The organism is Microbispora sp. ZYX-F-249 (assembly GCF_039649665.1).
GTDB classification, from domain to species: Bacteria; Actinomycetota; Actinomycetes; order Streptosporangiales; family Streptosporangiaceae; genus Microbispora; species Microbispora maris.
The window spans coordinates 57,672-171,322 of sequence record NZ_JBDJAW010000011.1 but is presented as its reverse complement, the minus strand read 5'-3'; the positions used below and the strand labels follow the sequence as shown (position 1 = coordinate 171,322).

The window sequence follows — 113,651 nt, the reverse complement described above, 5'->3', positions numbered from 1 at the left end:
CTGGTTCTTCGACGGCGCGGCGCCGTCGGAGGACGAGTGGGCCGAGTTCAACGAGGTCCTCGCCGAGCGTGGCTGGCCGATGTGGGTCTACAGCGACGAGAGCTACCGCGTCACCCACCCGGCGACCGGTGAGCAGCTTCCCGGTGTGTTCGGCTGGATCGCGATCCCGCCCACCGTGCGGCCGGCCGAGCTGGACGCCGTCCTCGACGACGTCACCGAGCAGTGGTCCCACCCGCTGGCGTGGCTCGACCTCGCCCGCGAGGTCGGCATCGAGGCCGAGCGGCACGAGCGTATCTCCAAGGAGTACGGCCTCTAACAGTGGTGATCTTGTAGTTTGTCGCACGTATGCCCTCTGAGCTGCGCACCTCGTCGTGGTGATCGTGCACTTCGGCTGGGTGTAACCGTCCTGAGCTGCGCTTATAGCGTTCATGATCTTGCAATTGCAAGATCATGAACGGTGAAAGCCCTGGTGGTCGGTCGCTCCGCCGATTAAGTGCAAGATCACGGAGCATGAACGGGCTGCTGGGCGAGGGTTCGTGCGACAAACTGCAAGATCACGGGAGTTGAGGGGGCGGGTGTGATCCTGGACCGGTTCCGTCTTGACGGGAAAGTGGCCATCGTGACGGGGGCGTCGTCCGGGCTCGGCGTCGCCTTCGCCCGGGGACTCGCCGAGGCGGGCGCCGACGTGGTGATCGGGGCCCGCCGCCCCGAGGGCCTGGAGCGGACCCGGCGGCTGGTCGAGGAGACCGGCCGCCGCTGCCCGGCGGTCCCGACCGACGTGTCGGTCCCCGAAGAGTGCCAGGCCCTCGTCGACGCGGCGATGAGCGAGTTCGGCCGCGTCGACGTGCTGGTCAACAACGCGGGCGTCGGCACGGCCGTGCCCGCCCTGCGGGAGACGCCCGGCGAGTTCCGCCGGGTGCTCGACGTCAACCTGAACGGCACCTACTGGATGGCCCAGGCCTGCGCCCGCGTCATGCGGCCGGGGTCGTCGATCGTCAACATCGGCAGTGTGCTCGGCGAGACCACGGCCGGGCTGCCGCAGGCGGCCTACAGCGCGTCGAAGGCCGCCGTCGCCGGCCTCACCCGCGACCTCGCCCAGCAGTGGACCTCGCGCCTGGGCATCCGGGTCAACTGCCTGGAGCCGGGCTTCTTCGAGTCCGAGATGACGGCGCAGTATCCCGACGGCTATCTCGACCGCATGCGGGAACAGCGGGTCCTGATGAAGCGCTCGGGCGACCCGGAGGAGCTCGTCGCCGCCGTCGTATTCCTCGCTTCCGACGCCGGTTCGTACGTCACCGGAGCGGTCATTCCGGTCGACGGGGGAATTCTCGCCACCTGATCGCCGGCCCGCCGAGCGGGTCGTCCCTCACCCATCGCCGCCGGGCCCTCACGGCCTGGTACGCCCGTGTGGGAGAAAGATCACCGGACGATCACGATATGGATGTTAGGTGGCATTTTTCACCATAAGAAGGGCAGCAGGGCCCTAGCCTCAGACCTGTTGTAAAAAACAGGATCCGTGTTGCGCCAAGCGCAACGCCTGTGCGTGTGCCCTGAGGAGTCGTTGGCCCCCCGCTCTTCATTCACGGCGTGCGAGCGGCATCCCTCGCGCCGTGCTTTGGCGTTCCCGGGCGTCCACGCCGCCTCGCGGGCGAGCGCCAAGTGAGGGGAATCAGAGTGGGCACAGCCGCGATCGAGGTTCGCGGGCTCTGGAAGATCTTCGGTCCCAAGGCCGACCGGATCATCGGCAGCCCCGACGCCGAGCTCGAACCCGCTGAGCTGCGGGCGAAGACGGGGTGCACCGCCGCCGTCAGGGACGTCAGCTTCGAGGTCAGGCCGGGCGAGGTCTTCGTCGTCATGGGCCTGTCCGGCAGCGGTAAATCGACGCTGGTGCGCTGCCTCACCCGGCTCATCGAGCCGACGGCGGGCGAACTGCGCATCGACGGTCAGGACGTGCGCGCGATGTCGGCCAAGCAGCTGCGGGAGCTGCGCCGCCACCGGGTGAGCATGGTCTTCCAGCACTTCGGGCTGTTGCCGCACCGCAAGGTCGTGGACAACGTCGGCTACGGCCTGGAGATCCAGGGCGTCGGGAAGTCCGAGCGCCACGAGAAGGCCAGGCGCATCCTGTCGCTGGTCGGGCTGGAGGGCCATGAGGACTCCTATCCCGAGCAGCTGTCCGGCGGTATGCAGCAGCGGGTCGGTCTGGCCCGCGCGCTCGCCGTCGACCCCGAGGTGCTGCTGTTCGACGAGCCGTTCAGCGCGCTCGACCCGCTGATCCGCCGCGACATGCAGGCCGAGGTCATCCGGCTGCACCGCGAGGTCGGCAAGACCATGGTCTTCATCACCCACGACCTGTCCGAGGCGCTCAAGCTCGGGGAGCGCATCGCGATCATGCGGGCCGGGGCGATCGTGCAGGTGGGAACCCCCGAGGAATTGGTCGGGGCGCCCGCCGACGACTACGTGGCCGACTTCGTGCGGGACGTCCCCAGAGCGCAGGTGCTGTCGCTGCGCTGGATCTGCCGCGCCCCCGAGCCGGGCGAGCCGCTCGACGGTCCCGAACTCCCCGCCGACACCGTCATCCACGACGCGGTCCCGGCCGCGATGGCCTCCGACCTTCCCATCCGGGTCGTCGCCGACGGCGAACTGGTCGGCGTGGTGAGCCGGGTCGACATCCTCGGCGCGGTACGGCCCGAGAGCGGGCCCGTCGTGGTCGCCGCCCCCGCCAAGGCCGCTGACGAGGAGCCCGAGCCCACCCCCGAGGAGCCGCCGGCGGAAGCCGGGGAGACGGAGGAGGCGCAGGAGACGGGGGAAGCGCAGGAGGCGGGGGAGGCCGAGGAGGCGGACGCCGCCACGGAGGAGACCGCCTCCGACGAGCGCGCCGGTACGGACACGCCCGCAAGCGACGAGCCCGCCGCCACGGAGGAGACCGCCTCCGACGAGCGCGCCGGCGCGGACACGCCCGCAAGCGACGAGCCCGTCACATCCGGTCCCGCCGAGCGGGAGGAGCCGCCGTCCGGGAGCGACGGGGACCGGGCTCCGGAGGAGAGCGGCACGGAGGTCTCCGGCGACGGGGAGCCGTCCGGCGCGACCCGGGAGAAGGAGCCCTCGGACGAGGAGCCCGTCTCCACCGCCACGCCGGCGGAGGAAGCGCCTGCGCCGGAGCCTTCGCGGAAGTCCGCACCGGAGAACGAGTCCGGGACTTCCGCCGCCGGGCAGGAGCAGCCGGCGGCGGAGGGTGAGGGCGACGCGCCCGCCCCCGCGAAGAAGCGTGCCCGCAGGCGTAGGGCGAAGACGCCGCAGCAGCCCGCGGCGCGGGACGAGGGCGACACGTCCGCGACCGCCGAGGCGAGGACGCGCGGGGGCGCGGCGGTCGCCCCCTCCGGCGCGTCCGGGGAGGCGTAGATGGTGAGCGCACCTGTGCAGGTGGCGCCGCCCGTACAGGCCCCGGCGCGGGTCCGGCGCCTGCCGCGATGGGTCGCGCCTGTCGCCGGAGTGGTCGCGGTGGTGGCCCTCTACGTGGCCTTCCGCGGCAAGGCCGTGCTGCCCCACGACGACGACGCCGCCGTGTTCCACTGGCTCAACGACGCCCGTGACTGGGTCGACGCCAACCGCAACAGCAGCCCGATCTTCCTCTACGTCGTCAACTACCTGCGCCTGGGCGTGTCCGAGATCTACACGCTGATCCAGGGCGCCCTGGTCGCGCTCGGCTGGCCGGGGCTCATCGGCCTGGCCGCCGGTCTCGGCTGGCTCGCGGGCGGCTGGCGGATCGCGCTCGTGTCGCTCGCGGGCTTCGCCGGCGTCGGGGTGCTCGGCTTCTGGGAGGCGAGCGTCGACACGCTCGCGCTGACGCTGTCCGCGGTGGTGCTGTCGCTGCTGTTCGGCATCCCCCTGGGGATCTGGACCGGCCGTTCGCCCCGCGTACGGCGGATCGTGACGCCGGTGCTCGACGTCATGCAGATCATGCCGACGTTCTCGTACCTGTCGCCGATCGTGCTGCTGTTCCTCATCGGGCCGGCGTCCGCGACGTTCGCCACCATGATCTACGCGATGCCGCCGGCGATCCGGATCACGTCGCTGGCCATCCAGCGGGTCGCCGGCGTCGCGGTGGAGGCGTCGGAGTCGCTGGGCGCGACCGGATGGCAGACGCTGCGCAAGGTCCGCCTGCCGCTGGCGCTCAACACGATCATGCTGGGCGTCAACCAGACGATCGCCGCCGCGCTGTCGATGGTGCCGCTGGTCGCGCTGATCGCGGCCCCCGGACTCGGCGTGGACCTGCTCCGCGCCCTCGCCCGGGTCAACGTGGGCGCCGCACTCATCCCCGGCGTCGCGATCGTGCTGCTCGCCATCGTGCTCGACCGGATGACGCGGGCGGCCGCCCAGCGGCGCGACGGCGGCGGGCGGGCGCGGGTGGTCCGCTGGGGCGGCTTCGCCGTCCTGACGGCGGCCGGGCTGGTCCTGACCCCCGTGCTGGCGCAGGAGTTCCCCGAGCAGTGGCACGTGCAGCTCGTCCGGCCGATCAACGACGTGGTCGAGTGGATCGAGACGCACTGGTACACCTTCACCGGCTTCGTCAACGACGTCGTCGCGTACGGCCTGCTGAATCCCTTGCAGGACGTGCTGACCAGCGCGCCCTGGTGGCTGATCACCGCGGCGGTGCTGGTGTTCGCCTGGCGGGTGAGCGGACCGGTGGCCGGTGTGATCGCCGCGGGTTGCCTCGTGGGCGTCGCCGCGCTGCAACTGTGGCAGCACGGCATGGAGACGCTGACCATCGTGCTGGTCGCCTCCGTCATCACGATCGCGGCGGGGCTCGCGCTCGGCGTGCTGGCCGCGCGGTCGCGGTGGTTCGCCGCCGGGCTGCGGCCGATCCTGGACGCGGCGCAGACGATGCCGTCGTTCTCCTACCTGCTGCCCGCCGTGGCCCTGTTCGGCAACGGCCGTTTCACCGCGATCATGGCCTCGTTCATCTACGCGGTGCCGGTGGTCGCGCGCCTGGTCGAGGACGGCCTGCGGGCGGTCCCCCCGACCGTCATGGAGGCGGCCAAGTCCGCCGGCTCCACCGATCGGCAGCTGCTGTGGAAGGTCCAGCTGCCGATGGCCCGCGGCTCGCTGCTGCTCGCGGCGAACCAGGGCATCGTCATGACGCTGGCGATGGTGGTGATCGGCGCGCTGGTCGGCGCTGGAGCTCTCGGATACGACGTCGTGGCCGGAATCGCGCAGCAGGAGGACTACGGCAAGGGCCTCGCGGCCGGCGTCGCCCTCGTCCTCCTGGGAGTCATGCTCGACCGGATCACGCAAGGCGCCAACGGGCGCCGCTCTCCCCACAAGAAGAGGAACGCATGAAGAAGTTACGCCTAATCGCAGGGGTTCTCGTTCTCGGCCTCAGTATGGCCGCCTGCGGAGGCGCCAAGGTCGAGGACGACTCCGCGGCGGCGCCGAGCGCGAGCGCCGCGGGCTCCGCGGGCGCGTCCGCGGCGGGCACGGTCAAGATCGCCATCAACGGCTGGGTCGGCTACGAGGCCAGCGCCGCCGTCGTGTCCTACCTGCTGGAGAAGGAGCTCGGCTACAAGGTCGAGAAGGTGACCCTCGCCGAGGAGCCGTCCTGGCAGGGCATGGAGTCCGGTGACGTCGACGTCATCATCGAGAACTGGGGCCACCCGGACCTCAAGAAGAAGTACATCGAGGAGAAGCAGGTCGCCGTCGAGGCGGGCAGCACGGGCAACAAGGGCGTCATCGGCTGGTACGTGCCCGAGTGGATGGTGCAGAAGTACCCCGACATCACCGACTACAAGAACCTCAACAAGTACGCCGACCTGTTCAAGACGTCCGAGTCGGACGGCAAGGGCCAGATGCTCGACGGTGACCCGTCCTTCGTCACCAACGACGAGGCCCTGGTCAAGAACCTGAAGCTCGACTACAAGGTCGTGTACGCCGGCAGCGAGGCCGCGCTGATCAAGGCCGCCAAGCAGGCGACCGAGCAGAAGAAGCCGCTGCTCATGTACTTCTACGAGCCGCAGTGGCTGTTCAACCAGGTCAAGCTGGTCAAGGTCAACCTTCCCGCGTACACCGAGGGCTGCGACAGCGACCCCAAGAAGGTCGCCTGTGACTACCCGCCGTACGACCTCGACAAGATCGTGAGCAAGAAGTTCGCCGACACCGGCGGCAAGGCCTACGAGCTGATCAAGGCCTTCCAGTGGACGAACGACGACCAGAACGCGGTCGCCGACGACATCACCAACAACGGCATGTCCGCCGAGGACGCGGCCAAGAAGTGGGTGGAGGCCAACACCGCCAAGTGGCAGGCCTGGATGCCCAAGTGATCTAGGTCGTGTCCGCCTGCCGCGGTCGCCGCGGCAGGAGATCACGGGACAGTCCCGGGATCACGACCCCCGCGCCCGGCCGGGCGCGAGCACTCGTCGGCCGCGATCCCCGCGATCGCGGCCGATCGCGCTTGTTGTGGAATACTCTCCCGGTGTCGCCGCGGCCCCGCCGCTCGCGTTCGCCGCCCGTACGACATCAGATGAGGTCAGATATGAGGATCCGTCTCCTTGCCGGCGTGCTGACGCTCGCGCTGGCCATGACCGCCTGCAGTGGCGGGAGTTCGGATGACGCCGCCGGAGCAGGCGCCGCCGGCGGCACGAAGACCGTGCGACTGGCGATCAACCCCTGGATCGGTTACGAGGCCAGCGCCGCCGTCGTCGCCTATCTCCTGGAGAAGGAGCTCGGCTACAAGGTCGAGGAGATCGAGAGCGGCGAGGCGGACTCCTGGAAGGGCTTCGAGAAGGGCACGGTCGACGTCGTCCTGGAGAACTGGAGCCACCCGGAGCTGAAGAAGGAGTTCATCGAGGACAAGAAGGTCGCGATCACCGCGGGGGAGAACGGCAACAAGGGCGTCATCGGGTGGTACGTCCCCGAGTGGATGGTCAAGAAGTATCCGGACATCACGGACTGGCACAACCTGGTTAAGTACAAGGACCTGTTCAAGACCGACAAGAGCGACGGCCTGGGCCAGTTCCTCGCGGGTGACAAGTCCTTCGTCACCAACGACGAGGCGCTCATCAAGAACTTGAACCTGCCCTACAAGGTGGTCTACTCCGGCAGTGAGGACGCGCTGATCGCGGCGGCCCGCAAGGCCACCGAGAACGAGACGCCGCTGCTGATGTACTTCTACGAGCCCCAGTGGCTGTTCAACCAGCTCAAGCTCGTCAAGATCAACCTCCCGCCGTACGCCATCGGGTGCGACAACAACGTCAAGACGGTCAAGTGCGACTACCCGCCGTACCTGCTCGACAAGATCGTCAGTGTGAAGTTCGCCAAGAGCGGCGGCCAGGCGTATGAGCTGATCAAGAACTTCGTCTGGACCAACGACGACCAGAACGCCGTGGCCTACGACATGGCGGTGAACAAGATGAGCGCGGAGAACGCCGCCCGCAAGTGGGTCGAGGCCAACAAGATCGTCTGGCAGGACTGGATCCCGGCCTGACCCGGGGAGGCCGATCCACCGGGCCTGATCCCACCGATCCTGAGCGAGGGGCGTGGCGCGCACGGCGCGCCGCGCCCCTCGTCGTGTCCCCGCCCGGCCGAACTCTCGCGCCCATCGCCCGGGAAGCCGCCGCCGAGCCGCACCTGTCCCTCGTTCCGGGCCGGCGTTCCGGACGTACGGGCTTCGGAACGCTGCGATCGGACCGAGCGGAAGCACATGGGCGAACACGCCGACAGGCCGGTCGGGCGGCAGGGCCGCCGGCAGCGCTGCGAGCCGGGTGCGGGCGGCGTCGAACCGCTCGGCCGAGGCGGCAGGTCCGCCGGGAGCCGGTGCGCTCGGCGAAGCATCACCTGAGCGGCCTCTGTCACGGTCACGAAATCCGCACTATGTGCGTGCCTCCTTTGCCACCTTTTTGCACTTTGCTATATCTGAGAGGGATATTTCATTACCTAGGGGTGACAGTGGGCGGGCGTGGTATCCGGGTGATCGCCGGGATCTCCGTGGCGGTGGCCGTACTGGCCGGTTGTGGGCCGATGCCGGAACTCGACGACGCCCTCACGGGCCAGAGCGGCGGCGGGAAGAGCGACTCGAAGACGGAGCTGGGCGTCAATCCGCTCGACAACCCCGACGGCACCGGGCCCGGGTTGAAGGCCATCACGTCGGACAAGGACCGGGCGGAGGCCCGCAAGCTGATCGACAAGGTGGCGACGAAGGGCCGGGGGGCGAAGACCGGCTACGACCGCGACAAGTTCGGCTACGCCTGGGCCGACAGCGTGGACGACATCCCGTGGGGCCGCAACGGCTGCGACACCCGCAACGACCTGCTGAAGCGGGACGGCCGGGACGTCAAGTATCGCAGCGGGTCCAACTGCGTCATCACCTCCATGACCCTCTACGACCCCTACACCGGCAAGACGATCGACTGGACCAAGTCGAAAGCGGCGGAGGTCCAGATCGACCACGTCATGCCTCTGTCGTACGACTGGCAGATGGGCGCGTCGCGGTGGAGCGAGAGCAAGCGCAAGCAGATCGCCAACGACCCGCTCAACCTGATCCCCGTCGACGGTTCCACGAACGGCTCCAAGGGCGACTCGGGGCCGGCCACCTGGCTGCCGCCCCGCAGGGAGATCCGCTGCTCCTACGCCGTGCGCTTCGCCCAGGTCGCACTCAAGTACGACCTGCCGGTGACCTCCGCCGACAAGGCGGCCATGCTGGAGCAGTGCAAGTAGAAGGCCCGGCTCACCGGTAGACGACCTTCTCGACCGACCGGCCGGGGAACACGACGACCAGGTGCTCCTCGGCCCCTTCCGGCCCGCGGGCGTAGGCCCGCAGCCGGTAGCGCCCGGGTCCCTTCACCGCCAGGTTCGGCAGCCTGGCCCCGGCGCCCTCGCCGCCGCCGTCGTACGAGGGCACCTCGAGGCGGCCGCTGCGGCTGACGACGCCGACCTCGGCCACCTGATCCCAGCCCTTCAACCGCAGCGGGGGAGCGGAGCCGAACGCCTTGACGGTCAGGCACATCGGCTCGTTCTCGCCGTACGTCATCACGGCTACCGAACTGCCCGCGGCGGCGACGAACCCGTCGTCCACCGCCGCGTCGAAGGCGCCCGCGCCCTCCTCGGTGGTGTCGTCCGGGTCGTACACGCCGTATCCCCCGCCCTCGAACAGGAAGTACGCGGCCGTGCCCTGCCGCCGGGCCCGCAGCCGAGGCCAGGGATCCCGGCAGCGGGCGTTCTCCTCTGCGACGTAGCGGTCGGCGTCCGCGCGCACGTCGGATTCGGGGCGCAGCAAGTCGGGCTCGCCGGAGGCCGCCGCCTCCGGGCAGAGGAACACCAGCGCGTTCCTGCCGGCGCCCCGCGAAGCGCGCTCGCTGCCGGCCTCCTCCAGGACAGCGTGCCGCGTCCACCCGTAGCACTCCTCGCCCCGGCCGGTGAAGGTGAACCTCGGGGCGGTCTCGGGCCGCACCAGCACGAGGAGCGGCAGGATCACGGCCGCCGCCGGGATCGGCCTGGGCAGGCGAAGCGGGCGCGCGGGGCGTGGCGCCGCCCATGGCGCGGCGAGTTCGTGAGCGGAGCGGGCGAGCCACACCGCGAGCATCACGTCGCCGCACTCGTTCACCAGCAGGGGCAGGGGCCAGGCGGAGGACGGGACCGCCCATTCGAGGACCGCGCCCGCCAACGGGACGGCCGGCGAGAACGCCAGGCTCAGCCAGCCGGCCGCGAGCGTCGCCCTGCTCCACCTGCCGTCGCGGTGCTGGCCGATGAGGACCAGCGTCTGCCAGGCCGGCGCGGCCAGGCTGAGCAGCATGATGCCGATCTTGAGTGACAGCGTGCCCGGGAACAGCGCCGGCTCACCCGGGAACGGCGACGGCGCGCGCGGCGACATGGCGGCGATGGCGAGCGGCAGGAGCCAGTGCTCCACCAGGGCCGCCGAGGCCGCCGGCGCGGCGGCGACGGCGCAGAGCCGGACCCACCAACCGGAGAGGACCAGCGCGAACAGCACCTGCGTCGGGCCCCACAGGGCCAGTTCGACGGAGTCCTCCAGAAACCCGGGGAGCAGGCCGGCCGGCAACCGGAGGACCACGGCGTGGGCGACGGTCAGGTAGAGCAGACGCCGCAGCCAGACCACCCTCCGGCCGCCGTGCGGGCCCGCCTGCCGGGGGAAGGTGAGGACCTGCCGCAGCATCCAGGCCTTGAGCGCGAGGATCGCGAGGAGGACCGGCACCGCGACCGCGACGGTGTGCCCGTCGATCAGGACGTCCGCGCGGAACTCGTCGAGCGGACACCACAGGACGGCCAGCCACAACGGCCCGACGTCCCAGGTGACGAGGGCGGCCACGGCGGCGACGCCGGCGACCCCGACGTAGAGCCTCGGCACCCACAGCTCCGGTCGAAGCCGCACCACGTCACGTCCTTCCATGCGACAGGAGGACGATCTTAGGGGAGCGCACCGACAGGCCCGACGGGCCGGTGACCCGGCGTGGCCGGCCGTGGGCGCCGGGCCGGTGACTCAGCCGCAGCCGGCGTGGGGGTCGTCCACCTCGGGCGCCGTGTCGTCGACCGTGACCTCCAGCTGGGCGGTCGAGGCGACCAGGCTCCCGACGGGCGCCTTCGCCTGCTTCTCGTCCACCACGATGCCGCGCTCCCCGAGGAGCTCGTACGTGGACGGGTCGAAGATGATCTCCTCGCGCACCCCGCCGGAGACCCGGCCGACGCCGATGCCGGACCGTCCGGCGGCGTCCTCGACGTTCTCGGTCACGGTGACCCCGGGGATCGTGGCGGCCGCCTTGAACAGCGCCGCGCGCTGCGGCGCCGGCACGTAGGTCTCCCGCAACAGGTCGCCGACGGCAGTCCACGCCCCCGTGTCCGGTGGATTGTCGTCGTGCGGCCGGTCGTACAGGTAGGCGCGCATCTTCTCCGGGTCGGCGGGCAGCTTCTTCAGCCTGGTGTAGGCGGTGTCCCGCACGCTGTCACAGGCGGGGAGCCGCATCCACTCGGTGCCCTTCTCCCTGTACGCCTCCGGCGGGATCGGCCAGCCGGGGTAGGCGCGGGGCTCCAGATGGTCGATCTTCAGCGCGCCGTCCCTCGTGCCGCCGGCCGACAGCCAGATCGTCCGCTTGGTCCGGTAGAGGTATCGGGACTCCTTGTCGCCCTCGCCGACCACACTGGCCTCGTACATCGTCTGGGAGCTCACCTTGACGAATTGGTCGTCGCGCGGCGACAGGTCGGTCACCGCGCGGGCCGCCTTGCCCAGGACCTCCTCGGCCGACATGGCCGACACCTCCGGCAGTCGCACGACCCCCGCGCTCACCGTCGCCGGCCGGGTCTGCGGTCCCGTCAGGGTCTGCGGTCCCGTCAGGACGGTGGTGACGGCCGCGGCCCCCACCGCGGTGAGCAGCGCCGTCCCGCCCGCGAGCAGCAGGTACGGACGCGGGCGTGGGCGGGCGGGACGCCCCGTGGGGTCGGCCAGCCGCCGCCGTACGGCCGCCTTGGCGGCCAGGGAGTAGGGCGCGACGTCGGGCCGTTCCCGCGCCACCAGGTCGATCTCGTCGGTCATGAGCCGTTCTCCTCGGGAAGGTCGAGATGGCGGCGCAGCTTCGCGCGCACCCGGTGCAGGCGCGAGCGGACCGTGCCGATGGGAATCCTCAGCGCCTCGGCCGCCTCCTCGTAGGAGAGGTCGGCCCAGGCGACCAGCAGGAGCAGGTCGCGCTCGGCGGCCGACAGCCTGGCCAGCGCGGCGGCGAGGGCGGGCCGCAGGGCGGCGGCGCTCGCGCGCTCCGCACCGCGATCCTCATCATGGAAGCCGCGTTCGTCGGCGTCGCGCGGCGCGCGGGCAAGGGCCCGCAGGCGCCGGACCTCGGAGCGGCGGTGCCCGGAGATGAGGTTGCCGGCGATGCCGTACAGCCAGGGACGGGCGTCCGGCCGGGACGTGTCGTACCGGTGCCGCTTGCGGAACGCCACAAGAAACGTCTCCGCCGTCACGTCGTCGGCGTGCTCGGGGCCGAGACGGCGGCCGGCGTAGGCGTGGATCTCGTCCGCGTGCCGGTCGAAGACGCCGGCGAACCGCTCGGGCGTGGTCAGCGACGCCTCGATCAGCCCGGCGTCGCTCGGCTCGGCACCCTCCGGTCCGGTGCCGGACGGCCCATACTCGTATGGCCCGGCGCCATCGGGGCCGGTGTCGTACGGCGGGAAGCCGACGGCGCCGCGTGCCCCGCCGCGGGTCCCGGATCCCGGGTCCGTGCCGTCGCGGGAGCCGCCGGGCTCATGACCCGGGGCGGCCGCGGGGAAGCGCGTGTCGCCGGAGACCGTCCTCACCACCCGATTTGTCCATTCATAGGGGTTGTCCTTCCGCGGGCGCCGTCGCGCCCTTCACCCCTACTCCGCCGGACGGACCGGGCCGGTTCCGTGGTTCGCCGGAGCGACGTCAGCCGGAGGGCGTGCCGCCGGACCGTCCGGTCCGTCCGTCCGGCTGCCGCGCGACGAGCGTCCCCTCGGCAGGGGATGCCACGGGGGACGACACGGGGGACGCCGCGGGGGACGCCGCGGGGACCGGCTGGTCGAAGATGTCGATGTCGACCTCCTCGCCGCCGACCGTCAGCGTCTCCCAGGCGCCGCTCACCAGCAGGGTACGCAGCGTCTCGCTCCGCAGTTCGCGCAGGTGCCGGATGAGGGTCACGTCGTCGGGCATGCCGGGAACCCGTGGGGACAGGCGGTCGCGGATCTGCCGCAGGCGCTCCATCAGGGCCTCGATGTCCGCTTCTCTGTCCGGGGCGGCGCGGCCCTCCTCGATGCCCTGGACGATCGTGTCCTTGATCGCCCGGGTGACCCCCTGCTCGTCGGTGGTCACCATCGCGTTCCACGCGCGGCTCTTGTGCCGATACTGGAGCATCGACATCGCCGCCTCGTGCCGGACGAAGTCGGCGTCCCGCAACGGCCTGCCGCGCCAGTTGCGGTTGAGCGACCGGGCCAGCGAGATGGCCGACGCCAGCCCGCTGTTGAGGCCCCTTCCCGGCCAGAAGTGGATCGCGTTGGCCGCGTCCCCCAGGAGGAACCCGTACGTCCCCGGGGTGGTTGAGGTGGGGGAGTACAACCGGGCGGTGAACCGCGGCCGCTGCACCATGTCCAGCCGGAAGGCGGTGACGGCGCTCACGTCGCCGTCGGCGACGCCGAAGAGCGCCAGCCCTTCCTTCGCCCGCCTCCACAGTGCCGAACCCCTGATCAGGGCGGGCAGGAACAGCGTGTGGTGGGTCGAACAGTGGAAGTCCCCGTCCTCGGTGCGCTCCATGAGGCATGGACTGGAGGCGACGCACTCCTCGAACACGTGCCGGACGGGATCGATGCCGACGACCTCCGCGGCCTCGTCGTCGGTGAGCCGCATGTTCAGGAAGCCCTCGCCGCGCAGGGAGTTCAGGAGGAACCGGTTCTGCGCCACGGTCAGCAGCACGATCGCCGGGTCCGGCAGGCCGGACTTCACCCGCAGCCCCAGCACCACGTCCTGCAGGTGCCGGCCGTCGAGCGAGAAGATCGAGTCGTCGGCCCGGCCGAACCTGTCGGTGAAGTGCTCGCGGGTCCGCGAGCGCCCTCCCTCGCAGATGGCGAGCACGTGCTCCTTGGCCACGGCGTCCTGGCGCTCCGCAGGGTCGAATCTCTCGGGCACCAGGCGGATGCGGGCGGACCTCTCGTTCGCCATCTCCAGCAGGGTGTCCTCGATGTAGGCGATCCGGATGTTCCGCGGGCGGTAGTCACGGATCGAGTCCGGACCGGCCGGCCACATCTCGCTGTAGGACCCCTCGGTGAACAACCGCGACTGGACGTCCTCCGGGAGGTTCAGATACTGGCGGCTCTGCACCGTCACGACCTGCTGCCGCCGGTTGTTGCCCTGCGCGGCGTTCTTCCACACGACCCGCGACCCGTCCTGGGTCCAGCGGCCGTCGTAGATCGTGATGGCGACCCGGTGCCCCATGAGGTGATCGAGGAGCAGGGCGAAGGCCAGCCCGACGGGCCCGCCGCCGGAGACGGTGACGTGCAGGACCTGATCCGGTTCGACGTCGGGGAACGACCGGCGGAACCGTTGCATCAGGGAGGTGTCCATGACCGTCTCGGCGTCGTCGAACACCTCGAAGCGGAACGTCTCCCCTCCGATGGCGATCGTGTCGCCGGGCCGGAGCACATGCGTGGTGACACGCCTGCCGTTGACCAGCGTCCCGTTGCTGCTGCCCCGGTCGAGTAGCACGTAGCCCTCGGCCTCGCGGCGCACCTCGGCGTGGAAGCGCGAGGCCCTCTCACTCGTGATCACCACACTGTTGTCGCCTCTGCGACCGAAGGTGATCGGCTTGTCGTCGATCGGGAAACGCTGACCGGCAAGGGGACCTTCATGCCCCACGATCGCGGGTGGCATCGGTCCGCCCCCTTTCCCTCGGTACCGCCGATGCGATCATTAATCGTTACACGCTTCCCGTCTGCCGCAAAGCGTCCCAGTCAGGACGGGTAATCACCCCCGTGCGGGCGAGGCCGCCGTCGCGCCCTTCGCCCTTCGCCCCTGCTCCGCCGGACCGCCGGGCCGTTTCCCCCCGATGTGCTCACTCCGTGATGAGGAACCCGTTGTGGTCCCGGGCCACCCCGCCCGCGCGGGCCGCGATCGCGAGAGCGGCCCGCCGGGCGGCGGCGGGGACCTCCGTGCCGTAGCCGCCGTCCGCGGACAGCTCGTACGTCACGTCGTCGGCGTCCCACTCGTTGACGAAGACCTCGATCGGGCTCTCGGCGCTGGTGAGCAACGTCGCGCCGGCGTCGGTCACCGTCGTGACGGCGAGGCCGGGCACATCGTCAGCGAGCAGGCCGATCACCTCGTCCACCGGGATGAGCCGCCCGCCGGTGACCTCGGCCAGGTCCTCCGGAGGCTCTTGGCACTCCGGGTGCTCCCGGCCGCCGAGCCGCTCGGCCAGCCCCCGCACGAGCAGGCTCGGCCGGGCGAAGTCGCCGCCCGCCTCGCTGTCGATGTTGCGGGCGAAGAACGCGGCACCCCAGCCCGCGGGAAGCCCCGCCCTGGCCGCCAGCTCCGGAGTCAGCTCGATCGGCCCGCGCAGCTCGACGTTCTCGCCGATCTTGAACCCGCGCCAGTAGGGCCCGGCCTGCGGATCGTGCAGCCGCACGGTCTCCAGCACGGTCGTGAGGTCGGGAACGTACGGCAGCAGCAGCGTCGGCCCCTTGCGCAGCCGCCGGGCCAGGAGGAAAGCGGAGATGACACCCATGCGGCCACTGTCCCGCCCGCCACTTGTGATCCGCTTGGACCGTGCTGCCTGCTACGTGCTGCCTATGACGTGCCGCTGGGCTGTGCCGCGTGGAACCGGCGGCGTTACCCGGTCGCCGAGCCGCGCACCTGGAGGGACGCCAGCAGGGCCGTGCTGGCCCGCGTGATCTCCTCGACCGCGCGGTCGAACGCCTCGGCGTTGTGGGCCGCCGGGGCGCGGAAACCGGAGATCTTGCGGACGTACTGCAGGGCCGCCGCCCGGATGTCCTCCTCGGTGACCTCGTCGGTGAACGGCGGGCGCAGGGTCTTGATGCTTCGGCACATGACCCCATGGTGACCCATCCGGGGTGTGGTCAGGAGTGGAAGACGGCGGTGCCGAAGTCCTCCGCCACCTTGCGCAGCATCGCGGCGAGCTCCTCGCGGTCGATCGCGTCGATGCGCTCGGCCGGTCCGGACACCGACATCGCCGCGAAGGCCCGCCCGCCGTCGTGGACGGGCACGGCCATGCAGTGCACGCCGTTCTCCTCCTCGCCCAGGTCGAGCGCGTACCCCCGGGCGCGCACCCGGTCGAGCTCCTCCAGCAGGTCCCCGAGCTCGGTGATCGTCCGGTCCGTACGGCGGGGCAGCCCGGTGCGCCGGAACACCGCCGCCGCGTCGTCCCGCCCGGCCAGCAGGGCCTTGCCGACGGCCGTGCTGTGCGGCAGCACGCGACGGCCGACCTCGGCGAACATCCGCAGCCTGCGCGGCGAGGGCACCTGGGCCACGTAGACCACGTAGTCGCCCTCCAGCACGGCGAGGTTCGCCGTCTCGCCGGACAGCTCGACCAGCCTCGCGAGGTACGGCTCGGCCCACACCGCGAGCATCCGCTCGGCGACGCCGCCGATGCGCACCAGCGCGCCGCCGAGGGCGTAGCGCCGGTCGGACTCCTGCCGGACGTACCCGCGGGCCAGCAGCGTCTGTAACAGCCGGTGGATCGTCCCGTACGGCAGGCCGGTCCTGGCGGCGATCTCCGACAGGCCGGCCTGGCCGCCGTGCTCGGACAGTGCTTCGAGCACGTCCAGCGCACGGTCGACGCTCTGCACGCTCACCGCGTCCTCCTCCTCCTCCGCATCGGGGACCGTCCCAGGATGCCGGGTCCCAGCCCTCGCAGCGAGGCGTCGAGCACCTCGGCCGTGTGCGCGACCCGGAGCTCCCCCTTGCCCGCCCTCCGCACGGCGGCCGCGATCTGCATGGTGCATCCCGGGTTGGCCGACACCAGCACGTCGGCGCCCGCGGCGAGCACCCGCTCGGCCTTGCGGTCGCCCAGCTGCCGGGCCGCCTCGGGCCGGAAGAGGTTGTAGGTGCCCGCGGACCCGCAGCAGATCGCGGACTCCTCGACCTCCCGCAACTCCAGCCCCGGGATCGCGCGCAGCAGTTCGCGCGGCTGGGCGCGCACGCCCTGGGCGTGGGCCAGGTGACAGGCGTCGTGGTAGGCGACCGTGACCGGCAGCGGGCGGCGCTCGGCGACGGGACCCAGCTCGATCAGGAACTCCGCCAGGTCGCGGGTCCGCAGCGCCTCGGCGCGGGCCGCCCAGCCGGGCTCGTCCGCCAGCACCTCGGCGTAGTCCTTCATGCTCGACCCGCAGCCCGCCGCGTTCACCACCACGGCGTCCACGGCGGCCCGCTCGAAGGCGGCGATCGTGCGGCGGGCGAACCTGCGCGCCTCGGCCTCCCGGCCCGAGTGCAGCGACAGCGCCCCGCAGCAGCCCTGCCGGGGCGGGATCACCACGTCGCAGCCCTCGAGCGCGAGCACCCGGGCCGTCGCCGCGTTGACCTGCGGGAAGAACTCGCCCTGCACGCAGCCGGTGAGCAGCCCGACCCGCGCCCTGCGCCGCCGCCTCGCCCGCACCAGTGGCGGCAGCCGTACGGGCCGGGGGACGCCGGGGGCCAGTTCGGCCATCGCGCCGAGCGAGGGGTTCACCCGCTCCAGGAACGGCTGGAGGCGCCTGCTCAGCCGCATCGGCAGCCGCATCGCCCGGAGCCTGCGCCGGTAGGGGAACAACGCGAACACCAGGGCCCGGATCGCGCGCTCGTCCGGGCGGCGCACGTGCTCGCGCTCGACGACCGCCCGGGTCTGCTCGATCAGCCGGTCGTACCGCACGCCGGAGGGGCACGCGGTGACGCAGGCCATGCAGCCGAGGCAGGCGTCGAAGTGGCCCGCCATCGCGTCGGTGACAGGGGTGCCCTCGACGTGCTGGCCCATCAGGTGGATGCGCCCGCGCGGGGAGTCCATCTCCTCGCCCCACAGCACGTACGTCGGGCAGGTGGGCAGGCAGAACCCGCAGTGCACGCAGTCCTTGATCAGCTCGGGGTCCATGTCAGATGCCTCCCACGAAGCGGCCGGGGGACAGCCGGCGACCGGGGTCGAACCGCTCCTTGACCCGGCGCATCAGCGGCAGCGCGCCCACACGCCCCCATGGGTCGAGGCGGCGCGCGGCCTCCCACGGCGCGGCGAGCACGACCACCCGGCCGCCGTACATCCCTTCGGCGTCGTCACGCGCCAGGCCCACGAACCCGGCGATCTCGTTGGGCAGGCCCCGCAGACCGATGTGCAGGGTCCCGGCGGCGAGCGAGCCGCATATCGCCGGCCGCGCCCCCGACGCGTGGGCGGCCTCCCGCAGCGCGGGGAGCATGTGGGGAAGGGAGGAGACCTCGATCCTGAGCTCCAGCAGCGTGTCGTCGTCCGGCGAGGGGAGCCGGTTCCACCAGGGTGGCGGCTCCTCGGTCACCTCCGCCGTCCCGCCCATCGGTTCGCCCAGCAGTTCGCACAGGGCCTTGGCACGCTCGGTCGCGGCGGCGCCCTCGACGAGGACCGCCAGCGTGCAGGGACCGTCCACGTCGGGCCAGTCGATCTCCACCGCGCTCGGCTCCAGCGGCGACTCCGTCACCGCCGGGACCGCCGTCAGCAGGATGTCGGCCGCCGACATGACCCGCTCCGTTCTGGTCACCGGGCGCTCGACGGTCGCCGTCACCCACGCGCGGGCGGCGGGCAGCGGATGGAGGCGGAACGTCGCGTCCGCGATGACCCCGAGCGTGCCGTACGAGCCGGTGAACAGCTTGCCGAGGTCGTATCCGGCGACGTTCTTGACGACCTTCCCGCCCGACCTGGCGATCGTGCCGTCGGCGAGTACGACCGTGACGCCGATGAGCAGGTCGCGGGCCGTGCCGTACCGGAACCGGCGCGGCCCGGCGATGCCGGTGGCGAGCAGCCCGCCGACCGTGGTGCCGGGCACGGGCACGTCGAGCGCGAGCTCCTGGCCGGCCTCGGCGAGGGTGTCCGCCAGCGCCTCCAGGGTGACGCCGGCCTGCGCCCGCACGACCAGGTCGCCCGCCGTGTGCTCCAGCACGCGGTTCATGCGGGACAGGTCCACGAGCACGTCGCAGCGTTCCGGCCGGGCGCCCCAATGCAGCTTGGTGCGGCCGCCGGTCGCGACGGCGGCCAGGTCGTGCGCGGCGCACGCCCGCATGACGGCCGCGATCTCCTCGGCCGACTCGGGCAGCGCCACCCGGCGCGGGCGCACGCCCGCGACCTCGTCCCCGTCACCCGCCGCGCGGATGTCCACGCCCGTCGCGGCCAGCGCAATCCCGGCGGCGTCCATCAGAACTGCTCCGCCAGGCCGGCCTCCACCAGCGGGTGCGCACCCCTGCGCACCCCCGGCGCCTCCCCGCACAGCCGCGGCGTGGGGAAGACCTTGCCGGGGTTGGCCAGGCCCTCCGGGTCGAACGCGCACCGCAGGAGCTGCATGGTGTCGAGGTCGTCCTCGGTGAACATCCGGGGCATGTAACGGGCCTTGTCCACGCCGACGCCGTGCTCCCCGGTGATCGACCCGCCGTGCTCGACGCACAGGTCGAGGATGCGCCCGCTGACGGCCTCGGCGCGCTCGGCCTCGCCGGGCACGGTGTCGTCGAACAGCACGAGGGGATGGAGGTTGCCGTCGCCGGCGTGGAAGACGTTGGCCACCCGGATGCCGTACTCCTCCTGCAGCCGGTCGATCCCCGCGAGCACGCGCGGCAGCGCGGTCCGCGGCACCACGCCGTCCTGCACGATGTACGCCGGGCTGATCCGGCCCACGGCGGCGAACGCCGACTTGCGGCCCTTCCAGATGGCCGCCCGTTCCTCGGCGGAGGCGGCCACCCGGATCTCGAAGGCGCCGCTGTCCCGGCAGAGCCGTTCCACGGCGGCGAACTGGTGCTCGACCTCCGCGCGCGGCCCGTCCAGCTCGACCACGAGTACGGCTCCCGCCCCGGCGGGGTAACGGCAGTGCACGGCGGCCTCGGCCGCCTCGATCGCCAGCGCGTCCATCATCTCGATCGCCGCCGGGACCACGCCCGCCGCGATGACCGACGACACCGCGCGGCCGCCGGCCTCGATGCCCGTGAAGGCGGCGAGCAGGGTCGTGACCGCCTCGGGCGCCCGCGACAGCCGTACGGTGATCCTGGTGGCGATGCCGAGCGTGCCCTCGGAGCCGATGAACGCCCCCAGCAGGTCGTAGCCCGGGTCGTCCGCGGACAGCTCCACGATCTCCCCGTCCGGTGTCACGATCTCGGCGGCCAGGACGTGATTGACGGTGAAGCCGTACTTGAGGCAGTGCGCGCCGCCCGAGTTCTCCGCGACGTTGCCGCCGATGGAACAGACCTGCTGGCTGGAGGGGTCGGGGGCGTAGTAGTACCCCTGATCGCGCACCGCCTCGGTGATCGCCAGGTTCGTCACCCCCGGTTCCACCACGGCCCGGCGGTTCGGGATGTCGATCTCGACGATCCGCCGCATGCGGGAGGTGACGATCAGCACGCCGTCCGTGCGGGGCAGGGCGCCGCCGGACAGGCCGGTGCCCGACCCCCGGGCGACGAAGGGCACGCCGTGCTCGCCGCACAGCCGCACCACCGCGGCGATCTGCTCGGCCGTCCCGGGCAGCACGACCACGCCGGGGGTCGCCCGGTGGTGGGTCAGCCCGTCGCACTCGTAGGTGCGCAGCCGTACGGGATCGGTGATGACGGCGTCCGGCGGGAGCACGGCGGCGAGGCGCTCGGTCAGCCGTTCGAGCTCGGGCATCGGCCTCCCTTCATCCGCTCACGGCATGCGCGCGTACGCGGGAAGCGTGAGGAACTCCGCGAAGTCGTCGTCAAGGGCGACCTCCTTGAACAGTGCCGTGGCCTGCGCGTAGAGCTTCTCGTCGTAGCCCGGCTCGGCGGCGATGCGGGCCAGCTCCTCCTCGATGATCCGCTCGACGAGCTCCCGTGTCACCACCGCGCCGGTGTCGGCCAGCGTGATGTCGTTGTGGATCCACTGCCAGACCTGCGAGCGGGAGATCTCGGCCGTCGCCGCGTCCTCCATCAGGTTGTGGATCGCCGCGGCGCCGTTGCCGCCCATCCAGGCCGCCAGGTAGCGCAGGCCGACGTCCACGTTGTTGCGCAGCCCGGCCTCGGTGATCTCGCCGGGGGTCTTGGACACCGCGAGCAGGTCCTCGGCCGTGACGTTGACGTCCTCGCGCAGCCGGTCGAGCTGGTTGGGCCGGTCGCCGAGCACGCCGTCGAAGACCTCGCGGCAGACCGGCACGAGGTCGGGGTGGGCCACCCAGGAGCCGTCGAAGCCGTCGCCGGACTCGCGGGTCTTGTCGGCCCGGACCTTCTCCAGCGCGACCTTGTTGACCTCGGGATCGCGGCGGGAGGGGATGAAGGCCGCCATCCCGCCGATCGCGTGCGCGCCGCGCTTGTGGCAGGTGCGCACCAGCAGCTCGGTGTAGGCCCGCATGAACGGCGCGGTCATCGTCACCGCGTTGCGCTCGGGCAGAAGGAACTCCCGCCCCCGGGTGCGGAACTTCTTGATGACGCTGAACAGGTAGTCCCAGCGGCCGGCGTTGAGGCCCGCGGAGTGCTCGCGCAGCTCGTAGAGGATCTCCTCCATCTCGAACGCCGCGGGGTAGGTCTCGATCAGCACGGTCGCCCGGATCGTCCCGCGCGGGACGCCCAGCAGCTCCTGGGCGCGGACGAACACGTCGTTCCAGAGCCGCGCCTCCAGGTGCGACTCCATCTTGGGCAGGTAGAAGTACGGCCCGCGGCCCTTGTCGATCTGCCGCCGCGCGCAGTGGAAGAAGTAGAGCCCGAAGTCGAGCAGCGACCCGGACATCTCGGACCCGTCCACCAGGATGTGCTTGTCCGGCAGGTGCCAGCCGCGCGGGCGGACCACGATCGTGGCCAGCTCCTCGTCCGGCCGCAGCGCGTACGTCTTGCCGCCGGAGGAGAAGTCGATCGTACGGTCGAGGGCGTCGCGCAGGTTGAGCTGCCCGTTGACCGTGTTCTCCCAGGTCGGGGAGTTGGCGTCCTCGAAGTCGGCCAGCCAGACCTTGGCACCGGAGTTCAGCGCGTTGATCGTCATCTTGCGGTCGACCGGACCGGTGATCTCGACCCTGCGGTCCTCCAGCCCCGGCGCGGGCGGGGCGACCCGCCACTCGGACTCGCGGACGTGGGCGGTCTCGGGGAGGAAGTCGAGCATGCCGCCCGCGGACAGCTCCTCCTGCCGCGCCTGCCGGGCGGCGAGCAGTTCCCTGCGCCTGGGGTCGAACTCGCGCTGCAAGGTGGCCACGAAGCCGAGGGCCTCGGGAGTGAGGATCTCGTCGAACCGGTCCAGCAGGGGGCCCTTGATCTCGACGCCTTCCGTCATTTTCCACCTTCCGGAAAAATAGTTCTGAATCGTGGAATCGACGCTACTTCAGGGAAGGGCCGGGGGTCAACGCGGGGTGGCTCGTCGGGGACGGCTCAGGGGATGCTGAGGGACTTCCCCGATGAGAGACGGCGTACGCGTCCCCGAAGATCGAGGACATGAGATACAAGACGATGGCAGTCGCGGGGGCCGTCCTGGGGATGAGCCTCGCCGTCGCCGCCTGCGACGTACGGCTCGGCTTCGGCGGGCAGCAGGCCGTGCAGTCCTACGACGTGACGGACAAGGTGACCGTCATCGACACCCGCACGGGATCGGGCGACGTCGTGGTCAACGAGAGCGACAGGTCCGGCGTCCACGTCACCGAGACCCTGCACTGGAGCGGGGACAAGCCCGCCGACGGCCACTCCGTCGCCGGGGACACGCTCACGCTCTCCTACAAGTGCGGCAACTGCTCCGTGGACTACAAGGTGGAGGTGCCGCGCGGTCTCACCGTGAAGATCGACACCAGCTCGGGGGACATCACGCTGCGCAACCTGAGCGGGCAGGTCAACGCCTCCACCGGGTCGGGCGACGTCGACGCGCGCGGGCTCGCCGCCACCCGGGTCGGCGCCCGCACGGGGTCGGGGGACGTCACGCTCCGGTTCACCGTCGTGCCCGACCAGGTGCAGGCGGTGACAGGGTCGGGCGACGGCCGGCTCTGGGTGCCCGACGGCGCCTACAACATCGACGCGTCCACCGGGAGCGGCGACCGCAGGATCGAGGTGGCGGACGACGACTCGGCGCCGCACGCGATCACGATCAGGACCGGATCGGGCGACGCCGAGGTGCACAAGTTGTGATTCCCCGCGCTACCGGGGCCGCCCGCGGCGCCCCGGCGCCCGGGGAGCGCCTCAGGCGAGCACGGGCTGGTTGGAACGGAGGACGCCGGCGGGGTCGCGGCGGCGCTTGATCTCGCGCAGCCGGGCCAGGGTGTCCGCGTCGAACGCGGAGGCGGCCTTCTCGCCGCCGTTCAGGTAGGTGAAGGGCTTGCGGCCGGTGGTGTGCGGCGCCATCGCCCGGGCGATCTCCGTCAGCCGCGCGGCGACCGCCCGGCCGGCCTCGGGCGACATGACCGGCCCGATCATGCCCAGCAGGTACGGCTCCGCGACGGGCGCGACCGCACCGCCGCCGGCGACGGGCCCGCTCAGCGCGCCGCCCAGGTGGCGCACCTGCACCGTGGCGAGGGGGGCGATGCCGCCCACGGCCGCGAGGAGGTCGCCGGCCACGTCCTCGCCGAGCCCGGTCAGCAGTTCGCCGCGGCCCGCGCCGGGCACCGGCTGCGTCGGCTCGGCGCAGATGCCGCCCACGGCGTCCGGCGCCATCGGGGCGCGGGTGTCGAGGATCACGCCGGGGATGTCCTCGAACCGCCGCAGCAGGCCGCGTCCCTCCTCCTCGCCGCCCAGGAACGTCGAGTCCACCGCGACCGCGGCGAGACCGCGCAGCGGCTCGGGGACCTGGGGCATCGGGGGGAACTTCACCATCGTGAACCAGGCGGTCAGCTCCACGGGAGCGGCGCCGGTGACCTCGCGGAAGGCGGCGAGCACCTCGGGCGCCCGCTCCGCGGGCCACAGCATGCGCCCGCCGTACAGCAGGGGCGCCGGATGCAGGTCCAGCTCCATGGCCGTCACCAGGGCGAAGTCGCCTCCGCCGCCGCGCAGCGCCCAGAACAGGTCCGGATCGGAGTCCGCCGTCACCCGGGCCTCCACGCCGTCGGCGTCCACCACCTCGAAGGCCCGTACGGCGCCGGCCGCCCAGCCGTGCCTGCGGGCGAACCAGCCGAGCCCACCGCCCAGCGTGTAGCCGGTGACGCTGACGACGGGAGAGCTGCCGGGCAGTCCGGTCAGCCCGTGCTTGGCGGCCGCGGCCAGCAGTTCGCCCCACTGCACGCCGGCCTCGACCCTGGCGGTCCGCTGCTCCGGCCGCACTTCGACGCCGCGAAGCCGGCCGGTGCGCAGCAGGATCGTGCCGTCGAGGCGGGTCGTGGCGCCGTGCCCGCTCGGCTGCGCGGCCACGGCGAGTCCGGCGAGCTTCGCGTAGCGGACCACGGCGGCCGCGTCCGCCGCGTCCTCGATCTCCACGACCGCCCGCACGGTCTGGTCCACCGCCCGGTTCCACGGCAGCCGGGCCGCCTCGAAGGCGTCGTCGCCGGGCACGAGCACCCGTCCGCGCACCGTCCGCCGCAGATCGGTCTCCGTCGACACAATTTCCTCCCGATTCACGCTCTCTGATCGCTCCACATCCTGGTGCGGGCGGTTTGCGGTGGATGAGTAATCGACTAGGAGTTCGCTAGTCGTCGAACGGCAAAGCCGGGCAATACGCTACTGATCGAAATCCCCATGTCCAGGGAAACCATGGATTTCCGCCTGTTCGGTCCGCTCGAGAGGGCTGTCGCTGCGTGGGTGCGGGAGCGCGAGGAGGACCGCCGGCCGCCGTCACCCGAGGACGGGGTGGTTTCCGAGGATCACGCCATGCGGGTCACGACGGCGCTTGACCTCGCGCAGGCGGGCCAGGATCTCGGCCGGGAAGGCGGACGCGGCAGGCTCCCCGTGGCCGAGGAAGGTGAAGGGCTTGCGGCCGGTCGAGACCCCCGCCACCGCGTCCGCGACGGCCGACTGCCGCCGCCGGATCGCCTCCTCCATCCCGGGCGCCGCGAGCGCGCCGAGCGTGCTCAGCAGGTAGGGCTCCGCGATGCGCCCGCAGGCTCCGCCCTTCTCGTCGACCCGGGCGAGCGCTCCGCCCAGGTGGCGGATCTGCACGTAGGCGAGCGGCGCGATGGTGCCGGGCCCGGCGGCGGCCAGCAGCGCCGCCGCGTCTGCGTCACCGAGCCCGGTGAGCAGTTCGGCACGCAGCAGCGCGGGCGTCGGGCCGGTCGGCTCCGCGCAGATGTCCGCCAGGTTCGCCACCGGCATCCGGCCGCGGGTGTCGAAGACGGGCTCGGGAATCCGGTCGAACCGGTGCAGCAGGGCCCGCGCGTCGTCCGGGTCGCCCAGATAGGTGACGTCGATCGTCACGGCCGACAGGCCGCGCAGCGGCTCGGGCACCTCGGGCAGCGGAGGGAACTGCAGCAGGTGGAACCAGACCGTCAGCTCCTCGGGCGCCACGGCCGTGGTGGCGCGGAAGGCGGCCAGCACCTCCGCGGCCCGCCCGGCCGGCCACAGGATCCGCCCGCCGTACAGCACCGGCGCCGGATGCAGGTCGATCTCCATCGCGGTCACCACCGCGAAGTCGCCCCCGCCGCCGCGCAGCGCCCAGAACAGCTCGGGGTCGCCGCCGGGCGTGACCGTGGCGTGCTCGCCCGATGCGTCCACGACCTCGAACGCGCGCACGCCGCCGGCGGCGAAGCCGTGCCTGCGCCCGAACCAGCTCAGGCCCCCGCCCAGGGTGAATCCGGTGGCGCTGACGACCCCCGTGCTGCCCGCCAGGGGTGTCAGCCCGTGCTCACCCGCCGCCGTGAGCACCGCGCCCCACGGGACGCCGGCCTCCACCCGGGCCACCCGCTGCGCCGGCCGTACGGTCAGGCCGCGCAGTGCACCCGTGCGCAGCAGGATCGCGTCCTCGAAGGCCGCCGGGGCGTGCCCGTTCGGCTGGGTGGCGACCCGCAGCCCGGCGAGGCCCGCGTAGCCGACCACGGCCGCGACGTCGTGGGCGTCCCGCGCCTCGACGACCGCCGCGACCCGCTGGTCGACGGCCATGTCCCAGGGGCGCCTGCTCTCGTCGAAGCCCTCGTCGCCGCGCACCAGCACCCGGCCGCGCACCACCCGGCGCAGGTCGGCGCCGAGCGCCTTGATCTGGTCCATCTCTTCCCTCCACATCGTGGGTTCCTCGTGCCCGACCACGGTGGAACACGGGGATCGGAGCGCGTATGAGCGCGGCTTGGAGAACGTTCAAGTCACCCTCAAGTGGACCGTTCCGGCGGCGGTCGTCCCGGCTCTACGCTTGCCGCAGCGATCAGAGGGGTTTCGGTCATGAACACGCTGTCCTTCCGGCTGCTCGGCCCCTTCGAGGTCACCGGCGGCGACGGCCGCGTCATCGACCTCGGCCCGCGCAAGCAGCGTGCGGTGCTCGCCGTCCTCGCCCTGGAGCCCGGCAGGATCGTCTCCCTCGACCGGCTGATCGACGAGCTGTGGGCGGACGAGCCGCCCTCCAGCGCCACCGCGACGCTGCAGTCGTACGTCTCCAACCTGCGCAAGGTGCTGGAGCCCGGACGCAGGCCGCGCACGCCCCCCGCCGTGCTGCTCACCCGCGAGCCCGGCTACCTGCTGTCCGTCGCGCCCGGCCAGGTCGACCTCGTACGCTTCGTCTCCTGGGTGGAGGACGGCCGCAGGGCGCTCGCCCGGCGCGAGTACGCAGCGGTGCGCGGGTTCGCCGACCGGGCGCTGGAGACGTGGCGGGGCGAGCCGCTCGCCGAGTTCGCGGCCTACGAGTTCGCCCAGCCCGTCATCGCCCGCCTGGCCGAGCTGCGGGCGGTGGCGGTCGAGGACCGGTTCGAGGCCCGGCTCGCCACGGGCGACGGGCCTTCGTGTGTGGCCGACCTGGAGCGGCTGGTCGAGGCGCACCCGTACCGCGAACGGCTGTGGAGCCTGCTCGTCCTCGCCCTCTACCGGTCGGGCAGGCAGACCGACGCGCTCGGTGCGCTGCGCCGGGTGCGCGCCCTGCTCGCCGAGGAGATGGGCCTGCGGCCCGGCCCCGAGCTGCGGCGGCTGGAGCAGGCCGTGCTGGAGCAGTCGCCGTCCCTGGACGCGCCCCTCGAAGCGCCAGTCGTCGCGCGGCGGCCCGCCGTCCCACCGGCGGAGGAGAGGTCCCTCCCGGCCCCCGAGCCGCCGCCGTCCGCGGCCCTCGTCGCGCGCGGGCGCGAACTCGCCCGCCTCGTCGACCGGCTCGGCGCCGTACGGCGGGGCCGCGGCGGCGTGCTGCTGGTGACCGGCGAGCCGGGGATCGGCAAGACCAGGCTGGCCCAGCTCGCCGCGGAGGAGGCCGAGGCGCGCGGCGTCGCGGTCGTCTGGGGCCGCTGCGTGGAGGCCGAGGCGGCGCCGCCGTTCTGGCCCTGGCTGCAGGCGCTGCGCGAGCTGGGGGAGCGGGGCCGGGCCGCCGCGCGGCTCCTCGCGGGCGAGGGCGGTGCCGCCGCCGATCCGGAGGCCGCGCTCTTCGAGCTGTACGAGGGCGTGCTGGCCGCGCTCGCCCGGCCGGGCACGCCGACGCTGGTGGTGCTGGACGACCTCCACGCGGCGGACGCCGCCTCGCTGCGGCTGCTCGCCTTCCTCGCGGCCGAGCTGCACCGCAGGCCCGTGCTGGTGCTGGCCACCGTCCGGCCGGAGCCGGGCAGGGAGCCCGAGCGGCTGCGCGACACCCTCGCCGCCCTCACCCGTGAGCCCGGCACCGAACGCCTCGCCCTCGCGCCCTTCACCGCGGAGGAGGTCGCCGCGTTCCTTCGGCGGCACGACCTGACCGACCCGGCGCTCGCCGAGGTGCTCTATCGGCGCACCGGCGGCAATCCCTTCTACCTCGGCGAGCTGCTGCGGCTGCTGGGCAGTGAGCACCGGCTCGACGCCGCGTCGCTGGGCGTGCCCGAAGGCGTCATGGAGGTCATCGAGCGGAGGGTCGCACGACTGCCGGACCCCACGAGGGACCTGCTGCGCCGGGCCGCCGTCCTGGGCCGCGACGTCAGCCTCGATGCGCTGGAGGCGCTCACGGAAACCCACGCCGAGGAGGTGATGTCGCTGCTGGAGCCCGCCGTCGCCGTCGGCGTCCTCGCCGAGGCGCCGGGAGGCTTCGACTACCGCTTCTCGCACGCGCTGGTGCGTGACGCGCTCTACGCCGGGCTCGGCCGCCTGGAGAAGGCCAGGCTCCACCTGAGCGTGGCGGAGGCCCTGGAGTCCCTGCCGTCGGCGCCGCCCGGCGCCGACGGGGCGGCGCGCCTGCCCGTCCTCGCCCATCACTTCGCCATGGCCGCGCGGGTCGGGGGAGCGGACAAGGCCGTCGGCTACGCCGCCGAAGCCGCCGGGCAGGCGACGGCGCAGCGCGCGTACGACGAGGCCGTCGAGCTGTGGGACAAGGCGCTGCTCGCCCTCGGGGCGCGCGACCCGGCCAGGCGGTGCCGCCTGCTGATCGAGCTGGGCCGGTCGCTGCGCGTCGTCGGGGACGTCGTACGGGCCCGGGCGGCACTCGAGGAGGCCATCGGGCTGGCCGAGGACGCGGGCGACCGGACGGCCCTGGTGGAGGCCGTGGCGGTGTTCGGCACCCTCAGCGTCTGGAACTGGCGGCCGTACGGCGTGGTCGACGACCACACGGTCGCCCTTCTCGAGAACCTGCTGGCGGGCCCGCTGGACGACGCCCACCGGGCGGCACTGCTCGGCACTCTCGGCATCGAGCTCAACTACGGGCCTCGCCGGGCCGAAGGCGAGGCGATGGTGGCGAAGGCCGTGGAGATCGCCCGCGGGATCGGCGACCCCGCGTTGCTCCTGCAGGTGCTCAACAACTACATGATCGCGTCCTGGGTGCCGGAGCGGGAGGCCGATCGTCTCCGCGCCACCGAAGAGATGCTCGCGGTGCCCGATCTCCCCGCCGCGGCCGAGATCGTGGCCCGGGTGCACCGGATGGCGTGCCTGTTCAGGGCGGGGGAGCTGGCCGAATGGGACCGGGACCTGGCCCGCGCCGAGCATCTGCTGCAGGAGGTCAGAAGGCCCGAGCTGACGGCCATGGTGCGCATCGCCCAGGCCGCCCGGCTGACCCTCGACGGCCGCTGGGACGAGGTCGAGCGCCTCGCCGGCGAGCTCGGCGAGGTCTTCGGCGACAGCAGCATGTGGGGCCTGGGCGTCGTGCGGCCGACCATGCTCTACGCCTGCCGGCGGGGACAGGGCAGGGTCGCCGAGATCCTCGACGAGGTCATCACGGTGGCGTCGCAGCCGCACAACGACCCGCTGCGTCCCATAGCCGTGCTCGCGGCGCTCGACGTGGGCGATCGCGAACTGGCCCGGAACCTGATCGCCCGATGGGGCACGGCGGTCCCCGACGACTGGTCGGGGGAGTTCGTCGCCGTCATCTGGTCGTACGTGTCGGCTCAGCTCGGTGTCCCCGACCCCTCGGGCCTGTACGAAAAGCTGGCGCCGTACGCGGACCGGCTGGCCCTGCACGGCAGCGGCACGGTCGGCTGGGGCTCCATCCACCAGGCGCTGGCGATGCTGTCGCTGGCGATGGGCGACCGGGAGCCGGCCCGGGACCACGCGCGGCGGGCGCACGAGGTCCACGTCCGGCTCGGCCTCGATCATTGGGCGGGGGAGAGCGCGCGACTTGTGGCCCGGCTCGGCACATAAGGGAGTGCGTCATTCCCCGGGGTCGTGTCACCATCGACGGAGGCGCCCGGGGCCGGGAAGGCATCGGGGTGTCAGACTGTTCTGTCTAGTAGAGATGACATATATGCGAAACGAGCCCGAAGACCTCGCCATGGGCGATTACGAACTGGAAGAGCGCCAGGCGCTCCGCCGCGTAGCGGGTCTGTCGACAGAGCTCGAAGACATCACCGAAGTCGAATATCGGCAGCTCCGGCTGGAGCGCGTCGTCCTGGTGGGCGTCTGGGCGGGCGGCACCGCCCTGGACGCGGAGAACTCGCTGCAGGAGCTGAAGCTCCTGGCCGAGACCGCCGGTTCCCAGGTGCTGGAGGGTCTGATCCAGCGCCGCGACCGGCCCGACCCCGCCACCTACATCGGGTCGGGCAAGGCGGTCGAGCTGCGCGACATCGTGGCCGCCAGCGGCGCCGACACCGTGATCTGCGACGGCGAGCTGACCCCCGGCCAGCTCCGCCAGCTTGAAGAGGTCGTGAAGGTCAAGGTCATCGACCGGACCGCACTGATCCTCGACATCTTCGCGCAGCACGCCAAGAGCCGCGAGGGCAAGGCGCAGGTCGAGCTGGCGCAGCTGCAATACCTGCTGCCGCGCCTGCGAGGCTGGGGTGGCAACCTGTCGCGCCAGGTCGGCGGTCGCGCCGCGGGCGGCGTCGGCATCGGCGGCCGCGGCCCCGGTGAGACCAAGATCGAGCTGGACCGGCGGCGGATCCGCGAGCGGATGGCCAAGCTGCGGCGGCAGATCAAGGAGATGTCGACCGCCCGGCAGACCATGCGCCACCGCCGGCAGGCCCGTGAGGTGCCCGCCGTGGCGATCGCCGGATACACCAACGCCGGCAAGTCGTCGCTGCTCAACCGGCTGACCGGCGCGGGTGTGCTCGTCGAGGACGCGTTGTTCGCGACCCTCGATCCCACCGTGCGCAAGGCGCGCACGCCCGAGGGCCGCCTGTTCACGCTGGCCGACACGGTCGGGTTCGTACGGCACCTGCCCCACCAGCTCGTCGAGGCGTTCCGCTCGACGCTGGAGGAGGTCGCCGACGCCGACCTGATCCTCCACGTGGTGGACGGATCGCACCCCGACCCCGAGTCGCAGATCGCGGCCGTCCGCGAGGTGCTGGCCGAGATCGAGGGCGCGCGGGACATCCCGGAGATCGTGGTCGTCAACAAGGCCGACGCCGCCGACCCGGTGGTGCTGACCCGGCTGACGATGAAGGAACGGCACAGCATCGTCGTCTCCGCCCGCACCGGGGCCGGGATCGGCGAGCTGATGTCGATGATCGAGCGCGAGCTTCCCCGCCTCGACCACGAGGTCAGGATGCTGGTGCCGTACGACAGGGGCGACCTGATCGCACGGGCGCACAGCGAGGGCGAGGTCCTGTCGCTCGATCACACCGGTGACGGCACGATCCTGCACGCCCGGGTCTTCGCCGACCTGTACGCGGAGCTGGACCGGGTGGCCAAGCCCGTCGAGACCGTCTGAATCCTGCTGCCGGCGGGTCACCTTCCGCGTGTCGGTGGCCCGCCAAGGGCTGCCCTTGGTACGATAAGGAAAGCCTAATGGGACCTTATTGTGTGGGTAACAACATGACTCCAGGCAGTGCGGTCACCCTTTCCGAGGCGTTCGCGGCCGTTGGATCGGCGTCGTCGATCCTGATCTCGCCGCAGCGTGTGAGACGACTGATGCGCGGCGATGCGCATGATACCGGCGTGCGTTTCTGTCGCTGACTCTGTACATCCAGCCCACCTGTGAAATACCGTAACTGAACTGAATCGCCCGGGTTCGAGATCCCGGCGGTAGGGTCATCGCACAACATCGGTGCGCGATGAGGCAGGAGACCCCCCAATGACGTCCGGACGCGCAGCGGACCCGGCGGGCCAGGCGCCCGCAGGCGGGGGCCGTTCGCCGTCCACGGATGTTTCGCAGGTGGTCGCATGACCGTTCGCCTTCTCACCAACATCGGCCGGCTCTGGACCGGGCACGATGTGTGCAGCAACGCCGCGATCCTGGTGCACAACGACCGGATTGCGTGGGTCGGCCGCGCCGCCGACCTCCCTCAGAGCGTTCCCGGAGTCGTGGACGACATCGTCGACGTCGACCACGTGGAGAACCTCGGCGGGGCGCTCGTCACGCCCGGCCTCATCGACGCGCACACCCATCCCGTGTACGCCGGCAACCGCTACGCCGAGATGGCGATGCGTTCCGGCGGATCCAGCGCCTCGGCCATCGCCGCGGCGGGCGGCGGCATCGGCTCGACCGTCACCGTGACGCGCGGCACCGATCCCTGGACCCTGTGCAACGGGGTCCGTGAGCGGTTGCGCGAGTGGCTGCTCGGCGGCACGACGACCGTCGAGGCCAAGACCGGCTACCACCTGACCCGCGACGGCGAGCTGGCCGACGTGCGGCTGCTCCGCGAGCTCGAGAAAGAGCCGATGATGCCGCGGGTCCACGTCACGTTCCTGGCCGCCCACGTGGTGCCGCCGGAATACTTCGGCCGCCAGCGCGACTACGTCGAGGCCGTGGCCTCCTGGTGCGCGGACGCCGCCGGCGCCGGGGCCGACAGCGTGGACGTCTACTGCGACGACGGGCACTTCACCGCGGAGGAGGCCCGCTGGGTGCTGGCCTCCGGCCGCAACGTCGGCCTGCTGCCGCGCATCCACGCGGGCGCCTACAACCGGCGCGGCGCCGTCCAGCTCGCGGCCGAGATGGGCTGCGCCTCCGCCGACCTGCTCCACCACGCCTCGGACGAGGACATCGCGATGATGGCGCGGTACGGCGTGCCCGCCGTCGTCTGCCCCGGCGCCGCGCTGCAGGTGGGCCACCTCCCGCCGGTGCGCCGGATGCTGGCCCAGGGCGTCCCGGTCGCGCTCGGCAGCGACCACAACCCGGGCCACTGCGGCATCACCTCGATGTCCCTGGTCATCAGCCTGGCGGTGGCGGCGTTCGGCATGAGCGTCGGAGACGCCCTGCGGGCCGCGACTCTCGGCGGCGCCCAGGTCCTCGGCGCTCCCGACCGCGGCATCCTCGCGCCCGGCCGTCTCGCCGACATCGTCCAGTGGGACGCCGACCACGAGGGCGCGTTCGCCTGGTCGTTCGGCCTCAAGCCGCGCCGGGTCTGGCGGGGCGGCGTCCCCGTCCAGTGACGGCCCCCGATCGACCTCCGTCCGGCCTTCCGGCCGCGTCGGGGGTGGATCCGCGCCGCGTGCTGTTCTCCGTGATGCCGCGGCGCGCGGCTCATGCGACGTTTCCGCGCGTGACAGGCGCGGTCTGAGATTTCCGGGCGTGACCGGCGAGGTCTGAGTTCACGAAGAGGTTGCCGGGCGATCAGCGCTGGGTAATCTCGCGATATGTCACCATCTGTCGCTGTCGTCACCGATTCCACGGCGTACCTCGGTGCCGAGGCGACCGGCAGGTGGAACATCACCGTCGTACCGGTTCAGGTGCTCCTGGGGGACCGCGAGATCGACGACGTGACGCCGTTCGACGCCGGTCTCCTCACCCACGCACTCAAGGACCGCTCGCCGATCGTCACCTCGCGCCCGGCCCCCGAGCGCTTCGCGGACGCCTATCGGCGGGCCGCTGCGAACGGCGCCGCCGCGATCGTGTCCGTACACCTGTCCGGCGCGCTGTCCGGCACCGCCGACTCCGCGCGTCTCGCCGCGCGTGAATCCTCCGTGCCGGTGGAGGTCGTCGACAGCGGGTCGGTGGCCATGGGGCTCGGCTTCGCCGTGCTGGCCGCCGCGCGGGCGGCCACCGCGGGAGCCCCGGCCGCCGAGGTGGCCGGCGTGGCCCGGCGGCGGGCGGCCGCCACCAGCACGTTCTTCTACGTCGAGACGCTCGACTACCTGCGGCACGGCGGCCGGATCGGCCGCGTGACCAACCTCCTGGGATCGGCGCTGTCGATCAAACCGCTGCTGCGCATGGCGGACGGCGAGATCGGCGTGCTGGAAAAGGTGCGCACCGCGAGCCGCGCCCTCGCCCGCCTGGAGGACCTGACCGTCGAGGCGGCCGGGGACCGGCCGGTCGACGTGGCCGTGCAGCACCTGATGGCGGCCGAGCGGGCCGAGGCGCTCACGAAGGAGCTGACGGCGCGGCTGCCCAGGCTCGTGCGGCTGTGGGTGGCCGAGATCGGACCGGTCCTCGGCGCCCACGTCGGTCCGGGCATGCTCGGGGTCACCGTCGCTCCCGTGGACTGAGCCCTCGATGCCTCACCGCGCGGTGAGGTGCGGCCGGGCGGGGCGGTGCCGTCTGCCGTTGCGCACCGGCCTCGCCTCGGCGGCGCGAGGGGAGTCTGACCCCGTACGGTGTCTCCGTCACGGCCGCGGGTTGTCCACAGAATGACGTTCGGGCACGGATGGGGCACCGGCGCGTGCCTACCGTCCTTCGCGTGCGAAGCAAGGAGTCTCGCGGGGCCATAAGCGGTGTCGTCGTCGGCGAGTCCCGCCTGCGCGGGCTGCTGCGACCGCTCGATCCGGTGCCCCCGTCCGTCCGCCTGCGGTCGACGCCCACCCCGCCCGGGCCACCACCGTCGTTCGGCGCGCCACACATCGTCCGTACGGGGACCCGTCCGCATGATCCTCCGCCGGGCGAGGCGGAGAAGGGTCCACATCGGGCGTCCGAGGAGTTCGCCGAGGGCTGGGGAGGCCGCGCCGACGGTCCTTGGCGGCGGGAGGCTTCGGACTCGCCGGAGGAGTTCGCCGAGAGCTGGGAAGCTCGCGTGGGCGGGCCGGGGACGTCTCCGCGGGACGCGCGAATGCCCGGACGGCTGACTCTCGGACGGGCGGCCCTCGGCCGTGCCCTGCCACGGCTCGACCCGGGGATGCCCGGGCTCCGGGTGCTGGTGGCAGCCGGACTTCTGGCCGCGATCGTCACCGGAATCCTGGTCTGGCGGTCGCGGCCGGTGGCGGAGCCCATCGCCCCGCCGATCCCGGCCGCCGTGGTTCAGGACCTCCGCCCCGCGGCCGGGTCCGCGGGCGGCCCGGGAACAGCGCCGGGTCCGGCGTCCCACGCGACGCCGGACCCCGCCGACGGCGCCGCGCCGGGCGCGAGGGCTTACGTCGCGGGTTCTGCCGGGACAGCGCCCGCCACTCCCGGCTCGCCGGCGCGGGTCGTGGTGTATGTGACGGGCAAGGTCCGCGATCCGGGGGTGTACGTCCTCGCATCGGGCTCACGGGTCGCGGACGCGATCGAGGCCGCGGGAGGTCTGCGGAAGGGTGCGAAGCCGGGCGGCGTCAACCTGGCCCGGCGCTTGACGGACGGGGAGCAAATCGTCGCCGGAAGCCCGGTGACGGCCGGGATGGGCTCCGCCCCGGGATCGGCGCCGGGGATGCCGGGAGCCGGGGTGGTGAACCTCAACACCGCCACAGCCGAGCAGCTGGACGCGCTGCCCGGGATCGGCGGCGTGATCGCGCAGCGGATCGTCGACTACCGGGACGCCCACGGGGGTTTCCAGAGCGTCGACCAGTTGAAGGAGGTCCCCGGCATCGGCGACAGGAAGTTCGCCGAGATGCGCGACAAGGTCTCCGTGTGACCGCCGTCGGCCATCACGAGAGCGGGCGGGGCGAGCCGGCTGCCGGAACCGGCCATGAGCCGGGGCACGAGGAGCCGTGGCGAGAGGAGCCGTGGCGAGAGGAGCCGGGGCGTGGCAGGACGGGGCCCGGCCCGGCGGCACTGGCGGCTCCAGCGTTGGCTGCCTGGCTCACCGCGCTCGTGGTGCTGGGCTGCTCCGCCGTCGCCGGGGCCGCCGTGGCGCTGACCGCGGCTGTCGCCGGCGCCGTCACGTGGGCGGCGACGCGGCGCCGCGCGCAGGTGGCGGATCCCAAGCGGGCTCCGGCAGGAGATCCCCCTGCCGCCGTGGGTGCGAAACGGGCGGGTCAGGCAGCCGGGCACCGCTTGCGAGAGGAGCAGCGGGCGACGGGCGGCGCCGCCGCCAGGGTCGCGATGGCGGTGCTCGCGGCCGTGGCCGTGACGGCCGCGGTCGCGGCGTTCACGGTCCTCAGGGTGACGACGGGACCCGTGCCGGATTTGGCCGGCCGGGGCGCCACGGTGACCGCCGAGGCGGAGATCAGCGACGACCCGCGCATCCGGCCACACCAGGGCGGGGTGGCCCGGCGGGAGACGGCGGTCGTCCGGGCCCGGCTGCTGCTGGTGTCGGCCGCGCGGGAGCGATACGCCGTGGACGTGCCCGTCGTGCTGCTCGGTCCCGCCGAAGGATGGCGTCCGCTGCTGCCCAGTCAGCGGGTCAGGGTGCGCGGGCGGTTGAGCCCGGCCGAGCAGGGCGAGCCGGTCGCGGCGGTGATGCTCGTCCGGGGGGTGCCCGAGCCGATCGGTGCGCCCTCAGCGTTGCAGCGGGCCGCCGGAGCGCTGCGCGCCGGTCTGCGTGAGGCGAGCGACGTGCTGCCGGACGACCAGCGCGGTCTGCTGCCCGGCCTGGTCGTCGGCGACGTGTCGCGCCTGGACGAGGAGGTGCGGCTCGACCTGGCGACGGCGGGGCTCGGCCACCTCACCGCCGTATCGGGCACCAATCTGGCGATCGTGGCGGGCGCGGTGCTGGTGCTCGGCCGTCTCGCCGGCCTGCCCCTGGCCCTGCGGGCCGCCGTCGCGGTCGTCGCGATGGTCGCGTTCTCGATCGTGGCCAGACCGTCGCCGAGCGTGCTGCGCGCTCTCGTCATGGGAACGGTCGCCGCCGTGGCCCTCGGCACGGGGCGCACCCGGGACGGCGTCGCCGCCCTGTCGGCGACCGTGCTCGGACTGGTGGTGTTCGATCCCGGGCTGGCCCGGCAGTGGGGCTTCGCGCTGTCGGTGTTCGCGACCGGCGGCATCCTGGTGCTCGCGCCCCGGTGGCGTGACCGCCTGGCGGCGCGCCGGGTGCCCCGCCTGCTCGCCGAGGCCCTGGCCGTGACCGCCGCGGCGCAGGCGGCGGTCACGCCCCTGCTGGTGCTGATGTCCGGGCGCCTCGACCTGGCCGCGATCCCGGCCAACCTGCTCGCGGAGCCCGCGGTGGCGCCCGCGACCGTGCTGGGTTTCGGGGCCGCCGTGATCGCCCCGGTGAGCATGGACCTGGCCCGGCTGCTGGTGCGTCCCGCGGGCTGGGCCGTCGGCTGGATCATCGCCGTGGCACAGCGAGCCGCGGACCTCCCCTTCGCCTCGGCGGAGTGGTTCGGGGGAGTGGCGGGCATCGCCGCGCTCGCGGCGGCGGTCGTCGCGGGCCGGCTCGTCCTGCGGGGCCGGGCGCGCAGGCGACTGGCGGCGGCACTCGCGGCGGGAGCGTTGCTCGCCGCCCTCGTGGCCGTGCCGGTGGTGTCGCCCTGGCCGCCGCCGGGATGGCTCCTGGTCGTCTGCGACGTCGGCCAAGGGGACGCCATGGCACTCGCGGCCGGTCCCGGCCGGGCGGTGGTGGTCGACGCCGGGCCGCAGCCGGGCCCCACCGACCGGTGTCTGCGCGCTCTCGGAGTGCGGCAGGTGCCGCTCGTCGTCCTCACGCACCCCCACCTCGACCACGTCGGCGGACTGCCGGGAGTGCTGCGCCGTCGCGCGGTGGGGGCGGTGGTCGTGAGCCCGGGCCGCGTACCGGAGGGCGAGGCCGGCCGCGTCTCCGCGCGGCTGAGGGCGGCCCGCGTCCCGGAATGGCAGGCCGTTCCGGGGATGCGGTGGCGGTTCGGGCCAAGTGAGATCACCGTGCTCGCCCCCGAGGCCGGTGCGCAGACCCCGGGCAGGGGCGAGGGATCGACGGCCAACAACGCCAGCGTCGTGCTGCTGGTCCGCTGGTCCGCGCGGCCCGACGCCCAGGAGGAGGGCGGAACGCGGAAAGCAGAGGGAGCAGGCGGCGCGCCCCTGGGTGCGGCCCTGCTCGCCGGAGACCTGGAGACGGAGGCACAGGAGGCACTGGTGCGGCGCGGCCTGCCACGGGTCGAGGTGCTGAAGGTCCCCCATCACGGGTCGCCCAGGCAGTCGCCGGCCTTCCTCGCCGCCACGGGCGCGCGGGCCGCCCTGATCAGCGTCGGCGCGGTCAACGACTACGGGCATCCCGCTTCGCTGACGCTGCGGCGCCTGCGCTGGCTCGGCATGCGGCCCTACCGCACCGACCTGTCCGGGGACATCGCCGTCGTCGCCGCCCACAACCGTCTCGCCGTGGTCGTACGAGGCAGATGAGCGCGGCCGGGCGACGCGATCGGTGGGACGGCCCTCGGCCTGCGCCGCCGGCTCGCGACGGCGCCGGAACCCTGTGGGTCACACTTGTGCTCGGGATTCGCCCACTACGCACATGTCAGTCGCAGCGTGCCGGGCGGGCGGATGTGCCGTGGGCGGGTGAGCGTGGCATGCTGCCTGACATGGCGAACCCAGCACCCGTGACCCTGGTCATCGGCGACGAGGAGTTCCTGGCCGATCGTGCCGTGGGCTCCATCGTGGCGGCGGTCCGCGCCGAAGATCCGGGGGCGGAAGTGCACGACCTCCAGGGGAGCAAGGTGCAGCCGGGAGAGCTGACCGGGCTCGCCTCGCCCTCCTTGTTCGGTGACCGGTCGGTCATCGTGATCCGCGGGGCGCAGGACCTCACGAAGGACGTCATCGCCGAGATCGTCAAATACGCCGCCCACCCGGCCGACGACACCGTGCTCGTGCTGGCCCACCCGGGCGGCGTCAAGGGGAAGGCCCTGGTGGACGGGGTGAAGAAGGCGGGCGCCGACGTCGTCACGGTGGCCAAGCCGACCAAGGCGGGAGAGCGGCTCGACTTCATCAAGGCCGAGGTCCGCAGAGCGGGCCGCTCGATCGCGCCGGCCGCCGCCCAGGCGCTGCTCGACGCCGTGGGCAGCGATCTGCGCGAGCTGGCGGCCGCCTGCGGCCAGCTCGCCTTCGACACCGAGGCCAAGAACATCGACGAGGCGGCGGTCGCGAAGTACTACCGGGGACGCGCCGAGGTCAGCGGCTTCACGATCGCCGACCTGGCGATCGAGGGCCGGTTGGGCGAGGCGCTGGAACAGGTGCGGTGGGCGCTCGCCACGGGCGTGGCCCCGGTGCTGATCGTCAGCGCGCTGGCGGGGGGTCTGCGCTCGCTGGCCAAGGTGGGCGGGGCACCCCGCAACCTGCGCGGCGGCCAGCTCGCGAGCCATGTGGGCATGCCGCCCTGGAAGATCGACCGGGTCAAGCGTCAGCTCGGCGGCTGGGGGCCGGAGGGCATCTCCGCCGCCCTGCAGGCCGTGGCCACCACCGACGAGCAGGTCAAGGGTGGCGGCACCGACCCGGCGTACGCGCTGGAGAAGGCGATCCACACGATCGTGGCCAGTCGCAGCAGCCGCTGAGCCCTTCGGCGCGCGACGGCGTGCGCGCTCAGGATCGGCCGGGGTGCTCCACGTGCAGCAGCATCCTCTTGAGCAGCGCCGCGAGGGCGTCCTGATCGTCCGGCGGCAGCACGCCCACCATCTCGTCCTCGACCTCGCCGCGCAGGTCCATCGCCCTGAGCCAGAGCGCGCGGCCCTCGCTCGTCAACTCCACATCCACCCTGCGGCGGTCCTCCTCGCTGCGGATACGCCGGACGAGCCCCGCCTTTTCCAGGGTGTCCAGGCGTCCCGTCATACCGGCGGGGGACACCCGCAACTCGGCGGCGAGTTCCGTCGGGGTGGCCCGGCCGGCTTCCCCCCGGGCGCCGAGCCAGTGAAGGGTCTCGTACTCGAAGTCCTGCAGGCCCACCGCGGCCAGCGCGGTGTCCTTCGCCTGGGCCAGGTGCTTCACCAGGAACTGCATCCGCGTGACGATGGCCTCCACGCGCTCGTCGAAGGGCGCCTTCCCGCGCCAGCGCGCGATGTGCCGGTCCACCGAGTCGTCCATCAGGCAATCATATGCCGGAGAAAAATACGTTGACGAAAGTTTCGTCAGCGAAATACCTTCGGCCTCATGATTGCACGTCTGATCGCGGGGCGGACGGTCGCGGCGCTCGCCACCGCCCTCATTCCCACCGGTCTCACCCTCGCCGTCATCAGGGTGACCGGCTCCGCCCTCGATCTTGGCGTAGTCCTCGCCGCCGAGATGCTGCCCATGCTCCTGTTGCTCCCCATCGGGGGAGTCATGGCGGACCGCTTCGCGCCGAGGCGGGTGATCCTCGTGGCCGACCTGGTCCGCTGCGCCGCCCAGGTGACGCTGGGAGCACTGCTCCTTCTCGGGCATCCGGGCGTCGCGGTGATGGCGGCGCTCGCGGCGCTCACCGGAGCCGCGGTGGCCTTCGGCGTTCCGGCGGTGTCACCGCTGGTCGCCGGGGTGGTTCCGGCCGAGCGCCGGCTGCGGGTCAACGCCCACGTCGGTGTGGCGGGCGGCCTCGCCCAGATCACCGGCCCCGCGCTCGCCGGAGGCCTGACGCTGTGGCTCGGGCCGGGCTGGTCCTTCCTGCTGACCGGGGTCCTGTTCGCCGGGTCCGCGGTCACGCTGGGCGGCCTGGTCACGGCGCCCCGCCCGGCGACCCGTCGCGACCGCTTCCTCGGCGAGCTGAGAGAAGGATGGCGAGAGGCGAGGCGGCACCGATGGTTCCTGGTCAGCGTGGCCGGGCACGGCGTCTGGCATCTCGGGGCGGGCGTCCTGCTGACCCTCGGCCCGGTGATCGCCGTGCGGAGCCTGGGCGGAGAGGCCGTCTGGGTGGTCGTCGCGCAGGCGGGAACCGCGGCGACCCTGCTCGGCGTCTTCGTGGCGCCCAGGTTGCCGATCCGGCGGCCCCTCGCCGTGGCGGCGGTCGGGGCGGCGGTCTACGCGTGCCCGCTCGTCGCCTTCGCTTTCCCCGCGCCGACCCCGATCGTCACCGCCGCGTACGTCGTGGCGATGGCGGGGGTGGGGATGCTGACGCCTTTGTGGGAGACGGTGGTGCAGCAGCGGGTGGAGCCGCACGCGCTCGGCAGGGTGGACTCGTTCGACGTGCTCATCTCCTACGCGGCGCGGCCGCTCGGGCTCGCCGTCGCCGCGCCGCTGGCCGCCTGGGCGGGAGCCGCGGTTCCGCTGCTCGTGTCGGCGGCTCTGGTGGCCGCGGTCAACCTGGCGGTGCTCGCCCTGCCCGAAGTCAGACGGCGTACGACGCAGGAGACCACGCCGGTGCCGGTCTGACCGGTGATGCGGCTACGACGACGGCGGGCACGCGAAAACGCCGCATCTCCCGCGAGAGGAGATGCGGCGTGCGCCAGGCGTGAGTTACTTGGCGGCCTGCAGGGCGGCGGCGCGCTTGGCGATCGCCGACTTCCGGTTGGCAGCCTGGTTCTTGTGAATGACGCCCTTGCTGACAGCCTTGTCGAGCTGCCGGGACGCGGCCTTGAGCGCGACGAGGGCGTCGTCGACGTTGCCCTGGTCGGCGGCCTCGCGGAACTTGCGAACCGCGGTCTTCAGGGACGACTTGACGGCCTTGTTACGCAGCCGGCGCTTCTCGTTCTGCCGGTTGCGCTTGATCTGGGACTTGATGTTCGCCACGAAGAAAGCCTCAGTGTTAAGTCTTGGTCGGATGGGGCGCGCGGGCAAGTGAGAGGGCGCGCCACACGCAGTTGGACAGGATACCAACAGCCCGGGCCGCCGCTCAAATTCACGACGACAGGGCCGCCCCGCTCATGCTATCGCGACTCGGCCGCCGCGGTCCGCACATCGGCCCCCGCACCGGCCGGCCCGCCCGACGACTTCACCGACCCGCCGGGGCCCCCGCGCACCCAGGCGCTCTCGTACTCCTTCCAGTCCTGCTCCGTGGCCGCGAAGTCGACGTACAGGGCCAGGCCGAACTCGGTGCGCGGACCGTGGTCGCTCAGCGCGAGCCGCGCGCCATCGGCGGCGGCCCGGACGCTCTCGGCCCAGTCGCCGTACCAGACGCCGTGATCGTGGTAGGCCGGAGCCCCGATGAGCAGCGTCTTGTTCTCGGGCACCAGGTCGAGGGCGAGCGTGGTCTGCCGTGCGACGTAGCCGCCGTAAAGGGAGTTCAGCGGCGTCCACGAGTCGTACGTCATGATCGCCACCTGGTCGGTGAGGCCCACCACCTGGCGGAAGTAGTCCGGCGTCCAGTACTTGTCGTGCCCGATCGCCAGGGCGGTGGGGGCGCGCAGGCCGGGCAGCGGCTCGATCTGCTGCGTGGCGACCGACAGCGGCCGGGCGCCGATGGCCGCCCGCGTCTCCCGCAGCACGCTGAGGAACGGCCCGTCCCCGTCGACGACCGGCTCGAAGTCGTAGTGGATCCCGTCGAACCCGACGCCGACCAGGTCCCGGGCGCCCGCCACGACCCGGGCCCGGGTCGCCGTGTCGGCCAGGCTCAGGTGGGGCTTGCCGTTGTCGTTGACCGTCTGGCCGAGCCAGGCCGACACCCGGACTCCGGGCACGTTCGCTCTCCACCATTTCAGGAAATTTCTGGCATTGGGGTAGCGATCGGGTGGCAAGGTCCCGTCGTACTCGAACGGCCCGCTGTGGACGTACACGTCCCTGATGCCGCTCGCGCGCAGCCGTACGGCGAGGGCCCGCACGTCGGCCTCGGTGCGGCGGCCGTCCACCCACGCGTGGCCCATCCACAGGGCGTCGTGGCCGGTCGTCCTGGCCCAGGCGGCGGGCGTTCCGGTGAACTGGAGGCGCAGCGCGGCGGCGGCGGCCAGTGCGAGCACGAGCGGAACGGCCACGACGACGGCGGCTGTTCGCAGAACTCGTCTGGTGGTCAAGGCAAGCATCCGGACATGCCACCATGGAGGGTGGCTGGTCCGCCAGCCTCGGGAGGGCCCGCCGTGCGAGACGAGTGCGGCCCGATCGACCAGCAGTCACCCAACTTGTCGAAACGGACCCCGGTGCGCACTCAGCCTGGCCAGACCGACCCCGCGTTGATCCGCAACTTCTGCATCATCGCGCACATCGACCATGGCAAGTCGACCCTCGCCGACCGCATGCTGCAGATCACCGGCGTGGTGGACGACAGGTCGATGCGTGCGCAGTATCTCGACCGCATGGACATCGAGCGGGAACGGGGCATCACCATCAAGTCGCAGGCCGTGCGGCTTCCGTGGAACGGCCACGTCCTCAACATGATCGACACGCCGGGTCACGTGGACTTCACCTACGAGGTGTCCCGGTCGCTCGAGGCGTGCGAGGGCGCGATCCTGCTCGTGGACGCCGCCCAGGGCATCGAGGCGCAGACGCTGGCGAACCTCTACCTGGCCATGAACGCCGACCTCCACATCATCCCGGTGCTCAACAAGATCGACCTGCCCGCCGCGCAGCCGGACAAGTACGCCGAGGAGATCGCGGGCCTGATCGGCTGCGACCCCGGCGACGTGCTGCGTGTGTCCGGCAAGACCGGCGTCGGCGTCAAGGAGCTGCTCGACCACGTCGTGGAGCACATCCCGGCGCCCGTCGGCAACGCCGACGTCCCCGCCCGGGCGCTGATCTTCGACTCCGTGTACGACACCTACCGGGGCGTCGTGACGTACGTCAGGGTGGTGGACGGGCACCTGTCCAAGCGCGAGCGCGTGCTGATGATGTCCACGGGCGCCCAGCACGAACTGCTGGAGATCGGCGTCATCTCACCGGAGCCCATGCCGTCCGATCAGGGGCTCGGCGTCGGCGAGGTGGGCTACCTGATCACCGGCGTGAAGGACGTTCGCCAGAGCCGGGTCGGTGACACGGTCACCAACGCGGCCAAGCCCGCCGCGGAGGCCCTGGGCGGATACGAGCACCCCAAGCCGATGGTCTACTCCGGGCTCTATCCCATCGACGGCGACGACTACCCCGAGCTGCGCGAGGCCCTCGACAAGCTCCGGCTGAACGACGCCGCCCTCGTGTACGAGCCGGAGACCTCGGCGGCCCTCGGCTTCGGCTTCCGCTGCGGTTTCCTCGGGCTGCTGCACATGGAGATCGTCCGTGAGCGGCTGGAGCGCGAGTTCAACCTGTCGCTGATCTCGACCTCGCCCAACGTCATCTACCGGGTGATCATGGAGGACGGCAACGAGCACGTCGTCACCAACCCGTCGGAGTTCCCGGCCGGCAAGATCGGCCAGATCTTCGAGCCGGTGGTGAAGGCCACGGTGCTCGCCCCGTCCGAGTTCATCGGCGCGATCATGGAGCTGTGCCAGGGCCGCCGCGGGCAGCTCCAGGGCATGGACTACCTGTCGGAGGACCGGGTCGAGATCCGCTACACGCTCCCGCTCGGCGAGATCATCTTCGACTTCTTCGACCAGCTCAAGTCGAAGACCCGTGGGTACGCCTCGCTCGACTACGAGCCGTCCGGGGAGCAGGAGGCCGACCTGGTCAAGGTGGACATCCTGCTGCAGGGCGAGACCGTGGACGCGTTCAGCGCGATCGTCCACCGCGACAAGGCGTACGCCTACGGGGTGGAGATGGCCAAGAAGCTCAAGGAGCTCATCCCGAGGCAGCAGTTCGAGGTGCCCATCCAGGCCGCGATCGGCGCCCGCGTCATCGCCCGCGAGAACATCCGCGCCATCCGCAAGGACGTCCTCGCCAAGTGCTACGGCGGTGACATCAGCCGTAAGCGCAAGCTGCTGGAGAAGCAGAAGGAAGGCAAGAAGCGGATGAAGATGGTCGGCCGGGTGGAGGTCCCCCAGGAGGCCTTCGTCGCCGCCCTCTCCTCCGAGGCGCCGGACAAGAACAAGAAGTAACCCTGTCCGAATTGACCACAACTTAATACGATCGCGGGGAAACATGACCATCCGTTAACGTTTGGTCATGCACATCCTCTCTGTGAACGTGGGCAGGGCCGTCGACGCCGAGTGGGCCGGAGAACTTCGGCGCACCGCCATCGACAAGCGGAAGGCCGAGGGCCGCGTCGCCGTACGCGACAACGGCCTGGAGGGCGACGAGCGCGCCGACGTGGCCCACCACGGTCACCCCGACCAGGCGGTGTACGCGTACGCGCGGGAGGACTACGACTGGTGGGAGCCGCGCATGGGCCGGGACCTGCGTGACGGCCAGTTCGGGGAGAACCTCACGACGTCCGGGGCCGACGTGAACGGCGCGGTCCTCGGTGAGCGGTGGCGGGTCGGCACGGCCGTCCTGCAGGTCACCTACCCCCGCATCCCGTGCGTGGTGTTCCGCAACTGGCTGGACGAGCGCGGCTGGGTGAAGCGCTTCACCGAGAGCGGCCGCCCCGGGGCGTACTTCCGGGTGGTCGAGCGGGGCGAGCTCGGCGCGGGCGACGAGATCGAGGTGCTCGACCGGCCCTCGGACGGGGTGACGATCGCCGAGGCGTTCCGGGCCTACCACGGCGACAGAGACCTGATGCGGCGGGTCCTCGCCGTCCCCGGCCGCAGCGTCAAGTGGGACACGGTCGCCGAACGCGTCCTCGGCAGCCGCAGCGGCGTGGCCGTGTCCTGACCGTCGGCTTCCGGCCCGGCGACCGGCGAGGTGGCCGGAGTCGCTGTCGTCGTGAGCAGCAGGCGGGCAGAATGCGCGCATGCGTTGGATATGGGTGGGCGGCTCGGTTGCTGCGGCCTGCGCGGTGGTGGCGGTGGCCCTGTTCCTGAGTGACCTGGAGACGCTGTCGTGGATCGCGGGCGCCGGCTCGTTCGTCGTCGCGGTGGCCTCCTTGGCCGTGACACTGCCCTCCAGGAACGCCTCCGATCAGCGTGCGCGCACCCCCGGACCGGCGGCCGCGTCCGATCCCGACGGGGCCGGACCCGAGACGTCTCCGGCCGCAGGAGGCGCGAGCCCGGTGGTCGTGGAGCTGACCACGCCCCGCATACGGATCGCCAAACGGCTGGCCAGCGCGTGCAAAGGCGCAGCCTTGGCCGCGCTTACTCTCTTCGTCGGGCTCGGCATGGACTCGATCACAGGAAGGAGCCTCGAGCATCTCTCGCTAGTGGTGCTCCTTCAGCTATACGCGCTCGTCGGCGGGTTCATGGCCACCTTGCTCTTCTTGACCGCCGGGGCGGAGGGCAAGGACCTGCTCATCGTGGACCGCATCGGCCTGACGATCGTGGACAAGCGCTGGATACGCGCGGCGGACACATCCTTCTTCATCCCCTGGGCTCTGGTGCGCCACATCCGCGTCGAGCCCAGCGGCGCCTGCCACGACTTGGTGGTTGAGTTCGAGCACGCGGAAGACGGAAGCGCGGAACGGGCACAGATCGACGCGTTGAAGAAGCGTAACAAGTGCCCGACCTACTACTACAAATGCTCCCTCGCCCGTCTGTACGTGACCTCGGGCGGTACGGAGCGCACCGCGCTGCTGCACACGATGCACACGGCGTTGACCCGGTTCGGTGGCGATGCCTGCCGTGAGTAGCTCCGAAGCGGGTCCTGGGCGTCAGGGCCGGGCGCAAGGTTCGTCATTCGGTGTGGTTCTCAGGACTCCAACGTGATCAGATTCTCCTACCCCAACGAGCCGGATCCGCAGACACCACAGGAGTGGGAGGACCTGAAGAACGACCCCGAGCGCTCCCGCGTCTATCCGGATTTGCCGCAGACCGAGGCAGTGTCCTGGGAGAAGCTCCAGGAGTTGAGGGAGAACACCGACGCCACCTTCACCGTCGACAGCGCCGACCTGCTAGCCAGAGCCCTACCAGGGGACGAACCTGATCCGTCCGAATCGTCGGACGGCCAGCCGCCGACGGTGGTGGCAACCGGCCCGGAGCCCGGAGAAACGGGAGTGCCCATTGACGAGGGCGCGTGGGCGGTGTTCAGCAAACCTGTGAGCGGCGGGCAGCTTCGCCTGGAGGGCCCGGACGGCACGACGGTGCCTGGAACTTCGACCGCGCAAAACGACGACATACTGACCTTCGATCCGGATGAACCGCTTGCCGCCAACACTCAGTACACCGCGGAAGTCTCCGCTGCCAGGGACGCGGCAGGCAACGAGATGGCCCTCCCGTACGTCTGGTCGTTCGCCACGGGCGGGACGACATCGACCCCGGACCCTGCCCCGCCGTCGGCAGCCGACGCCCCGATCCGCCGGCGTGAGGCGTGATCATCTTGCCGCTTCAGGCCGACGCCTGCCGGCAGCGAAGACTACGCCGACCAACGACAGATTTTGAGACGGTGCCCCCGGCCCCGGCCCAACCACTTCGTGGTCCTTAGGGTGCACGGCATTGCGCCGGCCGCACCACTCCCGCACCTGGCGTACATCGCGTACAGGCCGCCACCCGCTGATCGGCGATGCCTTCCCCGTCGCGGTCGTCATGTGCGCCTGGTGCTCACGCGGTAGCTCGTTGACCTACTGCTTCTTGGGCGCGAACTCTCACTTCTCTCAGCTCTCGTACGCCGCTAACGGATCGTGCCACTCATCAGGAACGATCGGGGGAGGGGAGCCGTAGGGTCCCCTCCGAGGGGCGTGGTGTCAGCGGAGGATGGAGTAGAGGGCGGTGGTGAGGGAGGCTCTGGCGTCGTCCTGGTCGATGGACCAGAGCATGGAGCCGCCGAGGCCCTTGAGGCGGATGTAGGCGGCTTTCTCCAGCATGACGGCGGGGTCGTCGTAGGACCAGAACTCGTTGCCGTCGTAGAGCCACAGGGTGCCGGTGAGCAGGTCGCGGTAGCGCTTGCCGGGCTTGTTGACGAGGTTCTTGTAGTCCTCGTTGCCGGCGGCCCAGGTGCCGGGGGCGGGGCCGGTGGCGGTGGCGTACAGGCCGTTGCCGCCGGAGGTCACGCCGGTCCAGCCCTGGCCGTAGGCGGGGACGCCGATGACGATTTTTCGGGCGGGGGCGCCGCGTCCGGTGTAGTCGCGTACGGTCTGGTCGACGCTGAACTTCACCTCGTTGGGGTCGCGGCGGTCGGTGAGCAGGTTGGCCTGGTGGCCGGTGCGGTTCTCCCAGGTTCCGTGCAGGTCGTAGCCCTGGACGGTGGCGAAGTCGAGCTGGTCGAACACCTTGCGGACCTCGAAGCCTGCGTCGATCTTGGCGGCGGCGGCGGGGAGGAAGGCGGTGAGTTCGGCCCGCCGGTCGTGGGCCTTCATCTGGCGGCGCAGTTCGGCCAGGAACAGGGTGAAGTTCTGCTTGTCCTCGGGGCGGATGACGTTGCCGTCGTTGCCGGCCGAGCCGGGCCACTCCCAGTCGAGGTCGATGCCGTCGAAGACGCCGGCGGCGGTGCCGGGGGGCAGGCCGGGCAGGTCGCCCTTGAGCCACAGGCCGACGCAGGAGGCGGCGAGCTTGGCGCGGGATTCGGGGGTGAGGACGGCGTCGGAGAAGTACTTCGAGCCGGTCCAGCCGCCGAGGGAGATGAGGACCTTGAGGCCGGGGTGGCGGGCCTTGAGTTTCTTGAGCTGTCCGAGGTTGCCCTTGAGCGGCTCGTCGTCGGCGTCGGCGAGGCCGTCGACGCTTTGGTCGGCGGGCACGGGACGCTGCCAGTCGGCCCAGGGGTCGGCGGAGTAGCAGGTGCCCTCCGGTCCGACGAACCCGAAGGCGTAGTTGAGGTGGGTCAGCTTCCCGGCCGCACCACTGACGTCCACATCCTTCACGTGGAAGTTCCGCCCGTAGATGCCCCATTGGATGAAGTAGGCCACCCGCTTGTAGCGATCCCCGCCGCCGGTGGTGGCCTGGGCCGCCGACGGCGCGAGTCCGGCCGTCAGGGTGGCGGCGACCGCCATGGCGAGGGTCCTTCTCATGTGCACGCCGGCCTCCGAGCGCTTTTTTATAGGAAAGTTTCCTGTAAATTGTCGCGATCGTAGACCCCGGTGATCAGGGCGTCAATGGCAGCGCGCGGGTGACGGCGGACCGGAGGCCGGGCCGGGAGCCGGTGCCGTGGCGGCGCGACCGCGCCGCCACGGCGTCGTCCGGGCGTCACGGGTCAAGGGTGCATGAGAAGCAGCGGGTCGCAGGTATCGGTTCCGCTCAGCTGGGGGTTGCTCAGGTCCTTCAAACCCTTCTCGCTGTTGATGATGTAATAGCCTCCGGCGGCCCGGGGTATCACGATCAGCGTTTGATACTGCATGCGCGCCTGAGCCTTGGCGGTGGTTCCTCCATGTCCAAGGGAGCGCCTCAGCATATCCCTGAGCATGGCGAAGAGATTGTCGTGGTGGAATCCCTTCCAAACGAGCACCCGGTAGGTGTGCGGGATGATCCCGAGGTTCTGGCTGAGGCCCCGGATCGACACGCGCGAGTCCGCCCAATGCGCCACGGTTCGTGCGGCCAGGTTGTCCTGCGCGGCGAGGTCGTGCTGGGCTTCCAATCGCGCCCGTGCCATATGAATGTGCAGTTGGTTGAAACCTCTGGCCTGCTTCGAGTTGATGCCCAATCCCACCGGGGCGGGAACCACGGTGGGAGGCTTGGTGGCATAGTAGTCCGCGGCACTCCAATAATTCGGCGCACTGCTGCCGCAGATCCAGGAACACTCGATGCCACTGATCCGCTGCGTGGGGACGAGAATGAAGTTGACGTACTTCTTCTTGCTCTTGGTGCCGCCCATCACCACGTAGTCGGCATGGTTCTGCCAGCAGGTGTTGGTGCTGTGACACTTCTGGCTGAGCCGCCAGAGGGAGTCGTGGCTCTGGGGACTGCCGCACTCCTTGGGATCAGGCCCTTTGGCGAGTCCCGATGAAGGCGAGGCCAGCGCGTGCTCGGCACCGGAAAGAATGCCTACCCCTGCGAGCACGCTGGTGCCCGCCAGGCCGGAGAACTGGATGAACCGGCGTCGCGTCAGCTCGCTCGCCTCGTCGTTCGCCCGATCGCTGTCACGCATGATTACCCCCGATAACCCGCACCTTGAAGCCGCCTGCCGCGATCTGTGCATGCACTGCGGCTCCGGTCGTCTGTGAGACCGGATTCAAAGATCGGCGCATTCGGCCGAGGTGATCCCCTTTCCGGCGGCCGATAAAAGCCGCTGGCGCAGCCTTGAATTTTTCCAGGAAAGATCGAAACACTGCCCCCGGGTGCTTCGGCAATCGCCGGATGTTCCGCTCCCGGGTGTGCGCGGCAACTGACCCCGGGAAGGCGGTGATTTGTCATGGCGTTGCGCGGCGGCCGGGCGGATCCGCATTAGAATGATCCGCTGCGACAAATAACACCATATATGAGCGAGTGCGACAAAGGTGAATAGGGTGCTAATACTCCAGCCGTAGATCGTGATCTTCATGTCTGAGTTTCGGGTTGCCGCCGTAGACCTCGTCCCCCCGCCACCCAGTCCGCGCGGTGCCCGGAGTCAAGGAACCGGCCGATCATGCGGGCGGCCGGCTCCGGCTTGGTCGCGAAGACGCTGTCCTCGTCCAGGCCCGCAGCCCGGCAGCGGTCCGGGTCGCATGTCCACGAGCGCGGAATGTACAGCTCGCGGTCCACTGCCGCGTGTCCGCGGCGGCCCGCGTAGACGGGATAGACGGCGACCTGGGAGTTCTCGACCTGCCGGCGGTGCCGGTGTACTGGCGCCGCACGCCGACGGTGTGCGTGCCCTTCTTCACGTCCCCGGTCTCGTCGACGACCAGGACCGCCCTTGAATGCCTCCTGCCACCGGGCAGGGTCTACGCTGTGAGCTGCCGCCACCTCATGATCTTCGTTTGTCCACACAGCTCACGATGATCATCGGTGGCCGCAGCCGTCTTCTCACAGGCCCTGACCAGCCAACATTGCGATCTGTGCCTGGAGTGGGCGGCGGTCGAAGGGGCGACGCGGGCGCGCCGTCCCGTATCAGGAGGACATATGCGACGTGGCGAAGTCTGGTGGGCAGATTTCAACGAGCGGCGGGCAGTCGTACTGCTGTCGGGAGAAGAGGCGTCCGGTTTCTTGGCGATGCAGATCGTCGCTCCCGCGAATACCGATCTCAGCGGCGTGGCCGTTGAGGTGGCAGTAGGCGCCCCCGAAGGACTGCCTCTCGAAGGCGTCCTGAGAGTCGCACTTCCACGTCCCGACCTCATCCCTTGCACGTGGCTGGTCACCCTGACCAGGGAAGACCTGATCGGGCAGGCGGGCGTCCTGCCGTCCGCGAAGCTCAGCGAGATCGAGGACGCCCTTCGTCTCGGTGGACTCAAGTAGGCAGACAGGGATGGACGCCGCCGATGGCGCGGCCGGTCTCGTCGAGATGGTCAATGGTGGCCGCGCCATAGCAGCGGCGCCCCCACTCACAAGATCACGACCTACGGCTGGAGTGCTGATACCCCGGTAGGGGCTATCTGCCGTCACCGCGCATCCCGGTTATCGGGGGCGTCGAGGGCAGGGCGCGAGTGACGGCAGACTGGAGAGCGTGCCTTCTGTGCTTCCCGACGGCGATCCCGTCCCCGCGAGCGGCGAGCTGCCCTCCGGGGCCCTGGACGGGCTCGGCTCCCGTCCCTTCGGCTTCTACGTGCACGTTCCGTTCTGCGCGACGCGCTGCGGCTACTGCGACTTCAACACCTACACGGCGGCGGAGCTGGGCCCCGGCGCCGCGCAGCGCGACTACGCCGCCACCGCGGTCGAGGAGATACGGCTGGCCCGGCGCGTGCTGGGGGACGCCGCGCCGACCGTGGAGACCGTGTTCTTCGGCGGCGGCACGCCGACGCTGCTGCCCGCCGCCGACCTCGTACGGATCCTCGACGCGATCGGAACCGAGTTCGGCCTGCGGCCCGGCGCCGAGGTGACGACCGAGGCCAACCCCGAGTCCGTGGACCAGACCTACCTGAAGGAGCTGCGGGCGGGCGGGTTCACCCGGGTGAGCTTCGGCATGCAGAGCGCGGGCGAGCACGTCCTCGCCGTCCTCGACCGGCGGCACACCCCCGGCCGCCCCGCCGAGGCCGTACGGGAGGCCCGCGAGGCCGGGTTCGAGCACGTCAACCTCGACCTCATCTACGGCACACCGGGGGAGAGCGACGACGACTGGCGGGCCTCGCTGGAGGCCGCGCTGGCCGCCGGGCCCGACCACGTCTCGGCCTACTCCCTGATCGTCGAGGACGGCACCCGGCTCGCCGCCCGCATCCGGCGCGGCGAGCTGCCGATGCCGGACGACGACGTGGCGGCCGACCGCTACCTGATCGCCGAGGAGATGCTCACGGCCGCCGGCCTGAGCTGGTACGAGGTCTCCAACTGGGCGGCGGGCGACGAGGCCCGCTGCCGGCACAACCTGCTCTACTGGACCGGCGGGGACTGGTGGGGGGCCGGGCCCGGCGCCCACAGCCACGTCGGCGGCACCCGCTGGTGGAACGTCAAGCACCCGGTGGCGTACGCCGCACGCCTGGCGGCCGGGGCCTCGCCCGCGCACGCCCGCGAGGTGTTGTCGGCGGAGGACAGGGCCGTCGAACGGGTCATGCTCGAACTGCGCCTCGCCTCCGGCCTCGCGCTCGCGGACATCGCCCCCGAGGCGCGTACGGCGTGCGCGCGGGCCCTGGCGGACGGGCTGCTGGATGTGGAGGCGTTCAAGGCGGGCCGGGTCGTGCTCACGCTGCGCGGCAGGCTGCTCGCCGACGCCGTCGTGCGGGACCTGACTCCCTAGCCGGCGCCCGTGACGAAGTCGATCAGTTCTTCCACGCGGCCGAGCAACTCGGGCTCCAGATCGGCGTAGGTCGTGACCCGGCCCAGGATGTGCCGCCACGCCTCCTGGGGGTCCATCCGCCAGCCGAGGGCCGCGATCACCCCCTCCTTCCACGGCACGCCGCGCGGCACGTCCGGCCAGGCGGGGATGCCGAGCGCGCGCGGCTTGACCGCCTGCCAGATGTCCACGAACGGATGCCCGACGACGAGCACGTCGTCCCCGGACACCCGGGCGGCGATACGGCTCTCCTTCGAGCCGGGCACCAGATGGTCCACGAGCACGCCCAGCCGCCTGCCCGGCTCGGGGGCGAACTCCTCGACGATGGCGGGCAGGTCGTCGACGCCCTCCAGGAATTCGACGACGACGCCCTCCACCCGCAGGTCGTGTCCCCAGATCTTCTCGACCAGGGCGGCGTCGTGGACGCCCTCGACGTAGATGCGGCTCTCCCTGGCGACCTGCGCGCGCAGGCCCTCCACCGCGATCGACCCCGAGGCGCTCCGCAGCGGCCCCTTCGGGCCGGCCTGGGGGCGCACCAGCGTGACCGGTTCGCCGTCGAGGAGGAACCCGGCGGGGGTCAGCGGGAACACCCGTCGCCGGCCGAACCGGTCCTCGAGCGTCACCGCCTCCTTGTCGCAGGCCACCACGGCGCCGCAGAAGCGGCCCTCGGCGTCCTCGACCACGAGGTCGGGCTCGGCCGGGATCTCGGGGATCCGCCCCCGCCGTGGCCGCCGCCAGTCTCCGGAAAGCACGTCCCGCCCGTACATGCGGGGAACGCTAGCAAATCACGCCATGCGACGGCGGGCTCCGGAGCGGCGCACCAGCACGACGATCGTCACGATCACCGCGGCCAGGAAGCCGACGGTGGGCAGCGCCAGCAGCGCGAGCGCACCGCCCATCAGCTTGCCGATGTCGCCGGTGAGCTGCTTGCCGACGCCGAACCTCACCCCGTCGCCCTCGCAGGCGACCTGGTAGGTGCCCGCCTGCGGGACGCCGGCCTCGAACAGCAGCTCCCAGGTGGTGCCGTTCAGCGCGACGGTCTGGGAGGCGGCCGGCCGGGTCAGCCGCACCCGCGGGTCGGTGCCGTCGCCGAGCCGGCAGCTGACGTCGGTGGGCTGGTCGACCGCGGCGTAGATGGCGGGCTTGTCGGCGGGGTCGAGCGCGACGTTCACCGACTGCCCGCCGGAGAAGGTCGTGGTGGGCGCGATGTCGCCGATCGTGGAGAACAGGCCGCCGGCGAACCCGCCGACCCCCGCCACCAGCAGGACGAGGAAGAGCGCCCAGGAGAGGAAGACCCACAGCAGGCGGGGCCGGATCGGCCGGGGGCCGCCGTACGGTGTGGGAAAGGGGTTGGGCATCCGCAGGGTCGCGCCGGGCGGCGTGGCGGGGGCGGGGCGGGGGACCCGCATGGTGACGTCGGCCGGAGCGGGGTTCTGATTCTCGTACATGAGAGGAAGAGTCGACCATGCCACTTGCCGTCTATTTGCAGCCCACTTGTCCTGGTGCCCTCCGCGTTATCGCACCACGTGGGGTGGTAGCCGTACACTTGGCACTCGGGAACACAGAGTGCCAGAGTCGGTGTTTCCAGGCACAGGGAGGTGACACATTGCTCGACGACCGCAAGCTCGCCGTTCTGCGCGCCATCGTCGAGGACTACGTGTCCACCAACGAGCCGGTGGGGTCCAAGGCCCTGGCGGACAGGCACAACCTCGGCGTCTCCCCGGCGACGATCCGCAACGACATGGCGGCGCTGGAGGAGCAGGGATACATCACCCAGCCCCACACCAGCGCGGGCAGGGTGCCCACCGACAAGGGCTACCGGCTGTTCGTCGACCGGCTGTCGCAGATCAAGCCGCTGTCGGGCGCCGAGCGCAGGGCCATCGAGACCTTCCTCGCGGGGGCGGTGGACCTCGACGAGATCGTCATGCGCACGGTGCGGCTGCTCGCGCAGCTCACCCGGCAGGTCGCGGTGGTCCAGTACCCCTCGCTGACGAGGTCGGCGGTCCGTCATGTGGAGATCGTCCCGATCGCCGAACGGCGGGTCATGCTGGTGCTGATCACTAACACGGGGCGGGTCGAGCAGCGGGTGGTCGATCTGCCCGAGGCCATCGCCGACGACCGGATCGCCAACCTGCGCGCCGTGCTCAACGCGTGCCTGGACGGGTGCGGGCTGTCCCAGGTGCCCGAGACCGTGGCCGACGTGCCCGAGCGGCTGCCCCCGGAGGACAGGCCTGCGGCGGCCACGATCCTGTCCGTGCTGCTCGAGACGCTCGTGGAGCGGCACGAGGAGAAAATCGCCTTCGCCGGTACGGCCAACCTCGCCGCCGCGGATTTCAGCGTCGGCCTGCGGGACGTGCTGGAGGCGCTGGAGGAGCAGGTCGTCCTCATCCGCCTGCTGGGTGAGACCGGCGGGTTGTCCGACATCACCGTCCGAATCGGATCCGAGAACCCCTACAGCGGGTTGCGCGGCACCTCTATCGTGGCCGCCGGGTACGGTTCGGGCGACAGGGAACTGGCCCGGCTCGGAGTGCTGGGCCCGACACGAATGGACTATCCGGTGACGATGGGTGCGGTACGCGCGGTGGCGCGGTACGTCGGCCAGATCCTGGCGGGGTCATAAGTGTCCAACGACTACTACGCGACCCTTGGCGTACGGCGCGACGCCAGCCAGGAAGAGATCAAGAAGGCATACCGCCGCCTGGCCCGTGAGCTGCACCCGGACGTCAACCCCGATCCGGAGACCCAGGAGCGGTTCAAGGAGATCAACCAGGCGTACGAGGTGCTGTCCGACACGGGCAAGCGCCGCATGTACGACATGGGCGCCGACCCGTTCGGCGGCGGCGCGGGGGCCGGGGCCGGCGGCTTCGGCGCGGGCTTCCCGTTCAGCGACATCATGGACGCCTTCTTCGGCTCGGCGGGCGCCGCGCGGGGTCCCCGCTCGCGTGCCCGCCGGGGCCGCAACGCCACGATCCGGGTCGAACTCGACCTGTCGGAGGCGGCGTTCGGCACGACCCGCGAGATCATGGTCGACACGGCCGTGGTCTGCGACGTCTGCCAGGGCTCCGGCGCGGCGGCGGGCACCCACCCGGACACCTGTGACATGTGCCACGGACGCGGCGAGGTCTCGCAGGTGACCCGTTCGTTCCTGGGTCAGGTCATGACCTCCCGCCCCTGCCCGCAGTGCGGTGGGTTCGGCAGCGTCATCCGGCATCCCTGCATGGAGTGCTCGGGCGAGGGCCGGGTCAGGACCCGGCGCACGATCAAGGTCAGGATCCCGGCCGGCGTCGAGGACGGCACGCACATCCAGCTCGCCGGCGAGGGCGAGGTCGGTCCCGGCGGCGGGCCGCCCGGCGACCTGTTCCTGGAGATCGTCGAGCGGCCGCACCAGATCTTCGAGCGGCGCGGGGACGACCTGCACTGCACGGTGCACATCCCGGTGACCGCGGCCGCGCTCGGCACCTCGATCACGATCGAGACCCTCGACGGCCCCGAGGAGATCGACGTGCGGCCGGGCACCCAGGGCGGCCAGGTCATCCCGCTGTACGGCAAGGGCGTCCAGCGGCTCAACGAGACCGGCAGGGGCGACCTGCTGATCCATGTGAACGTCGAGACGCCGACCAAGCTCGACCCGCAGCAGGAGGAGCTGCTGCGCGAGCTGGCGAAGCTGCGCGGGGAGGAGCGGCCGCCCGGCAAGTTCTCCCCGGGTCAGCAGGGCTTCTTCTCCCGCCTGCGGGACGCGTTCAACGGCCGCTGAGCGACGAGCATGAGCGTTCCTGTGTTCCTGTCGGACGAGGCCGGCCGGACGGCGGACACCATCGTCCTGGACGGGCCGGAGGGCCGGCACGCCGCCGCCGTACGCCGCCTGCGCCCGGGGGAGCGGGTCGACCTGACCGACGGCGCGGGGCGGGTGGCCGAGTGCACGGTCACGGCGGCGGGCAAGGACTCGCTGACCGCCGAGGTGCTGCGGCGGTTCGAGGTGCCGCCGCCCCGGCCGAGGCTGGTGGTCGTGCAGGGACTGCCCAAGGGCGACCGGGGCGAGCTCGCCGTCGAGATGATGACCGAGGCAGGGGTCGACGTGATCGTCCCGTGGGCCGCCGCCCGCTGCGTGACCCAGTGGAAGGGCGACCGGGCCGCCAAGTCTGTCGCCCGCTGGCGCGCCACGGCCCGCGAGGCGGCCAAGCAGGCCCGGCGCTTCCATCTGCCCGAGGTGACCGAGCAGGCCACGACCGCGCAGGTCCGCTCGCTCGTCTCCGCGGCGGCGCTCGCGGTCGTTTTGCACGAGGAGGCCGCCGAGCCGCTGAGCCGCCTGCCGCTGCCGGAGGGGCCGGGCGACATCGTGATGATCGTGGGCCCGGAGGGCGGCGTCGCCGAGGAGGAGATCGCCGCGTTCCGGGAGGCGGGAGCCGTACCCGCCCTGCTGGGACCCACGGTGCTGCGCACCTCGACGGCGGGCGTGGCGGCGGCGGCCGTCCTGCTGTCGCGCTGCGGCCGCTGGTGACGGCGGCCCGCCGCGGCGGGCCGGTCAGGGAGTGGGCGACTCGCTCGCCGAGTCGAGTGTGGCCGTCTCCGTCGGCATCGGGCTCGGGGCCGACGACGACGGAGCGGACGTCGTGGGCGGAGCCGTCGAGGGGCGGGCCGAAACCGTGGGCGCGACCGTGGGCGGCTGCGTCACCGGCGCCGGCGAGCACGACGCCGGCAGGGCCGCGTCGGGCTCGACGACGCCTGCCTGCGTCGTGGGCGTGACGCAGGGGTCGGACGGCGACGGCGACGGCCTGGTGGTCGTGCCCGTCTTGTGCGTCGGGGACGGGCTCGGCCGCCCGCGCGACGGACTCGGTGTCACGGGCACGATCACGACCGGCTGCGAGGGCGCCTGGTTGGGCGGCCGGGTCACCGACGAGGTGTCCGTCCTGTCCTCGCGCTCGTCGCCGGCGTTGGAGATGCCCGTCGACTGCGCCACCTGGTCGCGCAGGCCGGGGACGACCGCGACGACCGCGCCCGCCACGAGCACGGCGCCGGCGGCGGCCGCTCCGACGCGCCACCACAACATGTTCCGCAGGCCGCGCAGACCGCGCTGGTCGATCCGCCTGCGGATGATCTCGAGTCCATCGGGAGACGGCACGACCGCGTCCGCCTCCGCGCGCAGGGCACGGCGGAGAACCTCGCCGTACTCGTCGTCGGGCGGGAAGGTCATGAGAACTGCTCCAGTGCCATGCGTAGTGCGGCCATGCCGCGGGCCGTGTGACTTTTCACCGCGCCCTTGCTGATGCCCATCGCGTGTGCGATCTCGGCCTCCGACAGGTCGCCGTAGTATCGCAGCACCAGCGCCTCGCGCTGGCGGGTCGGTAAGCCGCGCAGCGCCTCGATGACGGCTGACCGCTCGAGTTCACCGATCGCGCCGTTCTCCGCGCTCGGCGCGTCCGGCAGGCCCTTGGGCGCGTACTTCTCGACGACCGCGCGGTGCCGCAGCACGGAGCGCGATCGGTTCACGACCGATTGGCGAAGGTAGGCCAGTGCCTTGTCGGTGTCCCTCAGCCTGCGCCAGGCGCCGTGGATGGCGACGAACGCGTCCTGAACGACCTCTTCCGCGCTGGCCACATCGCGCACCAGCAGCACGGCGAGACGCACCAGTGACCGATAGTGAGCGCTGTAAAGCGCCGTCACGGCCATGTCGGCATCCCACCCGACGGGCACCGTCCCCAACGACCTGTCGGCCACGAGGGTCTCGGTGGTCACATCGATAGGACGCTCGTCATCCCCGGGGGGTTTACGTTCTTCCGAATCATTAGGGGGCATGGCCCAGCGGTGTCCTCGCCCGACACTAGGGGGGTTTTCTGGTGCAGTCTCGCACACTCACATTAGCTGGGGGGATCTTTGCCGTCATCAAGTAACGCAACGGCTAGGCTTTCGCGCGTGAGTGAGTGCCTCTTCTGCAAGATCGTGGCCAAGGAGGTCCCGGCGGACATCGTTCTGGAGGCCGGGCGGGCACTGGCCTTCCGCGACATCAACCCGCAGGCTCCCACGCACGTCCTCGTCGTGCCCAAGGCTCATCACGAGAACGCCGCCATGCTCGCGGCGGCAGACGACGGCCTGGCCGACGACCTCCTCAAGGCCTGTCACACGGTCGCCGTGCAGGAGGGCGTGGCCGAGACCGGCTACCGCATCGTGTTCAACACGGGACCCGGCGCGGGACAGACCGTCTTCCACGTGCACGCGCACGTGATCGGCGGCCGCAGCCTCACCTGGCCCCCCGGCTGAGCGGCTAGAGTGGGAAGGAACTAGGGAGGCGATCAGGGCCGCAAGGGCCGCCCATGTCCGAGTCACAGCAAATCAGCAAGACCCAGGCCAAGGTAGTCATCCCCGAGGGGCAGCCGATGGTCAGCCTCCTCGGGTCGGGTGACGAGCTGCTGCGGGTCATCGAGGGCGCCTTCAGCGCCGACATCCACGTGCGGGGCAACGAGATCACCATCACCGGCAGTCCCGAGGAGAGCGGCGTCGTCGTGCGCCTCTTCGAGGAGCTGGTGGAGTTGGTCGGCTCGGGTGCCGAGCTGTCCCCCGACGCGGTCGAGCGCAGCATCCACATGCTGCGCCAGGCCACCGACCGTCCGGCCGAGGTCCTGTCCCTGGACATCCTGTCCACGCGGGGCCGCACCATCCGCCCGAAGACGGTCAACCAGAAGCGGTACGTCGACGCGATCGACAGGCACACCATCGTCTTCGGCATCGGGCCCGCGGGCACCGGCAAGACGTACCTGGCGATGGCGAAGGCCGTGAAGGCCCTGCAGAACAAGAGGGTCAACCGGATCATCCTCACCCGCCCCGCCGTCGAGGCGGGGGAGCGGCTCGGCTTCCTGCCCGGCACGCTCTACGAGAAGATCGACCCGTACCTGCGGCCGCTGTACGACGCGCTGCACGACATGCTCGACCCCGAGTCGATCCCCCGGCTGATGTCGGCCGGGACGATCGAGGTCGCGCCGCTCGCCTACATGCGCGGCCGGACCCTCAACGACGCCTTCATCATCCTGGACGAGGCGCAGAACACCTCGCCCGAGCAGATGAAGATGTTCCTGACCCGGCTCGGCTTCAACTCGAAGATCGTGGTCACCGGCGACGTCACGCAGATCGACCTGCCGGGCGGTCAGGACAGCGGCCTGAAGGTCGTGCAGCACATCCTCGAGGGCATCGAGGACATCCATTTCAGCAGGCTGACCAGCGCCGACGTCGTACGGCACAAGCTGGTGAGCGACATCGTCGACGCCTACGGCCGCTACGACGCCGCGATGGCCTCCGAGCCGCGCGCGATCAACAAGCGACCGCGGAACAACCGGCGGTGAGCACGACCATGACGGGTGAGGAGACCCCGTGAGCATCGAGGTGGCCAACGAGTCCGGCGTCGAGGTCGACGAGTCGGCTCTGGTCGAGCTGGCCGGTCACGTCCTGGGCCGGATGGGGATCAACCCGCTGGCCGAGCTGTCGATCCTGGTGATCGACGAGGCGGCGATGGCCGAGCTGCACGAGCAGTGGATGGGGGAGCCCGGCCCGACCGACGTGCTGGCCTTCCCGATGGACGAGCTGCGGCCCAACTCCGGTGGCCGGGACGAGGACGACGCTCCCGACCCGGCGCTGCTCGGAGACGTGGTGCTGTGCCCGCAGGTCGCGGCCAAGCAGGCCGCCGAGGCCGGGCACAGCGCGCAGGACGAGCTGGAGCTGCTGTGCACGCACGGCATCCTGCACCTGCTCGGCTACGACCACGCCGAACCCGAGGAGCACGCCGAGATGTTCGGGCTGCAGGACGAACTGCTCGGCGCCTGGCGGGAGGTGCGGCGTAAGCCGTGAACAACGGCTGGCTGCTCTCCGCCGTCTTCCTGATCGTGGCCGGCGGTCTGCTGGCGAGCGCGGAGACGGCGCTGACCCGCATCTCCAGGGTGCGCGCGGAGGAGTTCGTCAAGGAGGGCCGGCGCGGCGGGGTGCGACTTCAGGCGATCGTCGCCGATCCGCCGCGCTACCTCAACCTGGTGCTCCTGCTACGCCTGAGCTGTGAGCTCGTCGCCACGGTCATCACGACGCTGCTGTTCATCGACTGGCTGGGCGATCGCGGACAGGCGTACGCCGGGGCGGCCGTGGTCATGATCCTGGTGAGTTACGTGATCGTCGGGGTCATGCCGCGTACGCTGGGCCGCCAGCACGCCGAGCCGGTCGCGCTGGCGAGCGCGCCCATCGTGTACGGGCTGACCCGGATCTTCGGCCCGCTGCCCGAGCTGCTGATCCTGCTGGGCAACGCGCTCACTCCCGGCAAGGGCTTCCGCGAGGGCCCGTTCACCTCCGAGGCCGAGCTGCGCGACCTCGTCGACCTGGCCGAGCAGCGCAGGGTCATCGAGCCCGACGAGCGGGAGATGATCCACTCGGTCTTCGAGCTGGGCGACACGCTGGTGCGCGAGGTGATGGTGCCGCGGACCGACATGGTGTTCATCGAGCGCGGCAAGACCCTCAACCAGGCGCTCTCGCTCGCCCTGCGCAGCGGGTTCTCCCGCGTCCCGGTGGTCGGGGAGAACGAGGACGACGTGGTGGGCATCGCCTATCTCAAGGACATCGTCCGCCGCATCCAGGACACCGGCGACGGCGGCGTCCGCGTGGACGAGCTGATGCGCCCCGCGACGTACGTGCCGGAGAGCAAGCCGATCGACGAGCTCCTGCGCGAGATGCAGGCGCGGCAGATCCACCTCGCCATCGTCATCGACGAGTACGGCGGCACCGCCGGCCTCGTCACCATCGAGGACGTCATCGAGGAGATCGTGGGCGAGATCGCCGACGAGTACGACCAGGAGGCCCCGCGGGTCGAGTGGCTGGACGACGGCGCGGTGCGGGTGACCGCGCGCCTGCCGGTCGACGAGCTCGGCGAGCTGTTCGACACCGAGATCGAGGTCGAGGACGTCGACACGGTCGGCGGCCTGCTGGCGCACGCCCTGGGCCGGGTGCCGATCGCGGGCTCGGAGGCGGTCGTCGGGGGCCTGCGCCTGACGGCGGAGAACCTGGCGGGACGCCGCAACCGGATCAGCACCGTCGTCGTGCGCCGCGAGGAGCCCGCGACGGGCGACGAGGTCGTGACGGCCGACGCCGGCCACGAGTGACGACGCGCCGCCCGGCCGCTGCAAGCGTCCTTCAAGCGTGTTGCAAGTGTGCCGGGCCACTGTTGTCCCAGGCGCTCAGAAGGGGTTCGGGGCGCCTCATTGGGGAGTCCGGCGCGCCGGGAGGGGTTCGCGGCGCACCGGAGCCTCCCTTGGGGGATCCGTACATCGACGCGGGGCTCTCACCCGGTTCAGGGTGAGGGCCCCGTATCGATTACGCCGTATCGATTACGCAATGTGATTACCCGTACGCGGTCCGGGGAAGGAAACCTCCGGCAAAGCGGGGAGGCGGGTATGCGGATCGTCCACGCGGCCGTCGCGGGCTGCCTGGTCCTGGCCACCGGCGGGTGCGGCACCGGCGAGGTCACCTACGCCGCCGTCCGGGCCCCCGCGAAGACGGGCGACGCGAGCGGTCTTCGGACCCTTCTCCGCAGGATGGACGGCCTTCCCGACACGTTCTTCAGCCACGCCCGGGCGCCCTGGCGCCCGCCGTTCCGGCCCCGCGCCCACGCCTGCCGGGTGCTCTTCGACGCGGCCGCGGGCAGGCTCCCGCGCGAGGGGCTCGGTGGCACGGCCGCCGCCACCTACCAGGGCGCGCACACCGGCGAGCTCGCCGGTGTCGGCGTCGCCGTCTACGACGGCGGCGAGGCGGCCGGGCATCTCGCCGCGCTCCGCGACGCCCTCGCCCGCTGCGCGACGGCCGACGCCGGCACGCCGTACGACCGCCTGGCGGCCACGTGGACGTCGCTGCCCGGGATCGGCGGCGCGGACGCGGCCGGCCGCGCCCTGGCCGGCCGGGTCGGCGGCTACCCCTACCGCATGCACCTGGTCGTCGCCCGCTCCGGCCACACGCTGATCGCGCTCGTGCACGCCGGCCTGACCCCGCCCGACCCGGCCCGTACGGCCGAACTGACACGGCTGCTCGTCCGCGAGGTCGGTACGCTTGACGCGTGACAGAGACGCTGGACCCCGAGGACAACAAGATCATCACGCTGGCCAGGTCGGCGCGGGCGCGCGGCGGCACTCCCGAGGGCGCCGCGGTGCGCGACGAGACCGGCCGGACGTACGCCGCGACCACGGTGGAGTTGCCCTCGCTCCGGCTCTCGGCCCTGCAGGCGGCCGTGGCCATGGCCGTGTCCAGCGGGGCGAAGTCCCTGGAGGCCGCGGCGATCGTCACCGAGGCCGACGACCCGGCGGAGCCGGACGTGGCCGTCGTCGAGGACATGGGGAACGGCACGCTCTTCCTGGCCGCTCCGGACGGCTCGCTGAAGGGCCGGTACATCTGACGATGAACGCCGAACCGAGCGGTTTCCGGGCGGGCTTCGCCTGCTTCGTCGGCAGGCCCAACGTCGGCAAGTCGACGTTGATGAACGCCCTGGTCGGCACCAAGGTGGCGATCACCTCGTCCAAGCCGCAGACGACGCGGCGGGCCATCCGCGGCATCGTCCACCGGCCGGACGCCCAGCTGGTGATCGTGGACACCCCCGGCTTCCACCGTCCCCGCACGCTCCTGGGGGAGCGGCTCGACAGCCTGGTGCTGTCCACGCTCACCGAGGTCGACGTCATCGGGTTCTGCGTCCCGGCCAACGAGCCGATCGGCAAGGGCGACCGGTTCATCGTCGAAAAGCTCGCGGCCGTCAAGAAGACCCCGGTGGTGGCGGTCGTCACCAAGTGCGACCTGGCCACCCGCGAGCAGATCGCGCACCAGCTTCTGGCGGTGTCCGCGCTGGCCGAGTTCGCGGAGATCGTCCCGGTGTCCGCGCAGGGCGGCGAGCAGCTCGAGGTCCTCGCCGACGTGCTCGTCAAGCGGCTGCCGGAGTCGCCCCCGCTGTACGCCGGAGGGGAGCTGACCGACGAGCCGGAGCAGGTGCTGGTCGCCGAGCTGATCCGGGAGGCCGCGCTGGAGGGCGTGCGGGACGAGCTGCCCCACTCGATCGCGGTGGTGGTCGAGGAGATGCACCCCCGGGAGGGCCGTGACGATCTCCTCGACGTGTACGCCCACATGTTCGTCGAGCGTCCCTCGCAGAAGGCGATCGTGATCGGCCCGGGCGGCGCGAGGCTCAAGGACGTGGGCACCCGCGCCCGGCAGCAGATCGAGGCGCTCCTCGGCACCCGGATCTACCTCGACCTGCGGGTGAAGGTCGCCAAGGAGTGGCAGCGCGACCCCAAGCAGCTGCGGCGGCTCGGCTTCTACGACTGACGGGTCACCGGCGGCGCAGCAGCGCGGCGGCGGCCAGGACGGCCAGCACGACCGAGGCCAGCAGGGCGGCGAACCAGCCGTACTGGATCGTGGGATGCACCCGCAGCAGCCCGGCGACCCGGAAGTCGAGCCGGCCCACGAGGTCGCGCGGGTCGGCGAGGAACATGGCCAGCGCGAAGGCGGCCACCGCGCCGGGCAGGATCGCCAGCCCGGTGAACAGCCAGTTCCGCGCCGCGCCGAGCACGCCGAGCAGCATGGCCGTGATCCCGGCGCCCAGCACGAACCAGCCGGAGCCCGCGTCCACGCCGCGCACGGCGTGCGTGAGCGACGCGTCGAGGATGCCGAACTCGGCGGTGAGGCCGGCCCACGGGAGCAGCGCGGTCACGGCCAGCGCGAACCCCGCGACGAACACGCCGGCGGCCCGCAGGACGCCGGCCACGCTGGTGCCTCGCCGCGGCAGGCCGGGGTGCTGCGTGGGTTCCGACACGATCACCAGGCTACGGCGCGAGGCGGCGAGTTTCAGCCCCGGCCACCGCCGGCCGGTGTGGGAAAGGGTGGTCCCGGCGGTCGGACGGGTGTGCGGCGGCGAGTGGCCGGGGCGGCGATACGGGGTGTGCGGCGGCGGGTGGTCCGGTCGGCGGGCCGGGCTATGCGGCGGCGAGTGGTCCGGCCGGCGGGACGGGGTGTGCGGCATCCTCGCCGCGCCGCAGGCGTTCCCTGAGCTGGACGGCGTCCGCGCCGAGCGCGCAGACCTGCACGCCGGGACCGGCCAGGGGCAGGGACGCCCAGCCGTCCCCCAGGACGGCCCGCCGCTCCCGCTCAGCGTCCGGCTCGTCAGCCCAGGCGGGGCCCGCGAGAAGGGTCGAGCCGACGCACCGGGCGTCCCCGTAGACGGCCGGGCTGCCGTCCACGGCGTCCTCGCCGATCAGGAGGTCCTGGCGGAGCAGGGGCCGCCCGGCCACGGTCGCGTCGAACCGCGCGTGGCCGCGCCCCGGCCGTTCGCCGTGCCGCCCGAACACGATCTCCTCCCGCCAGAAGACCGTGGCGTCCTCGGCGAGCGAGAGCCGTACGACGAGGCGGTGGTCGCATCCGGCGGCGAGGACGGTCGGCTCGGGGGAGAAGCGCAGGGCGGCGCCGGCCCCGACCCGCGCCCGGACGACCATGACCGAGGGGGTGTCCGCGAGACCGGGCAGCACCAGCGTGGCGGCCACCGAGCGGACCTCCAGCGTGGTGCCGGGGGCGACGTCCACGGCGAGGTCGAGGCGGTCCCCGCGCAGCGGGCCCGCGCCCGTCGAGACGAGGTGGACCCGCCGGGGACCGGTCTGCCGCAGTGTCAGCGGCGGGTCGGAGCGGAGCGTCTCCAGCCGGGTCCGCCCTCCGCGCGCGGCCTCCGTGCGGATCAGCGCCCGCGCCGTCACGGCGCCGGATGCCATGTCAGGTCGCCGCGGCCGGGCTGGCGTTACCGTGGGAGGTGCTGTGGGCGGCGTGGTGGTGCGGTTCCCCGTGCTCGCGCCGCCAGGCCTCGACCATGGTCACCACCCACTCGGCGACGGTGTGCGCGGACCTGTCCTCCCTGATCGAGGTGAACAGCACCGGCTTGCCGTCCCGTACGGCCGCCGCGTCGCGGGACATCACGGTCAGATCGGCGCCGACCATCGGCGCGAGGTCGGTCTTGTTGACCACGAGCAGGTCGGCCGAGGTCACCCCCGGCCCGCCCTTGCGCGGCACCTTGTCGCCGCCCGACACGTCGAGCACGAAGATCTGCCGGTCGGCCAGGCCCCGGCTGAAGGTCGCGGTGAGGTTGTCGCCGCCGCTCTCGACGATGACGAGGTCGAGCGGCCCGAACCGCTCTTCCAGCGTCTCGACGGCGTCCAGGTTGGCCGCGATGTCGTCGCGGATCGCGGTGTGCGGGCAGCAGCCGGTCTGCACGGCGAGGATGCGCCCGGGGTCGACGACCCCCGCGCGGCGCAGGAAGTCGGCGTCCTCGGTGGTGTAGATGTCGTTGGTCACGACCCCGAGCCGCAGGGTCGGCCCGAGACTGCGGCACAGCGCCGCCACCAGGGCGGTCTTGCCGCTGCCGACCGGCCCGCCGATGCCGAGGCGGAGCGCCCGCCCGTGCGGCTCGGCCGGGTCGTGGACGTCGTCGTGGTGAGCGCCCATGGGGAACCTCGTCTTTCTCGCGTGATGGCCGGGTGGGAGGTCAGGAGACGAAGAGCTTGGCCGGATTGGTCAGGTGTCCCTCCGCCAGGAGGTCGAGCGCGGGCGCGCCGTGCCCGGGCAGCGCCCGCCACGCCGCCCGCCGACCCGCGTGCCGTCCCGTGCCGCGATCGTCCGGCTCCTCGCCGGGCTCCTCGTACGGCTCGTCGTACGGTTCATCGTCGAGCGGGAGGGCGTCCGGGAGCGACTCGCAGGCGGCGTGGGCCGTCTCGTCGAGCGCGGGCGCGAGGCCGGCGAGCAGGCGGTGGACGGCGACCGGGTCGAGGCCGAGGAGCCGCACCGCGGCCGTGGCCGGGCCGGTGACCGTCGCGTAGGCGGCGGCCAGCGCGGCCTGGAGGGGCTCGCACCCCGCGGAGGCCGCGACCGCGCCGAGCGCGACCGGATGGTGCGGACCGTCGGGCACCGCTCGCACCAGCACGTCCAGCGCGGCCGAGGGCCACATCCGGCGGGCCGTGCGCAGCAGGAGCCGTCCCTGGGTGCGCGAGGCCTCCCGCTGAGCGGGCGAGGCGGTCCGGGCGTCGGCCTCGGCGTCCAGCCGCCGCCACAGCGCCGCCACCGGCTCACCATCGGCATCGGCATCGGCATCGGCATCGGCACCGGCACCGCCGCCGCGGCCGGCTGCGGGTCCCCGGACGACCTCGGAGACCGCCAGCTCGCACGCGGCGGCGGCGAGCGCGGCGGTGACGAGGCCGGAGGTGGCGAGCCTGCCGCGCAGGAACCGCGCCAGGTCGTCTGTGCCGGTGACGGCGCCCAGCCGTACGGCCTCCTCCACGCCGCCCGAATGGGCGTGCCCGCCCGCCGGCAGCCGGGAATCGGCCAGCAGCAGCAGCGCGGCGTCCCCCTTCACGGCGGACATCAGAAGAGGAAGTAGCGCTGCGCCATCGGCAGCGACTCGGCCGGGGCGGGCTCGATCAGCTCGCCGTCCACGCGTACGGCGAAGGTGTCGGGATCCACCCGGATGTCCGGCAGGGCGTCGTTGAGCGGCATGGCGTCCTTGCGCCGGGCGCGGACGTCGGCCACCGGGACCAGCCGTCTGCCGACGGCGAGGCGGCCGGCCAGGCCGTCCTCCAGCGCGAGGGGCGCCACGAAGTGCAGCGAGGTCGCGGCGGCGGTGACCGGTGCCGCGCCGAACATGGGGCGGGGGAGCACGGGCTGCGGCGTCGGGATCGACGCGTTCGCGTCACCCATCTGGGCGTACGCGATGACGCCGCCCTTCACGACGAGGTCGGGCTTGACCCCGAAGAAGGCCGGGCTCCACAGCACGAGGTCGGCGAGCTTGCCGGGCTCCACCGACCCGATCTCCGCGTCCAGCCCGTGGGCGATCGCCGGGTTGATCGTGTATTTCGCCACGTACCGGCGGGCGCGGAGGTTGTCGGCGGGGCCGTCGCCCGGCAGCGCCCCGCGGCGCCGCTTCATCACGTGCGCCGTCTGCCACGTACGGATGATCGTCTCGCCGACCCGGCCCATGGCCTGGGAGTCCGAGCCGATCATCGAGATCGCGCCCATGTCGTGCAGGACGTCTTCGGCCGCCATCGTCGTCGGCCGGATCCGCGACTCGGCGAAGGCCAGGTCCTCCGGGATGGCGGGATTGAGATGGTGGCACACCATGAGCATGTCCAGGTGCTCGTGGTGGGTGTTGACCGTGTGCGGCCTGGTCGGGTTCGTGGACGAGGGCAGCACGTTGGCGTGGGAGGCCACCGTGATGATGTCCGGGGCGTGGCCGCCTCCGGCGCCCTCGGTGTGGTAGGCGTGGATGGCCCGCCCGCCGATGGCCCGCAGAGTCGACTCCACGAAACCGGCCTCGTTCAGCGTGTCGGTGTGAATGGCGACCTGCACCCCGGTGGCGTCGCAGACCCGCAGGCAGGCGTCGATGGCGGCGGGGGTGGTGCCCCAGTCCTCGTGCAGCTTGAAGCCCGACGCCCCGGCTCTCAACTGTTCGAGCAGCCCCTCCTCGCTGACCGTGTTGCCCTTGCCGAGCAGGGCCACGTTCACCGGGTAGGAGTCCAGGGACTCCAGCATCCGGCCGAGGTACCAGGTCCCGGTCACGGTGGTGGCCTTCGTGCCCTCGGCGGGTCCTGTGCCGCCGCCGACGACCGTGGTCACGCCCGAGGCGAGCGCCTCGTCGAGGATCTGCGGGCAGATCAGGTGGACGTGGGAGTCGACCGCGCCCGCGGTGACGATCTTGCCGTTCGCCGCGAGGATCTCGGTGGACGGGCCGATGACGAGGTCCGGGTGGACGCCGTCCATCGTGTCGGGGTTGCCGGCCTTGCCGATCGCCGCGATCCGGCCGTCGCGGACGCCGATGTCGGCCTTGACCACGCCCCAGTGGTCGAGGATCACCGCGCCCGTGATGACCAGGTCGGCCGCGCCCTCCGCCCTCGTGGTGCGCGCCTGCCCCATCGACTCGCGGATGACCTTGCCGCCGCCGAACACCGCCTCGTCGCCCGCCCCGGCGGGTCCCATCGACAGGTCCTCGGTCACCTCGACGTACAGGCCGGTGTCGGCCAGGCGCACCCGGTCGCCGGTGGTGGGGCCGTACAGCGCGGCGTAGCGCGCGCGCTCGACGCTAGACATCGGTCCTCCCGTCGAGGGGACCGGCCCACTCGGGGCGCAGTCCGGGGACGACGCGGTTCCCCGCGAGCGGGACCAGCGTGACGTCGCGCTCCACCCCGGGCTCGAACCTGATCGCGGTGCCCGCCGGGATGTCGAGGCGGGTGCCCCGGGCCGCCTCCCGGTCGAACTCCAGGCCGGGGTTGGCCGCGGCGAAGTGGTAGTGCGACCCGACCTGCACCGGCCGGTCGGCGGTGTTGACGACTCTCAGGGTGATCCGCTCCCTGCCGGGGTTCAGCGGCACGTCGCCGTCGCCGCACAGGATCTCGCCGGGCACGCCCTCGAAGCTCGGCGTACTCATGCGATCGGGTTGTGCACGGTGACGAGCTTGGTGCCGTCGGGGAAGGTCGCCTCGATCTGGACGGACTCCAGCATCTCGGGCACGCCCTCCATGACGTCCTCGCGGCGCAGGACCTTGCGGCCGGCGTCCATCAGGTCGGCGACGCTGCGGCCGTCGCGGGCGCCCTCCAGGAGGAAGGACGCGATCAGGGCCGTCGCCTCCGGATGGTTGAGGCGAAGGCCGCGCTCCTTGCGCTCGCGGGCCACGCCCGCGGCGACGTGGATGAGGAGCCGTTCCTGTTCGTGTGGAGTGAGCCGCATGGCGGGACGATAGGTACCCGGCGTTTCCTCGGCGTTACCCGCCGATTTCGTACGCGTATCCGGACGGCGGTGAGCTTCCGCTAATGAGTTGTTAACGGCCGGGATTTCGGCGGGAAATACCGCGCGCCCACCTTGACGGCAGACGGATCGGCGCGGGGGCCGTAGCGGCAAGGAGAGGCAATTGCGGAACTCATTATGGCGTGCCGGAGCGGTGTTCGCTCTCGCGGCCGCGACGCTCGCGGCGTGCGGCGGACAATCCTCGACAAGTGGTACATCTGCCTCATCTGGGGGTTCTGACACCATAAAAGTCGGCATCCTGCACTCCCTCAGCGGCACGATGGCCATCAGCGAGGTCACGGTCAGGGACGCCGAGCTGCTCGCGATCGAGGAGGTCAACGCGGCCGGCGGCGTGCTGGGCAAGAAGCTCGAGCCCGTCGTGGAGGACGGCGCCTCCGACTGGCCGACGTTCGCGGAGAAGGCCACCAAGCTCATCGCGCAGGACAAGGTCGCGACCGTCTTCGGCGGCTGGACGTCGGCGAGCCGCAAGGCGATGCTCCCCGTCTTCGAGAAGCGCAAGGCGCTGCTGTGGTATCCGGTCCAGTACGAGGGCCTGGAAAGCTCGCCGTACATCTTCTATACGGGCGCGACGACCAACCAGCAGATCGTCCCCGGGCTCGACTACCTGAAGGAGAAGGGCAAGAAAAAGCTTTTCCTCGTCGGCAGCGACTACGTCTTCCCGAGAACCGCGAACAAAATCATCAAGGCGTACGCCGCGGCGAACGGGATGGAGGTCCTCGGCGAGGAGTACACCCCGCTCGGGCACACCGAGTACAGCACGCTGGTCAACAAGATCGTCGAGGCCAAGCCGGACGCGGTCTTCAACACCCTGAACGGCGACAGCAACGTCGCGTTCTTCAAGCAGCTCAAGAGCACCGGGATCAGCGCCGACCAGATGCCGGTCATGTCGGTGTCCGTGGCCGAGGAGGAGGTCAGGGGCATCGGGGTGGACAACGTCGCCGGGCACCTCGTGGCCTGGAACTACTACCAGACGACCGACACCCCGGCGAACGAGAAGTTCGTGGCCGCGTTCAAGGCGAAGTACGGCGCCGACAAGGTGACCTCCGACCCGATGGAGGCCGGATACAACGCCGTCCACCTGTGGGCCGAGGCCGTCAAGAAGGCCGGGAGCACCGACGTGGAGGCCGTCAAGAAGGCCGCCGGCGGGGTGTCCCTGGACCGCCCCGAGGGCAAGGTCACCATCGACGGCGACAACCAGCACGTCTACAAGACCGCGCGCATCGGGGTCGTCCAGCCGGACGGCCAGATCAAGGAGGTCTGGAACTCCGGCGAGCCGATCAAGCCCGATCCCTACCTCAGGACGTACTCCTGGGCCGGCGGCCTGGTCTGACGGGGCGACGTGGAGGGAATCGTCAACCAGCTGCCGATCGGGCTGTCGATCGGAGCGGTCCTGCTGCTCATCGCCCTCGGGCTGACGTTCACCTTCGGGCAGATGGGCGTGATCAACATGGCCCACGGCGAGTTCATCATGGCGGGGGCCTACACGGCCTACCTGCTCCAGGGCGTGGGCTTCCTGGTCGCCCTCCCGGCCGCCTTCGTGGTGGCCGGGGTCATGGGCCTGATCCTGGAGCGCACGCTGGTCCGGCGCTTCTACGGCCGCCCGCTGGACACGCTGCTGCTCACCTGGGGCGCCAGCCTCATGCTCCAGCAACTGGCCCGTGACCTGTTCGGGGCGCCCAACGTGCAGGTGTCCTCGCCCGCCTGGCTGCGCGGCGGGGCCGGGATCCTGCCGTACAACCGGCTGTTCATCATGGCGCTCGCCGCGGCGTCGGTGCTCGCGATCTGGGCGTACATGAACCGGACCGGGCAGGGGCGGCGCATGCGGGCGGTGATGCAGAACAGGAGGCTCGCGGCCACGAGCGGCATCGACACCGGAAGGGTCGACCAGCGGACGTTCTTCATCGGCTCCGGCCTCGCCGGAGTCGCGGGGGTCGCGCTCACGCTGATCGGGCCGGTCGGGCCGACGCTCGGGACGTACTACATCGTCGACGCGTTCCTCGTGGTCGTCGCCGGCGGCCTGGGCCAGCTTCGCGGCGCGGTGCTGGCCGCGATCGGCCTCGGCCTGCTGAACTCCTACGCCGAGTTCTGGAGCGACGCCAGCCTCGCCAAGGTGGTGGTCCTCGTGGCGATCATCGGCTTCCTGCAGATCCGGCCGCAGGGGCTGTTCTTCGTCCGATCGCGGGCGCTCACATGACCGCCCTCACGGTCTCGCGCCGGGTCCTGACCGGCCGGTGGCAGGGCCCCGCGGCCTTCACGGCGGTGGCGGTGCTCGCCCTGGTGGTGGCGCCGCTGCTGCTGGAGCCGTTCCGCCTCGGCCTGCTGGCCAAGTATCTCTGCTACGCGATCGTGGCACTGGGCATCGGCCTCGCCTGGGGGCAGGGCGGCATGCTCACGCTCGGTCAGGGGGTGTTCTTCGGCCTCGGCGGCTACGCGATGGGCATGTATCTCAAGCTCAACGACGCCGGCGGGGACCTGCCCGACTTCATGGTCTGGAGCGGGGTGGAGAAGCTGCCGGCGCTGTGGAAGCCGTTCGGCAACCCGGTCTTCGCGCTGGCCATGGTCGTCGTGCTGCCGGTCGCGGTCGCGCTGCTGCTCGGCGCGCTGGTCTTCCGCCAGCGCGTACGAGGGGCGTACTTCGCGATCCTCACCCAGGCGCTGGCGGCGGCGCTGGTGATCCTGCTGGTCGGGCAGCAGGGGCTGACCGGCGGCACGAACGGCCTGACCAACTTCTTCGACTTCTTCGGCCGCGACGTGGCGGCCGACGAGACCCAGCGGGGCCTCTACCTGCTGGTGGCGGCCGTGCTCGGGGCGCTCTACCTGGGCGCGAGGCAACTGGTCCGCAGCCGGTTCGGACGGCTGCTGCTCGCGGTCAGGGACGGCGAGGACCGGGTGCGCTTCCTGGGGTACGACCCCGCCACCGTGAAGACGCTGACCTTCGCCGTCTCCGCGGGCACGGCCGGCATCGCGGGGGCGCTGTTCGTGCCCGTGGTGGGCATCATCTCGCCGGCCCTGCTCGGGGTCGTGCCCTCGCTCGAACTCGTCGTCGCCGTGGCCGTCGGCGGCCGGTTCGCGCTGGCGGGCGCGGTGCTCGGCGCGGTCGTGATGGGGTACGCGCGGACGTACTTCAGCGAGGAGCTCCCGGACGTCTGGCTGTACCTGCAGGGCGCCCTGTTCGTGCTCGTCATGACGCTGGCGCCCAAGGGCATCGCGGGCCTGGCCGCCGCACTCGTACGGAGAAGGGAGGCGAGGGCGTGACCGAGCCGCTCCTGGACATCCGCGGGCTGGAAGTCGCCTTCGGCGGCTTCCGGGCGCTCGACGGCGTGGACCTGACCGTCGGCCGGGGTGAGCTGCGCTTCCTGATCGGGCCGAACGGCGCGGGGAAGACCACCCTCATCGACGTGATCACGGGCCTGACGAAACCGACGGCGGGCACGGTGCGGTTCGAGGGGCAGGACCTCGCGGGCCGCAGGGAACACGAGATCGTCCGGCTCGGCGTGGGCCGCACCTTCCAGACCTCGGTGGTCTTCGAGGAGCTCACCGTGCTGGAGAACCTCGACCTCGCCGCGTCGTTCCGCCGCCCCCTGTGGTCGCTGCTGCGTCGCAGGCGCGGGGTGTCGGAGGAGGTCGCGGCGGCACTGGAGACGACCGGCCTGGCCGGGCTGGCCGGCAGCAGGGCCGGGGTGCTGTCCCACGGGCAGCGGCAGTGGCTGGAGATCGGCATGCTGATCGTCCAGCGGCCCCGGCTGCTGCTGCTCGACGAGCCGGTCGCCGGCATGTCCTCCGGCGAGCGCGAGCGCACCGGCGAGCTGCTCACCGAGGTCGCCCGCGACCACACCGTGGTCGTGGTCGAGCACGACATGGACTTCCTGCGCCGCTACGCCTCCCAGGTCACCGTCCTGCACGAGGGCAGGGTGCTGACGGAGGGCTCGGTGGAGCAGGTGCGGGCCGACCCGCGCGTGCAGGAGATCTACTTGGGACGGGCGCGGGAGGGTGCAGAGGATGCTGTCCGTTGAGGGACTGGAGTCGGGGTACGGCCGGGCCCGGGTGCTCTTCGGCGTCTCGCTGGAGGTGACCGCCGGAAGCCTCGTCTGCGTGATGGGCCGCAACGGGGTCGGCAAGACGACCCTGCTCGACACCGTCATGGGCGTGCTCCCGGCGACCGGCGGGACGGTGACGTTCGAGGGCAGGGACGTCACCCGGCTGCGCCCCGACCAGCGCGTACGGCTCGGCATGGGCTACGTGCCGCAGGGGCACGAGACCTTTCCCCAGCTCACCGTGATGGACAATCTCCTGGTCACGCTGGAGGCCTCCACGCACCGTGAGCACGCGGCGCTGGAGGAGGCGCTGGAGGTCTTCCCCCGGCTCAAGCCGCTGCTGAAACGGCCGGCGGGCTTCCTGTCCGGCGGCCAGCAGCAGCAGCTCGCGATCGCCCGGGCCCTGGTCACCCGGCCGAGGCTGCTGATCCTGGACGAGCCGACCGAGGGCATCCAGCCGTCGATCATCCTGGAGATCGAGGAGGCCGTGGAACGCCTGCACGCGACCGGTCTCGCGATCCTGCTGGTGGAGCAGTACCTGGACCTCGCCCTGCGGCTGGCCGACGGGTTCGTGATCCTCGACGCCGGGCGGGTGGTCAGGTCCGGCCCCGCACGGGAGCTCCGGGACGAGGAGGTTCACCGCCTGTTGTCCGTCTGACCACCGGGATTACCCTGGAGGGGAGGAAGCGATCGCACGTGTGAACGCCTTCGGCCGAGCCGGAGGCTCCGTACCGCCGGCGCGGTGGGGGCCCGTCCGGACCCGGCATTGCGCACGGCCCGACCGCTTCCTCCACTGTCTCCGGCACCGCCCCCCGGGCCGGGGCAGGATGGGCGGATGGGTGGGGAACGGATCGGCCGGACGGGGCAGTCCGGGGCCGAACTGCTGGCCGCGGCCCGTTCCGGCGACGGCGACGCCTTCGGGCGCCTGGTCGGGCCGTTGCGGGACGAGCTGCGCGCGCACTGCTACCGCATGCTGGGATCGGTTCACGACGCGGAGGACGTCGTCCAGGACACGCTGGACCGGGCATGGCGCGCTCTGCCACGGTTCCGGGAACACGAGGGGGACCGCGGGTCCGTACGGCCCTGGCTGTACGCGATCGCCACGAACAGGGCGCTGACGCTCATCGAGCGGCGTGGGCGGCGCGAGCTGCCCGCCGACCTGAGCCCGGGAGGCGTACCTCCGGCCGAGGCGGCGTGGGTCGAGCCGTTCCCGGACCGGCTGATGAGCTGGACCGCGGAGCTGGGCCCGGAGGCCCGCGTCGTGGCGCGGGAGAGCGTGGAGCTGGCCTTCGTCGCCGCGCTGCAGCACCTGCCCGCTCGGCAGCGGGCCGTGCTGCTGCTGCGCGACGTCCTCGGCTACGGCGCCGGCGAGGTCGCCGGCCTGCTGGAGACGACCGTCGCCGCGGTCAACAGCGCGCTGCAGCGGGCCCGCGGCACGCTCGGCCGCCTGGTCCCGCCCGCCACCCAGCAGCGGACACTCGGGCTGCTCGGCGAACCGGCGTGGCGGGGGACGGCCCGGCGCTACGCCGCCGCCTGGGAGGCCGCGGACGTGGACGCCATCGTGGCGATGCTGACCGAGGACGCGAAGTACTCGATGCCGCCGCTTCCGGCCTGGTTCCACGGGCACGACGGCATCCGCGGCTTCCTGCTGGAGACGGCCGGGAGCCGGCGCTGGCGCTTCCTGCCGGCGCGGGCGAACGGGCAGGTCGCGTTCGGCACCTACCTGTGGGACGACGACCGCGGCGTGTACGCGGCCGCCGGCCTGGACCTGCTCGCGCTGCGCGGACCGCTGATCGCCGAGGTGGTCTCGTTCCTGGACGCCCACCTGCCGGCCTTCGGCCTGCCGGCGGAACTCACGCGGGCGGATGTGGCCGCCGACCGATGAGTTCGCCGGTTGCCGGGGGTTGTAGGCGGTGACAGCCGACGACCCGGAAGGACCGAGCCAGATGACCGACGACCACGAGCGGATCCGCGACCTGATCGAGCGCTGGGCCGAGGCGGTCCACCGCGGCGACATCGACGGAGTCGTCGCCGGCCACGCGGCCGACATCGTGATGTTCGACGTGCCGCCGCCGTACGAGGGCGTACGCGGCCTGGACGCCTACCGCGAGACGTGGCCGCCCTTCTTCGCCTGGCAGGCACGGGGCGCCTGCTTCGAGATCGATTCGCTGGACGTGACCGCGGGGGAGGACGTCGCGTTCGCCCACGCCCTGCTGCGCTGCGGCGGCCCCGAGGAACTCGCGGCCGACCCGCGGATGCGCCTGCGGCTGACGCTCGGCCTGCGCAGGCAGGACGGCCACTGGATGATCACCCATGAGCACCACTCGTTCCCGTACGTCGAGCCGGGCGCCGATTCGGGCACGGCCGAGGATTCGGAAACGGCAGAGGAGGAGGTGCGCGAACTGCACCGCCGGTGGTTCGCCGGCACCGCCGAAGGGGACCTGGACGGCCTCATGACCGGAATCGCCGGGGACGTCGTCTCCTACGAGCACGACGGGCCGCTGCAGCACCGCGGCGTCGAGGCGGTGCGCGAGGTCTGCGCGCGCGGCCTCGACGCCGCCGAGGCCGGCGTGAGCTGGGACGTCCCCGACCTCGAGATCCTGGCCAGGCGGGACCTGGCGGTCGCGTGGGGGCTCAACCGCATCCGGGTGGAGCAGACCGGCGGCGAGAGCGCCGAGATGTGGTCACGCGGGACCCGCGTGTTCGAACGGCGGGACGGCGCGTGGGTGATGATCCACCAGCACCTCTCCTTCCCGTGCGATCCGGGCACCGGCGAGGCCGCGACCGACCTGCGTCCGTAGTGCGGCGTGCACCGATTCAAGGGGCCCGGGTCTCGCGGAAGGCATCGGCGTGGGCGTCCGCCCATTGTTCGAAGGTGCGGGGTGGGCGTCCGGTCACCTCGCGCACAGTGGGGTGGACGCGCGACTCGTCCAGCGTGCCGTCGGCGAAGAACCGGAAGAACGCGTCGACGTACTGCGCGGGCATCTGCGCCTCCATCTCGGCCCGGGCCTCGGCGTCGGTCAGGCCTTCGCAACGCAGATCCCTGCCGAGCACCCTGGCGAGGACGGCCACCTGGTCGGCGGGCAGCAGCGCCCGCGGGCCGGTCACTTCGTGGATCAGGCCGTCGTGCCCGTCGTCCAGCAGCGCCCGGGCCGCCACGGCGGCGATGTCGAAGGGATCGACGGCGGCGGTGCGCACGAAGGCGAACGGCACGCGCACCACGTCGCCGGCCTCGAGTTGAGGCAGCCAGCGCAGGGCGTTGGACATGAACGACCTTGGCCTCAGGAGGGTCCAGGGCAGGCCGGACGCCCGCACGGCCCGCTCGGAGAGGGTCATGTAGCGGGAGACGGCGTTGGTCATGTCCTCCAGCGCGGCCGATCCGCCCGTCAGCAGCACGACCCGCTCCACCCCGGCCCGGCGGGCGCGGGCCAGCAGGCCGGGCATGTCTTCGTAGCCCGGCAGGAGGAACACACGCCGGACACCGTCGAACGCCTCGGTCAGGCTCTCCGGCCGGTTGAGGTCGCCGCCGACGGGCTCCGCGTCAGGGGGCAGGGCGGCGTCCCCGGGGTTCCGGACGAGCGCCCGGACCCGTTCACCCGCCCCGAGCAGCGCCTCGACCAGTTCCGAGCCCACGTTGCCGGTCGCGCCGGTCACCAGGATCATTCACTTCTCCGTTCGCCTGCGGTGGGCGGCCTACGCGGCCCGGATGAGTCCGGCCGCCAAGGCGATGAGCGCGGCCGCGAGGAGCAGGGCGCCGGTCCGCGTGAGCGCGGTGCCGTACGAGCCCCGGCCCTCCTCGCCGACACCTAGGTGCAGGAAGAACCCGCCCGACTGGGCCAGCACTCCGGCGAGCAGGGCGGCGCCGCACAGCCATTCCAGGCCGTCGGTGAAACCGGCGCGGGGCAGATACAGCAGATAGACGAGTGAGAGCACCAGGAGCACACCCGCGTGCGCGTGGCCGGCGCGGAAGAAGCGCTCGCGGAGGGCTCCGAGCCGGTCCCGGTCGGTGGTGATGAACCGCAGCAGCGCGTGCCCGCCGAACTCGACGGTGACGATCGACAGGATCGCGACGATCGGCAGGACTTCGGTGGGCTCCATCAGCGAGTCCCGGCGCCTGCGAGGGCCGCCCGTCGCGGCGTGGGGTTGCCCGTCTTTCCCATGACATCTCCTGCTCACAAGACGGCAGAGCCGCGGCACGCGACGGACGCCGTTCGGTGGATCTTGGTTCACCGAAATCGTGGCAGAAGGCCGGAGAAGGCCGTCAGTGCCTCAGTAACCCGGTCGATGTGCATTTCGCATAGCCGCCCGGGGCGCCGCGGCGGCCCGGGCGGCGGGGCGTCACCATCGGGAGCCTGCCCGCTCGTCGCGGAGCCCCGGCTAGATCCAGCCGGAATCCGTGGCGATCCGGATGGCGTCGACCCGGTTGCGGGCCCCCAGCTTGGCGACCGCTGAGGTGAGGTAGTTGCGCACCGTGCCGTAGGTCAGGAAGAGCCGCTCGGCGATCTCGGCGGGCTGCGCGCCCGTGGCCGACATGCGCAGCACCTCCGTCTCGCGCCGGCTGAGCGGGCTTTCCGGCGCCTCCAGTGCGACCAGCGCCAGCGACGGGTCCACCGCTCGTCCCCCCGCCGCGACGGTCCTGATCGCCGCGGCGAGCTCGGCCGGCCGGATGTCCTTCGGCACGAAACCCGCGACCTGGACGCCCAGCGCCCTGCGCAGGGCACCCGGTTTGGTCAGCGCCGTCAGGATCAGGACGGCGCAATCGGGCAGCGCCCTTCGCAACTCGGCCGCCGCGGCCACGCCGTCCAGCCCCGGCAGGTCGATGTCGATCACGGCCACGTCGGGCCGGTGCTCCAGCGCCGCGGGTACGATCTCCAGGCCGGAGACGACCCCCGCCACCACCTCGATGTCGTCGTGCAACGACAGCAGCTCGATCAGCGCTTCGCGGAGGATGTGCATGTCCTCCGCGATGAGGACGCGAATCACACGCATCACCCTTCCGGCCCGCGAACGGACGGCCTCGACCCCCGTCCGATGGACACCGATCATGCCAGCGGTCTCACGTCCGGGAGAGCCGCCTGCCCGAGACCGGATGGAGGCCCTCCGGGCCGCCATCGGGTTCGGCCGGTGCCGGAAACTCGGCGAGCATCTCGAAGCTGTCATCGGCCCGGTGTCCGGCCGTCACCCGTCCGCTGGTCCGCGCCGCGATGCTGTGGAGCCCGGTGCCGCGCCGTTCCTGCCGCTCCGATCCCTCCCGTACGGCGGCTCCGTCGTTGACCATCCGCAGCCGTACGCCACCCGCCGTGCCCGACACGGTGATCTCGCAGGTGCGGGCCTGACTGTGGCGCAGGACGTTGGTGACGCCTTCTCGCAGCACGGTGGCCAGCGCGGTGTCGACCGCCGCGGGAAGCGGGCCCGTCTCGACGCGCACCACCGCGTCGATCCCGGCGCTCGCCAGCACCTCGCGGGCGGCGTCGATCTCACTGCTCAGCCGCAGCTCCACCCGGTCGCCGGTGATGGAGCCGAGCTCCACCACGGCCCGTTCGACCAGTGACCCGAGTGCGGCGATCTCGGTTTCGGCCCTTGCGGGGTCGGTGCCGAGCAGGTGTTCGGCGACCTCGCCCTTGAGGGCGACCGCCGACAGGCTGTAGCCCAGGATGTCGTGCAGGTCGCCGGCGATCCGCACGCGTTCGCGGCGCACCGCCGCCTCGGCCAGCTCGTGCCGGGTCCGCTCCAGCACGGTGAGCAGTCCGCTCAGCCGCCCGAGGCAGTACACCAGCCACATGATCATGACATGGCCGCCGAAGTTGGCCAGGGCGGCGGGGATGTCGTCGATGAACAGGTAGTCGCGGTCGATCCGGTGCAGGAACCAGGCGAGGTGCCCGCCCAGGACGACCCCGACGATCGCCCAGGAGCGCGGCGGCCGCACGTTGAGCAGCAGCTTGCCCGTGAAGATGCTCAGCAGGCGGTCCCAGGCGTCGGGGACGACGGGCAGGGGCAGCAGGATCAGCAGGCTCTGCGCGACCAGCCGCGCCCGCGACCGCGGGAGCACCTGGAGGACCACGATGACGGTGAGCAGGACGGCGGCGAGGGCGAAGGCCGTCCAGTCGCCGGGGCGGACGTAGGCCAGGCTCTTCAGGACGAGCAGGCACTGGATGACCAGGACCGCGAGCAGAACACGCCGCGCCAGCCGTGGCGACTCGGCCGGCGGCGAGATCGTCCCGAGGGCGTCGGCGCGGTAGGCGCCGGCCGTGGCGCGCACCTCCGCCAGGGTGCGCCGCGCGAGTTCGATCCCTTCCCGGAGGGAGTGCCGTGCCTCGCCCGGCTCCTGCCGGGCAGCTGTCCGCATCCGGAACGCGATCGCCTGGAGCTTTCCGCCGAGCAGGTGCCGCAGCTCTCCGTCCAGCCGCAGCCGTTCCCTCGACAGGGCCGTCCGGGCCAGTTCCTCGCGCGTCCGGTGAAGTCTCGTGACGGCCATGACGAGCCTGGACAGGCCGAAGACGATGAGACCGTCGTCCGCCGTGGCGATCATGTACCCGAGGCCGGCCTGGACCTCCTGTCCGGGAGCGGCGTCGTAGCCGAGGAGGAGGACCGACGCGCCGGCCGCGGTCACGGTGAGGACGAACATCGGCCAGGCGATCCGTGTGGGGAGCGCGCACAGCGCGGCGGCGGCCACGGTCCACGGCATCCAGTCCCAGGACTCCCCGGCGAACGGGAACGGCAGGAAGTAGAGCAGCATCACGGCGGCGAAGAGCCCGTATCGGACGGCCGGCCTCCAGCACCACAGCGACAGCGCGATGAGCGGCGGGTAGGACGCCATCGGGAGCAGCACCCCGAGCAGATCGGCGCCGCCGTCCAGCGCGCTGAACGCACGGATGTAGACGAGGATGCCGAACGAGGCCCACAACATGGCCCTGGCCAGCCGGAGCGGAAGGTCGTCCGCGGTTCGCCCCACTCGCCGGGACCCTTCCGTGAACCGTGCGAAATGCACATCTGGCCGATGACGGGGACACTACCAGCCGCGTTTCCCCCGATGTCATGATCCCGTACGTCACGCGGCGGGTCCTGCGAAAGAGAGCCCGGACCTGCCGCGGCCCGAGATCGTGTAGGCAGGGCGGCCGCACCACGTCGCCTGCCGGCCCCCGCAGCCCACGGAGACACCCATGCTGAAGAGTCTGTCCCTGTCCGTCGTCTCGGCCGCGGCCGTACTGGCCCTGACCGGCGCGCCGGCCGCCCCGTCGGCGCCGGCCGCCGCGACGGCCGCGCGGACCCGGAGCGCAGCCGCCGACCCGCTCGGGCCGGGGCCTTTCCATCGCCGGCTCGACCCGCTGGCCGGCACGTGGAAGGCCACCAAGTACAACTACCTTCTCGGCGGGGACGGCAAGCCGGTCGTCTCCCGCGACATCACGGTCAAGACGCGATGGATCGCCAAGACGGGCGGCCGGTTCCTGGAGGAGGAGGCCGAAGGCGTCCTGGGCGGCCACCCCTACTACCGGCTGGGAATCCTCGGCTTCTCCACCATCGACCGGCGTTACGAGTGGACCACCTTCGACAGCGTCACCCCCACCGCGATGACCTATCGCGGCCCCGCTCTCGCCGAGATCGGCAATGTGCTGTCGCTGCCCGGCACGTTCACCGACCCCGGCGTGCTCGGCCCGGAGTACGCCGGGAAGACCATCCCGATGCGCACGGTGATCACCATCAGGTCGGACGACCGGCACACCTTCGATTTGTACTTCACCCCGCCCGGCCGGCCCGAACGGCTGGTCGACCGCGTCGTCTACACCCGCAAGACCAAGTAGGCCCGCCGGCGGGGCCGGGACCGGCCTGCGTCCCCGGTCAGATGTCGAGCTGCCACTGGTACCAGGTGTCGAAGACCTCGAAGCCCATCGCCTCGTTGATCGCCAGCATGTGCGGGTTCGCCACGGAGTTCCACGTGATCACACGCTCGACGGACGGCTCGCAGGCGCGGAACCAGGTGAGGTTGGCGAGCTTGAGCACCAGGCCGAGCCGCCGGCCCCGATGCGGGGCGAGGACCGTGGTCACGTCCTGGCGGGCCCAGCCCTCCGGCCGCTCGGCGTCCACCACCAGCTGGGTGAACCCCGCCGGTTCTCCGCTGGCCGTATGCCGGGCGATCATCGTGTAGGTCCGCTGGCCCGCCCGCGCGAGCATCTCCTCGCGGGCGCGCACGCGGTCGGCCGTCCACCGCTGCTCCTCCACGGCGAGGTCGCCCAGCGGCTCGTCGTTCATGCCCTCCGCCAGGCGGGCGATGTCGCCGAGCAGGTCGTCGGGGGTCGGCCCGGCCCACCGTTCGAGCGAGTAGCCGGTGGCGTGCCGTACGGCCCGGGCCCGGAGGAGTTCGAGGCCGGACCGGTCGGCCGTGCGCAGGTCGAGCACCAGCCGGGTCTCGGTGGAGGCCGGGGAGAATCCGCGGGCCTTGGCGAAAGCCGTGCCCGGCCCGTCCGCGGGCGCCTCGGCGATCAGCACGCGTCTGCCCTCGTCGCGAGCCCGGCCGATCGCGTGGTCGAGCAGCATGCCGCCGACGCCCTCGCGCCGCCGCAGCGGATGCGTCATCAGCCGGAGCAGGGCGAGGTGGGTGTTGTCGTCCTGCGGGAAGTGGAGGATGTGGCCGCCGACGACCTGGCCGCCGACGACCTGATCACCGCCGGTCCGGGTGCCGTCGGTCCGGGTGCCGTCGTCCTGCCCGGCGTCGCACGCCGCCCACGCCTCGGCCCGCTCGCCGCCCGCCCCGCTCCGGACGCTCGCCGAGAAGTGCCGCCACGACATCGCGGGACCCGGTTCGTCGCAGGCCCGGGAAACGGCGTACAGACCGGCCAGAGGGGAGTGGCCCGCCGGGCCGCCGGGGTCGTCTTCCTCCTGCGCCGCGGGGACGACGCGCATCGTGTGCATGCCGACAAGAATTTCGCACACCCTGTCAGGGACGCGACTCATTTTCACATCGTGGAACCGCGGCGGTGAGGGGGGTCTACTGCATGTAGTTCTCGACCTCGTTGACCGGCCGGGGGGAGGCGTAGTCGGGGTCCTCGCCCGCGTCGCGCCGGGCGCGGCGCTGGCGCAGCAGGTCCCAGCAGCGGTCGAGCTGCTCTTCCAGCGAGGAGATCCTGTCGTGCTCCTCCTCGGAGGTCAGCTCGCCCGCGACCAGCCGTTCACGCAGGGAGTGCTCCTCGTCGACCAGCTCGCTGATCTGCTTGAGGATGTCGTTGTCCTTCATGCGGCCTCCTTCGCGTCACGGCTCACCCTAACCCGGTGGTCCGTCTCGGAATGTGATCGGGTGTCTGTTCCTCCGGAGGGCGTCTGCTAGTCTGCTTGGCATGCTGCGCGGACTCCTTCTTATCCGCCGCGGCGAGGGCCTGTAAGAGGCCGGCTCCCTCGCCGCGGTGCGAGAGGCATGCGCGTCGGCCGCCCTGGTTTCTTCCAACGGCGCCCCTTTCCAATGATCGACGGCAACGTCGTGTCCGGGGCTCGCCGTGCGCCCGACGAGGAGCAATCATGAATGAGCAGCAGCCGAGCCCGATGCCGTTCCATCGCTACACGCCGTTCGAGCCCGTACGGCTGACCGACCGCACCTGGCCCGACAAGGTCATCACCAAGGCGCCCCGCTGGTGCGCGGTGGACCTGCGCGACGGCAACCAGGCCCTGATCGACCCGATGGACGCCGACCGCAAGCTGAAGATGTTCGACCTGCTGGTCCGGCTGGGCTACAAGGAGATCGAGGTCGGCTTCCCGGCCGCGTCGCAGACGGACTACGACTTCGTCCGCCAGATCATCGAAGAGGAGCGCATCCCCTCCGACGTGGTCATCCAGGTGCTGACGCAGGCCAGGCCCGAGCTGATCGAGCGGACCTTCGAGTCGCTGCGCGGCGCGCGCCAGGCGATCGTCCACCTGTACAACTCCACCTCCACCCTCCAGCGCCGGGTCGTTTTCGGCCAGGACAGGGACGGCATCACCGCCATCGCCGTCGAGGGCGCCAAGCTGTGCAAGAAGCTGGCGGCCCAGATGGAGGGCACGGAGATCTACTTCCAGTACTCGCCCGAGTCCTTCACCGGCACCGAGCTGGAGTACGCCGTCGAGGTCTGCAACGCCGTCAACGACGTGTGGCAGCCCACCCCCGACCGCAAGGTGATCGTCAACCTGCCGGCGACGGTCGAGATGGCCACCCCCAACGTGTACGCCGACCAGATCGAGTGGATGCACCGCAATCTGGCGTACCGGGACTCGATCGTGCTGTCCCTGCACCCGCACAACGACCGCGGGACCGCCGTCGCCGCCGCCGAGCTGGGCTACATGGCCGGCGCCGACCGCATCGAGGGCTGCCTGTTCGGCAACGGCGAGCGGACCGGCAACGTCTGCCTGGTGACGCTGGGCATGAACCTGTTCTCCCAGGGCGTCGACCCGGAGATCGACTTGTCGGACATGGACGAGATCCGGCGGGTGGTCGAACACTGCAACCAGCTGCCTGTCCACCCTCGCCACCCGTGGGGCGGCGAGCTGGTCTACACGGCCTTCTCCGGCTCCCACCAGGACGCCATCAAGAAGGGCCTGGAGCACCTGGAGCGCGACGCGGCCGCCGCCGGCGTGCCGGTCGACGAGTTCGCCTGGGCCGTGCCGTACCTGCCGATCGACCCCAAGGACATCGGCCGCACGTACGAGGCCGTGATCCGGGTCAACAGCCAGTCGGGCAAGGGCGGCGTCGCCTACATCATGAAGGCCGACCACCAGCTCGACCTGCCGCGCCGCCTGCAGATCGAGTTCTCCCGCGTCATCCAGGCCCGTACGGACGCCGAGGGCGGCGAGGTCACCGCCGCCGAGATGTGGGAGCGGTTCTCCGACGAGTACCTGCCCAACCCGGCGAGCCCGTGGGGGCGGCTGGGCCTGCTGGCCCACCGGCACACCTCCACCGTGGACGACAAGGACGCGATCAGCGCCGACGTGCGGGTCGACGGCCAGATCCGGGAGATCGAGGGCGTCGGCAACGGCCCCATCTCGGCCTTCTGCGACGCTCTGGAGAACATCGGGGTGCCGGTGCGGGTCCTCGACTACACCGAGCACGCGATGAGCGCGGGCGCCGACGCCAAGGCCGCGTCGTACGTGGAGTGCGAGGTCGGCGGGCCGGAGGGCACGCAGGTCCTGTGGGGCGTCGGCATCGACGCGAACACGACGACCGCCTCGCTCAAGGCCATCATCTCCGCCGTCAACCGGGCCACCCGCCACTGACGTCCCCCCGATTCTCGCGGTGACGCGGAATGACCTGCGCCGTCACTGCCCATGACCTTGCACAAAATCGCAAGCGTATGTCCTGACCGGCCCATAAGGCCGTCGTGATCACGCGAAAGGCGGCAACCGGGAGATCCCCGACTGCCGCCTTTCGCATGTCTCGTGATCGACGGCGACGTCAGGATTCACCGTCGCGGGCACAATGGATCATGCAAAGACGTATGCCCCTCATTTATGAGTTAGGACATTCTGCGCATGAGGCGATTATTTGCAGTATTTGGCGCCGCGGCTGTGGCCTGCGCTCTGCCGGCCCCCGTCTCGGCGGCAGCGGCCCCCGCCTCGGCGGCAGCGGCCCCCGCCTCGGCGGCAACGGCCGCCGGCGATCCCGTGGCCGCGGTACGGCGGCTCCTGTCCGCCCAGCTCACCGTCAAGGTCGTCGAGTGGGGAGACGTCCAGCTGGGTTCGCGCTCGCGGCTGATCAACAACACGGCCAACACCTTTCAGTACGACTTCGAACGCGCGGGGTCGATCCAGTTCGGGCGCAGGGGACCCATCGCGTCCGACCTGAGCAGGCGCCTGCGGTTCACACGTGACGACTCCTCGGCCCTCGTGAAGAAGGACGCCGCCGACGGCGATCCCGTGGCCAGGAGCCTCCTGGTCCAGACCCGGCCGCACCGTTCTGTGAGCGTCAACGGCAAGCTCTACACCACCGGGCCCCTGTACGCGCCCGCGTTGCCGAAGGGGAAGACCTGGGCCCTGCGCGGCGCGATCCCGAACGGCGGCGCCTTCACCGATCAGGCCGTCGACGTCTTCGAGCCCCGGACGCTGACAAAGCTGCTGTCCGACACCTATATCAAAAAGCGCTCCGGCTTCAAGGACAGCACCGGCCGGATCCACGAGAACACGATGCTCTACAAGGGGAAAATCACCTTCGCCGACCTGTACGCCGTCTCGCCCACTTTCCGGACGCTTATCGGGCGCAAGCCCGACGCCACCCTCGCTCCCGCCCTCGTGTGGTGGTGGTTGTGGACCGACAAGGACGGCACGCCCATGATGGTCGATTCCATCTGGGACACCTGGATCAAAGGCGGGGCGGGCCGGCCTCACGCCAGGGGAGCGGCGAGAACCGAATACCTCGCCTGGCGACCCCACGTGACGATCAAGCCGCCCAGGTCGTCTCTGGTGGCCAAGGTCGAGGGCCCGGCCGGCGGGCTGCCCGAAATCGACGACGTGGGCGAGGCCCTCCGGGACCGGCGGGATTAGTCGCGTCTTCGGCGGACTCTCGCCGGCCGAGCCCTGTCATCGCCGTACGCGGGAGCCGGGCCGGAGCCGAGACCGCCTCACCCCTGAGACGGTCGTTCCGGCCCAGCGCAAGGCCGCGGGGCCGGAGCGTTTCGCGGGCTGATATGTTTCACGGGTAAAACACCTGCGAACGATTCGGGGATCATGAGGCCGGGCAAGCGATTTCGGCGGCTGCCGTTGCGAGGAGTGTTCAGCGTCGGCGGGCTGGGGGACGTCTGGCACAAGCAGGCGCTCAGCGCGGTCGTCGCGCTCGCCGTGCCGGACGCGGTCCTCCTCCTGCTGGACCGTCTGGACCTGGCCGTGTACACCTCCGCCGGCGCCCTGTGCGCCCTCTACGCGCACGGCCTGCCGTACCGGGTCAGGGCGCGCACCCTGCTCGGCGTGGCTGCGGGCATGGTCGCCAGCGTGGGCGTCGCGCTCACCGCGGCCGGTCTCACCGGGTCGGCTCCCGTCCTGGTCGTCGTGGCGGCGCTGCTCGCCGCCGCGCACAAGGTGGCGTGCGACGCCGCCCGGATCGGCCCGCCGGGCAACCTGATCTTCACGTTCATCGGCGCGACCTGCACGTTCCTGCCGCAGCGGCTCGGGGACATCCCCGTCCATCTCGCGCTCGTCGCGGCGGCGGCGGCGCTCGCCTGGCTCGTCTGCATGGCTCCCGCGCTCGTCCGTCCCGAAGGGCCGCAGCGCACGGCCGTCGCCCGGGCGCTGGAGGCCGCCGTCCGGCTCGCCCGCGCGGAGGGGCCGGCGGCCACCCGCGCCCGGCACGACGCGGCGGCGGCGGTGAACGCGGCCTGGCACACGCTGCTCCCGTCGCCCGCGGGCCCGGGCAGGCACACGCTCGAACGTCTCCTGGCCCGGGTGGAGGCGTCCCTCCCGGCCGTGCCCCGTGACGAGGCGGGCCTGTTCGCGAGCTGGGCCGCGGACCTGCGCCGCAACCGGCCGGTGCCCGAAGTGAGCCTCGGCGAGGCGGGGGCCGCCGGGCTCGCCGGCATCGTGCTGGAGCGGGCGGCGCCGGCCGCACCGGGCCTGCTGCGCATGTTCCACCCCGCCTCCCCGCTGTTCCCGATCGGCGTACGCGTCGCCGTCGGGTCCGCCCTCGCCGGGCTGGTCTCGCTGGCCGCCGGAGTCGGTCACCCGTACTGGGCGGTGGTCACGGCCGCGGCGGTCTTCCAGGCCAACGCCACACTGTCGTGGCAGCGGGCCCTGCAGCGCGCCCTCGGAAACGTGGTCGGCCTGCTCGTCTTCACGGCGCTGCTGCCGGTCAGCCGTACGGGCGCGCTCGCCCTGGTCCTGCTCACGCTGGCCCTCCAGTTCTGCACCGAGGCGCTGATGACCCGCAACTACTGGCTGGGCACGGTGTGCGTGACGCCGATGGCCCTCCTCCTCACCGAACTGCCCGGATATCAGCCGGCGTGGCCGCTGGTCCGCGACCGCTGGCTGGACACGGCCGTGGGCGTCGTGGCGGGACTGCTCGGCTGCCTGCTGGTGACCAACCGCCGCAGCGCGGGGCGGATCGACGCGGCGCTGCGGCGCGTGGCCGCCGCCCAGGCGGCGGTCCGGCACCTTCTCGCCCGTGATCCCGGTGAGCCGGGGGAGACGGCGCGGGTGAGGGGCGCGCTCGTCGACGCGTCGGTGGAGCTGCGCCGGGCCGCCGACGTCGCCGCCGGCGAGTGGTGGCAGCGCGCGTTGCCGGAGGAGCAGGTCGCCCGGGCCGAGCAGGAGGGGCACCGCCTGCTGGCGAGGCTGGCCGTACGGGATCGGGATAGAGTCGGCTGCGAACGGACCCAGGGCTGAGGGATCGGGGCGTGGAGGACATCGCCGGCGAGGCGCCAGAGAGCGTCGCAGAGGACGTCGTCGCGCAGGTGATGCGCCAGTGGCGGCGGGTCCACCCCGAGCTGGACACCGCGCCGATCGCCGTTATCGGCCGCCTCACCCGGTGTGTCCTGCTGCTGCAGCAGGCCGGTGACGCGCCCCTCCGGGAGTACGGGCTCACCCGGCCGGAGTTCGACGTCCTCGCCGCGCTGCGGAGGCTGGACCGGGAGCTCACCCCGGGCCGGATCGCCAGGGAGACCTTCGCCTCGGGCGCGGCCGTCACCAAGCGGCTGCGGGTCCTGGAGGAGCGCGGCCTCGTGCGCCGCCGCCCCGACGACCGAGACCGGCGGGTCTCCCACCTCGCGCTCACCGACGAGGGCCGTACGCTCACCGACCGGCTGCTGCCCCGGCAGCTCGGCTACGAGAGCGATCTCCTGGCGGCGCTGGGCGCCGACCGGCAGCGGGAGCTCGGAGACCTCCTCGGCGAGTTGCTGCTCCTCCTGGAAGGACGCCTCGGCGCCCGTCAGTTCTGACCCTCGCCCGGCTTACCCGAACCGTCAGCGGCCGCCGGAGAGCTGCCCGGCCTCTTGTGGAGTTCGGCGCTGGGCTTGTTGAGCACGACGACGGTGACCTTCTTGCCGCGCGTGCCGAGCGTGAAGGGCACGTCGGGCGAAGGTGAGCGCGTACGGGGCGATGAGGGTGAGCGTGCCGAGCGTGAAGGGCACGTCGGGCAGGCCGGGGACCGGGAGCGAGGACGGCAGGCCGCCCTTGTTCCCCACGGTGGGCACGGCCAGACCGGCGCCCGGGGTGACGGCGGTGAGGATCGCGATGGACACCAGCGGGGCGGGCACCACCTTGGTGATCCTCGCAACAGGACCATCACCACCAGGCCGAAGGCGACCAGCGGGTGGACCACTATCGGCACGGCGGTCAGCTCGGGCACCTGGGCCATGCAGATGAGGATGGCCAGGGCGTTGACGAATCCGACCATCACGCTGCGCGGCACGAACCGCATCAGCCGGGCCACGCCGAGCGCGCCGAGCACGACCTGGAACAGGCCGCCGAGGATGACGGTGGCGATCACGAGCGCGACGACCAGGCCGGAGAGCAGCTGGGTGTGCAGGACCCGGGGGGCGACGCCGGCGGGAAGCCGCCTACTCGGGCAGGCCGACGAGGCGGGCGAGGCAGGTCATGTTGTGGTCGAACAGCTCGGCCCGGTGGGTGATCGTGTTGGTGAACTGGCCGAAGAGTTCGAAGCTGACCATGCCGAACAGCCCCGTCCATGCGACGATCGCCCGCGTGATCACGTCGTCCGGCACCTCGGGCATCAGCGACCGGACGACCTCGGCGTCCTGCGACAGAACCGCGGGCGGCGGCGGGCAGACCGGGGGAGGGACGAGCCTGCCCGCGCGATGGGCGTCGGCGAGGATCTTCCCGTACACGGCCGTGTCCCGCGTGGCCGGCGCGACCGTGTCCTGCGGAGCGGCGTAGCCCGGCACGGGTGAGCCGTGGAGCAGGGCGTACTCGTGCGGATGAGCCAGGGCCCACGTGCGTACGGCCCGGCAGACGGCGAGCCAGCGCCCGGTGAAGTCGTCACGCGCGCAGGCGGCGTCGGCGCGCTCGACTGCCTCTCCGAGGGCGTTGTACCCGTCGATGATCAGCGCGGTCAGCAGGTCGTCGCGGCTGGGGAAGTAGCGGTAGATGGCCGAGGAGACCATCCCCATCTCCCGGGCCACCGCCCGCAGGGACAGGCCCGAGGCCCCCTCGGTCGCCAGCTGGCGCCGGGCGATGTCCGTGATCTCCCTGATCAGTTCCGCTCTCACCCGCTCCCGCGCGGTACGGCTCGCGTTCATGCGGCCAGGCTATCAGAGCACCTGAGCAATTAGAGAGCACCGCTCTTGACGAATGTCGCTCTAATGAGAGAGCATTGCTCTCATAACGGAGCGACGAACGCAAGGAGTGCCGATGCTCACCGTGACCAAGGGAACGGTCGCCGCAGTGATGTTCTTCCTGGAGCTGGGCGTGCTGATCTCGCTGGCCTACTGGGGCTTCACGCGGGAGGCGCATCTCCTGGTAAGGATCATGGTGGGGCTCGGCGCGCCCGCGGTGTTCGCGACGCTCTGGGGGTTGTTCATGGCGGGCGGCAAGGCGCCGTACCAGCTGCACGGGCTCGCCCGGGCGGCCTTCGAGGTCGTGTGGTTCGGGGCGGGGGCGGCCGCGCTGGCGGCCTCCGGGCTCGTCACCGCGGGCGTCGTGTTCGCGGTGGTGTACGTCGTGGACGGCGTGCTGCGGCTGCTGACGAATCAGGTCTGAGGGAGAGATCATGGGCAAGCATGTGATCGTCGGGGCGGGACAGGTCGGCGGCGGGCTCGCCGAGACGCTGGCGGAGCGGGGGCACGAGGTGACCCTCGTCACCCGCTCGGGCTCCGGCCCGAAGCGCCCCGGGATAGCGCCGGTCGCGGCGGACGCGGCCGACGCGTCCGCGATGCGGCGGCTCACCGAGGGGGCCGACGCGCTCTACAACTGCGCCAACCCGCGCTATCACCGGTGGCCGGTGGACTGGCCGCCGATCGCGGCCTCGCTCCTGGCCGCCGCGCAGTCGTCCGGGGCCGTCCTGGTCACGCTGGGCAACCTGTACGGGTACGGACCGGTGGACGGGCTGATGACCGAGGACCTGCCGCTCGCCGCGACCGGGACGAAGGGCAGGGTCCGGGCCCGGATGTGGGAGGAGATGCTGGCCGCCCACGAGGCGGGACGGGTGCGGGTGACCGAGGTGCGGGGCTCGGACTACTACGGGCCGCGGTCGTCCGACCAGTCCTACCTGGGGCCGCGGCTCCTGGAGCCCCTGTTCGCGGGCAAGCCCGGCACCGTCATCAGCGACCCCGGCATCCCGCACAGCTACACGTACCTGCCCGATGTGGTGCGGGCGCTTGCGGCGGCCGCGGAGGAGGAGCGCGCGTGGGGCCGGGCCTGGCACATCCCGACCGCACCGCCGTTCACGGTGCGCGAGTACGCCGAGCGGGTGTGCGAGGCGGCCGGCCTTCCGGCGCCGCGCCTGCGGCGGCTGCCGGCGTGGGTGGTCAAGGCGGGTGGTCTCGCGTCGCCGTTCCTGCGTGAGCTGGGGGAGACCCGTTACCAGTTCGACCGGCCGTACGTGCTCGACTCCTCCGCCTCGCAGGAGGTCCTCGGGTTCGCGCCGACGCCGCTGGAGGACGGGGTGAAGGAGACGGTGACGTGGTGGCGGGGACGCTGACAGGCGCCGGAGGGGCGGCGGTAGTCTCCCGGGCATGAGAATCGGGATCATCGGCCTGGGAGACATCGCGGAGAAGGCGTACCTGCCGGTGCTGGCGGCGACGCCGGGCGTCGAGCCGCTGCTGTGCACCCGCGACCGGACGGCTCTCGACCGGCTCGGGGACGCCTACCGCATCGGCGCCCGCTTCACCGCCCTCGGCGACGTCGTCGGGGCCGGGATCGACGCGGCGTTCGTGCACGCGGCCACCACCGCGCACGTCCCGATCGTGACCACGCTGCTGGAGGCGGGCGTGCACGTCTACGTCGACAAGCCGCTCGCCTACGACGCTGCCGCCTCCGCCCGGCTCGTACGGCTGGCCGCCGAGCGGAACAGGTCGCTCATGGTCGGGTTCAACCGCAGGCACGCCCCCGCGTACGCGGCCCTGCGCGACCTGCCGCGCGACGTGATCGTGATGCAGAAGAACCGGCGTGACCTGCCCGGCGACCCGCGGGCCGTGGTCTTCGACGATTTCATCCACGTGGCCGACACGCTGCGCTTCCTCGCCCCCGGGCCGATCACCGGCACCTCGGTCAGGACCAGGGTGCGGGAGGGCCTGCTCGAACACGTCGTGCTCACGCTCGGCGGCGACGGCTTCACCGCCGTCGGCGTGATGAGCCGCACCAGCGGCGCGGCCGAGGAGACCTGCGAGGTCATGGGCGGCGGCGGGAAGCGGCGCGTGGTCAACCTCGGCGAGGTGATCGGCTACGCCGGGGGCGAGACCGTCACCAGGCGGGGGGACTGGGTCCCGGCCACCCGGCAGCGCGGCGTCGAGCAGATCTGCCGGGAGTTCCTCGGCGCGGTGCGGGAGGGGCGGATCCTCACGGCGGACGACGCCCAGCTGAGCCACGAGCTGTGTGAGGAGATCGTCCGGGCCGCGGGGGACACCACCGCTGTGGACGCCACCGTCACGGACACCGCCGTCACGGACACCGCCGTCACGGACACCGCCGTCACGGACACCGCCGTCGCGGGTGCTGCCGCTGTGGACGCCGTCCCGACGGCCTGACCGCCTCCCGGAAGCCGCATATTCCCGGGAGGCGGCCGTCATCGCCGTCTTCCATGGCCGTCAGGGGTAGAGGCCACGCATCCGGTGGGCCTCCGCCACCCGCCCCACGCCGATCGCGTGGGCGGCCTGGCGGAGGGTGAGGTCGCGCTCGGCGGCCAGTTCCACGACCGCCCGGTAGGCGTTCTCCATCAGGTCGCGGAGCTTCACCTCGACCTCGCCCGCGCTCCAGGAGTACGCCTGGGTGTTCTGCACCCATTCCAGGTAGGACACGATCACCCCGCCGGCGTTGGCCAGGATGTCGGGGACCACCGTGACCCCGTTGCCCGCCAGGATCAGGTCGGCCTCGGGCGTGGTGGGCCCGTTGGCGCCCTCCACGACCAGACGGGCCCGTACGCGCGGGGCGTTGTCCGCCGTGATCACGCCTTCGAGCGCGGCGGGGACCAGCACGTCCACGCCGAGTTCGAGCAGGTCGCCAGGGGAGAGCCGGTCGGCCTCGCGGTAGCCGTGGACCGAGCCGGTCTCGGCCGCGTGGGCGCGCAGCGCGGCGACGTCGAGCCCGGAGGGCCGCACGACCGCGCCGCCCGCGTCGGAGACCGCCACGACACGGCAGCCGGCGTCGGCGAGGTACTGCGCGGCGAGCGCGCCCACCTTGCCGAAGCCCTGCACCGCCACGGTCGCGCCCTCGGGGGAGCGCGCCCCGCTCATGTCGGCCAGCGCCCGCAGCGCGGCGATCTGCACTCCGCGCGAGGTCGCGCCCGCGCGGCCCAGCGAGCCGCCCAGCGCCGTGGGCTTGCCGGTCACCACGCCCGGGACCGAATAGCCCGCGTTCGCGCTGTAGGTGTCCATGATCCAGGCCATGGTCTGCTCGTCGGTGCCGACGTCGGGCGCGGGGATGTCCTTCTCCGGGCCGATGAGCGGCAGGATCTCGTTGACGTAGCGCCGGGTGACGCGTTCGAGCTCGCGCGTGGTCAGCGTGGCCGGGTCCACCGCGACGCCGCCCTTGGCCCCGCCGTACGGGATGCCGACGAGCGCGCACTTCCACGTCATCCACATGGCCAGGGCGGTGACCTCGGCGAGGTCGGTGGCGGGGTGGAAGCGGATGCCGCCCTTGGCCGGGCCGCGCGACAGGTTGTGCTGCACGCGGTGGCCCTGCACCACCTCCAGACGGCCGTCCTCGCGCCGTACGGGCACGGAGACCGTCAGCGAGCGGCGAGGTGTGGCGAGCATGCGGTGCATGCCGTCGTCGAGGCCGAGGAAGCGGGACGCCTCGGCGAGCTGGAACCGGGCGGCGGTGAGGGCGCGCTCACCGGGGGTCTGCCGATCGGGGATCGGGGACCGAACCCCCGACGCCGTTGTCGGGAAGTCCGTGATGGTCATTCTGTTGTGCTCCTGTCGGAAGAGAGGCCGTCCCCCGGACCCCGCGGGCCGTCGACGTTGACGACCGCGTACGACGGGCCTGGAGGAGCGCCATCTGGATCAAACCGCGAGCCGTTGTGATCGCGATATTGGCCAATAAGGAGATCGTCGGGCGACATTTCGCCGTTCTGGTGTACTTGGGATGCCTTTGAGGGAGCTTTTGCGATAGGGCGGGTTTGCCAGTAGACAAGGTGGGTGCCGGAACTTGTGCTGGGCCCGCTGCTGCGTCACGTGGACGCGGCCGCCGCGACCGTCTGGGTGGAGACCTCCGAGCCGTGTACCGTCCGCGTGCGGGCCGGCGACGCCTGTTCGGAGGAGCGCACCTTCACCGTGCACGGTCACCACTACGCCCTGCTCGACGTCGGCGTCGACGGGCCGGTGGCCTACGAGGTGGAGCTCGACGACCGGCGGGTGTGGCCGGAAGCGGACCTGCCGCCGAGCGTGATCCAGCCGCTCACCCGCCTCGACCGGCTGATCTTCGGCTCCTGCCGCACCAGCGTCCCGCACGAGGAGCCGTACGTGCGCACGCACGGCCCGGACGTCCTGCGGGCGTACGGCCTGCGCGTGATGGAGTCGCCGGACGAGCGGCCCGACCTCATCCTGCTGCTGGGAGACCAGGTGTACGCCGACGAGCTCACCCCGGACATGAAGGAGTTCATCGCCGGGCGCAGGAACGACGGCCCGCAGGAGGTCGTCGACTTCGAGGAGTACGCCGAGCTGTACCGCCAGGCGTGGTCCGATCCTCCGGTCCGCTGGCTGCTCGCCACGGTCCCCACTCTGATGATCTTCGACGACCACGACGTCAGGGACGACTGGAACACCTCGGCGGCGTGGCGCGAGCAGATGGCCGAGGTGCCCTGGTGGGACCGGCGCATCGTCTCGGCGCTCGGCTCGTACTACATCTACCAGCACCTGGGGAACCTGCCCCCGGCCGAGCGGGCGGCCGATCCCGTGCTCGCCGCGCTGAAGGCCGGCGGCGGGGACGAGACGCTCGACGTCTTCGCCCGGCGGGCCGACCGTGAGCCCGACTCGGTGCGCTGGAGCTACCACCGGGACCTGGGCGAGACCCGGCTGATCGTGCTGGACAGCCGCAGCGCCCGGGTGCTGGAGCCGGGACGCCGGCGGATGCTCGACCCCGCGGAGTGGGACTGGTTCGACAAGCACGCCACCGGCGACTTCGACCACCTGCTCGTCGGGTCCTCGCTGCCGATCCTGCTGCCCGCGGGCATCCATCACGTCGAGAGTTGGAACGAGGCGGTCTGCGACGGCATCTGGGGCCGCCGGGCGGCGCGGTGGGGCGAGCGGCTGCGGCAGTTTCTCGACCTGGAGCACTGGGGGGCCTTCCGCCGGTCGTTCGAGGAGCTCGCGCGGGTGGTGCTGGAGGTCGCCTCGGGGGGCCGCGGCAGGCCGCCCGCGAGCGTCCTGCTCCTGTCGGGTGACGTGCACTACTCCTACATGGCGTCCGTACGGCGCCGGGGCGGCGGGCGCGTCCACCAGATCGTCTGCTCGCCGATCCGCAACCCGCTCAGCCGCACACTGCGCTTCGCCAACATCGTGGCGTCGTTCGGGCTGGCGGGCGTGCTCGGCGGGGTGCTGGCCCGGGCGGGCGGCCTTCCCCGGACGCCGATGCGATGGCGGATCAGCAAGGGACCCTGGTTCCCCAACATGATGACCGCCGTCGACCTGGCGCCCGGAGAGGCCAGGGTGACGTGGTTCACCGACACCGGCGACCACGACACGGTGCTGATCAGGCCCGAGCCTCCCGCAGCACCGCGCTGAGCTGGTCCATCGCCCACTCCAGGTCGTCCCGCGAGACGACGAGGGGCGGCGCGAGGCGGATCGTCGAGCCGTGCGTGTCCTTCACGAGCACGCCGCGGCGCAGGAGCGCCTCGCTGATCTGCCGGCCCGTGCCGAGCGAGGGGTCGATGTCGACCCCCGCCCACAGACCGCGCCCGCGCACCGCCACCACACCGGGGCCCAGATCGGCCAGCCGCGCGTGCAGGAACGCGCCCAGCTCGCGGGCCCTGGCCTGATACTCGCCGGTCTTCAGCAGCCCGATGACCGCGTCGCCGACGGCGCACGCCAGCGGGTTGCCGCCGAAGGTCGAGCCGTGCTGGCCGGGCCCGATCACGCCCATGACGTCGGTGTTCGCGACGACCGCGGAGACCGGGACCACGCCGCCGCCGAGGGCCTTGCCCAGGACGTACAGGTCCGGTACGACCCGCTCGTGGTCGCAGGCGAACGTGTCGCCGGTGCGGCCGAGGCCCGACTGGATCTCGTCGGCCACCAGCAGCACGTCGTTGTCGGTGCAGATCTCCCGGACCGCGGCCAGGTAGCCGTCCGGCGGGACCAGCACGCCGGCCTCGCCCTGGATCGGTTCGAGCAGCACGGCCACGGTGTTCTCGTCGATCGCCTCCCTGACCGCCTCCGCCGAGCCGTACTTGACGATCCGGAAGCCGGGGGAGAAGGGGCCGAACCCCTCGCGCGACTCGGGGTCGGTGGAGAAGCCCACGATCGTCGTCGTACGGCCGTGGAAGTTGTCCTCCATCACGACGATGTTGGCCTGGTCCGGAGCGACGCCCTTGACCTCGTACCCCCACTTGCGGGCCACCTTGATCGCGGTCTCGACGGCCTCCGCGCCGGTGTTCATCGGCAGGACCATGTCCTTGCCGCACAGCTCGGCAAGGCCGGTGACGAACGCCGCGAAGCGGTCGTGGTAGAACGCCCGGCTGGTCAGCGTCAGCCGGTCGAGCTGCTCGCGCGCGGCCGCGAGGATCTCGGGGTTGCCGTGGCCGAAGTTCAGCGAGGAGTAGCCGGCCAGGCAGTCGAGATACCGCTTGCCCTCCACGTCGGTGACCCAGGCCCCCTCGGCGGAGCTGATCACGACCGGCAGCGGGTGGTAGTTGTGCGCGCTGTGGCTCTCGCTGAGCCTGATGAACTCCTCGGTCCTCATCGGATCTCCCTGCTCGGCCGGATCTCGAGGGTGCAGCACTTGGGGCCGCCGCCGGACTTGCGCAGCTCGCCGAGGTCGACCGGGACGACCTCGAAGCCGCGGCGCTTCAGTTCCAGGATCAGCCCGGTCGCCTCGGCGTTGACGACGACGTTCCGGCCGTCGCTCACCGCGTTGAGGCCCAGCACCTCCGCGTCCGCGGACGTGGCGATCACGGCGTCGGGGAACAGCCGCCGCAGCACCTTCCTGCTGCCCTCGCTGAACGCCTCCGGGTAGTACGCCACGTTGTGGCCGTCCAGCGGGAACAGGGCGGTGTCGAGGTGGTAGAACCTCGGGTCGACCAGGCGCAGTGTGACGACCGGGCGGCCGAGGAACTCCTGGGCCTCCATGTGCGCCGCCACGTCGGTGCGGAAGCCCGTCCCGGCCAGGATCATCTCGTCGAGCGTCAGGTAGTCGCCCTCGCCCTCGTTGGTGAAGGACGCCTCCAGTGTCTCGTATCCCCGCTCGGCGAACCACCGCAGGTAGGCGGGGCCCTCGGCGGCACGCTGAGGGTGGGCGAACCTGGCGCCGTAGACCCGTCCGTCGACCACGAGCGCGCCGTTCGCGGCGAACACCATGTCCGGCAGGCCCTCGATCGGGTCGATCAGGCTGACGGTGTGGCCCAGGCTCTCGTACGCCTGCCGGAGGCTCTCCCACTGCCGCAGCGCCCGTGCGGTGTCGGTCTCCTTCTCCGGGTGCATCCATGGGTTGATGGAATACGAAACCGTGAAGAATTCGGGCCGGCACATCAGGAAATGCCGGACCGTACCCGTGCGACCACTCTCTGTGGTCTCGGTGGCTGGCGCGAGCGTCATCGTGGACTCCAAGCGGGAAACCGGTGAACGGGACTTCAGCGTAGGAATCCGGAGACGACAATCCAATGCGCCCGCGTTGCGGTCACATGCGGATCGGTTGCGTCCTTCACCCGTTTTGCGGCGATCCGTTAATCAGCCGGGACAGCACGATCGAGCTCTTGGTGCGTACCACGAACGGCTCGGCCGCAAGGCGTTCGATCACCCGCTCGACGTGCCGTACGTCGGTCGCGCGGATGTGCAGCAACGCGTCCGCCTCGCCGGTGACCGTGCAGGCCGAGACGACCTCGGGATGCCGGGACACGGCCAGGCCGATCTCCGTGGGGGAGGTCTTGCCCCGGCAGTACAGCTCGACGTACGCCTCGGTGGTCCAGCCGAGGGCCGACGGCTCCACCCGGGCGCTGAAGCCGGTGATCGCGCCACTGGCGACGAGCCGGTCGACCCGCCTCTTCACGGCCGGAGCCGACAGCCCCACTTGAGCGCCTATCTCGGCGTACGTCGCTCGGGCGTCCTCGACGAGGGCCCGGATGATGGCGCGATCGAGCTCGTCCAACTTCACGTGGAACTGTATACAGCCGCCGCGTCCGGCATGCCCTCGCGCCCGGCGCGTCACCCCGTCCGCGCTGACATCCGCGAGGTGATCAAAGTTACGGATTGTCGGTGGCGGTTGAGAGCATTGCGCCATGACCGAGCTCACGTCCGCGATCACCAGCTACTGGGACGCCGCCGCCGACGCCTTCGACGACGAGCCCGACCACGGCCTGCGGGCCGATCACACGCATGCCGCCTGGGAGCGCCTGCTGCGCGCGTGGGCGCCCTCCCGCCCCGCCGACATCCTCGACCTCGGGTGCGGCACCGGCTCGCTGTCGGCGTTGCTGGCCGTGGCCGGGCATCGCGTGACCGGTGTCGACCTGGCACCGCGGATGATCGAGCAGGCCCGGGCGAAGTTCGCCGGCGCCGGGCTCGCCGGACGTTTCCTGGTGGGCGACGCGGTCGTCCCGCCCGTCGGCGATGATCGGTTCGACATGCTGCTCTGCCGGCACCTGATCTGGACCCTGCCCGACCCCCACGCCGCGCTGCGTGGATGGGTCGCCCGGCTCCGCGCGAACGGCCGGCTGGTGCTGATCGAGGGCCGCTGGGGCGAGGCCGGGCAGTCCGGACAGCCCTACGTGCCGGGCGCCGAATCGCTGCCCTGGGGCTTCGGCGTCACCGCCGCCGACCTGGCCGACGCGGTGCGGCCGCTCGTCGCCGACGTGCGTGTCGAACCGCTCAGCGGCGATCCCGACCTGTGGGGGCGCCCGGTGGGCGATGAACGCTACGCGCTCATCGCCCGTGTCTAGCCCGCGGGGCGCCCGGGTCCTGTTCCTCCGGGAGGGTGCTCCGGTCAGGCGACGGCCCGATTGAGGATGTCTTCGAACACGCCCGGATCGTCGGAGGAGACGACGGGCCAGCCGATGCCGTACCCGCCGGACCAGCCGACCTCGATGCCGGGGTTGGCGTGGTCCGTGCCGTCCGGCAGGAACAGGTGCGGGCTGCAGTCCACCCGGTCGGTCGCCGCGACGGCGGCCTGCTCCGACAGCGCTCCGCGTGCCCGGCCGTCGTCGAGGGCGGCCGCCAGCGCGGGCACGTCCACGACGCGGGTGGACGCGGCGGCGTCCAGGATGACCTTGCGGTGGCTGATGCACCGCGACTCGGCCCAAAAGGCCCTCCGCAGCGCGAGGTCGAGCTGCTCCGAAGCGGTGAAGCCCTGCTCCTTGGCCGCCTGGACGGCCTCCAGCGCGGGCAGGGTGGTGGACGGGTACAGCCAGTCCTTCGCCTGCCACAGCTGCCATCCCGCGCCGGGTTCGAGCGAGGCCATCCGGGCCACCTCGCTGTCGGTCCCCGGCCGGGGGCTCGGCGCGTCGTTGAGCAGTTCCAGAGGGAAGGCGCGGTGGTCGAACCGGACCCGGCCGGTCAGGCCGAGCCGTTCCCGGGTCCTGTGGAGCCGGTGCACCGCGATGTGCGCGAAGGAGCACCAGATGTCGGAGAAGATGATGATGGTGCCGGGCTCCGGGGCCGGTGTCGTCGTCATCGGCGTTCTCCTTGTCAGGTGAGCTGGACGAGCACCGAGCCTGCGATGAGCAGGGCGAGACCCGACAGGCGCGGTGCGGTGAGCGGGCGGCGGGGCAGCCGCAGGAGCCCGTGATTGTCGATCACGGCCGAGGCGAGCTGCTGACCGGTCACGGTCAGCGCCACGGTGGTGGCGGCGCCGACCGCGGGGATGAGCGTGAAGGTCGCGGTGACGTACGCCGCGGCGCAGGCGCCGCCGAGCCAGCCCCACCAGGGCATGGTGCGCAGCCCGCCGATTCGCGGCCGCGGGGTGCGGCGCGTCGCCAGCAGGACGGTCAGCACCGCGGCGATGGTGAGCGTGGCCACGATGAAGCTGATCATCGCGGTCGCGATCGGCTCGTGGATGTCCTCGCGCAGCGCGGCGTTGACCGCGCCCTGCACGGGCAGGACCGCGCCCGCGACGATGCCCAGCAGGATCCAGCCGCCCTGGCCGAGGCCGCCCGCCCGGCGTACGCGCGGGATGGCCGGGGCGGTGAGGGTCGCGGTCCCCGCCCGGCCGGCGGGGCCGCCCGGGGCCCCGGGCGCCGGTCCCGAGGCGGACGGGGCCGGGCGCTGCCCACGGATGATCACGGTGATGCCGGCCAGGACCGCGAGCGCGCCGAGCGCGATGCCGAGGCTCGGCGGCTTGCGCGCGACGCCGAGCAGGCCGAACAGGTCGAGCCCCAGCGACGCGAACATCTGGCCGGTCACGAACAGCCCGGCCGCCGCCAGAGCGCCGAGGCGGGGGAAGAGCAGGATCCCGCTGGTGATGTAGAGCGGGCTGGCGAGACCCCCGAGCAGGTGCCAGACCGGAACGCCCGGCACGAGGCGGACCGCGCCGACCGCGCCGGCGGCGACCGCGAGAAGCGCCAGCAGGGCGGTCGCCACGCTCAACTGCAGGGTCGAGGCGCCGTACGGCGTGCCGACGGCCTTGTTGAGCTGGAGATTCGCTGAGGCCTGCACGGCCAGCAGGCAGCCGGCCAGCAGCGCCGAGGCGAGGAACAGGGCATACATGGCAGTCCCCTACGACCTAAGTGGACATTATGTCCAGATGAGCGTAAGCGAGAACCGGACACAATGTCCACATGGCTGGCGCGAGGGCTATCATGTCCTCATGGCCAACGGGTTGACGGGTACCGGCGGGAACGGGGCGAACGGCCGCGTTCCCCCGGAGGGGGCCGTCCCGATCGGCGGTGATCGGGAACTGCCTGTGCTGGACCTCGAGACGGGCCGGCCGGCGCCGGTGCGGGAACGGGCGGACGCCGCGCGCAACCGCATGCGGGTCCTGAAAGCGGCGGAAGAGCTGTTCGCGACGAGGGACGCCAGGCACGTCACGATGGACGAGATCGCCAAGGCGGCGGGGGTGGGCCGGGCCACGCTCTACCGGCGCTATCCGGACCCCGCGTCGATCGCGACCGCCCTGCTCGACGAACACGAGCGGCAGGTGCAGGAGCACATCCTGAGCGGGCCGCCGCCGCTCGGGCCGGGAGCCGCACCGGCCGACCGGCTCGCCGCGTTCCACATCGCCATGACCGACCTGCTGGAGCGTCACCTGCACCTCGTCCTGGGGGCCGAGACCGGGAGCGCGCGATTCGGCACCGGCGCCTACCGCTTCTGGCGCATGCATGTGCGGATGCTGCTGACCGAGGCGGGGGTCCCGGACCCCGACGCGATGACCGACGCCGTGCTGGCGCCGCTCGCGCCCGAGGTCTACCAGTTCCAGCGGCACACGATGGGCCTGTCGCAGGCCCGCGTCACCGAGGCGCTGGTGTGGAGCGCCCGCCGCCTGGCGGGACACGACCCCGGTCGTGTCTGACGGGCCACGCCTCGTCACGCGTGGCCCAGACGGCGCCTCGTTGAATCGAGGACACTATCCGCGGGCTCGAATTCGCCGTCGGCGGTAGGCTCCGCTCCGGCCTCCTGCGTCGTGCGCCGTTCTCCCCGAAAGCATCACGGATTCTGCACGCATTGTGCTTAGCATGTGGCGGATGATCTCCTCGAAGGAGCCCGGCGTCACGCGCCCCGCGGTCATCCCCCTCCTGGTCATGGCGGCCGCCGCGGTCGCGATGGCGGCACTGGAACTGCACCGGGGCCCCGTCTACAGCGCGTTGTGGCTGTTCGGAGTCTTCGCGGAGGGCGCGGCATATCTGGTGCTCTTGGCCGTCTGCCTGCCCATGATGGTCGTGCTGGGGCTGGGGCGCCGTCCGATCCCGATCGTGATCGGGCTGGTCCTGATGGTCCTGGGACTGGCGTCCGGCCCGGTCTCGTGGGCCGATCCGGCTCTGCGTGCGCAGATACGATTTTTCGTGGAAAGGCCGGCGTTCGGTCGGGTGGTCGAGCTGTCCCGGCAGGGGAGGCTGCCAGTGACCGGGCAGGACGCCTATTACGGTCCTGAACTGCCCGGTCTGCTGTGCTACCTGTCGGCCAACTGCCGCGTGGCCACCCTCGGCTACAGCGGTGGCCAACCGATCTTGTACATTCCCGACTGGATCGGCATCCCGGATGACTCCATCGGTTTCGCCCATTTCGCGGGAGAAGCCTCCGGGCGCTACGACGGTTTCGGCATGCAGATCTGCCCGGTCGTTCCCCTCGGTGAGGGCTGGTGGTGGATGGATTCCTGCGCCTCGGCGGCTCCCTCGTGAACCGGGCGTGACCAGCCGGACGAGAGCGCCACGTCACTGATCCGGTCCGGCGTCCCCCCGCACGGACGACGGGAACGGCGGCGACGCGGGAAGCGGCGGCCGGCGGCGACGTGTCCTACCGGGTGCAGTAGTCGCCGACCCCGTGCTCCAGCAGCTCGAAGGCGCGCTCGGCGTGGTTCCTGATGTCGGCCCTGATCAGCGCGGGGTCCTCGCCGGCCATCTGCCGCATCGCGAAGTGACGGGTCAGCGCCCGCACGACGGCGCAGATCTGCGCCGCCACCAGCCAGGGAGTCAGGTCGTCGGGCTCGGCGTCGGCGTCCTCCGCGAGCGTCCTCGCCAGCCGCTCCTCCCGGTTGACGTCCAGCATGCGCACGCGTGACTGCAGGGACGTGCTCTCCCGCACCCGCTGCGTGAACAGGTCCAGGCCCTCGCTCATCCCGTAACGCCAGTCGCCCGCGTCGAGGGCCTCGAAGAAGTCGCGCCGCACCGCTTCGACCGCCGTCTCGCCCGCGCGGCGCTCGCGCACGGCGCGGGCCAGCAGGTCCTCGGTCTCCTCGCCGCGGTCGAGGAACAGGTCCTCCTTCGTCCGGAAGTAGTTGAAGACGGTGTTGACCGACACGTCGGCGGCCCTGGCGACCTCGGCCACCGTGACGTTGTCGAAGCCCCGTTGCAGGAACAGCCCCATCGCGATGTCCGCGATGCGCTGCCGGGTCTCCCGCTTCTTCCGCTCCCGCAGGCCCTCTTCCATGCCTCGATTGTAAGGGGCGAACGCAATCTTTAAGTGACCCCAATTTTGGTGTTACTCTACTTGGCATGATTCACGCCAGAGGGCTCACCAAGACGTTCGGCGCGGTCGAGGCCGTCCGGGGGATAGATCTCGACGTCTCCGCGGGGGAGATCGTCGGTTTCCTCGGACCGAACGGCGCGGGCAAGACCACCACGCTGCGGATGCTGACCACGCTGCTGCGCCCGACGTCCGGCACCGCCACGGTCGCGGGCGCCGACCTGTTCGCCGACCCCGCGGCCGTGCGCCGCCGCATCGGCTACGTCGCCCAGGGCGGCGCGTTCGCCCCGTTCTCGCCGGTCGGGGAGGAGCTCGTGCTCCAGGCCCGCCTTTACGGCCTGACCAGGGAGGAGGCCCGCGAGCGGGTGACCGCCCTGCTCGCCGAGCTCGACCTGCCCGGGGTCGAGGAGCGTACGACGGTCACGATGTCGGGCGGTCAGAAGCGCCGGCTGGACATCGCGATGGGCCTGCTCCACCGGCCCGCGCTGCTCTTCCTCGACGAGCCCACGACCGGGCTCGACCCGCAGAGCCGCGCCAACCTGTGGGACCACGTGCGGCGGCTGCGCGAGAGGGACGGGCTGACGGTCTTCCTCACGACCCACTATCTGGAGGAGGCCGACGCGCTCTGCGACCGGGTTCTGATCATCGACCACGGCCGGATCGTCGCCGGGGGCACTCCGGACGAGCTGAAGTCCGAGCACGGCGCGCGCACACTCGACGACGTCTTCCTCGCCGTCACCGGCCGCGAGCTGCGCGAGGGGGCCGCCGCGTGACCGCCCTCGCCGCTCTGACCGGCCACTATCTGCGCGCCTCGTTCGGCAACAAGTTCAGCCTGGCCTTCGGCGCCCTGCAGCCGTTCCTCTACCTCGTGCTCTTCGGCCCGCTGTTCGCCCGCAGCGGTGTGGGGTCGTGGGCCGTCCTCGTGCCCGGCCTGCTGGTGCAGCTCGGGCTGACGAGCGCGGGCATGGCCGGCTTCAGCATCGTCTTCGACCACCGGTTCGGCGTGCTCGAACGGCTGCGGGTCACGCCGGTGAGCCGGGTGACGCTGCTGCTCGGCCGGGTGCTCAGGGACAGCGTGGTGCTGCTGATCCAGGCCGTGGTGATCGTCGTGGCGGCCTGGGCGCTGGGGCTGCGGGCGCCGCTGGCGGGGGTGCTCGCCGCCCTGCTGCTGGTCACCGTGCTGTCCGTCGGCATGGCGTCGCTGTCGTACGCGGCGGCGCTCACGATGCGGCAGGAGCTGTTCGCCCCCGTGATGTCCACCGTGGTCATCCCGCTGATGCTGCTGTCGGGCGCGCTGCTGCCGATGTCGCTCGCCCCGGCCTGGCTGGACGTGGTGTCGCGGCTCACGCCGTTCCGGTACGCGGTCGAGGGGCTGCGCGCCCTCTTCGCCGGTTCCTACGCGTCGTCCGCCCTGTTGTGGGGGGTCGTCGTGTGCCTGGGCTTCGCCGTTGTGGGCGTCGCTCTGGGCACCAGCCGTTTTCAACGAGAAAACGCCTGATCAGGGCCAGGGAAAGGCATTCGAACTTCATACCGGTTTGCGGGCGCCGCCGGGCACTGAGACGGTCACAATGGGGGGCGTGGCGGACGTCAACTTCACCCTCGTCCAGCTGCGTTACTTCGTAACCGCGGCCGAGCTCGGCAGCATGACCGCGGCCAGCAGAGAACTCATGGTGGCGCAGTCGGCGATCTCGGCCGCCATCGCCCAGGTGGAGCGGGAGCTGGGGGTCCAGCTCCTGATCCGCCACCACGCCCGCGGCCTGTCGCTGACCCGCGCGGGCGAGCGCTTCCTCGTCGAGGCCCGGGAGTTCCTGTCCCACGCCGCGGCGCTCGCCCAGTCGGCCCGCGGCCTGGCGGGGTCGCTGACCGGTGAACTCGCCGTCGGCTGCCTGACCACGCTCGCGCCGTTCTACCTGTCCCGGTTGCTGCGCGCGTTCGCCGGGCGGTATCCGGGGGTGCGGGTCAGCGTCGCGGAGGGCGAGATCTCCACCATGGAGTCGGCCCTGCTCGACGGGCGGTGCGAGGTCGCCCTCGTCTACGCCATCGACCTCGCCCTCGACCTCGACATCCGGCCGCTCACCCGGGCCAGGCCGTACGCGCTGCTGCCGCCGGAGCACCCGCTGGCCCGGGCGGAGGCCGTGTCGCTGGCGGAGCTGGCGGCCGAGCCGATGATCCTGCTGGACCTGCCGCGCAGCCGCGACTACTTCCGGACCATCTATCCCACCGAGCCGCGCGTGCGGTTCCGCACGTCGAGCTACGAGACGGCGCGCTCGCTGGTGGCCGGCGGGCACGGCTACTCGATACTCAACCAGCGGGCCGAGAGCGACCAGACCTACGACGGCGGCCGGGTCGCGTGCGTCCCCATCAGCGACGACGTGCCCACGCTCGACGTCGTGCTCGCCTCGGTACGCGGGGTGCGGCCCACCGCGCGTGCGGTCGCCTTCGCCGAGACCTGCCAGGCGTTCTTCTCCGGCGGGTAGTTCACCCGAGGTCGGCGAGCAGCCCCTCCAGGAACGCACCGGTGTGGGTGGCCGGCCGGGCGTCCACGCACACCGCGTTCATCACCTGCGTGTACGCCTCGGTGTCCTCGGCCTTGTCCAGGTAGAGGGCGCTGGTGAGCTGTTCCAGGTAGACGACGTCGGGCAGCTCGGGCGCGTCGAAGCGCAGGATCGTGAAAGGCCCCCCGCACGCGGCGTGCCCGCCGTGGTCGAACGGCACGATCTGCAGCGTGATGTTCGGCTGCCTGGTCACCTCGATGAGGTGCTCCAGTTGAGCCCGCATGACCTTCCGGCCGCCGATCGGGCGGCGCAGCGCGCCCTCGTCCATCACGGCCCACAGGGTCGCGGCTTCGGGGCCCGTCAGCCGTTCCTGCCGGCGCATCCGCAGGTCGACGTGCCGGTCGACGTCGTCGGCCGACCGCCCCATGCTGCCGCGCAGGACGAGGGCCCGCGCGTACTCCGGCGTCTGCAGCAGCCCGGGGACGTACTGCAGCTCGTAACAGCGGATGACGGACGCCGCCTCCTCCAGGCCGACGTAGAACTCGAACCAGCCCGGCAGCACGTCGCTGTACTTGTGCCACCAGCCGGGGATGTTCGCCTGCCGCGCCAGGTCGAGCAGCACGGCCCGGTCGTCGGGGTCGGTCATGCCGTAGAGCGTGAGCAGGTCGGCGACGTCCCGCTCCTTGAAGCCGACCCGGCCGAGCTCGAGCCTGCTGATCTTGGCGTGCGACGCGCGGATGGCGCGGGCCGCCTTCTCGGGGGTGATGCCGCTCTCCCGGCGCAGCCGCCTGAGCTGGGCCCCCAGCAGAAGCCGCAGGGCCGTCGGGCCGCCGCGGGCGATCCCGGCCGCCGGTGCGGGGGCGGTGCTGCCCGCCTGTCCGTTCACGTGGGCTCCATACGCTCCGGAAGAATTCCTGGTGAACCAATCGGATTGATCATCCTACCGGAGCGGGGTGAGGTCGTCTTTTCTGGAAACTTCGACAGAAAGTCGGGGGCCTACGACATTTGCACGTGCATGCGTGCTTGCATCCGCAAGGCACAGGGCAAGATACACGACGGCAGGGAAATTCACATCATGTAATGAGTGAGACCTGAGGGATCGGCGATGACTGCAGACCTGGCGGGCCCGGGAGCCGCGACGGCGCCTACGTGGTTGACCTCGACGTTCGAGCGGGACGACGTCGCCGGCTTGTCCCTGCCTCCGTCGGCGACGTGCACCTTCCACGGGCGCACCACGTCCGCCGCCGCCGCGCGTGATTTCACCGCCAGGACGCTGTGCGGGTGGGGGGTCCCCGATCTCGTGCCGGACGCGCAAATCGTGGTGTCGGAGTTGGTGACCAACGCGCTGCGGCACGCTCCCGGCGGTCCAGCGGACGCCCCGCCCATCCGGTTGAGGCTGGTGAAGCACCGGTTTCATGTCGGCTGCGGAGTGAGTGACGCCAGCGCCCGGGTGCCCGCGGTCTCGCCCTGGAGCGACCTGTCGGAGTCGGGCCGCGGGCTGCATCTGGTCGAGGCGCTGACGGCGGCGTGGGGATGGGTCCTGACCCGTGGCGGCGGCAAGGTGGTGTGGGCGCTGTTCGACGCCTCGCCGGCCTCCTGACCGATCGATCGGCCCCGTGAGCCGGTCGGGCCGCGCCGGCACCGAGTGCCGGCGCGGCCCGACCGATGTCAGGGGCGGCCGCCTTGCGGGGACGCGGTGGTCAGCCCTGCTCGGCCTCGCCGGTGACCTGCTCGGCGGCCTCCTCGGGCGACTGCTCCAGGTCCTGGTCGGCCTGGGCCTGCGCGGAGGCCTTGTCCAGCCGGACCCAGCTCGTCACGCTCTCGACCGCGAACAGCACGAGCAGGTACGCCGTGAGGACGGCGGCCACGGGGGTCAGCCAGCCGGCGGCGGCGGCCACGCCCAGGATCAGCAGGCGGACCTCCCAGCCCAGCCCGGCCCGGTACAGCCAGGCGGGGGGCCAGATGCCCTGCCGGGTGCGGTAGACGGTGTCGTACGTGTGGTAGCCGACGACGTAGAGGAGCACGAACAGCAGCCACTTGGGCGTGTCCTCGGCCAGCCCGAGGAGGATGATCGTGGCGAACTCGGCCGCCCGCAGCAGCGGGGGAGTGAGCCAGTCGAAGCGGCCCAGGTGGTCGCGGCCCGCGGTGGGCAGGACCAGCACGAGCAGCACGGCGACGGGCACGAGCAGGATCGGGCCGTCGGTGAGGGCGCCGGCGACGGCCAGCGCGATGATGGCGAGCAGCGCCACCGCGGTCGCGGGCACGGGCGGCAGCAGCCGGCCCAGGGCGCCCTTCAGTGCGGTGGCGAGCGGGCCGTCGTCGCGGTAGGCGAGCAGGCGCGCGGTCTGGACGCGGCGGCGCTCCTCGTCCGGGTCCGGGAGCGGCGTGGTGGCCTGCGGCTGAGTGATCATGCGAGCGACCTCAGGAGACGTCCGGTGAGGGTGTAGGTGGCCGCGACGCCGCCCCAGACGATCAGCGTGAGGAACGTCACCCGGGGGTCGAAGAACGCGGCGGTGATCGCGATCGCGGCGAAGCGCTCGCCGATGGGGAACACGATCATCTTGCGGGCCCAGTGGACCGGGCGGAACTTGCCGGCCTTGGTCCAGAGCTTCAGCAGCCCGCGCACGCCGGTGCTCCGGCTCGCCCTGCGCTGCTCCAGCGCCTCCCGCAGCGGCCGGTCGTCGGCGACCGTCAGGTCCAGCGTGGGCAGCGGCACGGGCGCCTTGCGCCGGTTGGCGGCGCCGAACGAGAAGTCGAGCAGGTGCTTGACCGACTGGAGGGCCAGCGCGACCAGCGCCAGCGTCCAGACGCCCTCGCCGTCGCCGAACTTCCCGGACACCGTCGCGCCGACCGCGAGGCCGACGAAGACGGCGTACTCCTTGAACCGGTCGAACGTCGCGTCCAGCCAGGCGCCGAGCACGCCGAACTTGCGCGCGTAGCGGGCGACCTGGCCGTCGACGCAGTCGAAGACGAACGCGAAGTAGATGAGCACCGCGCCGGCCACCGCCCCCCAGCGGGTGCCGGTGGCGAACGCGCCGGCCGACAGCAGGCCGAGGGCGATCGAGATCAGCGTCACCTGGTTGGGCGTGAGCCCCCGGCGGGCCGCCCAGCGGGCGATGAAGCGCGAGTAGGTGCTGACGAAGAACGTGGTGAAGAAACCGTCGGCGCCCTTCACGGCGTTGTTCAGCCGGGCCCGGTCCTCGTCGAAGCCCGCCATCTCCGTCAGCGCCTCGTCGGCCTCGGCCTGGCTGCGGATGCGGCGGAAGAACAGGTCGCGCCGGCCGCGCCGGCCCACCGACACGCCGCGCCGGACGAGGCCGAGCACGAGGAGCTCGGTCACGTCGTCCTCGGGGCCGAACAGGTGGGCCATGTCCGCGAGCTCGCGGGCGACCTCGGCGAGGGTCTGCAGGTGCCGCTGGTGGAGGTGGAGCGGCCCGAGCAGCACGGCGTTCGGGCGGGTCACGGCATGGTAGGCGGTGCCGACCGAGATGATCCGGCTGCGGCCGATGCGGGTGCGCAGAGGCAGCCCCTCGACGACCTTCCGGCCGATCTCGGGCTCCGCCTCCTCGATGGGCACGAGCTCGGTGGCCGCGTTCTCGTCCTGCTCGCCGCCCTCCTCGCGCTGCTCGCGGGCGACCAGCGCGATCGCGCCCCGCTTGGCCTTGGTGATCTGGTAGATCAGCTCGTCGTGGAGCAGCGAGTCGGCCGGCAGGATCAGCAGGTTGTCCTCGCCGCCCTCGACCGCGTCGGCCAGGGCGCGCAGGTCGCCGGCGACGTCGGGGCTCTCCACCACCCGGCCGTACGGCCTGCGGTAGGCGGCGGCGTCCCCCGGCCGGGCGATCGTCGTCGGCTCGGGGTCCATGACGGCGGCCTGTGCGAGCAGCCTGTCGTACGCGGAGGGGGCCCCGGGCAGCGATTTGAGCGTGATGTCCGCGGGCAGGGCGGGCTGTCCGCCGGGCGGCGGGGGACTGATCGGGCCGGGCGGGGCGCCCAGCAGGACCACGCGGGTCATGGCAACCTTTCACGCAACGGGGGGAGATCAGGCCCTCAGGCTTGACCGGCGCGGGGAGATCCGCCGGAAGCCAAAGCTTAGTGACCTTTCGGTTGAGCCGATGCATCCCAGGTTTACCGTACGGCCCCCGGATGTACAGCTTGGAGAGGGTTCGTCCCCGAGCATCGTCGCCGGATCATTACCGAATTTTCACCATTCGTGGCCCCTCGGTGGGGTGATCGTCCGCGCCGGCGGGGCGGGCGCTCGCACGCGCCCCTACCATGGCGGGGTGAGCCTCTACCGGGACGAGGGCGTCGTGCTGCGCACCCAGAAACTGGGTGAGGCCGACCGCATCATCACCATCCTCACCCGGCGCACCGGCAAGGTCCGCGGCGTGGCCAAGGGCGTGCGCAGGACCATGTCGCGCTTCGGCGCGCGGCTGGAGCCGTTCTCCCACGTCGACCTGCAACTCCACAGCGGCAGGTCGCTCGACGTGATCACCCAGGTCGAGACCCTGCACCCGTACGGCGAGGCGATCGTGGCCGACTACGCCAGGTACACCGCGGGAAGCGCGATGCTGGAGACGGCCGACCGGCTGACGGTGGGGGAGAAGGAGCCGGCGCTGCGCCAGTTCCTGCTGCTGGTCGGCGGCCTGCGCACGCTCGCCGAGGGCGGCCACGAGGCCCGGCTGGTGCTCGACGCGTTCTTCCTGCGCTCACTCGCCGTGGCGGGCTACGCCCCCGCGCTGTCGGAGTGCGCGCGCTGCGGAGCCGAGGCCGTGCGCGCCTTCGCCATCGTCGCCGGCGGCGTGGTGTGCGGCGCCTGCCGCCCGGCCGGCGCCGCGGTGCCCGCCGCGGAGACGATCGCGCTGATGATCGCCCTGCTGCGCGGCGACTGGGCGGCCGCCGACGCCTCCGAGTCCCGGCACCGCGCCGAGTGCAGCGGCCTGGTCGCCGCGTACCTGCAGTGGCACCTGGAGCACGGCATCCGCTCGCTGCGGCACGTCGAACGCGAGTGGCCGGGCCAGGCGGAAGCCGCACGGGATCCAGCGGAACCCGCACACGATCCTCACGTCTTCCGCGTCTGAGGACGGGTCCGGACGCAATACCCTCGGAACATGGTCCGTCCTCCTACTCCGCACCCGTCCGGGGCCACCGCGCCCGCCATCCCGCGCGCCCTGCTGCCGCGACATGTGGCGATCGTCATGGACGGCAACGGCCGCTGGGCCAAGGCGCGCGGGCTGCCCAGGACCGAGGGGCACAAGATGGGCGAGGCGTCGCTGTTCGACGTCATCGAGGGCGCCATCGAGCTCGGCATCCCCTACCTGTCGGCGTACGCCTTCTCCACGGAGAACTGGAAGCGCTCGCCCGACGAGGTGCGCTTCCTCATGGGGTTCAACCGCGACGTGATCCGCAGGCGGCGCGACCAGCTCCACGCGATGGGCGTGCGGGTGCGCTGGGCGGGACGTCCCGGGCGGCTGTGGAAGAGCGTCATCAACGAGCTCGAGGACGCCGAGCGGATGACGGTCGGCAACAGCACGCTGACCCTGCAGTTCTGTGTGAACTACGGCGGCCGCGCGGAGATCGTGGACGCGGCCGTGAAGCTCGCCCGCGACATCGCCGCCGGCCGGGTCAAGGCCGACAAGGTCTCGGAGAAGACCTTCGCCCGCTACCTGGACGAGCCCGAGATTCCCGACGTGGACCTGTTCCTGCGCTCCTCCGGCGAGCAGCGCACCTCCAACTTCCTGCTCTGGCAGTCCGCGTACGCCGAGATGGTCTTCCTCAACCAGCTGTGGCCCGACTTCGACCGCCGGGACCTGTGGCAGGCGTGCGAGATCTACGCCAAGCGCGACCGCAGGTACGGCGGCGCGGTGCCCAACGCCGTCCCCGGCGAGGCGTCCTGACTCAGGAGGCGTCGCGGCGGCGGGCCCGGTACGCCGCCACGTGCATCCGGTTCCCGCAGGTGCGGCTGTCGCAGTAGACCCGGGAGCGGTTCCGCGACTCGTCCACGAAGACGTGCGCGCAGTCGGGGGCGGCGCACGTGCGCAGGCGGTCCCGCTCGTTCTCCACGAGCACGTGGGCGAGCGCGACGCCGCAGTCGGCGGCCAGGTGCTCGGCGACCGACGCGTCCGGCGCGAAGTAGTGCACGTGGAGGGCATGGCCGTCGTGCTCGGTCAGGCTCGGCGTGATGCTGGTGCGCCGCAGCAGCGTGTTGAGCAGGCCGACCGCCGTCGGCTGGTCCGGCGCGGTGAACACGGCGTGGAACTCCTCGCGCAGGTCCCGGACCTCGGCGAGGTCGCGCCGGGTCAGCGCCCCGACACCGCTGACCTCCCGCCTGCGGACGAACTCCTCCAGGTCGCCGACCTCGGCCAGCCCGTCGCGTTCGCCGGTGCCGGTGTTGATGAGGTCCACCACCGTCGCCAGCGAGTACACCATGTCATGGCTGAACGGCACGCCATCTCCCTCATGTCGCGGCGCAGGCAGCGTACCTCTCGACGGGCCCGCGCGGGGCGGGGTCAGCCCTTTCCCGCCGCCTCTTCCGACGACTCCCCACAGGACTGCGCGCACGAGGAGCAGGTGCCGAAGACCTCGACGGTGTGCGTCACGTCGATGAAGCCGTGCTCGGCGCCGACGACCTCGGCCCAGCGCTCCACGTCCGGCCCGGCGACCTCGATCGTACGACCGCACACACGGCACACCAGGTGGTGGTGATGGGTGTCGGTCTGACAGGCCCGGTAGACCGACTCGCCCTCGTCGGTGCGCAGCACGTCGACCCGGCCGGAGTCGGAAAGGGACTGGAGCGCCCGGTACACGGTCGTCAGGCCGATCTTCGAGCCGACCGCGCGCATCTCGGCGAACACGTCCTGGGCGCTGCGGAACCCCCGGCTCTGCCGGAGTATCTCGTGGACGGCGTCGCGGCTCTTCGTCATCAGGACTCCTGTGTACGGCTTCGCCCTACGACCTATCAGGTTAGGCCGGTTCGCGTCAGATCAGTCCGAAACGTGTGGCGGCGAGGAGAACCAGGAACGTCCCGACCGCCACCCGCAGCAACCGGCCCACCGGACGCAGCGACGGCCACGACAGGTAGGCCAGCCAGGCGATGAACGCGAGCACCGGCAGCACGGCCACGCCGCCCCGCCAGTCGGGCACCACCAGTCCGGCGATCAGCAGGGCCACCATCACCAGCGGGGCCAGCCATCGGGGCTGCTGGAACAGGAAGACCAGCGACGCGGCGCTCCTGCGCTCGACCGCCGCGCGCAGCCCGGTCGCGCCGGGCGTGAAGAACTGCTCGCCCGGCGGCAGCGGCCGCCGCGCCCGCGGGGACGCCGCGTTCGCCCCGGCGGGGGGCTTCCTCGCCAGAGGATGCGCCGGCACCTGACGGCGCGGCGGTTCGGTTTCGCTTCCCACGCGTTCGAGCCTAGTGCCGCGACCGCCGAAGTTCGCCCGGAAGGAGCGGTGTCCAGGGTGGTGCATCGCGAGGAGGAGCTCGTGGCGGAGCGGTCGGCGGGAGGGGCGCTCAGTGCCGATCCCTCCGGAGAGTGCCCGGTCATGTCGCCCGCTGTGGCCTTTCCGCCCGCGTCGCCCCCTCCCGGCGGGGCGTACGGGAGGGGTGGCATGCTGGGCGGCATGCTCGCCGTGATCCGTTACTCGGTGCCGGGCGCCCGCGCCGACGAGTTCGCCGCCCAGGCGCGCGCCATCCTCGACCTGCTGGCCGCGCAGCCGGGATACCTGCGCGGGCAGATCGGCAGGTCGGTGGACGAGCCGGCCCTGTGGGCCGTGGTCAGCGAGTGGGAGGGCGCGGGCTACTACCGCCGCGCCCTGTCGGCGGCGCGAATGGTCATGTATCCGCTGATGACCCTTATGATCAACGAGCCCGGCGCCTTCGAAGGCGTCTACGCGCTCCCCGGCGAGGAGGCGAACGCGGGCACCCCGGGCAAGGCTTGAGCGCGGGGGCGCCGGATTCCCCTAAGCTTGAGCCCAGATCCGGGCAGGTGGCCGGACATCCCGCCGCCGCAGGCAGGCAACCGGCCGGTCCGCCCGCCTCAGCGATCAGCGCACCGCTGACCCCGATCTCAACGCCGACACCCAGCCGGATGGAGTTCCACTGATGGCACGTCGCACCGACGTCTTGGAAACGATCGTCAGCCTCGCCAAACGCCGCGGGCTCGTCTTCCCGTCGAGCGAGATCTACGGAGGCCTGCGGGCGTCCTGGGACTACGGCCCCCTCGGTGTCGAGCTCAAGAACAACGTGAAGCGCGAGTGGTGGAAGGCCATGGTGCAGGGCCGCGACGACGTCGTCGGCCTCGACTCCTGTGTCATCCTCGCCCGCGAGGTCTGGCAGGCCAGCGGTCACGTCGACACCTTCACCGACCCGCTCACCGAGTGCCAGTCGTGCCACAAGCGCTACCGCGCCGACCACCTCGTCGAGGCGTACGAGGCCAAGCACGGCAGCGAGCCGGCGGGCGGCCTGGCCGACATCACCTGCCCCAACTGCGGCAACAAGGGCGCCTTCACCCAGCCGAAGCAGTTCAGCGGCCTGCTGAAGACCTTCCTCGGCCCGGTGGAGGACGAGTCCGGCCTGGCGTACCTGCGGCCGGAGACCGCCCAGGGCATCTTCATCAACTACCTGAACGTCCAGCAGTCGGCCCGCAGGAAGATCCCGTTCGGCATCGGCCAGATCGGCAAGTCGTTCCGCAACGAGATCACCCCGGGCAACTTCATCTTCCGCACCCGCGAGTTCGAGCAGATGGAGATGGAGTTCTTCGTCAAGCCGGGCACCGACGAGGAGTGGCACCAGTACTGGATCGACGAGCGCCTGCGCTGGTACGTCGACCTCGGCATCAACAAGGACAACCTCCGGCTCTACGAGCACCCGAAGGAGAAGCTGTCCCACTATTCGAAGCGGACTGTGGACATCGAGTATCGCTTCAACTTCGCCGGCGGCGAGTGGGGTGAGCTGGAGGGCATCGCCAACCGCACCGACTTCGACCTCACCGCGCACGGCAAGGCGTCCGGCACCGACCTGTCGTTCTTCGAGCAGGAGTCGGGCGAGCGCTACGTGCCGTACGTCATCGAGCCGGCGGCCGGTGTGGACCGCGCGACGCTGACCTTCCTCATCGACGCCTACACCGTCGACCAGGCGCCCAACGCCAAGGGCGTGATGGAGGAGCGGACCGTGATGCGCCTCGACCACCGCCTGGCCCCGGTCAAGGTCGCGGTGCTGCCGCTGTCGCGCAACGCCGACCTGTCGCCGAAGGCCCGCGACCTGGCGGCGCGGCTGCGCCG

107 protein-coding genes and 3 pseudogenes (2 of these 110 cut by a window edge) are annotated in these 113,651 nt (G+C 71.8%); 59 read left to right on the top strand and 51 right to left on the bottom strand.

Features of this window, described 5'->3' with window-relative positions; genetic code table 11:
• The 7 genes and pseudogenes from AAH991_RS16020 to AAH991_RS15990 all read left to right on the top strand — a co-directional run.
• Positions 1-316 carry the end of a tetratricopeptide repeat protein gene (locus AAH991_RS16020; RefSeq protein ID WP_346226608.1) on the top strand. Its footprint begins 1,967 nt before the window's first position, so 316 of the gene's 2,283 nt are visible here — the last part of the coding sequence; its start codon lies beyond the left edge, outside the window; its stop codon occupies positions 314-316.
• A gap of 303 nt (positions 317-619) precedes the next feature.
• Positions 620-1,339 (top strand): SDR family NAD(P)-dependent oxidoreductase, encoded by a 720-nt coding sequence (locus tag AAH991_RS16015; protein WP_346226607.1) that lies wholly within the window; start codon positions 620-622, stop codon positions 1,337-1,339.
• A gap of 320 nt (positions 1,340-1,659) precedes the next feature.
• Positions 1,660-2,715 (top strand): annotated as a pseudogene (locus AAH991_RS16010) (quaternary amine ABC transporter ATP-binding protein); the annotation flags it as partial.
• Positions 2,716-3,399: 684 nt separating this feature from the next.
• The gene (locus AAH991_RS16005) at positions 3,400-5,337 is read left to right on the top strand and encodes an ABC transporter permease (RefSeq protein ID WP_346226606.1); all 1,938 of its coding nucleotides are present in this window, start codon (positions 3,400-3,402) and stop codon (positions 5,335-5,337) included.
• Entirely contained in the window at positions 5,334-6,314 is a 981-nt protein-coding gene (locus tag AAH991_RS16000; RefSeq protein ID WP_346226605.1) for an ABC transporter substrate-binding protein, read from the top strand. The genes AAH991_RS16005 and AAH991_RS16000 overlap by 4 nt, the downstream gene beginning before the upstream one ends.
• A 212-nt stretch (positions 6,315-6,526) precedes the next feature.
• Positions 6,527-7,477 (top strand): ABC transporter substrate-binding protein, encoded by a 951-nt coding sequence (locus AAH991_RS15995; RefSeq protein ID WP_346226604.1) that lies wholly within the window; start codon positions 6,527-6,529, stop codon positions 7,475-7,477.
• A gap of 461 nt (positions 7,478-7,938) precedes the next feature.
• A complete protein-coding gene (locus AAH991_RS15990; protein ID WP_346226603.1) occupies positions 7,939-8,706 on the top strand; it encodes an HNH endonuclease family protein in 768 nt (255 codons plus the stop codon).
• 10 nt (positions 8,707-8,716) lie between these two features.
• Here the strand turns inward: AAH991_RS15990 and AAH991_RS15985 are convergent, their stop codons facing one another.
• The 11 genes from AAH991_RS15985 to aceB all read right to left on the bottom strand — a co-directional run bounded on the left by AAH991_RS15985 (position 8,717) and on the right by aceB (position 21,917).
• The gene (locus AAH991_RS15985; RefSeq protein WP_346226602.1) at positions 8,717-10,378 is read right to left on the bottom strand and encodes a hypothetical protein; all 1,662 of its coding nucleotides are present in this window, start codon (positions 10,376-10,378) and stop codon (positions 8,717-8,719) included.
• A gap of 105 nt (positions 10,379-10,483) precedes the next feature.
• The gene (locus tag AAH991_RS15980; RefSeq protein WP_346226601.1) at positions 10,484-11,530 is read right to left on the bottom strand and encodes a CU044_5270 family protein; all 1,047 of its coding nucleotides are present in this window, start codon (positions 11,528-11,530) and stop codon (positions 10,484-10,486) included.
• Positions 11,527-12,291 carry an RNA polymerase sigma factor gene (locus AAH991_RS15975; protein WP_346226600.1) on the bottom strand — a complete coding sequence of 255 codons (765 nt, stop codon included), beginning with the start codon at positions 12,289-12,291 and terminating at the stop codon, positions 11,527-11,529. Before AAH991_RS15975 ends, AAH991_RS15980 begins: the two co-directional genes overlap by 4 nt.
• Positions 12,292-12,397: 106 nt before the next feature.
• The gene (locus tag AAH991_RS15970; RefSeq protein WP_346226599.1) at positions 12,398-14,371 is read right to left on the bottom strand and encodes an FHA domain-containing protein; all 1,974 of its coding nucleotides are present in this window, start codon (positions 14,369-14,371) and stop codon (positions 12,398-12,400) included.
• Between the two features lie 181 nt (positions 14,372-14,552).
• Positions 14,553-15,221 carry a hypothetical protein gene (locus AAH991_RS15965; RefSeq protein WP_346226598.1) on the bottom strand — a complete coding sequence of 223 codons (669 nt, stop codon included), beginning with the start codon at positions 15,219-15,221 and terminating at the stop codon, positions 14,553-14,555.
• 104 nt (positions 15,222-15,325) lie between these two features.
• Entirely contained in the window at positions 15,326-15,544 is a 219-nt protein-coding gene (locus tag AAH991_RS15960) for a DUF2277 domain-containing protein (RefSeq protein WP_346226597.1), read from the bottom strand.
• 29 nt (positions 15,545-15,573) lie between these two features.
• A complete protein-coding gene (locus tag AAH991_RS15955) occupies positions 15,574-16,302 on the bottom strand; it encodes an IclR family transcriptional regulator (RefSeq protein WP_428833994.1) in 729 nt (242 codons plus the stop codon).
• Between the two features lie 2 nt (positions 16,303-16,304).
• Entirely contained in the window at positions 16,305-17,576 is a 1,272-nt protein-coding gene (locus tag AAH991_RS15950) for a (Fe-S)-binding protein (RefSeq protein ID WP_346226594.1), read from the bottom strand.
• Between the two features lies 1 nt (position 17,577).
• On the bottom strand, positions 17,578-18,858 hold the full coding sequence (locus tag AAH991_RS15945; RefSeq protein ID WP_346226593.1) for an FAD-binding oxidoreductase: 1,281 nt from the start codon (positions 18,856-18,858) through the stop codon (positions 17,578-17,580).
• The gene (locus tag AAH991_RS15940) at positions 18,858-20,309 is read right to left on the bottom strand and encodes an FAD-linked oxidase C-terminal domain-containing protein (protein ID WP_346226592.1); all 1,452 of its coding nucleotides are present in this window, start codon (positions 20,307-20,309) and stop codon (positions 18,858-18,860) included. The genes AAH991_RS15945 and AAH991_RS15940 overlap by 1 nt, the downstream gene beginning before the upstream one ends.
• An 18-nt stretch (positions 20,310-20,327) precedes the next feature.
• The gene (aceB, locus tag AAH991_RS15935) at positions 20,328-21,917 is read right to left on the bottom strand and encodes a malate synthase A (RefSeq protein WP_346226591.1); all 1,590 of its coding nucleotides are present in this window, start codon (positions 21,915-21,917) and stop codon (positions 20,328-20,330) included.
• A 158-nt stretch (positions 21,918-22,075) separates the two neighbouring features.
• On the opposite strand from aceB, the gene AAH991_RS15930 reads away from it, so the two are divergent.
• A complete protein-coding gene (locus AAH991_RS15930; protein ID WP_346226590.1) occupies positions 22,076-22,756 on the top strand; it encodes a DUF4097 family beta strand repeat-containing protein in 681 nt (226 codons plus the stop codon).
• A gap of 51 nt (positions 22,757-22,807) precedes the next feature.
• Here AAH991_RS15930 and AAH991_RS15925 read toward each other — a convergent pair whose 3' ends face one another.
• Together AAH991_RS15925 and AAH991_RS15920 are read right to left on the bottom strand one after the other, a co-directional pair.
• Complete coding sequence (locus AAH991_RS15925) at positions 22,808-24,157, bottom strand: FAD-binding oxidoreductase (RefSeq protein ID WP_346226589.1); 1,350 nt, start codon at positions 24,155-24,157, stop codon at positions 22,808-22,810.
• Between the two features lie 231 nt (positions 24,158-24,388).
• Positions 24,389-25,768 carry an FAD-binding oxidoreductase gene (locus AAH991_RS15920; RefSeq protein ID WP_346226588.1) on the bottom strand — a complete coding sequence of 460 codons (1,380 nt, stop codon included), beginning with the start codon at positions 25,766-25,768 and terminating at the stop codon, positions 24,389-24,391.
• Positions 25,769-25,921: 153 nt separating this feature from the next.
• Between AAH991_RS15920 and AAH991_RS15915 the strand changes: the two genes are divergently transcribed.
• From AAH991_RS15915 to holA, 7 genes are all read left to right on the top strand, one after another.
• Complete coding sequence (locus AAH991_RS15915; protein ID WP_346226587.1) at positions 25,922-29,266, top strand: ATP-binding protein; 3,345 nt, start codon at positions 25,922-25,924, stop codon at positions 29,264-29,266.
• Positions 29,267-29,369: 103 nt separating this feature from the next.
• The gene (gene hflX / locus AAH991_RS15910) at positions 29,370-30,773 is read left to right on the top strand and encodes a GTPase HflX (RefSeq protein ID WP_428833991.1); all 1,404 of its coding nucleotides are present in this window, start codon (positions 29,370-29,372) and stop codon (positions 30,771-30,773) included.
• Positions 30,774-31,225: 452 nt separating this feature from the next.
• Entirely contained in the window at positions 31,226-32,434 is a 1,209-nt protein-coding gene (gene hutI, locus AAH991_RS15905) for an imidazolonepropionase (protein WP_346226585.1), read from the top strand.
• A gap of 204 nt (positions 32,435-32,638) precedes the next feature.
• The gene (locus tag AAH991_RS15900; protein ID WP_346226584.1) at positions 32,639-33,487 is read left to right on the top strand and encodes a DegV family protein; all 849 of its coding nucleotides are present in this window, start codon (positions 32,639-32,641) and stop codon (positions 33,485-33,487) included.
• Between the two features lie 191 nt (positions 33,488-33,678).
• Positions 33,679-34,821: a ComEA family DNA-binding protein gene (locus tag AAH991_RS15895; RefSeq protein ID WP_346226583.1), complete on the top strand. Its 1,143-nt coding sequence runs from the start codon at positions 33,679-33,681 to the stop codon at positions 34,819-34,821.
• Between the two features lie 155 nt (positions 34,822-34,976).
• Complete coding sequence (locus AAH991_RS15890; RefSeq protein ID WP_346226582.1) at positions 34,977-37,442, top strand: ComEC/Rec2 family competence protein; 2,466 nt, start codon at positions 34,977-34,979, stop codon at positions 37,440-37,442.
• A gap of 179 nt (positions 37,443-37,621) precedes the next feature.
• Positions 37,622-38,587, top strand: coding sequence for a DNA polymerase III subunit delta (gene holA / locus AAH991_RS15885; protein WP_346226581.1), 966 nt, complete (start codon positions 37,622-37,624; stop codon positions 38,585-38,587).
• Positions 38,588-38,615: 28 nt separating this feature from the next.
• On the opposite strand, the gene AAH991_RS15880 is transcribed toward holA, so the two are convergent.
• A complete protein-coding gene (locus AAH991_RS15880; protein WP_346226580.1) occupies positions 38,616-39,113 on the bottom strand; it encodes a MarR family winged helix-turn-helix transcriptional regulator in 498 nt (165 codons plus the stop codon).
• 66 nt (positions 39,114-39,179) lie between these two features.
• Between AAH991_RS15880 and AAH991_RS15875 the strand changes: the two genes are divergently transcribed.
• Complete coding sequence (locus AAH991_RS15875; protein WP_346226579.1) at positions 39,180-40,370, top strand: MFS transporter; 1,191 nt, start codon at positions 39,180-39,182, stop codon at positions 40,368-40,370.
• 84 nt (positions 40,371-40,454) lie between these two features.
• On the opposite strand, the gene rpsT is transcribed toward AAH991_RS15875, so the two are convergent.
• Together rpsT and AAH991_RS15865 are read right to left on the bottom strand one after the other, a co-directional pair.
• Entirely contained in the window at positions 40,455-40,727 is a 273-nt protein-coding gene (gene rpsT, locus AAH991_RS15870) for a 30S ribosomal protein S20 (RefSeq protein ID WP_079312124.1), read from the bottom strand.
• A gap of 137 nt (positions 40,728-40,864) precedes the next feature.
• Positions 40,865-41,953: a glycoside hydrolase family 18 protein gene (locus tag AAH991_RS15865; RefSeq protein ID WP_346226578.1), complete on the bottom strand. Its 1,089-nt coding sequence runs from the start codon at positions 41,951-41,953 to the stop codon at positions 40,865-40,867.
• A 114-nt stretch (positions 41,954-42,067) separates the two neighbouring features.
• On the opposite strand from AAH991_RS15865, the gene lepA reads away from it, so the two are divergent.
• The 4 genes from lepA to AAH991_RS15845 all read left to right on the top strand — a co-directional run bounded on the left by lepA (position 42,068) and on the right by AAH991_RS15845 (position 46,197).
• Entirely contained in the window at positions 42,068-43,891 is a 1,824-nt protein-coding gene (gene lepA / locus AAH991_RS15860) for a translation elongation factor 4 (RefSeq protein ID WP_346226577.1), read from the top strand.
• A 67-nt stretch (positions 43,892-43,958) separates the two neighbouring features.
• A complete protein-coding gene (locus tag AAH991_RS15855) occupies positions 43,959-44,606 on the top strand; it encodes an MOSC domain-containing protein (RefSeq protein ID WP_346226576.1) in 648 nt (215 codons plus the stop codon).
• 79 nt (positions 44,607-44,685) lie between these two features.
• Positions 44,686-45,516: a hypothetical protein gene (locus tag AAH991_RS15850; RefSeq protein ID WP_346226575.1), complete on the top strand. Its 831-nt coding sequence runs from the start codon at positions 44,686-44,688 to the stop codon at positions 45,514-45,516.
• Positions 45,517-45,588: 72 nt separating this feature from the next.
• Positions 45,589-46,197, top strand: coding sequence for an Ig-like domain-containing domain (locus AAH991_RS15845; RefSeq protein ID WP_346226574.1), 609 nt, complete (start codon positions 45,589-45,591; stop codon positions 46,195-46,197).
• A gap of 369 nt (positions 46,198-46,566) precedes the next feature.
• Here the strand turns inward: AAH991_RS15845 and AAH991_RS15840 are convergent, their stop codons facing one another.
• The 3 genes and pseudogenes from AAH991_RS15840 to AAH991_RS15830 form a co-directional block, all read right to left on the bottom strand.
• Complete coding sequence (locus AAH991_RS15840) at positions 46,567-47,826, bottom strand: glycoside hydrolase family 18 protein (protein WP_346226573.1); 1,260 nt, start codon at positions 47,824-47,826, stop codon at positions 46,567-46,569.
• Between the two features lie 182 nt (positions 47,827-48,008).
• Entirely contained in the window at positions 48,009-48,899 is an 891-nt protein-coding gene (locus AAH991_RS15835; RefSeq protein WP_346226572.1) for a CDP-diacylglycerol diphosphatase, read from the bottom strand.
• Between the two features lie 394 nt (positions 48,900-49,293).
• Positions 49,294-49,641: pseudogene (locus tag AAH991_RS15830) on the bottom strand (transposase); the annotation flags it as partial.
• 208 nt (positions 49,642-49,849) lie between these two features.
• On the opposite strand from AAH991_RS15830, the gene AAH991_RS15825 reads away from it, so the two are divergent.
• Positions 49,850-50,182 (top strand): type II toxin-antitoxin system PemK/MazF family toxin, encoded by a 333-nt coding sequence (locus AAH991_RS15825; RefSeq protein WP_346226571.1) that lies wholly within the window; start codon positions 49,850-49,852, stop codon positions 50,180-50,182.
• A 208-nt stretch (positions 50,183-50,390) separates the two neighbouring features.
• Positions 50,391-51,611, top strand: coding sequence for a radical SAM family heme chaperone HemW (gene hemW / locus AAH991_RS15820; RefSeq protein ID WP_346226570.1), 1,221 nt, complete (start codon positions 50,391-50,393; stop codon positions 51,609-51,611).
• Here the strand turns inward: hemW and AAH991_RS15815 are convergent.
• Together AAH991_RS15815 and AAH991_RS15810 are read right to left on the bottom strand one after the other, a co-directional pair.
• Entirely contained in the window at positions 51,608-52,414 is an 807-nt protein-coding gene (locus AAH991_RS15815; protein ID WP_346226569.1) for a DUF3097 domain-containing protein, read from the bottom strand. The two genes, hemW and AAH991_RS15815, sit on opposite strands and share 4 nt — an antisense overlap.
• 18 nt (positions 52,415-52,432) lie before the next feature.
• On the bottom strand, positions 52,433-53,095 hold the full coding sequence (locus tag AAH991_RS15810) for a hypothetical protein (RefSeq protein ID WP_346226568.1): 663 nt from the start codon (positions 53,093-53,095) through the stop codon (positions 52,433-52,435).
• A gap of 158 nt (positions 53,096-53,253) precedes the next feature.
• Between AAH991_RS15810 and hrcA the strand changes: the two genes are divergently transcribed.
• From hrcA to AAH991_RS15795, 3 genes are read left to right on the top strand one after another with little or no spacing between them, the layout of a single operon-like run.
• Entirely contained in the window at positions 53,254-54,267 is a 1,014-nt protein-coding gene (hrcA, locus tag AAH991_RS15805) for a heat-inducible transcriptional repressor HrcA (RefSeq protein WP_346226567.1), read from the top strand.
• Positions 54,268-55,401, top strand: a complete 1,134-nt coding sequence (gene dnaJ / locus AAH991_RS15800) for a molecular chaperone DnaJ (protein WP_346226566.1) — start codon at positions 54,268-54,270, stop codon at positions 55,399-55,401.
• Between the two features lie 9 nt (positions 55,402-55,410).
• Positions 55,411-56,145, top strand: a complete 735-nt coding sequence (locus AAH991_RS15795; RefSeq protein WP_346226565.1) for a 16S rRNA (uracil(1498)-N(3))-methyltransferase — start codon at positions 55,411-55,413, stop codon at positions 56,143-56,145.
• Positions 56,146-56,169: 24 nt separating this feature from the next.
• Here the strand turns inward: AAH991_RS15795 and AAH991_RS15790 are convergent, their stop codons facing one another.
• The gene (locus AAH991_RS15790) at positions 56,170-56,838 is read right to left on the bottom strand and encodes a hypothetical protein (protein ID WP_346226564.1); all 669 of its coding nucleotides are present in this window, start codon (positions 56,836-56,838) and stop codon (positions 56,170-56,172) included.
• Positions 56,835-57,314, bottom strand: coding sequence for a SigE family RNA polymerase sigma factor (locus AAH991_RS15785; RefSeq protein WP_169945498.1), 480 nt, complete (start codon positions 57,312-57,314; stop codon positions 56,835-56,837). The genes AAH991_RS15790 and AAH991_RS15785 overlap by 4 nt, the downstream gene beginning before the upstream one ends.
• A gap of 243 nt (positions 57,315-57,557) precedes the next feature.
• Here AAH991_RS15785 and AAH991_RS15780 point away from each other — a divergent pair, with 243 nt between their 5' ends.
• From AAH991_RS15780 to era, 7 genes are all read left to right on the top strand, one after another.
• Positions 57,558-57,902 (top strand): histidine triad nucleotide-binding protein, encoded by a 345-nt coding sequence (locus tag AAH991_RS15780; protein ID WP_346226563.1) that lies wholly within the window; start codon positions 57,558-57,560, stop codon positions 57,900-57,902.
• Positions 57,903-57,955: 53 nt separating this feature from the next.
• Positions 57,956-58,978, top strand: a complete 1,023-nt coding sequence (locus AAH991_RS15775; protein ID WP_346226562.1) for a PhoH family protein — start codon at positions 57,956-57,958, stop codon at positions 58,976-58,978.
• A 28-nt stretch (positions 58,979-59,006) separates the two neighbouring features.
• Positions 59,007-59,480 carry an rRNA maturation RNase YbeY gene (ybeY, locus tag AAH991_RS15770; protein ID WP_076437834.1) on the top strand — a complete coding sequence of 158 codons (474 nt, stop codon included), beginning with the start codon at positions 59,007-59,009 and terminating at the stop codon, positions 59,478-59,480.
• On the top strand, positions 59,477-60,772 hold the full coding sequence (locus AAH991_RS15765) for a hemolysin family protein (RefSeq protein ID WP_346226561.1): 1,296 nt from the start codon (positions 59,477-59,479) through the stop codon (positions 60,770-60,772). The genes ybeY and AAH991_RS15765 overlap by 4 nt, the downstream gene beginning before the upstream one ends.
• A gap of 291 nt (positions 60,773-61,063) precedes the next feature.
• Positions 61,064-61,723 (top strand): hypothetical protein, encoded by a 660-nt coding sequence (locus AAH991_RS15760; RefSeq protein ID WP_346226560.1) that lies wholly within the window; start codon positions 61,064-61,066, stop codon positions 61,721-61,723.
• Positions 61,720-62,055: a cytidine deaminase-like protein gene (locus tag AAH991_RS15755; RefSeq protein ID WP_346226559.1), complete on the top strand. Its 336-nt coding sequence runs from the start codon at positions 61,720-61,722 to the stop codon at positions 62,053-62,055. The genes AAH991_RS15760 and AAH991_RS15755 overlap by 4 nt, the downstream gene beginning before the upstream one ends.
• Positions 62,056-62,057: 2 nt before the next feature.
• Complete coding sequence (gene era, locus AAH991_RS15750) at positions 62,058-62,969, top strand: GTPase Era (RefSeq protein ID WP_346226558.1); 912 nt, start codon at positions 62,058-62,060, stop codon at positions 62,967-62,969.
• 4 nt (positions 62,970-62,973) lie between these two features.
• Here era and AAH991_RS15745 read toward each other — a convergent pair whose 3' ends face one another.
• The 7 genes from AAH991_RS15745 to AAH991_RS15715 all read right to left on the bottom strand — a co-directional run bounded on the left by AAH991_RS15745 (position 62,974) and on the right by AAH991_RS15715 (position 68,396).
• Positions 62,974-63,456, bottom strand: coding sequence for a hypothetical protein (locus tag AAH991_RS15745; protein ID WP_346226557.1), 483 nt, complete (start codon positions 63,454-63,456; stop codon positions 62,974-62,976).
• A gap of 160 nt (positions 63,457-63,616) precedes the next feature.
• The gene (locus AAH991_RS15740) at positions 63,617-64,402 is read right to left on the bottom strand and encodes an urease accessory protein UreD (RefSeq protein ID WP_346226556.1); all 786 of its coding nucleotides are present in this window, start codon (positions 64,400-64,402) and stop codon (positions 63,617-63,619) included.
• 1 nt (position 64,403) lies between these two features.
• Positions 64,404-65,129, bottom strand: a complete 726-nt coding sequence (ureG, locus tag AAH991_RS15735; protein WP_346226555.1) for an urease accessory protein UreG — start codon at positions 65,127-65,129, stop codon at positions 64,404-64,406.
• 40 nt (positions 65,130-65,169) lie between these two features.
• Positions 65,170-66,042: an urease accessory protein UreF gene (locus AAH991_RS15730; RefSeq protein ID WP_346226554.1), complete on the bottom strand. Its 873-nt coding sequence runs from the start codon at positions 66,040-66,042 to the stop codon at positions 65,170-65,172.
• Positions 66,042-67,760 carry an urease subunit alpha gene (locus AAH991_RS15725; RefSeq protein WP_346226553.1) on the bottom strand — a complete coding sequence of 573 codons (1,719 nt, stop codon included), beginning with the start codon at positions 67,758-67,760 and terminating at the stop codon, positions 66,042-66,044. Before AAH991_RS15725 ends, AAH991_RS15730 begins: the two co-directional genes overlap by 1 nt.
• Entirely contained in the window at positions 67,753-68,097 is a 345-nt protein-coding gene (locus AAH991_RS15720) for an urease subunit beta (protein ID WP_346226552.1), read from the bottom strand. Before AAH991_RS15720 ends, AAH991_RS15725 begins: the two co-directional genes overlap by 8 nt.
• On the bottom strand, positions 68,094-68,396 hold the full coding sequence (locus tag AAH991_RS15715; RefSeq protein WP_030506285.1) for an urease subunit gamma: 303 nt from the start codon (positions 68,394-68,396) through the stop codon (positions 68,094-68,096). Before AAH991_RS15715 ends, AAH991_RS15720 begins: the two co-directional genes overlap by 4 nt.
• Positions 68,397-68,577: 181 nt before the next feature.
• Between AAH991_RS15715 and urtA the strand changes: the two genes are divergently transcribed.
• The 7 genes from urtA to AAH991_RS15680 all read left to right on the top strand — a co-directional run bounded on the left by urtA (position 68,578) and on the right by AAH991_RS15680 (position 75,309).
• Positions 68,578-69,804 carry an urea ABC transporter substrate-binding protein gene (gene urtA, locus AAH991_RS15710; protein WP_169979148.1) on the top strand — a complete coding sequence of 409 codons (1,227 nt, stop codon included), beginning with the start codon at positions 68,578-68,580 and terminating at the stop codon, positions 69,802-69,804.
• A 9-nt stretch (positions 69,805-69,813) separates the two neighbouring features.
• Positions 69,814-70,668 carry an urea ABC transporter permease subunit UrtB gene (urtB, locus tag AAH991_RS15705; RefSeq protein ID WP_346226551.1) on the top strand — a complete coding sequence of 285 codons (855 nt, stop codon included), beginning with the start codon at positions 69,814-69,816 and terminating at the stop codon, positions 70,666-70,668.
• Positions 70,665-71,729 (top strand): urea ABC transporter permease subunit UrtC, encoded by a 1,065-nt coding sequence (gene urtC / locus AAH991_RS15700; protein WP_346226550.1) that lies wholly within the window; start codon positions 70,665-70,667, stop codon positions 71,727-71,729. Before urtB ends, urtC begins: the two co-directional genes overlap by 4 nt.
• Entirely contained in the window at positions 71,726-72,487 is a 762-nt protein-coding gene (urtD, locus tag AAH991_RS15695; RefSeq protein ID WP_346226549.1) for an urea ABC transporter ATP-binding protein UrtD, read from the top strand. Before urtC ends, urtD begins: the two co-directional genes overlap by 4 nt.
• A complete protein-coding gene (gene urtE / locus AAH991_RS15690) occupies positions 72,474-73,166 on the top strand; it encodes an urea ABC transporter ATP-binding subunit UrtE (RefSeq protein WP_346226548.1) in 693 nt (230 codons plus the stop codon). The genes urtD and urtE overlap by 14 nt, the downstream gene beginning before the upstream one ends.
• Before the next feature lie 177 nt (positions 73,167-73,343).
• Positions 73,344-74,393: a sigma-70 family RNA polymerase sigma factor gene (locus AAH991_RS15685; protein WP_346226547.1), complete on the top strand. Its 1,050-nt coding sequence runs from the start codon at positions 73,344-73,346 to the stop codon at positions 74,391-74,393.
• A gap of 61 nt (positions 74,394-74,454) precedes the next feature.
• Complete coding sequence (locus AAH991_RS15680) at positions 74,455-75,309, top strand: YybH family protein (protein ID WP_346226546.1); 855 nt, start codon at positions 74,455-74,457, stop codon at positions 75,307-75,309.
• Positions 75,310-75,325: 16 nt separating this feature from the next.
• On the opposite strand, the gene AAH991_RS15675 is transcribed toward AAH991_RS15680, so the two are convergent.
• The 4 genes from AAH991_RS15675 to AAH991_RS15660 all read right to left on the bottom strand — a co-directional run bounded on the left by AAH991_RS15675 (position 75,326) and on the right by AAH991_RS15660 (position 79,460).
• On the bottom strand, positions 75,326-76,171 hold the full coding sequence (locus AAH991_RS15675; protein ID WP_346226545.1) for an NAD(P)H-binding protein: 846 nt from the start codon (positions 76,169-76,171) through the stop codon (positions 75,326-75,328).
• A 30-nt stretch (positions 76,172-76,201) separates the two neighbouring features.
• Complete coding sequence (locus AAH991_RS15670; RefSeq protein WP_346226544.1) at positions 76,202-76,606, bottom strand: hypothetical protein; 405 nt, start codon at positions 76,604-76,606, stop codon at positions 76,202-76,204.
• A 279-nt stretch (positions 76,607-76,885) separates the two neighbouring features.
• A complete protein-coding gene (locus tag AAH991_RS15665) occupies positions 76,886-77,491 on the bottom strand; it encodes a response regulator transcription factor (protein WP_346226543.1) in 606 nt (201 codons plus the stop codon).
• A gap of 73 nt (positions 77,492-77,564) precedes the next feature.
• Positions 77,565-79,460 carry a sensor histidine kinase gene (locus AAH991_RS15660; protein ID WP_346226542.1) on the bottom strand — a complete coding sequence of 632 codons (1,896 nt, stop codon included), beginning with the start codon at positions 79,458-79,460 and terminating at the stop codon, positions 77,565-77,567.
• Between the two features lie 208 nt (positions 79,461-79,668).
• Between AAH991_RS15660 and AAH991_RS15655 the strand changes: the two genes are divergently transcribed.
• Positions 79,669-80,307, top strand: a complete 639-nt coding sequence (locus tag AAH991_RS15655) for a DUF1579 family protein (protein ID WP_346226541.1) — start codon at positions 79,669-79,671, stop codon at positions 80,305-80,307.
• 37 nt (positions 80,308-80,344) lie between these two features.
• On the opposite strand, the gene AAH991_RS15650 is transcribed toward AAH991_RS15655, so the two are convergent.
• Entirely contained in the window at positions 80,345-81,415 is a 1,071-nt protein-coding gene (locus tag AAH991_RS15650) for a GNAT family N-acetyltransferase (RefSeq protein ID WP_346226540.1), read from the bottom strand.
• Positions 81,416-81,491: 76 nt separating this feature from the next.
• Positions 81,492-81,737 carry a DUF2630 family protein gene (locus AAH991_RS15645; protein ID WP_346226539.1) on the bottom strand — a complete coding sequence of 82 codons (246 nt, stop codon included), beginning with the start codon at positions 81,735-81,737 and terminating at the stop codon, positions 81,492-81,494.
• Between the two features lie 278 nt (positions 81,738-82,015).
• Between AAH991_RS15645 and leuA the strand changes: the two genes are divergently transcribed.
• The 4 genes from leuA (at position 82,016) to AAH991_RS15625 (ending at position 87,384) form a co-directional block, all read left to right on the top strand.
• Positions 82,016-83,740 carry a 2-isopropylmalate synthase gene (gene leuA / locus AAH991_RS15640; protein WP_428833990.1) on the top strand — a complete coding sequence of 575 codons (1,725 nt, stop codon included), beginning with the start codon at positions 82,016-82,018 and terminating at the stop codon, positions 83,738-83,740.
• Positions 83,741-84,127: 387 nt separating this feature from the next.
• Positions 84,128-85,003, top strand: coding sequence for a hypothetical protein (locus AAH991_RS15635; protein WP_346226538.1), 876 nt, complete (start codon positions 84,128-84,130; stop codon positions 85,001-85,003).
• Positions 85,004-85,228: 225 nt separating this feature from the next.
• On the top strand, positions 85,229-86,833 hold the full coding sequence (locus tag AAH991_RS15630; protein ID WP_346226537.1) for an FUSC family protein: 1,605 nt from the start codon (positions 85,229-85,231) through the stop codon (positions 86,831-86,833).
• Positions 86,834-86,844: 11 nt separating this feature from the next.
• On the top strand, positions 86,845-87,384 hold the full coding sequence (locus tag AAH991_RS15625; RefSeq protein ID WP_346226536.1) for a MarR family winged helix-turn-helix transcriptional regulator: 540 nt from the start codon (positions 86,845-86,847) through the stop codon (positions 87,382-87,384).
• Here the strand turns inward: AAH991_RS15625 and AAH991_RS15620 are convergent.
• Positions 87,375-87,935, bottom strand: coding sequence for a SulP family inorganic anion transporter (locus AAH991_RS15620; protein ID WP_346226535.1), 561 nt, complete (start codon positions 87,933-87,935; stop codon positions 87,375-87,377). The two genes, AAH991_RS15625 and AAH991_RS15620, sit on opposite strands and share 10 nt — an antisense overlap.
• Positions 87,936-88,005: 70 nt before the next feature.
• Positions 88,006-88,704, bottom strand: coding sequence for a TetR/AcrR family transcriptional regulator (locus AAH991_RS15615; protein ID WP_346226534.1), 699 nt, complete (start codon positions 88,702-88,704; stop codon positions 88,006-88,008).
• A 112-nt stretch (positions 88,705-88,816) separates the two neighbouring features.
• Between AAH991_RS15615 and AAH991_RS15610 the strand changes: the two genes are divergently transcribed.
• The 3 genes from AAH991_RS15610 to AAH991_RS15600 are packed head-to-tail and all read left to right on the top strand — an operon-like array spanning position 88,817 to position 91,149.
• Positions 88,817-89,164, top strand: coding sequence for a YrdB family protein (locus AAH991_RS15610; protein ID WP_346226533.1), 348 nt, complete (start codon positions 88,817-88,819; stop codon positions 89,162-89,164).
• A gap of 10 nt (positions 89,165-89,174) precedes the next feature.
• Positions 89,175-90,104, top strand: a complete 930-nt coding sequence (locus AAH991_RS15605) for an NAD-dependent epimerase/dehydratase family protein (RefSeq protein ID WP_346226532.1) — start codon at positions 89,175-89,177, stop codon at positions 90,102-90,104.
• 34 nt (positions 90,105-90,138) lie between these two features.
• The gene (locus AAH991_RS15600) at positions 90,139-91,149 is read left to right on the top strand and encodes a Gfo/Idh/MocA family protein (RefSeq protein WP_346226531.1); all 1,011 of its coding nucleotides are present in this window, start codon (positions 90,139-90,141) and stop codon (positions 91,147-91,149) included.
• Between the two features lie 60 nt (positions 91,150-91,209).
• Here AAH991_RS15600 and AAH991_RS15595 read toward each other — a convergent pair whose 3' ends face one another.
• A complete protein-coding gene (locus tag AAH991_RS15595; protein ID WP_346226530.1) occupies positions 91,210-92,526 on the bottom strand; it encodes a Glu/Leu/Phe/Val family dehydrogenase in 1,317 nt (438 codons plus the stop codon).
• Positions 92,527-92,760: 234 nt separating this feature from the next.
• Here AAH991_RS15595 and AAH991_RS15590 point away from each other — a divergent pair, with 234 nt between their 5' ends.
• Complete coding sequence (locus AAH991_RS15590; RefSeq protein WP_346226529.1) at positions 92,761-94,344, top strand: alkaline phosphatase D family protein; 1,584 nt, start codon at positions 92,761-92,763, stop codon at positions 94,342-94,344.
• On the opposite strand, the gene rocD is transcribed toward AAH991_RS15590, so the two are convergent.
• The 3 genes from rocD to AAH991_RS15575 form a co-directional block, all read right to left on the bottom strand.
• Positions 94,313-95,518 (bottom strand): ornithine--oxo-acid transaminase, encoded by a 1,206-nt coding sequence (gene rocD / locus AAH991_RS15585; RefSeq protein ID WP_346226528.1) that lies wholly within the window; start codon positions 95,516-95,518, stop codon positions 94,313-94,315. The two genes, AAH991_RS15590 and rocD, sit on opposite strands and share 32 nt — an antisense overlap.
• Entirely contained in the window at positions 95,515-96,369 is an 855-nt protein-coding gene (ddaH, locus tag AAH991_RS15580) for a dimethylargininase (protein ID WP_346226527.1), read from the bottom strand. The genes rocD and ddaH overlap by 4 nt, the downstream gene beginning before the upstream one ends.
• Before the next feature lie 106 nt (positions 96,370-96,475).
• Positions 96,476-96,925, bottom strand: coding sequence for an Lrp/AsnC family transcriptional regulator (locus AAH991_RS15575; protein ID WP_346226526.1), 450 nt, complete (start codon positions 96,923-96,925; stop codon positions 96,476-96,478).
• Between the two features lie 124 nt (positions 96,926-97,049).
• Between AAH991_RS15575 and AAH991_RS15570 the strand changes: the two genes are divergently transcribed.
• Complete coding sequence (locus AAH991_RS15570; protein ID WP_346226525.1) at positions 97,050-97,706, top strand: class I SAM-dependent methyltransferase; 657 nt, start codon at positions 97,050-97,052, stop codon at positions 97,704-97,706.
• A 44-nt stretch (positions 97,707-97,750) separates the two neighbouring features.
• Here AAH991_RS15570 and AAH991_RS15565 read toward each other — a convergent pair whose 3' ends face one another.
• The gene (locus AAH991_RS15565) at positions 97,751-98,437 is read right to left on the bottom strand and encodes a DsbA family oxidoreductase (protein ID WP_346226524.1); all 687 of its coding nucleotides are present in this window, start codon (positions 98,435-98,437) and stop codon (positions 97,751-97,753) included.
• A gap of 14 nt (positions 98,438-98,451) precedes the next feature.
• Positions 98,452-99,468 (bottom strand): DMT family transporter, encoded by a 1,017-nt coding sequence (locus AAH991_RS15560; RefSeq protein ID WP_346226523.1) that lies wholly within the window; start codon positions 99,466-99,468, stop codon positions 98,452-98,454.
• Positions 99,469-99,568: 100 nt separating this feature from the next.
• Between AAH991_RS15560 and AAH991_RS15555 the strand changes: the two genes are divergently transcribed.
• Positions 99,569-100,270: a TetR/AcrR family transcriptional regulator gene (locus tag AAH991_RS15555; RefSeq protein ID WP_346226522.1), complete on the top strand. Its 702-nt coding sequence runs from the start codon at positions 99,569-99,571 to the stop codon at positions 100,268-100,270.
• A gap of 172 nt (positions 100,271-100,442) precedes the next feature.
• A complete protein-coding gene (locus AAH991_RS15550; protein WP_346226521.1) occupies positions 100,443-101,096 on the top strand; it encodes a hypothetical protein in 654 nt (217 codons plus the stop codon).
• 115 nt (positions 101,097-101,211) lie between these two features.
• Here the strand turns inward: AAH991_RS15550 and AAH991_RS15545 are convergent, their stop codons facing one another.
• Positions 101,212-101,844, bottom strand: a complete 633-nt coding sequence (locus AAH991_RS15545; RefSeq protein WP_346226520.1) for a TetR/AcrR family transcriptional regulator — start codon at positions 101,842-101,844, stop codon at positions 101,212-101,214.
• 65 nt (positions 101,845-101,909) lie between these two features.
• Here AAH991_RS15545 and AAH991_RS15540 point away from each other — a divergent pair.
• The 3 genes and pseudogenes from AAH991_RS15540 to AAH991_RS15530 all read left to right on the top strand — a co-directional run.
• A pseudogene (locus AAH991_RS15540) lies at positions 101,910-102,578 on the top strand (ABC transporter ATP-binding protein); the annotation flags it as partial.
• A 71-nt stretch (positions 102,579-102,649) separates the two neighbouring features.
• A complete protein-coding gene (locus AAH991_RS15535) occupies positions 102,650-103,378 on the top strand; it encodes an ABC transporter permease (protein ID WP_346226518.1) in 729 nt (242 codons plus the stop codon).
• 70 nt (positions 103,379-103,448) lie between these two features.
• Positions 103,449-104,357: a LysR family transcriptional regulator gene (locus AAH991_RS15530; protein WP_346226517.1), complete on the top strand. Its 909-nt coding sequence runs from the start codon at positions 103,449-103,451 to the stop codon at positions 104,355-104,357.
• Position 104,358: 1 nt separating this feature from the next.
• Here AAH991_RS15530 and AAH991_RS15525 read toward each other — a convergent pair whose 3' ends face one another.
• Positions 104,359-105,261, bottom strand: coding sequence for a Sco1979 family transcriptional regulator (locus tag AAH991_RS15525; RefSeq protein ID WP_346226516.1), 903 nt, complete (start codon positions 105,259-105,261; stop codon positions 104,359-104,361).
• Between the two features lie 219 nt (positions 105,262-105,480).
• Here AAH991_RS15525 and AAH991_RS15520 point away from each other — a divergent pair, with 219 nt between their 5' ends.
• A complete protein-coding gene (locus tag AAH991_RS15520; protein WP_346226515.1) occupies positions 105,481-105,975 on the top strand; it encodes an ATP-binding protein in 495 nt (164 codons plus the stop codon).
• 100 nt (positions 105,976-106,075) lie between these two features.
• On the opposite strand, the gene AAH991_RS15515 is transcribed toward AAH991_RS15520, so the two are convergent.
• Positions 106,076-106,786 (bottom strand): DUF5941 domain-containing protein, encoded by a 711-nt coding sequence (locus tag AAH991_RS15515; protein WP_346226514.1) that lies wholly within the window; start codon positions 106,784-106,786, stop codon positions 106,076-106,078.
• Positions 106,783-108,387 (bottom strand): CDP-alcohol phosphatidyltransferase family protein, encoded by a 1,605-nt coding sequence (locus tag AAH991_RS15510; RefSeq protein WP_346226513.1) that lies wholly within the window; start codon positions 108,385-108,387, stop codon positions 106,783-106,785. The genes AAH991_RS15515 and AAH991_RS15510 overlap by 4 nt, the downstream gene beginning before the upstream one ends.
• Before the next feature lie 268 nt (positions 108,388-108,655).
• Here AAH991_RS15510 and recO point away from each other — a divergent pair, with 268 nt between their 5' ends.
• Together recO and AAH991_RS15500 are read left to right on the top strand one after the other, a co-directional pair.
• Positions 108,656-109,453, top strand: coding sequence for a DNA repair protein RecO (gene recO / locus AAH991_RS15505; RefSeq protein ID WP_346226512.1), 798 nt, complete (start codon positions 108,656-108,658; stop codon positions 109,451-109,453).
• 30 nt (positions 109,454-109,483) lie between these two features.
• Complete coding sequence (locus AAH991_RS15500) at positions 109,484-110,269, top strand: isoprenyl transferase (protein WP_346226511.1); 786 nt, start codon at positions 109,484-109,486, stop codon at positions 110,267-110,269.
• Between the two features lies 1 nt (position 110,270).
• Here the strand turns inward: AAH991_RS15500 and AAH991_RS15495 are convergent, their stop codons facing one another.
• The 3 genes from AAH991_RS15495 to AAH991_RS15485 form a co-directional block, all read right to left on the bottom strand.
• On the bottom strand, positions 110,271-110,819 hold the full coding sequence (locus AAH991_RS15495; protein WP_346226510.1) for a CGNR zinc finger domain-containing protein: 549 nt from the start codon (positions 110,817-110,819) through the stop codon (positions 110,271-110,273).
• A gap of 62 nt (positions 110,820-110,881) precedes the next feature.
• On the bottom strand, positions 110,882-111,295 hold the full coding sequence (locus tag AAH991_RS15490) for a Fur family transcriptional regulator (RefSeq protein ID WP_346226509.1): 414 nt from the start codon (positions 111,293-111,295) through the stop codon (positions 110,882-110,884).
• Positions 111,296-111,350: 55 nt separating this feature from the next.
• Positions 111,351-111,773, bottom strand: coding sequence for a DUF6703 family protein (locus tag AAH991_RS15485; RefSeq protein WP_346226508.1), 423 nt, complete (start codon positions 111,771-111,773; stop codon positions 111,351-111,353).
• Positions 111,774-111,821: 48 nt separating this feature from the next.
• Here AAH991_RS15485 and AAH991_RS15480 point away from each other — a divergent pair, with 48 nt between their 5' ends.
• The gene (locus tag AAH991_RS15480) at positions 111,822-112,310 is read left to right on the top strand and encodes an antibiotic biosynthesis monooxygenase family protein (RefSeq protein WP_346226507.1); all 489 of its coding nucleotides are present in this window, start codon (positions 111,822-111,824) and stop codon (positions 112,308-112,310) included.
• A 163-nt stretch (positions 112,311-112,473) separates the two neighbouring features.
• Positions 112,474-113,651, top strand: the 5' portion of a protein-coding gene (locus tag AAH991_RS15475) for a glycine--tRNA ligase (RefSeq protein WP_346226506.1). The gene runs 208 nt beyond the window's last position; 1,178 of the gene's 1,386 nt are visible here — the first part of the coding sequence; the start codon lies at positions 112,474-112,476; its stop codon lies off the right edge, out of view.

Coding starts and splice junctions, on each gene's coding strand:
- AAH991_RS15555 (WP_346226522.1), top strand. CDS start 99,569: ATGGCCAACGGGTTGACGGGTACCGGCGGGAACGGGGCGAACGGCCGC.
- ureG (WP_346226555.1), bottom strand. CDS start 65,129: ATGGGCGCTCACCACGACGACGTCCACGACCCGGCCGAGCCGCACGGG.
- AAH991_RS15570 (WP_346226525.1), top strand. CDS start 97,050: ATGACCGAGCTCACGTCCGCGATCACCAGCTACTGGGACGCCGCCGCC.
- leuA (WP_428833990.1), top strand. CDS start 82,016: ATGAATGAGCAGCAGCCGAGCCCGATGCCGTTCCATCGCTACACGCCG.
- AAH991_RS15815 (WP_346226569.1), bottom strand. CDS start 52,414: ATGTACGGGCGGGACGTGCTTTCCGGAGACTGGCGGCGGCCACGGCGG.
- AAH991_RS15855 (WP_346226576.1), top strand. CDS start 43,959: ATGCACATCCTCTCTGTGAACGTGGGCAGGGCCGTCGACGCCGAGTGG.
- AAH991_RS15610 (WP_346226533.1), top strand. CDS start 88,817: ATGCTCACCGTGACCAAGGGAACGGTCGCCGCAGTGATGTTCTTCCTG.
- AAH991_RS15740 (WP_346226556.1), bottom strand. CDS start 64,402: ATGGCATCCGGCGCCGTGACGGCGCGGGCGCTGATCCGCACGGAGGCC.
- AAH991_RS15880 (WP_346226580.1), bottom strand. CDS start 39,113: ATGGACGACTCGGTGGACCGGCACATCGCGCGCTGGCGCGGGAAGGCG.
- AAH991_RS15795 (WP_346226565.1), top strand. CDS start 55,411: ATGAGCGTTCCTGTGTTCCTGTCGGACGAGGCCGGCCGGACGGCGGAC.
- AAH991_RS15685 (WP_346226547.1), top strand. CDS start 73,344: ATGGGTGGGGAACGGATCGGCCGGACGGGGCAGTCCGGGGCCGAACTG.
- AAH991_RS15515 (WP_346226514.1), bottom strand. CDS start 106,786: ATGATCACTCAGCCGCAGGCCACCACGCCGCTCCCGGACCCGGACGAG.
- AAH991_RS15600 (WP_346226531.1), top strand. CDS start 90,139: ATGAGAATCGGGATCATCGGCCTGGGAGACATCGCGGAGAAGGCGTAC.
- AAH991_RS15500 (WP_346226511.1), top strand. CDS start 109,484: ATGGTCCGTCCTCCTACTCCGCACCCGTCCGGGGCCACCGCGCCCGCC.
- era (WP_346226558.1), top strand. CDS start 62,058: ATGAACGCCGAACCGAGCGGTTTCCGGGCGGGCTTCGCCTGCTTCGTC.
- AAH991_RS15670 (WP_346226544.1), bottom strand. CDS start 76,606: ATGGAGCCCACCGAAGTCCTGCCGATCGTCGCGATCCTGTCGATCGTC.
- AAH991_RS15595 (WP_346226530.1), bottom strand. CDS start 92,526: ATGACCATCACGGACTTCCCGACAACGGCGTCGGGGGTTCGGTCCCCG.
- AAH991_RS15680 (WP_346226546.1), top strand. CDS start 74,455: ATGACCGACGACCACGAGCGGATCCGCGACCTGATCGAGCGCTGGGCC.
- AAH991_RS15790 (WP_346226564.1), bottom strand. CDS start 56,838: ATGACCTTCCCGCCCGACGACGAGTACGGCGAGGTTCTCCGCCGTGCC.
- hutI (WP_346226585.1), top strand. CDS start 31,226: ATGACCGTTCGCCTTCTCACCAACATCGGCCGGCTCTGGACCGGGCAC.
- AAH991_RS15545 (WP_346226520.1), bottom strand. CDS start 101,844: ATGGAAGAGGGCCTGCGGGAGCGGAAGAAGCGGGAGACCCGGCAGCGC.
- hflX (WP_428833991.1), top strand. CDS start 29,370: ATGCGAAACGAGCCCGAAGACCTCGCCATGGGCGATTACGAACTGGAA.
- urtE (WP_346226548.1), top strand. CDS start 72,474: ATGCTGTCCGTTGAGGGACTGGAGTCGGGGTACGGCCGGGCCCGGGTG.
- AAH991_RS15950 (WP_346226594.1), bottom strand. CDS start 17,576: ATGGACCCCGAGCTGATCAAGGACTGCGTGCACTGCGGGTTCTGCCTG.
- AAH991_RS15995 (WP_346226604.1), top strand. CDS start 6,527: ATGAGGATCCGTCTCCTTGCCGGCGTGCTGACGCTCGCGCTGGCCATG.
- AAH991_RS15810 (WP_346226568.1), bottom strand. CDS start 53,095: ATGTACGAGAATCAGAACCCCGCTCCGGCCGACGTCACCATGCGGGTC.
- AAH991_RS15615 (WP_346226534.1), bottom strand. CDS start 88,704: ATGAACGCGAGCCGTACCGCGCGGGAGCGGGTGAGAGCGGAACTGATC.
- AAH991_RS15775 (WP_346226562.1), top strand. CDS start 57,956: ATGTCCGAGTCACAGCAAATCAGCAAGACCCAGGCCAAGGTAGTCATC.
- AAH991_RS15825 (WP_346226571.1), top strand. CDS start 49,850: ATGCGACGTGGCGAAGTCTGGTGGGCAGATTTCAACGAGCGGCGGGCA.
- AAH991_RS15720 (WP_346226552.1), bottom strand. CDS start 68,097: ATGAGTACGCCGAGCTTCGAGGGCGTGCCCGGCGAGATCCTGTGCGGC.
- AAH991_RS15965 (WP_346226598.1), bottom strand. CDS start 15,221: ATGGGTGTCATCTCCGCTTTCCTCCTGGCCCGGCGGCTGCGCAAGGGG.
- AAH991_RS15840 (WP_346226573.1), bottom strand. CDS start 47,826: ATGAGAAGGACCCTCGCCATGGCGGTCGCCGCCACCCTGACGGCCGGA.
- AAH991_RS15725 (WP_346226553.1), bottom strand. CDS start 67,760: ATGTCTAGCGTCGAGCGCGCGCGCTACGCCGCGCTGTACGGCCCCACC.
- AAH991_RS16000 (WP_346226605.1), top strand. CDS start 5,334: ATGAAGAAGTTACGCCTAATCGCAGGGGTTCTCGTTCTCGGCCTCAGT.
- AAH991_RS15915 (WP_346226587.1), top strand. CDS start 25,922: ATGAACACGCTGTCCTTCCGGCTGCTCGGCCCCTTCGAGGTCACCGGC.
- AAH991_RS15875 (WP_346226579.1), top strand. CDS start 39,180: ATGATTGCACGTCTGATCGCGGGGCGGACGGTCGCGGCGCTCGCCACC.
- AAH991_RS15530 (WP_346226517.1), top strand. CDS start 103,449: ATGGGGGGCGTGGCGGACGTCAACTTCACCCTCGTCCAGCTGCGTTAC.
- AAH991_RS15960 (WP_346226597.1), bottom strand. CDS start 15,544: ATGTGCCGAAGCATCAAGACCCTGCGCCCGCCGTTCACCGACGAGGTC.
- AAH991_RS15520 (WP_346226515.1), top strand. CDS start 105,481: ATGACTGCAGACCTGGCGGGCCCGGGAGCCGCGACGGCGCCTACGTGG.
- AAH991_RS15865 (WP_346226578.1), bottom strand. CDS start 41,953: ATGCTTGCCTTGACCACCAGACGAGTTCTGCGAACAGCCGCCGTCGTC.
- AAH991_RS15760 (WP_346226560.1), top strand. CDS start 61,064: ATGCGGATCGTCCACGCGGCCGTCGCGGGCTGCCTGGTCCTGGCCACC.
- AAH991_RS15550 (WP_346226521.1), top strand. CDS start 100,443: ATGATCTCCTCGAAGGAGCCCGGCGTCACGCGCCCCGCGGTCATCCCC.
- AAH991_RS15970 (WP_346226599.1), bottom strand. CDS start 14,371: ATGCCACCCGCGATCGTGGGGCATGAAGGTCCCCTTGCCGGTCAGCGT.
- AAH991_RS15650 (WP_346226540.1), bottom strand. CDS start 81,415: ATGCACACGATGCGCGTCGTCCCCGCGGCGCAGGAGGAAGACGACCCC.
- AAH991_RS15560 (WP_346226523.1), bottom strand. CDS start 99,468: ATGTATGCCCTGTTCCTCGCCTCGGCGCTGCTGGCCGGCTGCCTGCTG.
- aceB (WP_346226591.1), bottom strand. CDS start 21,917: ATGACGGAAGGCGTCGAGATCAAGGGCCCCCTGCTGGACCGGTTCGAC.
- AAH991_RS15835 (WP_346226572.1), bottom strand. CDS start 48,899: ATGCGTGACAGCGATCGGGCGAACGACGAGGCGAGCGAGCTGACGCGA.
- AAH991_RS15510 (WP_346226513.1), bottom strand. CDS start 108,387: ATGACCCGCGTGGTCCTGCTGGGCGCCCCGCCCGGCCCGATCAGTCCC.
- AAH991_RS15730 (WP_346226554.1), bottom strand. CDS start 66,042: ATGTCCGCCGTGAAGGGGGACGCCGCGCTGCTGCTGCTGGCCGATTCC.
- AAH991_RS16005 (WP_346226606.1), top strand. CDS start 3,400: ATGGTGAGCGCACCTGTGCAGGTGGCGCCGCCCGTACAGGCCCCGGCG.
- AAH991_RS15675 (WP_346226545.1), bottom strand. CDS start 76,171: ATGATCCTGGTGACCGGCGCGACCGGCAACGTGGGCTCGGAACTGGTC.
- AAH991_RS15920 (WP_346226588.1), bottom strand. CDS start 25,768: ATGTGGAGGGAAGAGATGGACCAGATCAAGGCGCTCGGCGCCGACCTG.
- AAH991_RS15945 (WP_346226593.1), bottom strand. CDS start 18,858: ATGGACGCCGCCGGGATTGCGCTGGCCGCGACGGGCGTGGACATCCGC.
- urtC (WP_346226550.1), top strand. CDS start 70,665: ATGACCGCCCTCACGGTCTCGCGCCGGGTCCTGACCGGCCGGTGGCAG.
- ddaH (WP_346226527.1), bottom strand. CDS start 96,369: ATGACGCTCGCGCCAGCCACCGAGACCACAGAGAGTGGTCGCACGGGT.
- AAH991_RS15900 (WP_346226584.1), top strand. CDS start 32,639: ATGTCACCATCTGTCGCTGTCGTCACCGATTCCACGGCGTACCTCGGT.
- holA (WP_346226581.1), top strand. CDS start 37,622: ATGGCGAACCCAGCACCCGTGACCCTGGTCATCGGCGACGAGGAGTTC.
- AAH991_RS15980 (WP_346226601.1), bottom strand. CDS start 11,530: ATGACCGACGAGATCGACCTGGTGGCGCGGGAACGGCCCGACGTCGCG.
- AAH991_RS15605 (WP_346226532.1), top strand. CDS start 89,175: ATGGGCAAGCATGTGATCGTCGGGGCGGGACAGGTCGGCGGCGGGCTC.
- AAH991_RS15940 (WP_346226592.1), bottom strand. CDS start 20,309: ATGCCCGAGCTCGAACGGCTGACCGAGCGCCTCGCCGCCGTGCTCCCG.
- AAH991_RS15930 (WP_346226590.1), top strand. CDS start 22,076: ATGAGATACAAGACGATGGCAGTCGCGGGGGCCGTCCTGGGGATGAGC.
- AAH991_RS15565 (WP_346226524.1), bottom strand. CDS start 98,437: ATGACGACGACACCGGCCCCGGAGCCCGGCACCATCATCATCTTCTCC.
- AAH991_RS15490 (WP_346226509.1), bottom strand. CDS start 111,295: ATGACGAAGAGCCGCGACGCCGTCCACGAGATACTCCGGCAGAGCCGG.
- rocD (WP_346226528.1), bottom strand. CDS start 95,518: ATGAGGACCGAGGAGTTCATCAGGCTCAGCGAGAGCCACAGCGCGCAC.
- AAH991_RS15785 (WP_169945498.1), bottom strand. CDS start 57,314: ATGGCCGTGACGGCGCTTTACAGCGCTCACTATCGGTCACTGGTGCGT.
- AAH991_RS15645 (WP_346226539.1), bottom strand. CDS start 81,737: ATGAAGGACAACGACATCCTCAAGCAGATCAGCGAGCTGGTCGACGAG.
- AAH991_RS15850 (WP_346226575.1), top strand. CDS start 44,686: ATGCGTTGGATATGGGTGGGCGGCTCGGTTGCTGCGGCCTGCGCGGTG.
- AAH991_RS15655 (WP_346226541.1), top strand. CDS start 79,669: ATGCTGAAGAGTCTGTCCCTGTCCGTCGTCTCGGCCGCGGCCGTACTG.
- AAH991_RS15715 (WP_030506285.1), bottom strand. CDS start 68,396: ATGCGGCTCACTCCACACGAACAGGAACGGCTCCTCATCCACGTCGCC.